Origin of the sequence: Photorhabdus sp. RW14-46, from assembly GCF_963887965.1 — a bacterium.
Lineage (GTDB): Bacteria > Pseudomonadota > Gammaproteobacteria > Enterobacterales > Enterobacteriaceae > Photorhabdus > Photorhabdus laumondii.
In genome coordinates, this window is the sequence record NZ_CAWPHH010000019.1 from 1 (window position 1) to 85,246 (window position 85,246).

The 85,246-nt window shown below is 41.6% G+C and carries 79 protein-coding genes, 1 tRNA gene and 5 pseudogenes; 28 read left to right on the forward strand and 57 right to left on the reverse strand.

The genetic code is table 11. From position 1 onward, the window contains the following. Together AACQ38_RS15095 and AACQ38_RS15100 are read left to right on the forward strand one after the other, a co-directional pair. A partial coding sequence (locus AACQ38_RS15095; RefSeq protein WP_165578493.1) for an Rpn family recombination-promoting nuclease/putative transposase occupies window positions 1-605 on the forward strand: 605 nt, incomplete at its 5' end. 117 nt (window positions 606-722) lie between these two features. Further along, window positions 723-983: pseudogene (locus AACQ38_RS15100) on the forward strand (ISNCY family transposase); the annotation flags it as partial. A 212-nt stretch (window positions 984-1,195) separates the two neighbouring features. Here AACQ38_RS15100 and AACQ38_RS15105 read toward each other — a convergent pair. From AACQ38_RS15105 to lsrR, 10 genes are all read right to left on the reverse strand, one after another. Continuing rightward, window positions 1,196-1,438, reverse strand: a complete 243-nt coding sequence (locus AACQ38_RS15105; protein ID WP_125026243.1) for a hypothetical protein — start codon at window positions 1,436-1,438, stop codon at window positions 1,196-1,198. A gap of 644 nt (window positions 1,439-2,082) precedes the next feature. Then, window positions 2,083-3,405 (reverse strand): MFS transporter, encoded by a 1,323-nt coding sequence (locus tag AACQ38_RS15110; protein WP_011147346.1) that lies wholly within the window; start codon window positions 3,403-3,405, stop codon window positions 2,083-2,085. A gap of 309 nt (window positions 3,406-3,714) precedes the next feature. Further along, the gene (locus AACQ38_RS15115; RefSeq protein ID WP_011147347.1) at window positions 3,715-5,325 is read right to left on the reverse strand and encodes an AMP-binding protein; all 1,611 of its coding nucleotides are present in this window, start codon (window positions 5,323-5,325) and stop codon (window positions 3,715-3,717) included. After that, window positions 5,318-6,484: an MFS transporter gene (locus AACQ38_RS15120; protein ID WP_011147348.1), complete on the reverse strand. Its 1,167-nt coding sequence runs from the start codon at window positions 6,482-6,484 to the stop codon at window positions 5,318-5,320. Before AACQ38_RS15120 ends, AACQ38_RS15115 begins: the two co-directional genes overlap by 8 nt. A 24-nt stretch (window positions 6,485-6,508) precedes the next feature. Then, the gene (locus AACQ38_RS15125; protein ID WP_011147349.1) at window positions 6,509-7,873 is read right to left on the reverse strand and encodes a Gfo/Idh/MocA family oxidoreductase; all 1,365 of its coding nucleotides are present in this window, start codon (window positions 7,871-7,873) and stop codon (window positions 6,509-6,511) included. After that, window positions 7,870-9,081, reverse strand: a complete 1,212-nt coding sequence (locus AACQ38_RS15130; protein ID WP_011147350.1) for a citrate/2-methylcitrate synthase — start codon at window positions 9,079-9,081, stop codon at window positions 7,870-7,872. Before AACQ38_RS15130 ends, AACQ38_RS15125 begins: the two co-directional genes overlap by 4 nt. 161 nt (window positions 9,082-9,242) lie before the next feature. After that, complete coding sequence (locus AACQ38_RS15135; protein WP_207631880.1) at window positions 9,243-10,709, reverse strand: nucleotidyltransferase domain-containing protein; 1,467 nt, start codon at window positions 10,707-10,709, stop codon at window positions 9,243-9,245. A 47-nt stretch (window positions 10,710-10,756) separates the two neighbouring features. After that, window positions 10,757-12,409 carry a thiamine pyrophosphate-binding protein gene (locus AACQ38_RS15140; RefSeq protein WP_165578494.1) on the reverse strand — a complete coding sequence of 551 codons (1,653 nt, stop codon included), beginning with the start codon at window positions 12,407-12,409 and terminating at the stop codon, window positions 10,757-10,759. A gap of 568 nt (window positions 12,410-12,977) precedes the next feature. Further along, window positions 12,978-14,570 carry an autoinducer-2 kinase gene (gene lsrK / locus AACQ38_RS15145; RefSeq protein WP_011147352.1) on the reverse strand — a complete coding sequence of 531 codons (1,593 nt, stop codon included), beginning with the start codon at window positions 14,568-14,570 and terminating at the stop codon, window positions 12,978-12,980. 215 nt (window positions 14,571-14,785) lie between these two features. After that, window positions 14,786-15,787 (reverse strand): transcriptional regulator LsrR, encoded by a 1,002-nt coding sequence (lsrR, locus tag AACQ38_RS15150; protein WP_173362512.1) that lies wholly within the window; start codon window positions 15,785-15,787, stop codon window positions 14,786-14,788. A gap of 231 nt (window positions 15,788-16,018) precedes the next feature. Here lsrR and lsrA point away from each other — a divergent pair, with 231 nt between their 5' ends. The 6 genes from lsrA to lsrG all read left to right on the forward strand — a co-directional run bounded on the left by lsrA (window position 16,019) and on the right by lsrG (window position 21,886). After that, on the forward strand, window positions 16,019-17,554 hold the full coding sequence (gene lsrA / locus AACQ38_RS15155) for an autoinducer 2 ABC transporter ATP-binding protein LsrA (protein WP_165578495.1): 1,536 nt from the start codon (window positions 16,019-16,021) through the stop codon (window positions 17,552-17,554). Next, window positions 17,548-18,549, forward strand: a complete 1,002-nt coding sequence (lsrC, locus tag AACQ38_RS15160) for an autoinducer 2 ABC transporter permease LsrC (protein ID WP_165578496.1) — start codon at window positions 17,548-17,550, stop codon at window positions 18,547-18,549. The genes lsrA and lsrC overlap by 7 nt, the downstream gene beginning before the upstream one ends. Beyond that, window positions 18,549-19,550 (forward strand): autoinducer 2 ABC transporter permease LsrD, encoded by a 1,002-nt coding sequence (gene lsrD / locus AACQ38_RS15165; protein WP_207631881.1) that lies wholly within the window; start codon window positions 18,549-18,551, stop codon window positions 19,548-19,550. The genes lsrC and lsrD overlap by 1 nt, the downstream gene beginning before the upstream one ends. 62 nt (window positions 19,551-19,612) lie before the next feature. Further along, window positions 19,613-20,632 (forward strand): autoinducer 2 ABC transporter substrate-binding protein LsrB, encoded by a 1,020-nt coding sequence (gene lsrB / locus AACQ38_RS15170; RefSeq protein ID WP_011147357.1) that lies wholly within the window; start codon window positions 19,613-19,615, stop codon window positions 20,630-20,632. Window positions 20,633-20,699: 67 nt separating this feature from the next. After that, on the forward strand, window positions 20,700-21,575 hold the full coding sequence (gene lsrF, locus AACQ38_RS15175; protein ID WP_011147358.1) for a 3-hydroxy-5-phosphonooxypentane-2,4-dione thiolase: 876 nt from the start codon (window positions 20,700-20,702) through the stop codon (window positions 21,573-21,575). A gap of 11 nt (window positions 21,576-21,586) precedes the next feature. Next, entirely contained in the window at window positions 21,587-21,886 is a 300-nt protein-coding gene (gene lsrG, locus AACQ38_RS15180) for a (4S)-4-hydroxy-5-phosphonooxypentane-2,3-dione isomerase (protein ID WP_165578497.1), read from the forward strand. A gap of 196 nt (window positions 21,887-22,082) precedes the next feature. Here the strand turns inward: lsrG and AACQ38_RS15185 are convergent, their stop codons facing one another. The 5 genes from AACQ38_RS15185 to AACQ38_RS15205 all read right to left on the reverse strand — a co-directional run bounded on the left by AACQ38_RS15185 (window position 22,083) and on the right by AACQ38_RS15205 (window position 24,323). Beyond that, the gene (locus tag AACQ38_RS15185; RefSeq protein ID WP_165578498.1) at window positions 22,083-22,562 is read right to left on the reverse strand and encodes an RES family NAD+ phosphorylase; all 480 of its coding nucleotides are present in this window, start codon (window positions 22,560-22,562) and stop codon (window positions 22,083-22,085) included. Beyond that, on the reverse strand, window positions 22,540-22,752 hold the full coding sequence (locus tag AACQ38_RS15190; protein WP_165578499.1) for a hypothetical protein: 213 nt from the start codon (window positions 22,750-22,752) through the stop codon (window positions 22,540-22,542). Before AACQ38_RS15190 ends, AACQ38_RS15185 begins: the two co-directional genes overlap by 23 nt. After that, window positions 22,745-23,512 (reverse strand): integrase, encoded by a 768-nt coding sequence (locus AACQ38_RS15195; protein WP_165578500.1) that lies wholly within the window; start codon window positions 23,510-23,512, stop codon window positions 22,745-22,747. Before AACQ38_RS15195 ends, AACQ38_RS15190 begins: the two co-directional genes overlap by 8 nt. Before the next feature lie 362 nt (window positions 23,513-23,874). Next, a complete protein-coding gene (locus tag AACQ38_RS15200; protein WP_165578501.1) occupies window positions 23,875-24,183 on the reverse strand; it encodes an antitoxin of toxin-antitoxin stability system in 309 nt (102 codons plus the stop codon). Continuing rightward, the gene (locus AACQ38_RS15205; RefSeq protein WP_165578502.1) at window positions 24,144-24,323 is read right to left on the reverse strand and encodes a hypothetical protein; all 180 of its coding nucleotides are present in this window, start codon (window positions 24,321-24,323) and stop codon (window positions 24,144-24,146) included. Before AACQ38_RS15205 ends, AACQ38_RS15200 begins: the two co-directional genes overlap by 40 nt. 644 nt (window positions 24,324-24,967) lie before the next feature. On the opposite strand from AACQ38_RS15205, the gene AACQ38_RS15210 reads away from it, so the two are divergent. Continuing rightward, window positions 24,968-25,447 carry an Hcp family type VI secretion system effector gene (locus AACQ38_RS15210; RefSeq protein ID WP_165578503.1) on the forward strand — a complete coding sequence of 160 codons (480 nt, stop codon included), beginning with the start codon at window positions 24,968-24,970 and terminating at the stop codon, window positions 25,445-25,447. Between the two features lie 575 nt (window positions 25,448-26,022). Here AACQ38_RS15210 and AACQ38_RS15215 read toward each other — a convergent pair. The 3 genes from AACQ38_RS15215 to AACQ38_RS15225 are packed head-to-tail and all read right to left on the reverse strand — an operon-like array spanning window position 26,023 to window position 27,506. Beyond that, window positions 26,023-26,382 (reverse strand): hypothetical protein, encoded by a 360-nt coding sequence (locus tag AACQ38_RS15215; RefSeq protein ID WP_165578504.1) that lies wholly within the window; start codon window positions 26,380-26,382, stop codon window positions 26,023-26,025. Next, window positions 26,375-26,734, reverse strand: coding sequence for a hypothetical protein (locus AACQ38_RS15220; RefSeq protein ID WP_165578505.1), 360 nt, complete (start codon window positions 26,732-26,734; stop codon window positions 26,375-26,377). The genes AACQ38_RS15215 and AACQ38_RS15220 overlap by 8 nt, the downstream gene beginning before the upstream one ends. Next, window positions 26,727-27,506 (reverse strand): DUF4225 domain-containing protein, encoded by a 780-nt coding sequence (locus AACQ38_RS15225; RefSeq protein ID WP_165578506.1) that lies wholly within the window; start codon window positions 27,504-27,506, stop codon window positions 26,727-26,729. Before AACQ38_RS15225 ends, AACQ38_RS15220 begins: the two co-directional genes overlap by 8 nt. A 582-nt stretch (window positions 27,507-28,088) precedes the next feature. Here AACQ38_RS15225 and AACQ38_RS15230 point away from each other — a divergent pair. Beyond that, window positions 28,089-28,298: pseudogene (locus tag AACQ38_RS15230) on the forward strand (AraC family transcriptional regulator); the annotation flags it as partial. 244 nt (window positions 28,299-28,542) lie between these two features. On the opposite strand, the gene yfcD reads toward AACQ38_RS15230, so the two are convergent. Both yfcD and AACQ38_RS15240 read right to left on the reverse strand, forming a co-directional pair. Beyond that, window positions 28,543-29,109, reverse strand: a complete 567-nt coding sequence (gene yfcD / locus AACQ38_RS15235) for an NUDIX hydrolase YfcD (RefSeq protein ID WP_011147367.1) — start codon at window positions 29,107-29,109, stop codon at window positions 28,543-28,545. 481 nt (window positions 29,110-29,590) lie between these two features. Beyond that, window positions 29,591-31,468 (reverse strand): lipase family protein, encoded by a 1,878-nt coding sequence (locus AACQ38_RS15240; protein ID WP_165578507.1) that lies wholly within the window; start codon window positions 31,466-31,468, stop codon window positions 29,591-29,593. 1,013 nt (window positions 31,469-32,481) lie between these two features. On the opposite strand from AACQ38_RS15240, the gene AACQ38_RS15245 reads away from it, so the two are divergent. From AACQ38_RS15245 to AACQ38_RS15260, 4 genes are all read left to right on the forward strand, one after another. After that, window positions 32,482-32,892, forward strand: coding sequence for a type III secretion system chaperone (locus AACQ38_RS15245; RefSeq protein WP_011147370.1), 411 nt, complete (start codon window positions 32,482-32,484; stop codon window positions 32,890-32,892). 69 nt (window positions 32,893-32,961) lie between these two features. Further along, on the forward strand, window positions 32,962-34,491 hold the full coding sequence (locus AACQ38_RS15250) for a type III effector (protein WP_165578508.1): 1,530 nt from the start codon (window positions 32,962-32,964) through the stop codon (window positions 34,489-34,491). Window positions 34,492-34,660: 169 nt separating this feature from the next. Next, window positions 34,661-35,281 (forward strand): GSH-dependent disulfide bond oxidoreductase, encoded by a 621-nt coding sequence (gene yfcG, locus AACQ38_RS15255; protein ID WP_165578509.1) that lies wholly within the window; start codon window positions 34,661-34,663, stop codon window positions 35,279-35,281. Between the two features lie 152 nt (window positions 35,282-35,433). Then, entirely contained in the window at window positions 35,434-36,348 is a 915-nt protein-coding gene (locus AACQ38_RS15260) for a TIGR01777 family oxidoreductase (RefSeq protein ID WP_165578510.1), read from the forward strand. Here AACQ38_RS15260 and AACQ38_RS15265 read toward each other — a convergent pair. The 14 genes and pseudogenes from AACQ38_RS15265 to AACQ38_RS15330 all read right to left on the reverse strand — a co-directional run bounded on the left by AACQ38_RS15265 (window position 36,329) and on the right by AACQ38_RS15330 (window position 47,195). Then, window positions 36,329-36,913, reverse strand: a complete 585-nt coding sequence (locus AACQ38_RS15265; protein ID WP_011147374.1) for a UbiX family flavin prenyltransferase — start codon at window positions 36,911-36,913, stop codon at window positions 36,329-36,331. The genes AACQ38_RS15260 and AACQ38_RS15265 overlap by 20 nt on opposite strands. 46 nt (window positions 36,914-36,959) lie before the next feature. After that, window positions 36,960-38,477, reverse strand: coding sequence for an amidophosphoribosyltransferase (purF, locus tag AACQ38_RS15270; protein ID WP_011147375.1), 1,518 nt, complete (start codon window positions 38,475-38,477; stop codon window positions 36,960-36,962). Between the two features lie 14 nt (window positions 38,478-38,491). Next, complete coding sequence (gene cvpA / locus AACQ38_RS15275) at window positions 38,492-38,998, reverse strand: colicin V production protein (protein ID WP_011147376.1); 507 nt, start codon at window positions 38,996-38,998, stop codon at window positions 38,492-38,494. 214 nt (window positions 38,999-39,212) lie between these two features. Beyond that, window positions 39,213-39,896: a cell division protein DedD gene (gene dedD, locus AACQ38_RS15280; RefSeq protein ID WP_165578511.1), complete on the reverse strand. Its 684-nt coding sequence runs from the start codon at window positions 39,894-39,896 to the stop codon at window positions 39,213-39,215. Then, window positions 39,886-41,184, reverse strand: coding sequence for a bifunctional tetrahydrofolate synthase/dihydrofolate synthase (gene folC / locus AACQ38_RS15285; RefSeq protein WP_165578512.1), 1,299 nt, complete (start codon window positions 41,182-41,184; stop codon window positions 39,886-39,888). Before folC ends, dedD begins: the two co-directional genes overlap by 11 nt. Then, a complete protein-coding gene (accD, locus tag AACQ38_RS15290; protein WP_109791707.1) occupies window positions 41,177-42,121 on the reverse strand; it encodes an acetyl-CoA carboxylase, carboxyltransferase subunit beta in 945 nt (314 codons plus the stop codon). Before accD ends, folC begins: the two co-directional genes overlap by 8 nt. A 102-nt stretch (window positions 42,122-42,223) precedes the next feature. Then, window positions 42,224-42,913 carry a DedA family protein gene (locus AACQ38_RS15295; RefSeq protein ID WP_041380194.1) on the reverse strand — a complete coding sequence of 230 codons (690 nt, stop codon included), beginning with the start codon at window positions 42,911-42,913 and terminating at the stop codon, window positions 42,224-42,226. 46 nt (window positions 42,914-42,959) lie between these two features. After that, window positions 42,960-43,754, reverse strand: a complete 795-nt coding sequence (gene truA / locus AACQ38_RS15300) for a tRNA pseudouridine(38-40) synthase TruA (protein ID WP_207631885.1) — start codon at window positions 43,752-43,754, stop codon at window positions 42,960-42,962. A gap of 41 nt (window positions 43,755-43,795) precedes the next feature. Beyond that, window positions 43,796-44,806 (reverse strand): aspartate-semialdehyde dehydrogenase, encoded by a 1,011-nt coding sequence (locus AACQ38_RS15305; RefSeq protein ID WP_109791709.1) that lies wholly within the window; start codon window positions 44,804-44,806, stop codon window positions 43,796-43,798. A 51-nt stretch (window positions 44,807-44,857) separates the two neighbouring features. Next, window positions 44,858-45,985, reverse strand: coding sequence for a 4-phosphoerythronate dehydrogenase PdxB (pdxB, locus tag AACQ38_RS15310; RefSeq protein WP_011147383.1), 1,128 nt, complete (start codon window positions 45,983-45,985; stop codon window positions 44,858-44,860). 89 nt (window positions 45,986-46,074) lie between these two features. Continuing rightward, a pseudogene (locus AACQ38_RS15315) lies at window positions 46,075-46,164 on the reverse strand (AraC family transcriptional regulator); the annotation flags it as partial. Window positions 46,165-46,448: 284 nt separating this feature from the next. Beyond that, window positions 46,449-46,691: a hypothetical protein gene (locus AACQ38_RS15320; RefSeq protein WP_165578514.1), complete on the reverse strand. Its 243-nt coding sequence runs from the start codon at window positions 46,689-46,691 to the stop codon at window positions 46,449-46,451. A 91-nt stretch (window positions 46,692-46,782) separates the two neighbouring features. After that, on the reverse strand, window positions 46,783-47,037 hold the full coding sequence (locus AACQ38_RS15325) for a colicin Z C-terminal domain-related protein (protein ID WP_242685601.1): 255 nt from the start codon (window positions 47,035-47,037) through the stop codon (window positions 46,783-46,785). Between the two features lie 8 nt (window positions 47,038-47,045). Further along, complete coding sequence (locus AACQ38_RS15330) at window positions 47,046-47,195, reverse strand: hypothetical protein (protein WP_207631884.1); 150 nt, start codon at window positions 47,193-47,195, stop codon at window positions 47,046-47,048. A gap of 157 nt (window positions 47,196-47,352) precedes the next feature. Here AACQ38_RS15330 and AACQ38_RS15335 point away from each other — a divergent pair. Both AACQ38_RS15335 and AACQ38_RS15340 read left to right on the forward strand, forming a co-directional pair. Continuing rightward, a pseudogene (locus tag AACQ38_RS15335) lies at window positions 47,353-47,472 on the forward strand (EamA family transporter); the annotation flags it as partial. A gap of 324 nt (window positions 47,473-47,796) precedes the next feature. Further along, entirely contained in the window at window positions 47,797-48,684 is an 888-nt protein-coding gene (locus AACQ38_RS15340) for a DMT family transporter (protein ID WP_011147384.1), read from the forward strand. On the opposite strand, the gene AACQ38_RS15345 is transcribed toward AACQ38_RS15340, so the two are convergent. The 4 genes from AACQ38_RS15345 to AACQ38_RS15360 all read right to left on the reverse strand — a co-directional run bounded on the left by AACQ38_RS15345 (window position 48,681) and on the right by AACQ38_RS15360 (window position 51,872). Further along, window positions 48,681-50,102 carry a sensor histidine kinase gene (locus AACQ38_RS15345; RefSeq protein ID WP_058589240.1) on the reverse strand — a complete coding sequence of 474 codons (1,422 nt, stop codon included), beginning with the start codon at window positions 50,100-50,102 and terminating at the stop codon, window positions 48,681-48,683. The two genes, AACQ38_RS15340 and AACQ38_RS15345, sit on opposite strands and share 4 nt — an antisense overlap. Beyond that, entirely contained in the window at window positions 50,089-50,766 is a 678-nt protein-coding gene (tctD, locus tag AACQ38_RS15350; RefSeq protein WP_011147386.1) for a transcriptional regulator TctD, read from the reverse strand. The genes AACQ38_RS15345 and tctD overlap by 14 nt, the downstream gene beginning before the upstream one ends. Before the next feature lie 168 nt (window positions 50,767-50,934). Continuing rightward, window positions 50,935-51,084 (reverse strand): hypothetical protein, encoded by a 150-nt coding sequence (locus tag AACQ38_RS15355; protein ID WP_158538247.1) that lies wholly within the window; start codon window positions 51,082-51,084, stop codon window positions 50,935-50,937. 134 nt (window positions 51,085-51,218) lie between these two features. Then, entirely contained in the window at window positions 51,219-51,872 is a 654-nt protein-coding gene (locus AACQ38_RS15360; RefSeq protein ID WP_242685602.1) for a DUF7424 family protein, read from the reverse strand. Window positions 51,873-52,247: 375 nt separating this feature from the next. Between AACQ38_RS15360 and AACQ38_RS15365 the strand changes: the two genes are divergently transcribed. The 3 genes from AACQ38_RS15365 to AACQ38_RS15375 are packed head-to-tail and all read left to right on the forward strand — an operon-like array spanning window position 52,248 to window position 55,204. Next, window positions 52,248-53,228: a Bug family tripartite tricarboxylate transporter substrate binding protein gene (locus AACQ38_RS15365; protein WP_165578515.1), complete on the forward strand. Its 981-nt coding sequence runs from the start codon at window positions 52,248-52,250 to the stop codon at window positions 53,226-53,228. A gap of 13 nt (window positions 53,229-53,241) precedes the next feature. After that, window positions 53,242-53,673: a tripartite tricarboxylate transporter TctB family protein gene (locus AACQ38_RS15370; RefSeq protein ID WP_165578516.1), complete on the forward strand. Its 432-nt coding sequence runs from the start codon at window positions 53,242-53,244 to the stop codon at window positions 53,671-53,673. Window positions 53,674-53,683: 10 nt separating this feature from the next. Beyond that, entirely contained in the window at window positions 53,684-55,204 is a 1,521-nt protein-coding gene (locus tag AACQ38_RS15375; protein WP_011147390.1) for a tripartite tricarboxylate transporter permease, read from the forward strand. Window positions 55,205-55,565: 361 nt separating this feature from the next. Here the strand turns inward: AACQ38_RS15375 and fabB are convergent, their stop codons facing one another. Continuing rightward, window positions 55,566-56,780, reverse strand: coding sequence for a beta-ketoacyl-ACP synthase I (gene fabB / locus AACQ38_RS15380; protein WP_165578517.1), 1,215 nt, complete (start codon window positions 56,778-56,780; stop codon window positions 55,566-55,568). Between the two features lie 737 nt (window positions 56,781-57,517). Between fabB and mnmC the strand changes: the two genes are divergently transcribed. Further along, a complete protein-coding gene (mnmC, locus tag AACQ38_RS15385; protein WP_339367057.1) occupies window positions 57,518-59,641 on the forward strand; it encodes a bifunctional tRNA (5-methylaminomethyl-2-thiouridine)(34)-methyltransferase MnmD/FAD-dependent 5-carboxymethylaminomethyl-2-thiouridine(34) oxidoreductase MnmC in 2,124 nt (707 codons plus the stop codon). Here the strand turns inward: mnmC and AACQ38_RS15390 are convergent. The 8 genes from AACQ38_RS15390 to hutU form a co-directional block, all read right to left on the reverse strand. After that, a complete protein-coding gene (locus tag AACQ38_RS15390) occupies window positions 59,628-59,906 on the reverse strand; it encodes a YfcL family protein (protein WP_011147393.1) in 279 nt (92 codons plus the stop codon). The genes mnmC and AACQ38_RS15390 overlap by 14 nt on opposite strands. A 21-nt stretch (window positions 59,907-59,927) precedes the next feature. Then, on the reverse strand, window positions 59,928-60,479 hold the full coding sequence (locus tag AACQ38_RS15395; RefSeq protein ID WP_165578518.1) for an elongation factor P hydroxylase: 552 nt from the start codon (window positions 60,477-60,479) through the stop codon (window positions 59,928-59,930). Window positions 60,480-60,501: 22 nt separating this feature from the next. Beyond that, a complete protein-coding gene (locus tag AACQ38_RS15400) occupies window positions 60,502-61,305 on the reverse strand; it encodes a sulfite exporter TauE/SafE family protein (protein ID WP_011147395.1) in 804 nt (267 codons plus the stop codon). Window positions 61,306-61,393: 88 nt separating this feature from the next. Continuing rightward, entirely contained in the window at window positions 61,394-62,479 is a 1,086-nt protein-coding gene (gene aroC / locus AACQ38_RS15405; RefSeq protein ID WP_165578519.1) for a chorismate synthase, read from the reverse strand. An 81-nt stretch (window positions 62,480-62,560) separates the two neighbouring features. After that, window positions 62,561-63,493: a 50S ribosomal protein L3 N(5)-glutamine methyltransferase gene (prmB, locus tag AACQ38_RS15410; protein ID WP_041380199.1), complete on the reverse strand. Its 933-nt coding sequence runs from the start codon at window positions 63,491-63,493 to the stop codon at window positions 62,561-62,563. Between the two features lie 231 nt (window positions 63,494-63,724). Further along, entirely contained in the window at window positions 63,725-65,119 is a 1,395-nt protein-coding gene (locus AACQ38_RS15415; protein ID WP_011147398.1) for an amino acid permease, read from the reverse strand. Between the two features lie 87 nt (window positions 65,120-65,206). After that, window positions 65,207-66,751, reverse strand: a complete 1,545-nt coding sequence (hutH, locus tag AACQ38_RS15420; RefSeq protein WP_165578520.1) for a histidine ammonia-lyase — start codon at window positions 66,749-66,751, stop codon at window positions 65,207-65,209. An 8-nt stretch (window positions 66,752-66,759) separates the two neighbouring features. After that, the gene (gene hutU / locus AACQ38_RS15425) at window positions 66,760-68,439 is read right to left on the reverse strand and encodes a urocanate hydratase (RefSeq protein WP_165578521.1); all 1,680 of its coding nucleotides are present in this window, start codon (window positions 68,437-68,439) and stop codon (window positions 66,760-66,762) included. Between the two features lie 727 nt (window positions 68,440-69,166). Here hutU and AACQ38_RS15430 point away from each other — a divergent pair. Continuing rightward, complete coding sequence (locus AACQ38_RS15430; protein WP_339367058.1) at window positions 69,167-69,418, forward strand: HAD hydrolase family protein; 252 nt, start codon at window positions 69,167-69,169, stop codon at window positions 69,416-69,418. Here the strand turns inward: AACQ38_RS15430 and hutC are convergent. The 3 genes from hutC to hutI all read right to left on the reverse strand — a co-directional run bounded on the left by hutC (window position 69,408) and on the right by hutI (window position 72,459). Further along, window positions 69,408-70,139, reverse strand: a complete 732-nt coding sequence (gene hutC, locus AACQ38_RS15435; protein WP_201025051.1) for a histidine utilization repressor — start codon at window positions 70,137-70,139, stop codon at window positions 69,408-69,410. The genes AACQ38_RS15430 and hutC overlap by 11 nt on opposite strands. Before the next feature lie 105 nt (window positions 70,140-70,244). After that, on the reverse strand, window positions 70,245-71,201 hold the full coding sequence (gene hutG, locus AACQ38_RS15440; RefSeq protein WP_165578523.1) for a formimidoylglutamase: 957 nt from the start codon (window positions 71,199-71,201) through the stop codon (window positions 70,245-70,247). A gap of 10 nt (window positions 71,202-71,211) precedes the next feature. After that, window positions 71,212-72,459, reverse strand: a complete 1,248-nt coding sequence (gene hutI / locus AACQ38_RS15445; protein WP_165578533.1) for an imidazolonepropionase — start codon at window positions 72,457-72,459, stop codon at window positions 71,212-71,214. A gap of 278 nt (window positions 72,460-72,737) precedes the next feature. Here hutI and smrB point away from each other — a divergent pair, with 278 nt between their 5' ends. Beyond that, complete coding sequence (gene smrB, locus AACQ38_RS15450; protein ID WP_041380200.1) at window positions 72,738-73,271, forward strand: endonuclease SmrB; 534 nt, start codon at window positions 72,738-72,740, stop codon at window positions 73,269-73,271. A gap of 20 nt (window positions 73,272-73,291) precedes the next feature. Here smrB and sixA read toward each other — a convergent pair whose 3' ends face one another. The 4 genes from sixA to fadI form a co-directional block, all read right to left on the reverse strand. Beyond that, the gene (gene sixA, locus AACQ38_RS15455) at window positions 73,292-73,774 is read right to left on the reverse strand and encodes a phosphohistidine phosphatase SixA (RefSeq protein ID WP_011147406.1); all 483 of its coding nucleotides are present in this window, start codon (window positions 73,772-73,774) and stop codon (window positions 73,292-73,294) included. A gap of 101 nt (window positions 73,775-73,875) precedes the next feature. Beyond that, complete coding sequence (locus AACQ38_RS15460) at window positions 73,876-74,019, reverse strand: hypothetical protein (protein ID WP_162265278.1); 144 nt, start codon at window positions 74,017-74,019, stop codon at window positions 73,876-73,878. Window positions 74,020-74,180: 161 nt separating this feature from the next. Continuing rightward, entirely contained in the window at window positions 74,181-76,364 is a 2,184-nt protein-coding gene (fadJ, locus tag AACQ38_RS15465) for a fatty acid oxidation complex subunit alpha FadJ (protein ID WP_165578524.1), read from the reverse strand. Then, a complete protein-coding gene (gene fadI, locus AACQ38_RS15470) occupies window positions 76,364-77,674 on the reverse strand; it encodes an acetyl-CoA C-acyltransferase FadI (RefSeq protein ID WP_011147408.1) in 1,311 nt (436 codons plus the stop codon). Before fadI ends, fadJ begins: the two co-directional genes overlap by 1 nt. 584 nt (window positions 77,675-78,258) lie before the next feature. On the opposite strand from fadI, the gene fadL reads away from it, so the two are divergent. Together fadL and AACQ38_RS15480 are read left to right on the forward strand one after the other, a co-directional pair. After that, on the forward strand, window positions 78,259-79,587 hold the full coding sequence (fadL, locus tag AACQ38_RS15475) for a long-chain fatty acid transporter FadL (protein ID WP_113049644.1): 1,329 nt from the start codon (window positions 78,259-78,261) through the stop codon (window positions 79,585-79,587). Window positions 79,588-79,618: 31 nt separating this feature from the next. After that, window positions 79,619-79,882: a hypothetical protein gene (locus AACQ38_RS15480; RefSeq protein ID WP_165578525.1), complete on the forward strand. Its 264-nt coding sequence runs from the start codon at window positions 79,619-79,621 to the stop codon at window positions 79,880-79,882. Here the strand turns inward: AACQ38_RS15480 and mlaA are convergent. Continuing rightward, complete coding sequence (gene mlaA / locus AACQ38_RS15485) at window positions 79,800-80,552, reverse strand: phospholipid-binding lipoprotein MlaA (RefSeq protein WP_165578526.1); 753 nt, start codon at window positions 80,550-80,552, stop codon at window positions 79,800-79,802. The genes AACQ38_RS15480 and mlaA overlap by 83 nt on opposite strands. A gap of 189 nt (window positions 80,553-80,741) precedes the next feature. On the opposite strand from mlaA, the gene AACQ38_RS15490 reads away from it, so the two are divergent. From AACQ38_RS15490 to AACQ38_RS15505, 4 genes are all read left to right on the forward strand, one after another. Further along, a tRNA-Arg gene (locus AACQ38_RS15490) sits at window positions 80,742-80,816 on the forward strand. 4 nt (window positions 80,817-80,820) lie between these two features. Continuing rightward, complete coding sequence (locus AACQ38_RS15495; RefSeq protein WP_165578527.1) at window positions 80,821-81,036, forward strand: hypothetical protein; 216 nt, start codon at window positions 80,821-80,823, stop codon at window positions 81,034-81,036. Window positions 81,037-81,210: 174 nt separating this feature from the next. Continuing rightward, window positions 81,211-82,119 (forward strand): hypothetical protein, encoded by a 909-nt coding sequence (locus tag AACQ38_RS15500; RefSeq protein WP_165578528.1) that lies wholly within the window; start codon window positions 81,211-81,213, stop codon window positions 82,117-82,119. A 597-nt stretch (window positions 82,120-82,716) separates the two neighbouring features. Further along, the gene (locus tag AACQ38_RS15505; protein ID WP_165578529.1) at window positions 82,717-83,709 is read left to right on the forward strand and encodes a DUF4238 domain-containing protein; all 993 of its coding nucleotides are present in this window, start codon (window positions 82,717-82,719) and stop codon (window positions 83,707-83,709) included. Between the two features lie 76 nt (window positions 83,710-83,785). On the opposite strand, the gene AACQ38_RS15510 is transcribed toward AACQ38_RS15505, so the two are convergent. Further along, entirely contained in the window at window positions 83,786-85,039 is a 1,254-nt protein-coding gene (locus tag AACQ38_RS15510; RefSeq protein ID WP_165578530.1) for a C4-dicarboxylate transporter DctA, read from the reverse strand. A gap of 95 nt (window positions 85,040-85,134) precedes the next feature. Next, window positions 85,135-85,246: pseudogene (locus AACQ38_RS15515) on the reverse strand (IS630 family transposase); the annotation flags it as partial.

Sequence of the window (85,246 nt, forward strand, 5' to 3'; positions counted from 1 at the left end):
ATGGTGAGATTCGCCCTTATCCTTACTCAAACCGGTGGCTGGATTGTTTCACGCTCCCCGAACAGGCGGCTCGCTTATACCGTCAGGCGTTTCCGTTGGTGGACGTCAGTGTGCTCAGCGATGAAGAAATCCTGACGCATAAAGGGGTAGCCCTGATGGAGCTGGTGCAAAAACATATTCGCTGTCGGGATATGCAGGAATGGCTCCTCCAATTGGTGGAACTCTTGAATGCGGGGTATAATACAACTGAGCAGCGCAATGTGGTGTTACGCTATATTTTACTGAATGGACATACGCCGGATCTCTCACAATTTGTCCATCAACTGATTGAACAATCTCCGGAGCATGAAACGATGTTGATGACTATTGCAGAACAGCTTGAACAAAAAGGGCTTGAGCGAGGTATCAAGCAAGGTATTGAACAAGGTATTGAACAAGGTATTGAACAAGGTATTGAGCAGGGTATTGTGCAAGGCCGAGAGGAAGGCCGAGCGGAAGGTAAACTGGAAACGGCTCGTGCCTTATTACGGCATGGCGTGAGTTTGGATATTATTGTCACCAGTACCGGGCTGAGCCGGGATAAAATTGAAATGTTAAAGCATTAAATTCATCTTCTCTTTTACAGCAAAATGCCGATATTTAAGATCGGCATTTTTGTTCTTATTCCAGGTAATGGCTATACAAGGCACTTTTACGTTTGCCCGGCGAAGCTGAAACCGGTCAGACTGAAACAGCAATCTCCGGAGCATGAAACGATGTTGATGACTATTGCAGAACAGCTTGAACAAAAAGGGCTTGAGCGAGGTATCAAGCAAGGTATTGAACAAGGTATTGAGCAGGGTATTGTGCAAGGCCGAGAGGAAGGCCGAGCGGAAGGTAAACTGGAAACGGCTCGTGCCTTATTACGGCATGGCGTGAGTTTGGATATTATTGTCACCAGTACCGGGCTGAGCCGGGATAAAATTGAAATGTTAAAGCATTAAATTCATCTTCTCTTTTACAGCAAAATGCCGATATTTAAGATCGGCATTTTTGTTCTTATTCCAGGTAATGGCTATACAAGGCACTTTTACGTTTGCCCGGCGAAGCTGGAACCGGTCAGACTGAAGCAACTTTATAGGGGGCGAAATGACACCCTAAGAATATGGGGAACGCGGTTAGGTGAGTTGTTTGCAGAAACAAATGATTCGAAACTTCAATGTTCATGCGCCTGATGTGACCGTTTATTACTGATTTTGGCATCTGAACAGAATTCATGACACCCTTTATTGATGAGATCGGCGGTTATTTTATTGATGAGAGCTTGCCGAATACCCTGCTGTTGACCCAGATCCCATTCAGAAATGGAATGGGCTGAGGGTTGACCAGAAAAGCTATATATTGGATGATGAGCTATTGATAATTTCAATTTGGTGATGGGTAAGTCATTTGACTTCATTCTTAAAATATTATCTGGCGGTAATCAATATTTTGATAAAGTGGTTATTATTATGCGAATACAAGTTAAAAACTCATTTAAATGAATGGCATTCATTGAATAGTTGTTGTAAATAAATAACTATTCCAAAATAGTACTCCACTTCGTACAACTCCTTGTGTAGCAAGGACATACATAGCAGAGTTATGAGTTAGTACGGTCTATCAAGCATCAAATTTGCACTATTCAGATATCAATCAAATAGACTAACTGTATCGGTATTATGAAATCCTATTTATACCCGTTATCCTTCAAGTTGCTTCTTTGTTGGCTGCACTCGCTCACCCCGGTCACATCGTTATCTATGCTCCCGGGGATTCGTTCCCTTGCCGCCGCGATGCATCTTGAAATCCATTGGGTATATATTTATAACTAAATACCTATATTCAATTATTTATTAAAATCATAAAAACCAATAGCGAAATTAATTTAAAATTTATGATTGATATTATTTTAAAAACAACATAGATATTAAAATTTACAATCCAACATAGTATCAAACATTCTTTACCAATTAATTAACAGCAAAGTATCCCCTCATATTTCAATTATTCAAGATTAATCATTTAGAATATATTAACCACCTATTATTCTTATAAAATCATCTATTTATGCCTTCTATAACTCACATCCTTAAATGTTAAAGATAAAGCGGCTATAATAGCTGGAATGGATAAAATGGCAAAAATAGTGCTATAACTTAATTCAAGCCTGATCAATTCTGCGCCAAATAAAGTACCGAAAATCCCACCAAATCTTCCAAATCCTAACATCCAGGCAACTCCCGTAGCCCTACAATGAGTCGGATAAAATTGTGCAGAGATTGATCCCATCGACGCCTGAGCGCCATTCATCGTTATCCCGGCAAGAAATATAAGAATACTCAATAATAATACATTTTCTTCCTGACCAATAAAAAAGACCAAAATACCAGCCAGGGCATAATTAGTTGCAACTACTTTATGAGGATTAATTCGATCCATTAACCAACCGGAAAAAACCGTGCTTATTACGCCTCCTAAAGGAAATAATGCTGTCAATGTTGCCGCCATGCTAACACTGAAACCAACATCGTTCATTAAAAACGGCATCCAACTTGTCAGAACATAAAAAACCAATGCTCCCATGCAATAGGTTATCCATAACATTGCCGTCCCAATTAAGAATCGATTAGATAAAACCGTTTTAATTGACGACTTATGTATAATTTCTTCTCCATCAAAGGTAAACTTATTTATATCATTTAAAGTATTACCGGTCATTTTAGACAAAATTCGTCTTATATTACCTTCTGCCCCCCCTTTCGAAACCAAATACCTAAGTGATTCAGGTAATAGAGAAAAGAGAAATAGCGATAGAAATAACGGCAGAATACCCCCTAAAATCAAAACCCCTTGCCAACCAAAATGTGGAATAATCCATGCAGAAATTATCCCACCCACCGCTGCACCAAGAGGAAAACCACAAAAAACGATATTTATTAACAAAGATCGCCGATTCTCTGGAGCATATTCAGATATTAAAGTTATTGCATTTGACATTGCCGCACCAAGACCTAACCCAGTCAAAAAACGCAAAATAGTTAATGTCTGTATTGAATCGGCAATAGCGGTAGCAAGACTAAGCAGGCCAAAAACAGTGACAGATATTGTCAACACTGACTTTCGACCGAACCGATCCGCAAGTGGACCGGCAAAAATCGAACCCAATGATAACCCAACAAGAGCGGCGCTCATAGCCGGCCCAAGAATAGCACCTTCTACTTTAAAATCATTAACCACGGCTGGTGCAATATACCCCATTAATACCGTGTCAAAACCATCAATAACAACAATTAAGAAACATAAAATTAATACTTGCCATTGAACTTTCGAGAATTTTTGATTATTAATAACATGTTGGATACTGACTGTTTTAGTGCTATTCATCTTGAATCACCAATGTCATAAAATTCACTCCTCTTAACTATAAAGATAAATTATCAGTTTAATAATAGATGTAAAGAAAATTTATTTTCAATGTTTCCTGCGTTAATTTTATTAATATCCATATTATCATCATGAAAAACATAATTGACGTTATTATTTTCACTTTAGAACATTCCCCTGAAATATTTCCATTGACTAATAATCATCTCTTTAATTTAAAATCTCTGTTCTCTGAATTCACAGATAAAAATCTGCATTAATAACAATGAAAGACATGTGATTCTAAAAACCTATCCCACTCTTGAGATCTCAGGAATTCCTAATCAATTGTCTCAATTGCCCTTTTATGATTTTTCCACTTGCGTTTCTGGGTAAAGTTAAAAAAGTATAACCTTTAGGGCGCTTATAGCGCGCCATTACCGTACAAATATAATTGTCCAATTCATACTCTGTAACTGATGAAGTTTCTTCGAGCTCTATAAATGCATACGGTACTTCACCCCAATGTGAATCTGGCTTTGCTACAACGGCGGCAGCTAAAACACCGGGATAGTTTGACAGTATATTTTCCAATTCCAGACTAGAAATATTCTCACCACCAGAAATAATAATATCTCTCTTTCTATCTACAATTCTGACATAGCCATCATTTTCAACGACAGCCAGATCCCCTGTGAAAAGCCATTGACTTGCTGCATCAAGAGTCACATGCCGATCTGGATCATAAGATGCAACCATATTTCCACGAATTACGAGCTCACCAACAGTCTTTCCATCAAAAGGCACCTGTAATCCCGTATTTTCCTCAATAACACAAACTTGACCTTGTAAATTTGAGACAATGCCTTGACGCATCCTCTTGGATATTCTTACGGATTTAGAGAGCTTCTCCCAATCGCTCTTCTCTTCACACACAACGACCGGGCCATATGTCTCAGTCATACCATAGACTTGTGTTACTGCTATTCCAATGGAATCTAATAGAGAAAACATCATCTCTGTAGGCGGCGCACCTGCGACTAATCCATGAATTTTCTCCTTAAAATGCAGCCCTTGTTTCCGCGCAATAGTACCTAATGCGCAATGGACAATAGGCGCTCCACAATAGTGTGTTACCTTATGCTTCTGCATTAGCAATATCGCTTCTTCTGCGTCAAACTTGCGCATACAGATGTGTGTACCTCCCCGAGCAGTGATAGCCCACGGAAAACACCACCCATTACAGTGAAACATTGGTAACGTCCATAAGAACGTCGGTCGTTTTGGTATATCCCAATCCAGAACATTAGAAATAGAATTAAGAAACACGCCACGGTGAGAATAGACAATAAGTTTAGGTTGTCCACTTGTTCCTGAAGTTACATTTATGCTGATCGCCTCTTGTTCATCTCGTAGAGAAAAAGACAACTCTCCCGATTTATGCGTAGTTATCAGCGATTCATATTGAATAAATTCCCGGTCAGAAATTGATTCTGAAATGACTGCGCCATCCACATCAATAACGATGATCTTTACTTGTTTGTCTAGAGAAACATCATCCAACAGTGAAATAAAGGTTCTATCAATAAACAATACCTTAGGATTAAGTTTTTTAAATATAAAATTTAAAGTATTTGAGTCCGTTCGGGTACTGAGCGCATTCAAGATACCGCCTGCCATTGGAACCGCAAAATGTAATTCAAGAAGCTCGTGTATATTGGGTAGAAGCGCGGACACAACTGTTTCTTTACAAACGCCCATTTTTTTCAAAGCTATTGCAAGCCTTTCACACCGAGATGCATATTGGCTCCAAGTCCAATGACATTCTCCATCTATGACAGCAATATCATCTCCATTACTCAGTATTGCTCGTCTTAGAAATGAAATAGGCGAAAGCGCGACACCATCATATTCACTTAAGAAAAAATTAGAATCAGTCATATTTCTCACTCCCTTTTTTATATATGCTAAAAGCGATTGATATCATGATAAGAAGCAATATAGCGTCGATAATAATTGGTGCATCAACTCCACCAAATTGCTGAGCATATGGTGTTACAGCTTGGCCGACTGCTTGAGCTAAGAAAGTACTTGTTCCTAAGAATCCATAAATTGCAGGTATTTGTTCAACAGGATAAGTCTTCGATATAAACTGATGAAAGGCAGTGAAATAAATGGTACTGCCAAGACCACCCAATAGTAACATTACCCAAAAGCCTAAGTGAGCTGATATCAAAAGAGCACCGCTCGGTTGCAAAAACAAAAGTATAAGAGAGATGACGAATCGTGCCTTTAAAGCTATTTTTCGTAACAGCTTACGCAGTGGTAAAACAAAAAAACCTCCCGCAGCCGCAACAGCAAACGAATAGCCAACCTCTATTGGATTGAATCCACTAGCGTATACAGCAAAGATAGGCCATGAGGCTAACCATAAACCAAGACACATAAATTCCAGATGGTGAACCAGAAGTAACCTCCAATTACGACTAAGGAGTTGAGCTAACGTTATCCGAATATGTTCACGACTATGATTGTCAGTAGATGTAATAGCAGTTTTTTGGGGCAATATTATCAGACACAAGGAATACAGAATTGCTGAGAATAAGAAAACACTATAAAGGTCAAACTTCGCAACGATAATCCCACCTGCCATTGGACCCGCTAAACGCCCAGCATTTTGGGAAATAACATAGCTATCATTCACCGACTCAAAATTCGGAGATTGGGAAAATCTATTAAGCTGCGTTCGCCAAGAGATAATGAATCCTGAAAAAAAAGCCCCTTCCAGCAGTCTGGAACACAATAGTAAACTAACAGGGTTGCTAAAAAGGAATAAACAGATGCTACAAGACATAAGTCCAATTAATGCACCGGTATATATCTGTAAACAATTTTTAGGTGAGATAAATTGCCCCATAATAGGCTGGAATACCATTCTTCCAATAGCAGTTCCCGATAGGAAGACGGCTGCTTGTGTTGTGGAAAAATCCGTTGTTTCTACAAACAAAGGTATATAACCCACGGCCGCAGTAGCTGCGGCCCAAAAAAGGAAACCTCGAACAAATGTAGTAAAAGGTAGCAGATCTAATTTTCCGTTCATAACTCGGCCTCTACTCTACTTGAACTATTGAGGAACTGTGTTTGTCTTAGAGACCTGTTCATAAACCGCAGCAAGCAATGCAACTGAATTTTCGTGAGTTGATAACTCTGAGTTCGCATCTCCACCACTTAAAAAATCGCGAAGCTGCTCTTTTCTTGCGTGGACATTCAAGCCCGCGCATAGAGGGAGGCTTGGGTTTAACTGTGATAGATCTTTGCGGTTGATTCGTAACACAGTTTGTTCTCCCCTCCGGGTAAACATTGGATGGGTAGCAATAGTTATATTAAAATCTTCCGGTATCGTGTCACCTTCTGTCAGTTTCCGAAAAGAATTCGATACGATGCTAATTGAGCAGAAATGCCCTAGATGAATATTTACGATTTCCTGTCGTATTCGTCCATCGCTTGGAATACTATTCGGCATTATCCTGCCAGTTAAGGTTGTTTCTATCAGATCCATGCTGAAAAACATTCGATGTTGAATACCTTTGGAATAATTTCCTATTACTGAGAAGTCTAACTCACCATAGTCCGACAATTGATGTGCAATTTGATCTTGATTTTTATCCTCTTCCTTAAGGGCATGTGAATAAGTCGTAAATGGTAGAGCTTCCGCTAGCGCATTTGGGCGGACTACCATTGTTTTGACATGTGGTTTCAGGAGGTCTATATCCTGTATTTTTTTATTGTAGAGTGCAAAGCGAGCAACCAGATCTAAATAATGATACCCAGAATAAAATAATACTCCATAACCGTATTTAAGTGGATGGTTTTCCAAATTGAGCATTTCCGATGGAATTACCCACCACCCGCCACCAAAATGAACATGCATTGATGTGATAGGTATTTGGAATGAGCTCATGAATTCAGTTAGAAACTTTTCCACATATCTATATCCAAATTGCATTCGACGTTCACAACTGATTACAAATCTACTGTTGGTTTTTCTCGAAGCAGTCAATAGTTCTGCAAAATCTACCATTAAATTTTCCGCGTTTGACGAATAAGGGGCGGTTATTGGTTTATCCATGAACACGTTCAGTCCATTTTCGGCTGCCCATAGAGCATATACTTTATGAGCTTTTGGTTCAGTGCTCACTATAACAGCATCAGCCTGATAGACTTCTGGAATTGCAGAAAGTAACCTGTAAATTTCGTCTGAATCTGGATAATTTCTGTATTTTTCATCAAGAAATAAGTATGCTCTGGGCTTTAATCCCTTCTCATTTAATGCACAGCGAATTTTCATTTCTCGGCATTTCAAGTCAACTATAAGCATAACCTCAATGGTATCGCGGTACTCCAATAGAACATCTAAATATCTATTTAAAAAGTGAGGACCACATCCAAATACGATTAGTTTCCGTACTGGTTTATGCTTTTTTTTCATAAATATAGCTCCTGTGGTCGCAGAATTGGCGCTTTACTGTCAATACTGTCATAGTAATGAGCCAACCAACCAGCAGCACGACTAAAGCAAAGGAGAGCAGTATTCATGTGCGACTTGAAACCAGCTCTACGAAGTAGCAACCCATTAAATAGATCCGGATTTGGGTATAATCCCCGTTGCGAAAAATACGGCCTTTTCGATACTTCCGATGCAAGTTCCTGTGAAATATTTACATAGGAAGAAATAACATCGAATTTTGCCTTCTGTTTGATAAGAATATCGCTCATGTAAGAAGCTCGTGGGTCTGGTTGTTTGTAAATTCGATGACCAAATCCCATAAGACGTTGCTTTCTTTCTACTAGTTCATCAATAAAAGTACTAATATTTTTAGAATTGTCGTGTATATCATCGATCATTAAACCAACTGCCCCACTCGCTCCGCCATGAAGAGGACCGCTGAATGCGCAAATACCCGCAGCTACAGCATTAAATGGATCTGCACCGGAACTCGCTACAGCTCTAACGGTTGCAGTTGAGCAGTTCAGCCCATGTTCTGCATGAAGAATTAAAAACTTGTTTAACATTTCTTCTGCTACATCGTCACACTGTTGGCCAAAACATGTTGCTAAAAAGCTTGCAAAGAATCGATGCTTAGTACCGAAAAAAGTTTTAAATACAGGTTCGGATATAGCATATTTCTGAGCATATATAGCAATTGCGGCAGCTATTGCTGCCAAAATAGATGCAGTAATTATCAAACGTTCGTCCTTTGTTTTTACAGAACAGTCAGAAAGCCATTTACCCTGCGAAGATAAAACTGCAATTGTGAGGAAATCAGTGGGAGTAGTATCGAATATTACTGGTGTTAACTTTTCAATATGCTTGAGTGCTGATAGGTAATTGTTATGGAGCATATCTAAAAACTCTTCACTTCCTTCTGAATTTAGTTTTCCTGTAATCAGAAGATACACAACATCACTAAAAGAATAGTTATTTGCTAGGTCTCGGACATTATGGCCTCGGTACTCAAGCTTCAACTCTTTTTCATCGATTCGACCTATATTACTTCTACAGATGGCTGTTTGCATTAAACCTTCATCGAGTATCTTCATCTTTATTTTTCGATTTGGCTTGAGAATAGTTTGGTCTGACAATTGTTGTACTTCAAAAAATTCGTTAATTGATCTTGCCAAAATTTTCGATGTCATGCTCTATTCCTCTTCATAATATATGTTCATTAAACTGACACATTGATTTAAATAGGATTACAATAATCAAATTATTACACTAGCTAATGACGATGTTTGGATACGAATCAATATCTTACTCATCGTAATATGTTTAGCTAAAAGAACTAACATCATTCCGTCTATAAAATTGACTTCTCGACCTGTACCATATGTAATTTCTCTGCCACTATTTCACATGCGTCAAGTAATGAATAGAATAAATTTTCTAATTCCGCTCGACTTCCAATAAGCAATTTTTGCTTCAGCGTATTCTCACTTTCTTTTAGGTTTTGCGTATATTTAATAATGTCGGTGAGAATTTCGTTGTCTCTGTAATATTCCAAAACCTGAGTTTTCTTTGTTGGATAGAAACCACTTTTTAGGATTTGCAAAGGGCGTAAGCAACCGTGATCGGTAAGTTTCATCATCAGCCCAAGCATATAATGTGCTCGATGTCCATATGTACCAGAAATCAGATAAGAACGAGCTATTTGCCTTATAGTAAATAAATTATTAATAATGCCATATATATCGCTTTTCAATGACGGTTTCATTTCTAAAGCAAGATCCCCATAGACACGCTTAGTTCCATTAATGAGCGCATATGCTCTGAAACTAGGATACTGGTGAACATTCGATTCACTATATACAGAGATGGATAAATCCTTGAACCTAGATTGTGTTGAGCGAATTGCTTCAAGGATAACTGTATCGACCTTATCCACGATAACAATAGAGTCTATATCTGAACCACTTCTCATATCACCTCGGGCAGCACTACCGTGGAGATAAAAGGCTAATAATCTATCTCCAATAAACTGCCTTAAAAGAATAATCACTTGATCAATAATCGGTTGTAATGAAAGAAGATCGTCTACTTTACCCTGTGCTGAAACAATACGTGTCTCCGGGTAAAAGTGCTGCAACAACGTCGAATAGTACTCCGCGATTCCACTTAACCGTGCCGCTGCATCACGAAAAATATTAATATTGGATAAAAGTTCTTTTTCAAACTTTTGCCAAGATGTATTGCAAGTGACCAGCCAATTAAGATCTTCTGTTGGTATTTTCAAAACATATGCACTATTTTTGTGAATACAAGATAGTTCCTCCGATTCGAGCAAACGATATAGCCCCAATTCGGCGTAACGCATTGCCCAACCAAGCTGGCGTACTCCCCAAACGTGAGTCTTTGGCGTCAAGTTTCTGAGGTAGTAAAGACGTGCAATATGAGCAACGCTAAAAACTGCTTGTCTATATATATCAAGATTTCCTTTGATATTAGGGAGTACCACATCACTTATTTTTTCCGACCGTAAGAGCCAAGGATTCTTAGTAAATTGCCACATACAATGAGGCGGATAATATGACAACTCATTAATCGTAAGATAATTTAGGGTAAACTCAAAAAACTCCGCCTGAAGGTATCTTAGCGATGTAATGCAACCTGTGACGAAATTATCAGGTAAAATCACGTAGAAATGCCTCACACACCGAGAAGAATAATCGGGTTGACGGAGATATGAATCAGTTTCCACAATACCAAGGAGATTCTCTCCAAAAACTTCTAATGCGGACTGAATAAAATAGTCAGTTCTTGCGTCCATATAAATTTACTCTATAAGTATATCAAATCCATAAATCATGCATCGAATCAAGCTACATGCTTTAATAGGTTATAGTCGTAAGCAACAGGGATCTCAATTAAAAACGGTTCATTAAGAAGATATGCCTGTTCCAAGACTTTCGGAAGTTCTTCTGGATTCTTGAGTAAAACAGATTTCATTCCGTTAGCATTCGCCAATAAATGAAATTGAACCGGCCCTAGCTCTGTCATGCCTTTTACCGGTTCTTCACTATGTAAGCCTTGATAATACTTTATTAAACCGAAACAAGAATCTGACAGTACTATGATGATAACTGGCAATTTGTATCTAACAGCTGTTTCCAAGTCTTGACTTGTAGAATGAAAACCGCCATCGCCACAAATGGCTACAACTTTTTCTGAGGGATTACAAAGCTTCGCGGCTAACGCTGCGGGAAGGCCGAAACCAAAACTTCCACACACGTTGGAACAGATGAATCTATTAGGCATATGAGTACGGGCTAATAAACCAGCGTACTGTTTGTGCAAACCGACATCACTGCATAGAATACCACTATCCCCCAAATAGTTGCTGATTACCTTCATAATCCTAGGAATATCAGTCGTTCCAGGCTTAACACTAATTGCTTTTCGCTCATCGAAGATCTCTTTAAGCTCTTTATGTTTTTCAGAGAAACCTTGGTTCCTCACAGTACAAACATTCCTGAGATAACGCAATGACTGCTCAATATTGCCTAAACAATTCACTTTTGGCTGAAAAACTTCTTCCATCGGAATATCGAAACTATTTATTACAATAGTATCCTTATTACAGCCCCACAAAGATGGTTTTAGATCTTCCCCAAAGTCGTAACCGATTAAAATAAGAAGATCAACATCGTCGAAAAGGTCTGATAGTATTGGCCGACGATATACTCCATCAAGATATTTATTAGCTGCGGTTAAAAATAAACGATGTTTTTCAGATATTGCACCTTTTGCAGCCAAAGAACATATTATTGGAACATTGAGCTGCTCTGCAAAGAGTCTTACTTCATTTTGAGCTTGTTCCCGTAGTACCTGGTTACCAATGATGATCATTGGATAACGTGAATTATTTACCAAGCTAGCTACTTTTTCCAAATTAGCCACTACAGGTGCCGCAGGTTCCGTTCTTTTTGGTATTTGCAATCCTTCAAGAATATTAGCAGCTTCTTGAGCAGAGATTTCCTGCTTAAGGACATCTATAGGTATACTCATATAAACTGGGCCAGGTAATTTATCAATAGATACCTTTATTGCGGAAGGGATTTTTTGTCGAATGTCTTTAATACCTTCGATCTGGAAACTTACCTTTGTAATTGGCTTCATAAAACTTACATTATCAATACATTGATGAGTTAAGTTGTACTTAGCCTGTTCATTTGGTATTTGAGCTGATGCTACTATCATAGGAGAACGATCTAATATTCCTGAACATACTCCTGTCGCTATATTGGTAAGGCCGGGACCAAAAGTAGACCAGCACATTTGCGGTTTTCCTGTAAATCTTCCTAAAACATCAGCCATAATGCCAGCTGTAAATTCATGTCTTGTAAGGAAGAATTCGATACCAATTTGATTTGCAAATCTAATAGCCTCTGCTTCACCGCCTACAATACCGAAGCATTTGGTTACACCTTGGCGCGCAAGCGCACGCAGAAATAGTTCATCAAGTTTCATGTGGTCGTCCTTTGTGTTTAGAGTTTAATTTATAAAGCAACATTCATGAATGTTTATTAAAAATTCAGATATTTTTAATATGTACAGACTATGCCAATATTAATCTTCAGCTCTAAAAAGGCTTTTTGTGTGATCCAGCTCATACAAGGAACTTAACTACATAAATATCGTGATAACTGCTAAATCGATTTTTTTGAATTAGCTTATACAGGGTAGCTATTAAAAAGTAGTTTAATTATTTATATCAGTCAAGAAAACTAATTTGATTATCGTCACAATAGTAAATAGCAACAAGGCAAATTTTCAAAATAGTAGATAGTTTAAAAAAGAACCTAATCCGATTTTTACAACCTGATTAATAAGCAAGAATCTAGACTTAAGTCTTTGTTCCTACATGTCTATTCATTCTTAGTTGAATAAAACCAAACAATAGTACGGTTTCATGAGACAAGTAACCATTACCATCAATCCATGCAAAATTAATTAAAAAATTAAGGGAATACTTGGTGCACAAGTCGCCTATCAGCACGAGCGCACCCAGCAATACGGCAGATTAACTCATTGCAAGCTATAATCCCGGTGCCTTCCATAATGAAGTTGTCAAACCATGATCGACCAACGTTAATTGATCGGCGTATATCGCCTGCCAGTCCTGTTTAGCCTTCTGATACACTTCACAATGTTCAGGATTTGGCTGATATTCATGTTGCCAACGCACCAATTTTTCCCCCGTCGCCCCCATTGCATCATAAAGCCCAACCCCCACTCCGGCAGCAATGGCACACCCCAAAGCGGTCGATTCTTTAACCATCGGCACCCGAACCGGCAACCCTGTCACATCAGATAAAATCTGACTCCATAATTTTCCTTTTGAACCACCACCCGCGAATACCAGTGAATCCGGTTTCACTGCGGAAAAAGCAGAAATCAGATCCAAGTTACAGGCCGAGACAATCGCGGCATTCTCTTCCAATGCACGAAATAGAGTCGCTTTATTGCATTTCTCAGGATCAATGGAAAGGTTAATAAAGGAAGGTGCTGCGTGATACCAAGCTTTAAACCGCATCACATCAGAGAAAATGGGTATGACACCGTAAGCGCCCGCCGGAACTCTGGCCGCCATATCTTCCAGTAAGCTATAAGTATCAACGCCAAGACGCTCCGCCAACAGCTTTTCTTCCGCGCAAAATGCATCCCTAAACCAACGCATGGTTAAGCCAGTAAAGAAACTAATCGACTCCGCCTGAACCATGCCGGGAATAACATGAGGATTTATCCGTGTATTCATATTTGGGTCAGTGACCGGTTCAGGCAGATTGACAACCTGCTGCCAAAATGTGCCACCAATAACGGCGGTCTGGGCAGGTTTGACCACACCTAAACCAAGACAGCCGAGCTGTACATCACCACCGCCCATAATGACCGGTGTGCCAATATTCAGTCCACATTGAACAGCGGCTTTCTCCGTGACGTAACCTAACAAGGTTCCCGTCTCTTTTACCGGCGAGAGAATATCAGAACGCAATCCTGCCATCTCAAGGAGATCGGGACGCCAATCACGGCTTACCAGATCCAGCATGCCTGTCGTACCGGCATTGGAGGGATCGACTGCCAACTCACCACTGAGCATATTTGCCAGCCAGTCGCTGATCATGGTTAAGGCCGTCGCCTGATGATAGATATCCGGGCGATGATGAGCAAGCCATAACAGACGAGGCATTGCACCCAACGCTAATGTTTGCCCTGAACACCGATACACATCATATTCAAAAGTGCTGTCATACAACGCCTTCAATTCACTCACTTCTTGGCTGGAACGCGCATCCACATTAGCACAAGCCCAGATCGGCTCACCATTGCGGTTATAAAGCACGATACCTTCCCGCATAGAGCAAGAAGCCACTCCCTGAATAGCACTGGCAGGCAATTGTGCGGTTTTCAGCGCCTGACGGATACATTGGCAAACAAGCTGCCAGTTCGTCGCTAAATCAAACTCCATTGAACCCGGTACATCAGGTACAGGCTGATGTATCCATTCAGCCTGCCCTGCGGCAATCTGATTTCCTTCAAGATCAAATATCACTGCACGAACACTCCCTGTTCCTGCATCAAGCGCCATCAGATATTTTCCCGATGGATTAGCACTACGGCGTTGATTCATGATGCTATCCTCAGTTCAATTACTTTTTGAATTTATATACCCGTCATCTTTCAAGTTGCCTCTTTGTTGGCTGCACTCACTCACCCCGGTCACATCGTTACCTATGCTCCCGGGGATTCGCTCCCTTGCCGCCGCGATCCCTCTTGAAATCCATTGGGTATAGCTTTACCTCAAATTTTTTCTGCTTACTTTCACGGATAGAATAAATATAGGGTTTAACGCAGCAAATTCAGCATGACTCTGGCAGTCTGTTCTTCCGTCACCAGCCCATTGATATATTGACCATTCAGCGCAGCAATAATGGCTTCCGCTTTCTCTTCCCCTCCCGCAACACCAATCACTGTCGGGATGGTTTTCAGTTCTGGCATGGAGATACCAATCAGCTCCTGATGAATCTGCATATCCTCCACCAGTTCACCATCAGCGCGCATAAAATAACCAAGGATATCGCCCACAGCGCCTTTCCGACCAAACATTAGCTGTTCACCACCACTGATATAACCAGAACGCATAATTGTCGCCTGCTGTTGCTGATTAACTGCACCAATACCAACGATAGCAATATCAGCCGCACAAGCCGCTAGCAAAACATCTCGGACGCTGCTCTCCTGACGAAATGTTTCAGCAACCTGAGCAGTGGAAGCACGTAATGGGGCAGGGATAATATTGATTGAACAGGCGGCATCCAGTTGACCAATACCGGTCATATAAGGACCGACACCTCCAGATAGTGTGACTAACCTAATTTGTTGTGATGAGATAAAACCACTTAAATGTTGCAATGCGCACATGGTGGTTTCACCAAATCCCACGGCCAATAATTGCTGCGGTTCAATCAATGCCATCAGCAAATGTGCCGCACCAACCCCTAATCTGGCACTAAGATTCATATTCGCCAGTGCAGGCAAAACGCGCACCTGTTTCAAAGAGAAATGTTTTTGCAGGGTATCTTCCAGCGCCAAACACCCCTCGTAACGAGAGTTAATTTGTACCCGAATGACGCCTGATTGCCGCCCTTTCTCCAGTAATCTGGAGACTTTTAACCGGCTCAAACCAAGCAAATCGCCGATGTCACCTTGTGTCAGGCCATCGTGATAGTAAAACCATGCAATACGCGCAAGTAGCTCTTCTTCACTCATGCTATTACCCGGACTGGCGTCCTCAGACGGTATATTTTTCTCTTTAGCTGATTTTTCTTTCACTGATTTTATCGACATAACCACTTTCTTTTATCCGCACTCAACAGATAACCATTAAAACGTATAACACGCCAGAATTTTACCGCAAAAATTTGAACACAATTCAATGAATATATAAATTTTTCACAAAGTATGATTTAAATATTGCCAAGCTCACAATTTAACAGCTACCATGTTGAACAATTGTTTTTTAAATAGATAAATGTTCATTTTGTTTGCCTCCGCACCTGCATGTAAGAGGATGCCGCGATGTTACATAACAACACCGCAGTACCACCGCTATTAGAAGTCAGTGGCATCAGTAAGCAATTTTCCGGCGTAATGGTACTGAAACATATTGATTTTACTCTGTTTCCAGGGCAGATACAGGCTCTGTTAGGGGGTAATGGTGCGGGCAAATCAACACTGATGAAGATTATTGCCGGTCTCGAACAGCCGGATAAAGGCACGCTCAAGATTAGCGGTCATCATGTTAGCCATCTTAATCCCACTAAAGCCCACCAATTCGGTATTTATCTGATACCACAAGAACCACTGTTATTTCCGAATTTGTCTGTACAGGAAAACATCCTGTTTCGTTTGCCAAAGCATCAGGTAGATAAGTCTAAAATGAAACAGCTACTGGCATTACTTGGCTGTCAATTAGATCTACATGTCAGTGCTGGCAGCCTTAATGTTGCCGATCAACAACTGGTCGAAATTATGCGTGGCCTGATGCGTAATTCGAAAATCTTAATCCTTGATGAACCTACCGCCTCCCTAACACCAGTAGAAACCGAACGCTTATTTGCCCAGCTCCGTGAGCTACAACAGCAAGGTGTCGGCATCATTTTTATTTCCCACAAAATCCCTGAAATTTACCAACTAGCAGATCAGGTCAGTGTCATGCGTGACGGCACTATTGCCTTAAGTGGCAAAATCCGCGATTACACAACGGATGACATTATTCAGGCTATTACACCGGCCGCAAAAGATCAGCCATTAAATGGCATCCCAAAATTGGGTCTGGATCTTAGCAATAACCAGCACCAGACAGTACCTGATCGACCAATACTGACAGTCACCAAGCTAAGCGGTGAGGGTTTCAGCAATATCTCATTCTCAGTGAAACCGGGTGAAATTCTTGGTTTGGCCGGGGTTGTTGGTGCTGGCCGTACAGAACTGGCTGAAACACTTTATGGCCTGCGCCCTGCGGTATCCGGCGAAATTAAGTTAAAACAACATACTGTTAATGGGCTAAAAACTGCTCAACGTCTGGCTCAAGGTTTGGTTTATTTGCCGGAAGATCGACAGTCATCAGGATTATTTCTGGATTCATCACTCGGCTGGAATATCTGCTCACTAACCCACAACCGCAATACATTCTGGATACGCCCTGCCTATGATACAGCGGTACTTGAACGCTATTGCCAAATCCTAAATATCAAATTCAGCCATATCAACCAACCAATTAAAACGCTGTCCGGTGGTAATCAACAAAAAATTCTGATTGCTAAATGTCTGGAAGCTCACCCCGCCGTCCTGATTATTGATGAACCTACACGTGGTGTGGATGTCGCGGCACGCAATGATATTTACCAACTGATTCGTCATATCGCCCAACAGCAAGTGGCCATTATTTTTATTTCATCGGATCTGGATGAAGTGGTTCGAATCGCTGATCGGGTATTAGTCATGCATCAGGGAGAAATCAATGGCGAGCTAACTAAGCAACAGATGGATGTTGACACCATTATGCATATCGCTTTCGGCGAACATAAACCACAACAGGCGGCATCATGTTGAAACTTATCCAGAATAACCGCGAAATTACCGCATTGATTGCCATTCTCTGCCTATTTGGCTTACTCAGTGTTATCGACCACCAGTACTTTAGCTTACAAACTGTCACCCTCGTTTTTAGCAGTGCGCAGATCCTTATCTTGCTTGCAATGGGGGCAACACTGGTCATGCTGACTCGCAATATTGATGTCTCTGTCGGCTCGATTGCTGGCTTATGCGCGGTCATTATGGGAATGTCACTGAATGCCGGCTTTAGCCTGTCCGTTTCCTGCCTGTTGACTCTTCTGCTCGGCATGTGTGCCGGATTCTTCAATGGCGCGCTGGTCACCTGGTTGAAAATTCCTGCGATCGTTACCACCCTCGGCACGTTGGGGCTTTACCGCGGGCTGATGTTATTGCTTACTGACGGTAAATGGATTGAAGGCTTACCAGACGAATTAAAACGCCTTTCCGCACCTTTATGGCTCAATATCTCACCTATCGGTTGGTTGTTAATGATCCTGATATTAGCAATGGCGTGGATACTAGCAAAAACCACATTTGGCCGGAGCTTTTACGCCACCGGAGACAACCTGCAAGGCGCTCGTCAACTGGGCGTTCGTACAGATAGCATTCAAATTATCGCCTTTTCCGTGAATGGTGTCATGGCCGCGCTGGCCGGAATTGTTTTTGCCTCCCAGATCGGTTTTATCCCGAATCAGACCGGCAGTGGGCTGGAAATGAGAGCTATCGCAGCTTGCGTGCTAGGCGGTATCAGTCTGCTTGGCGGCACCGGTACAGTGATCGGTGCTATTTTAGGCGCATTTTTCCTGACGCAGATAAACAGCGGATTAGTACTGCTAAAACTCCCTGCCTGGTGGAATGATTTTATTGCCGGATTTGTTCTGCTGGCGGTATTGATTTTTGATGGACGCCTTCGTTGTGCCATCGAAAAAAATATCCGCCAACAGAAATATGCCCGTTTCCTCAAAAATGACAAAAGTAATCAGGTGACATAATGAATATCGGTCAACGTTATGGCTGGGAATTCGCCTTAGCCGCATTACTGATTATTGAAATTCTGCTGTTTGGCATAGCAAACCCGCGCATGCTGGATATCAATATATTGTTGCTGAGTACCAGTGATTTTATCTGTATCGGGATTGTGGCCTTGCCACTGACTATGGTTATTGTCAGTGGCGGTATCGATATTTCATTCGGTTCAACTATTGGTCTGTGCGCGATATCACTCGGAGTGATGAATCAGACTGGTATTCCAATGGCCGCCGCTATTCCTTTGACACTACTGGTCGGTGCAATATGTGGAATAATCAATGCAGCACTCATTTTATATACCGGCATTAACCCATTGGTTATCACACTCGGTACCTTATATCTGTTCGGTGGCAGTGCCCTGCTGCTTTCCGGCATCTCCGGTGCAACCGGTTACGAAGGTATTGGTGGCTTTCCACCCGCATTGACTGATTTTGCCAATTTGACTTTGTTTGGCCTACCTATGCCATTGATGCTATTTCTACTCTGTGTCCTTATTTTCTGGCTGTTCATGCATCGTACCCACAGTGGACGCAATATTTTTCTGATTGGGCAAAGCAGTAAAGTTGCCCGTTACGCGGCAATTCCTGTTGCCCGAACCCTATATCTTCTCTATTCCCTGACCGGCATAGCTTCTGCTATTGCCGCCATTGTATTAGTTTCTTATTTTGGATCAGCGCGCTCCGACCTTGGCGCGTCATTTCTGATGCCAGCCATCACCGCGGTAGTATTGGGCGGAGCCAATATTTACGGGGGTTCAGGTTCAATTATCGGTACCGCGCTGGCTATATTATTAATTGGTTATTTACAACAGGGGTTACAAATGGCCGGCGTCCCCAGTCAGGTATCCAGTGCCCTTGCCGGTGCCCTGTTGATTATTGCCGTGGTAGGACGTTCCATCAGCTTGCACCACCACCAAATCCGTGACTGGATACAACGATGGCGAAATCAGAGATTGTCTTCATAAACCTACAGATTGAATTTTATGACATTACAGTCCCTCTGAAACCCAACAATATGGAGAGAGTAATGAAAACCCTAATCCTGAAAAAACTGGCTCTAATTAGCCTGTTAAGTCTGGCTTGCGCCTCTTGGGTACACGCCGCCGAAAGAATCGCTTTCATCCCTAAACTGGTCGGTGTCGGCTTTTTTACCAGTGGCGGCCAAGGTGCGGTAGCCGCCGGGAAAGCCTTGGGTGTCAATGTGACCTATGATGGGCCAACTGAACCCAGTGTTGCCGGGCAAGTTCAGCTTATCAACAACTTTGTGAACCAAGGCTATAACGCTATTGTGGTCTCTGCGGTTTCACCGGATGGCCTGTGCCCCGCGTTGAAACGCGCCATGCAACGGGGAGTGAAAATCCTGACTTGGGATTCAGACACTTCACCGGAATGCCGTTCAATTTATATTAACCAAGGAACACCAAACCAACTGGGCGGAATGCTGGTGGATATGGCTGCCAATCAGGTGCAAAAAAAGCAAGCCAAGGTCGCGTTTTTCTACTCCAGCCCAACGGTCACTGACCAGAACCAATGGGTAAAAGAAGCTAAAGATAAAATTGCCGCGGAACATCCAGGTTGGGAGATTGTTACCACCCAGTTTGGTTATAACGATGCCACCAAATCCTTACAAACCGCAGAAGGGATCTTAAAAGCCTGGAGTGATCTGGACGCCATTATTGCCCCGGATGCCAATGCCCTGCCAGCCGCGGCACAAGCAGCAGAAAATCTGAAACGACAAAATGTTGCAATCGTGGGTTTCAGCACCCCCAATGTCATGCGCCCTTATGTTGAACGCGGAACCGTCAAGCAATTCGGGCTATGGGATGTGGTTAATCAAGGCAAAATTTCAATCCATGTCGCCAATGAATTACTCAAGAAAGGTGATTTAAATGTCGGTGATAAACTAGATATTCCCGATATTGGCATGGTTGAAGTTGTACCAAACCGCGTTCAGGGTTACCGCTATGAAGCTAAGGGAAACGGTATTGTTGTTCTGCCTGAACGGGTCATTTTCACCAAAGACAATATCAATCAATACGATTTCTAATACGACTGTCCAGCAATCTCTACCATGCAGAGTTGCTGGACCAATGTAAGTGAGTTAGGAGAAAAAAATGGCAGATTTAGATGATATTAAAGATGGTAAAGATTTTGGTATTGATATCCCGCAGAAGAACAGCCTGTTTGAACTGAAAGGCTGCGGCGCGCTGGATTGGGGAATGCAATCACGACTTTCACGCATTTTTAATCCCAAAACCAATCGAACGGTGATGTTGGCTTTCGACCACGGTTATTTTCAGGGGCCAACAACCGGGCTTGAACGCATCGATATCAATATTGCCCCGCTGTTTCCCCATACCGATGTCTTGATGTGTACCCGCGGTATTCTGCGTAGTCAGGTTCCACCCGCGACCAACAAACCGGTGGTCTTGCGGGCTTCCGGTGCCAACTCGATTCTGACGGAGCTGTCCAATGAGGCGGTCGCGGTTGCGATGGAAGATGCTTTGCGCCTGAATGTCTGTGCAGTAGCCGCTCAGGTCTATATCGGCTCTGAATATGAGCATCAATCAATTAAGAATATTATCAAATTAGTCGATCAGGGAATGCGTTACGGTATGCCAACAATGGCAGTCACCGGCGTTGGGAAAGATATGGTTCGGGATCAGCGCTATTTTTCTCTGGCGACGCGCATTGCGGCCGAGATGGGCGCACAAATCATTAAAACTTATTATGTCGATACTGGCTTTGAGCGTATTGCCAGCGGATGTCCGGTTCCTATTGTGATTGCCGGTGGTAAAAAGTTACCAGAAAAAGAAGCTCTGGAGATGTGTTACCAGGCTATTGATCAAGGGGCTGCCGGTGTTGATATGGGACGTAATATTTTCCAATCCGAAGCACCGGTTGCCATGTTAAAAGCGGTTCAAGCAGTCGTACACCAGAATGAGAATGCCAGCAAAGCTTACGAGTTATTTTTAAGTGAAAAACAATAAGGAGAATCGAGATGCACGTAACTTTGGTTGAAATTAATGTTAAGCAAGACAAATTAGACGAATTTATTGAAGTTTTTCGCCTCAATCATCTGGGATCAATTAAAGAAGCAGGCAATTTACGTTTTGATGTATTACGGGATGAAAATATCCCTACCCGCTTTTATATTTATGAAGCCTATGTTGATGAAAACGCGGCTAACACACACAAGCAAACCCCTCATTATCTGAAATGTGTTGAACAACTTGAATCTCTGATATCTGAGCCCAGGAAAAAGAGATCGTTTATTGGTGTGATGCCAGAAATAAAATAAATATACCCGTTATCTTTCAAGTTGCCTCTTTGTTGGCTACACTCACCCCGGTCACATAGTTATCTATGCTGCCGGGGATTCTCCCCCTTGCCGTCGCGATCCATCTTGAAATCCATTGGGTATATATATCAGATAGTTTTATTCGATATGAGAAGATGACTTAAACCTAACATTTAGCACTAATACAACGAGTTAACTAATCATCAGGATCACCACCACCTATACTCATTGGTACCATACCGAGATCATCAATAATAGTTTCAATGTCTTCCATAGCAGTTTCTGATGCAGAAACAGATTTTGACTCGACAATAACGGATAAGCTATTTTTGTTTACACGATCCTCGAACAACATGATAGCCATTCCATCACCCTGCTTAGAAGACCACTGTAAACCCTGAGCCTCTAAATGTTGGTTATGGATTTTAGCTGCTAACCGTTGCGTAAAAGGGTATTTATCTGCTGTTGAATTAATCACCTGTGATTTGGTAACTCCCCATCGTCTTAATGTTCTGGCATTTAATTCAACTAACACTAAATCTGTGACTGGTTCAATAACTGAGTATACTTTTTGATTAAGGCTCCCACAATCAAATGGCAGCCCCTCTGAAGGCGATCCAACATCGTGAAAAAGTGTTTCCAGCGCAACTGTGCTAAAATTTTCTGCACCATACAATGTATCCCGTCGCTTTTATCGGATTAAACCGCCCTGAACCATAACCAGGATTAAATTGAATAGCAGAAAATGCCTCATGGTGAAGACGATAAATTGGCTTTCCTGCTTTCCAAATATAATAATTACTTATATTCAGTCTTTCTGGGAATTCCGAATCTCCTTGTAATTCTTGGTCTTTTTTCTTAACCATGAACATCCCTTTCCAGTTCTTCCCTAGCAGCAATAAGTACTTGCTCTGGCATTGCTCTCAAGACTTCTTTGGGTTTTTTATTACCTAACCAACTATTATGCGAACCAAACCAAACAGCCAATCCCCAAGAGGTCTTTTTATTACCAAATAACGTGATTATTTTCTTAACAATATCAAGAGGTTTGAAATCTTCATTCAAAGCATATTGAGGAAAATAATCTTTACCATCAATCGTAATCGCAAAAATCTTATTACTGTTTTTCCATCTGTTTGGCCCTGCGCTCTTATTACTGGATTTAAACCCGTACCCCTCTGAAACAGCCATTGAGGTTAACCAGATTGAATCTGATAGGATTGATTCCTTTAAAGCCTTTCGACGTGCTGAAAAGCGAGCATCACGATCTTGCTTATGTTCAGATGATAGTTTCGTGACAGAATTATCTGCCTTTATCTTATTGAACTCTTTCTTTTTGGGTTGAATCTCAGGTTCTGCTTTCTGCCTCACTTTCTTACTGGTCTTAAGTACAGAGGGAACATCATCTGTTTTTGAACTAACAAAGCATGAAGTTGGATGAGCATCATTATCATAAGTAGCAATAGAATTCACCGTTGCAACTGCGGTGCTTACTGCAACATATAAGGCTTTACAGTATTCAGTAGTACTAGCTATGTTACGATCCAGTTTGATAATTAAATATTCAGCATTTTTATCAATTTTACGTTCGATGAGCTCAGATCCACTCAATGTTTCTATTTCCACTGATTTCTTCACCTTAGTGGACGAATGCATTCTAGTTGTCATAGTATACCTTCTCATCATAGCAGCATATGGATATATTCAATATATAGGATATATCATGGCTAGTCACCATAGCGCCAATAATAAATATTGTTGTTACATTGTAACCCTTGTGTACTGACAAGATTTTTATTCAAAAGAGGAATATTCACTGCTGTTATAAGAAAAAAATTTAAGAACAAAAACAATAAGCTCTACCTTTTTGAAGTTAGCTATTCAACTAAAACAGAGAGCAAAATTAATCAATTTTTTTATTAAAAATGGCTTCATCAAAATCATTATTACGTGTCAACCACAGAAAAAGTGCTTTCAGAGAATTACAATCATTCTTCGTAGTCTCCAGTGGAGCCGTGTTTGAGTTTCGTTGCCATCTCAGTAGCAACCTGATTCATATCCAAACCTTCACCAGTAAAATTAGCAGGAATGTTTTTTAACTCAGTTGTTCCCCGTTGAGCAAACTCAACAAAATTAATAATCTCTTCATACATATGTGCAGGCACGGCATAGAACTGGATCTGATTGTTTGATGAGATAGCAATAGCATCTCCTTGGGCTTCCGCCAAAGCTGCGCTAGGATTGGATTTGAACTTGCTTATCGGTATGGTGTAACCACACATAACCTTCTGTAACATATATACCCGTTATCTTTCAAGTTGCCTCTTTGTTGGCTGCACTCACTCACCCCGGTCACATAGTTACCTATGCTCCCGGGGATTCGTTCCCTTGCCGTCGCGATCCATCTTGAAATCCATTGGGTATAGAATACCTCCACTTAACATGGTCACATATAGTTCTAAATTTAGATCCAAATATAGCTCTATATTTGGAGACCACTAACATCTCGTAGATTAATAAATTATTAATTTACAGGGTTCTCATAATAAACCAGTACACTCTGATCATGTTTTTACTTCTCAGGACTATACTGTGAAGCAGTATATATTTGCAACCAGAAGGGCTAACGTAGCATCAATATTCCTCATTCTCTTCCACGTTCTTTCTTTATAAACCTCTATTCATATTTATCCTCCAGAAATAACGCTACGTTTTCCTTGGCTATCACTAAAATCAACAAATAAAATTCCCAACAGAATCTCTCAAAGTCAAAATCTGTATTACTGAATGTCGTGTTAATAATACCGATATCGCCAATAAACAATTGCTTTAAAACCAACCAAAAAGATTGACTTTTAATCAAATTTCGCTATTTTTGAGGAATGGAAAGAGCCTTGATTAGCATTCTCCTCTTTGATACTAACTTAGGATATTTCAAAATGCTCCCCAAACAGGCAAGCATACTTATGTTTTACCTTCTTGGCAGCATGGCGAAAGTTAGAAGAAAAAGAGACGAGTCTGACAACCAAACTACTTTCTTATCTACATCATTCATACCAATGACATAGGAGTACATATATTTTGGCTGACTTAATCTATCTGACAATAAAAGGGAAAAATCAGGGACTAATCTCTGCGGGTTGTTCATCAATTGACTCGATTGGTAATAAATGCCAAGTTAACCATCAAGATGAAATTCTAGTTTACGGTTTGAGCCACTCAATGTTACGTAAGAAAAACGTTAAACATCAACCAGTGGTAATTAAAAAACCCATTGATAAATCAACGCCTCTGTTAGGTGTTGCAATTTCCAATAATGAAGTAATGGATTGTTTTATTAACCATTATCGGACAAGTTTAAATGGAGGATTAGAATTATATTTTAATTTAAAGCTAATCGGAGCTCAAATATTGGAATACAGTGTACTCCATCCCAATTCTTTAGAACATAATGACCAGCAACCTCAAGAAACTCTATCGTTAATATATAAAAGTATAACGTGGAACCATATTATCGCAGGGACCGGCGGTTATAGTATATGGGAAGATACGGTATATTAACTTCCAATAAGATACCACCTCCCAAACGGGAGGTATTTATACCCGTCATCTTTCAAGTTGCCTCTTTGTTGGCTGCACTCGTTCACCCCAGTCACATAGTTATCTATGCTCCCGGGGATTCACTCCCTTGCCGTCGCGATGCATCTTGAAATCCATAAGGTATAGATAAACCTCAAAACAAACTTCAAAATAAATTTCACTCTATAAGCTATTAAATAAATATCAATCATTTTCTTTTTCTTTTTCTTTTTCTTTTTCTTTTTCTTTTTCTTTTTCTTCACTATCAGGTTTATTCATAGTAAGAAGACAAGAATATGCAATTGCAAAAAACAAAGCACCAAACCGGATTGATCTATAATCATAAATAATGTGGGAATATATATACCAGCACACCACCATTTACATAAATACTATATTGAACAGCACCAATAACCACAATAATAACAGTAAAAATCACCTCTCGAATATAGCCCCTTACATATTCCCTCAACTTAAAAAGTACAATAAGCACGAAAATAGACATTGCGTAATAAATAATTACAAAAAAGACATTGTAATAGGATAACGTCACATCATCATTCATTTTTTTTACCATTATTTCCGCTTTGCTTTTCTTCCTCCTCACTATAAGATTTACTCACAGGCATTAGAAAACAATATGCAATCAGAAAAAACAAAGCACCAAACCGGATTGATCTATAATCATAAATACTAAAATAATGTGGGAATATATATATCAGAACACCACCATTTGCCAAAATATTATATTGAACAGAATTAACAATCAAAAGAAAAATAGAAAAAATCACCTCTCGGATATGGGTCTTTAAATACCCCCTTAGCTTAAGAAGTATAATAAACATGAAAATAGAAGTTGCGTAATAAATAATTACAAAAAAGACATTGTAATAGGATAATGTCACATCATCATTCATTTTTTTCACCATTATTTCCACTTTGCTTTTCTCTTTCCTCACGATAAAATTTGCTCACAGGCATCAGACAGCAATATACAATAAAGAAAAACAAAGCACCAAACCGAATTGAGCTATAATCATAAATACTAAAATAATGTGGATATATATATATCAGAACACCGCCATTTAATAAAATATTATATTGAATAACAGTAAAAACCAAAAGAACAATAGTAAAAACAACCGCTTGAATATAAATTTTTACGTACCCTCTCAACTTAAAAAGTACAATAAGCACGAAAATAGACATTGCGTAATAAATAATTACAAAAAAAACATTGTAATAGGATAACGTCACATCATCATTCATTTTTCTCACCTTTAGAAATCGAATAAATACCGAAACTAGTCACAAGATCACCAGTAATCTCAGCAAGCAAAGGTATTTTCCCCATCTCCTGCCACCCTCTGATGTAATCAGTTTTTATATACCGAAATAAACGAAAAGTTCCGGGCCTCACAACAGATCTTGCCATTCCATACCCAGACAACGCCAGATCTACATAGCCGTAAATTTTATCACCATCAGTTTCATTATAGCCAAGCGTTTTAGCCACATCACGATAAACATCTCTTACTGAACCAGAAACCTCTTTTCTTAATAACAGGTAATACCCATTCTCATAAACATTATTTCCTCCCTGTATTATTAGAGGTACACCAAAACCCGCACAAGCTGCGCCAAGAGAGGCCACGCATACGCCAAAACCTGCAAAGATTTGAGAACCACCACTGACAAAACCAATCCGTTTCAACGTTAAATTGGTTTCTTCATCCTCTTCTTCTTTTTTTTCTTTTTGAACAATCATATATATCTGGCTATCATTCATTAACAGGTCAAATTCCTGTCTCTTTAGGTTATCTATTTCATCTTGCAGGATTGCAATACCACCATCAGCAGATAAGCAATTTGTACCTATCTCATGATTAACCGTTCTGATGAGTTCATTTATTTCAAAAAGGAAACGACACCCACTTCTAGCATCAGAAAGATATCTAAAATTAAGCTTGGATGATATCTCATGTAATTCTTTAATTTTGAGCTCTAAATAATATAAACTCTGTCTTGATGAAAATGCCATGTTAAACCTCTATAACTCGTTAATTTTGACTCATACGATCCCCAAACAATGTGATAACCATTCCATGATTCTGTCCAAAAGAACATTGTAAGCCCTTAGTCTTAGAATGCTGATTCTAAACTCCAATGGATAACCGTTATATAAAAAGGTCCTCATCCACGGCTGAATCAGATAGCTATGATTTGGTCCCACATGATCCTAATTCCTGACAATACCTATTAAGGCACTCCAATATCGAGAAATGTTTTTTCATAGCAAATACCCAGATTATCTGGGCCATACAATATCTTTCACTACTTCTACCAAACCCATTAAATCACAACAATAGAACAACAAACAGTCTTTTTTCCCCGAATATTCTATTTCCTAAACACTAACCATTATTCAAACCTAATTTTTCTCTAAGCGCTATCTATTATTCAAACCTAACCATTCCCTGCTATATGCTATTATTTTCTTCCTTACACGATTAGAGTTTCATTTGAAATAACATTTTCCACATCGGCTTAATGCCAAAATCAGCAATATCAGTCAGGCAATGTCTCTTATGCTCAAGCATAGTGCTCTCAATTGGAGGATACAATGCACAATGATAAAACTGACGCCTACGTCAAACGATTCAATCAGGTATTTAATTATATTGAGCGTCATTTGGATGAACCGCTCACATTGGAACAACTGAGTGAAGTAGCGAATTTTTCGCGTTATCACTTTCACAGGCAGTTTGCCAATTACTGCGGTATACCGGTAGGACGCTATATCCAATTAATGCGATTAAAGCGTGCTTCCTACCTTCATTACCTTAATTTTGTGCATGAAGTCGCTACACACGAATTACTGACGGATATTTACTTACCGCTTAAATAGAGTGGTGCTTGTGCCGCCAAGCACATATTTTACGGCATGTTATTAACAGTTTGCTCAAAACCTCGAAAGGACAGCACGGTCGTATTGGAGGATGGTCACCAGCCCCCTCCAGCTCTTCATCAATAATCAATAAGAATGTAAAACCTCATTAATTTCTACTCAGATTACTTTAGATAACTCTTTTTGGACTATTCTCATTTTTTTTATAAACAATAATTTCATCAAAATCGTTATTACGTGTCAGCCACAGAGAAAGTGCTTTCAGCGAATCAGGGGTGAATTCATCACAGCGAGCGGTTATCTCCTCCGGTGTCAACCAGCATACATCATCAATTTCCGCTTCCTGTAAAGCAAACGGACCGTGACTGATACAACTGAATAGTGCGCCACAAATACGGCAGTCCTCTGCTTCATAATAAAAACTACCATGTTCTGCAAAAGGCACACCGGCAATACCTAACTCCTCTTCCGCTTCGCGCCGGGCAGAATCCAGCATATTTTCACCCGTCAGCACCACACCACCTGCGGTCGCGTCCAGATTTCCCGGATAAAAATCTTTAGTCACTGTACGATGTTGAACCAAAATCTTTCCCATGCCGTTGTGAACGACAATATAAGTCGCACGGTGTCGTAAACGTTGGGCACGCATTTGCCGACGCGTAGCCTGAGCGATGACTTCATTATTTTCATTAACGATATCAATCCACTCAATATTCACTACATTCTCTTGTTCCATCTTCAAAAAACCTTTTTTATTAGCAAAAAATTGCAAATCTACAAGACGTTTATTTTACTCAAAACAACCAAATCGATAGAGGCTCTACGAAGTTATTCGTTTCGGACGGCTCATGCAACCTTTTCGCTAAACTTGAAATAGAACAGCAACGAAACTGTAGCCCGATAAGATTTTTACTGGTAATGATAACAGGGTTGATAGCTTCATTTTATCAACCCTGCAAATTAGAAAAGAGAATCTCAACCATCATCCGCCCATATTCCTCATTATGGCGGCATTATTTCCTAGCGTTCTATTATTCGGTTATATACCCGTCATCTTTCAAGTTGCCTCTTTGTTGGCTGCACTCACTCACCCCGGTCACATAGTTTTCTATGCTCCCGGGGATTCGCTCCCTTGCCGTCGCGATGCATCTTGAAATCCATAGGGTATAAATATCAATTCACTAATCTTAATATTTAATTTATTCACCTTTATTTCATCATAACTCTTTCTCAATCCGTGTGGCAATATTGGTATAACGCGTTAAGGCCAAAATACTCTGTTTATCTTGTAAAGTATCAATAAGTGCTTGTTCTAACTGGTTATCCATATTCAAAAATAGTGTATTACGTTGCCGAATATCAGGAATAATATCACTCCTTTCATTCATTGTATTTTCAAATAATTGCTTCTGATCTTGATAAAAATAATATTTGTCTGGCGCAAACAACTCTGCAATTCGATCGCCAATGTAATGAATATATTTAAGCATACGATGATCAGGCACCCCCAAGGCATATTTCAAAGTCGGGTTTGCATTACGTGGAAACCATTTGTTCTTATCAGCGTCGCTTATCTGTTTAAAAAATTCTTTCTGAATCTCCAATGCCACCTTCATATTATCTTTCGTTTCATTATTCAGTGACGGAATCAAATACAATTTTGCCATGACAGGTAATATTTCTGTGAGCTGTATAAGATCATTTGAATCACTCTTTTTTAAAGTTTCAATAATGAGATCAGCTTTATAAAAGTGAACGATTTCCCCATGATGCAAGAAAACTTCCTGACCGTTTGTTAAACCTAACAATTCAATAGTACTAAATAGATAACCCAAAGGCCCCCAATAATTATAAAGCCAATTATCTAAGTCTTTTTCCGGGGGCATAGAGGGGACTAGATCATTTTCATTCACATGACGGTAATGTGTAATTTCTTCTAATTCTTGTACTGCACTACGGGTTAATGTCCGCGGCATCCCATAACTATATAAGCAAGGATGATATTTTTTCAGTTGGGCACTATGTAATAACCCTAAAGCGCCCCCCAAACTGTGTCCACAAATAAATAAGTTTCGGCTTCTAGCTAAATCAATAACTTTATCAAACACATTTTCATCAGAACCGGGAGCTTTTAACTGACCAATAAGATTAAATGCCTCCCAAAAACCCCGATGAACCTTACCATTATTAATAAAACCACTGCATACACCGTCTGGCTCACAACCCAATTTCAATGGTTGATACATAATGTCAGTGAGGGCGTCATTGACACTCGCCGTTCCCCGCCAGCTAACAATAATTTCCTGTTGATTAGCGACATAAAATAACTCCGTATCTCCTATCCCACTTTCACCCGCTTTTGAATCAATAAATACAACATCAGTATAACGTTCACTAAATGGCACATCATAAACAATGGGCGTACGTGATATTTTTTCCACCTTACTCGGTAATTGGGATATATCCAGCATTTGTCGGTTAAAAAAATGAGTAATAGAACCGGCTATATCAACATTATCATCAAAATATGACAGCAATCCCATTAATGCCAAATTATAAGCATTCACCAGGGAATAATCTTTCTGATGATGTAACAATAGTACCCATGCACGAAACGGGCACACTTCCAAAATATATCGGCAGTTTGTTGAGAGAACACGAAAACCTTTCGGTACTGGGTCTGGGAAATGATAACGTGGCGGTTTCTCCTCTATCCATTTATCAATGACAGGCAAGCCATCACTTATCTGTCCAATTGTCACATAACGGTGTTGATGACCTTCCGTTTCTGCTTTTGGTTTGACAACTGACGCCCTAATACTGCGTTTTTCCCGTAATGGACGCTGTTCCATTTCATCAGCTAATGGTTGAGCACTGATATATAACGTTATCGCATCAGATGACAAGTTTTCTTCCCGAAGCAATCCTTGATTATTAGTCACACCTTTGCGCTCATCTCGCAACCTCCCGCTGCTTATCAGACGATAAGGCATATTCACTAATGGATTACCTTGTTCATCAACTAATTGAAACTCCACCCAATTTTCTGTCATTTTTTGGCTATCAATAGTGCCGCTTGGGCATAATTCGCTCATAATTATTATCTTCCTTTTTTTATTCTGGAATATTAGTTCGACACTTATTATCAGATCGATACACTAATAATAGTGGGAGAGAAAATTCATTCACTCAAGTCTGTAATTGTAATAAAATTCAATAAATGCAAAACGAATATAATTATGAAAAATATAAAGTGAAAAATGGCAAAAAAATAACAATGAAGATCATTGATTTATTTAATTTCACAAATGCTAAATCCACAAAAAATAAAAAACCCAAACGTATTCACCTGACATAGAGTTATCATCACCACAAAAACAAAAAAATAATATTTTGATTTACATGATAAAAATATTATCCTTACTAACTATCATGATTAATCATTAAATTTTATTTTTGATGAATTAAATAATGAAAAAATTCCATCTATGCTCAACTAGAACAGCAATAATAAATTCATTAATAATATACTGATGTTTTATTATTGATAATATACCCGTCATCTTTCAAGTTGCCTCTTTGTTGGCTGCACTCGCTCACCCCGGTCACATCGTTATCTATGCTCCCAGGGATTCACTCCTTTGCCGTCGCGATGCATCTTGAAATCCATAGGGTATATATTTTCATTTTAATATTATTAAATAATATGCAGATTACTGTCGCGGTCATATAAAGCATTGTAGTTTTAAATAATCAGATAAAATCCAAGTATATCAAAGTAATAGCAGCACCTTAAACGTCTCTATTTTTTTACTATATTACCACGCAATATATTCGTTCTACCCCCTCAGTCTAAAATGACCCAAAAATTATCACCGAGGACCGTATTGAAATTGGCAATATCACCTTATCCCGCTAAGTTTATCGCCAAATTCTTCATAAAAGCTAACCGTCACTATACGTTGACGATATTATTTGGTTACCACCCATAATCCATCTATCTGATTAATTCTTACAATATTTTTGTCTATTTTTGATAGACTACCTTGTGTTTCAACTTCATAATTAGGCAATATTTTACTGTTGATTTTTTTGATGAGATTTATTTATGTCCAAATTAGAAAAATTATGCGCAGATTTTGCCGATCAAACCAACATTATGTTGAATCTTTCTACCGGCGCAGTGCAATTGAACATTGGTGATTATGGTCCCTGGTGGTTAGAAGTAGATTCAACGGGATCAATGCTGACTTTTCATCATACAGTAGCTTCATTTATTAATAGTGATGCGGAATTTTGGCTCTCATTAAACAGTAATATAAATATACTTGGCGGAGCATGGCTCGCATTACATCAGCCAACACAAACTATTCGTCTCTGTTTATTACAAGATATAGAACGAATCGATGCTACTGACTTGGATAATATTCTGGGGAACCTGCAAAAAATAAGAGCTGAACTTCCTTTTCCAGAAACTAAGCCCACCACTTCAGCTTCATCCCACAATATTTTGGTTTGACCTGTTTTCTCAAGCCGTAAATTTAAAAAGTTCACAGCAAAAAATACAATAACATCATGGAGAAAAAATATGCCAGACTTTTCAATACAGAGAGCTAATACTAGGATTGATATTCCTCAAAATGAGTTGCATCAAACAACTACAACAGATAAAACTTGCCACTGCTGTGAACCGTTGCTGAATAATACTATTGATAATCCACTTACAGCACCAACTTCTGTTATCACACGATGGAATGAAAAATCCGTCGCAACCAATAAACAAATTGAAGCTAATATTTCTCGCTTAGCCGGCGAAAGCACTGCCGCCCACAAAACGGTTAATTCTCTCTTATCCAACCTAGTGAAACTTTTTGTTCGGGCAGAGGGTAATGAATTAACCGCAATCACTAAGATGCTTAATGCCTATACCGGTGATAAACCCGGTTTTAGTATTGTCGGTCAGCTTGGCGCAGGTGGATTTACTCGAATCATTAGCGAAGCACGGCAGAATGGTGCCAGCTCTGATAGAGCTAATACAGAACCGCTAACATTGAGGGAGAAGGCCACTGCTTATTATGATCTCACCAACTCAGCTTATTTCCGGGACACTCTGGAGAAGATCTATTCATCACCCGAATTGAAATCAGAATTCAAAGATATAATTGATATTGGTTACTTGGAAAGTAAAAACTTTGCACCTGCCCGCGGTTCCACGAAGGAAAAGCCCTTACCTGATCAATTAGCGCTCTATACTTTTAAAAATGAAAATCAATTTAATGCCTCTGAAAATCCCGAATTATATCAGGTGACTAAACAGGTAAATGGGCAAGAAGTTATCAGTAACCCGGCTCTGGCTGGCAATAGTCTTACAAAAGTTCAGAATGATTTCAGAGCACCGGCTCCTGATAAGGATAGTGTCTGGTCAGCCGCCGCTTCACTTGAGGCTGATAATCGTTTGACCAACCGGGAGTTGGCGTTTGCCAGTTTAAATCCTCGCAACCGGCTGGATAGAACTGACTATCAATTTGGTCAATCAGAACCTATCAAAGCACATCAAGAATTAGCTAAGGAAAACATTATTGTACAACGTGGTAACGGTTTTTCTGTCTGGAATGTGAAAGAAAATACCGGATTTTCCAAGGATGCAGCTTTGCACAATTTGCCAACTGTCGCTGCACCTTCCGGCACCACAGATCGTTTTATTACTGCGGCCAGGTTGTTGGGTGCGGGCCTGAAAAATGATCTTGCTTTAGGTACGCCTACTAGCAGTGAATCAACAGAGCAATCAATTCAACGCGGGGAGCGGGAAATGAAAGAGCTCACTCGATGGCTGGCAACAGGTTATCTGGTTGATGATAATCATCATTCTATGATTGAAGTTAATTTAGGTGCGGCTAACCACGGTTTAGCGCCTCAGTGGGGATTGAATCTCTATACCGAACCCTTCTCTTCTCCTATACATGCCAAAGGATTTAGCATATCCAGCCAGGAAATATTGGCACAATTAGAAGGCCGTGATGATGTCCACACAGATTACTCTACTGTCAGGAAAGATCTGTACGGCGGAAGTCGGGCAACAGTTAACGCGGATGGCAGCATAAAAACAAGCTCCAGATAAGTATGCTTTTCTCCAGAAGAAAAGCTGATCACCTCTTTTATTAATAGATCTTCCTGTCGTGCTGTTCAGGAAGATCATTATTCATGCCAAGAAGGGTATCAACATAGCTTACACGCTACACCAATTAATGATAATGTGTGATGCCATTACGTGTTCCACTGGAGGTTCCATGATCGATCTGTATTATGCTCCAACGCCAAACGGCCATAAAATCACACTCTTCCTGGAAGAAGCTGGCCTTTCCTATACTATTCACCGAATTGATATTAGCGCAGGAGATCAATTCAAGCCTGAATTTCTTGCCATTTCGCCCAATAATAAGATTCCCGCGATTGTTGATCAGCAACCAATCGATGGTGGCAAACCTATCGCTATTTTTGAATCTGGTGCCATTCTTACTTATCTGGCAGAAAAAACGGGCAAGTTACTTAGCAAAGATATGCGTGAGCGTGTCCAAAGCCTGCAATGGCTGTTTTGGCAGGTCGGTGGCTTTGGCCCGATGCTAGGGCAAAATCACCATTTTAGTCATTTCGCACCGGAAAAAGTCCCTTACGCGATTAATCGTTATCAGGAAGAGACAAAGCGCTTGTATCAAGTCCTGAATACCCAATTGGAAAAAACACCCTATCTGAGCGGTCAGGAATACAGTATTGCTGATATCTCAACTTATCCGTGGGTTCGTGCTTATGAACGTCAGAATATTGATCTGAATGATTATCCGGCAGTGAAAAAATGGTTTGACGCTATCAGTCAGCGCCCCGCTACTCAAATTGCCTACAGTAAAATCTAATATGTCTGCGGGGTAACTATTTCCCCGCAAAACTTGATCAGGCTGACAGATAGCTATATCTTTAACTACCAACCCTTATATCTCTGCTATATGCTATAGTTTTTATATCAACAACAGTTCTTATATCAACAATTTAGGTTATAGGAGTGGTTATGCGTATTTTAATCACTGGAGGAACAGGTTTGATTGGTAGCCGTCTGGTTTGCCAACTTCTTTCCCTATCCCATTCCATTACTATTCTAAGCCGCTCACCTCAAAAAGTTTATTCTCTATTCAGCAATCAAGCTGAATGCTGGACCAGTCTGAAAGATAAAACCGATCTCAACGATTTTGATGCCGTAATCAATCTTGCTGGTGAGCCCATAGTAAACAAACTATGGACTTCAACGCAAAAAGAGAAGCTGTGCCAGAGTCGCTGGGCATTAACAGAGCAACTCAGCAAGCTGATTAGTGCCAGCCAGACACCACCAGAAGTCTTTATTTCCGGCTCTGCAGTAGGCTATTACGGGGATCAGAATCAAACAATTGTCACAGAGCATGAGCCACCTCATGATGAATTTACTCATCAGCTCTGTAAGCAGTGGGAACAACTTGCATTACAGGCAGCCAGTGATAAAACCCGTGTTTGTCTTTTACGTACTGGTGTTGTACTGGCAAAAAACGGCGGAGCACTGAAAAAAATGCTTCCCTTGTTCCGTCTCGGACTTGGTGGCCCGATGGGGAGCGGAAAACAGTATCTGCCCTGGATTCATATTGACGATATGGTGAATGGTATCTATTACCTGTTAATGACGCCCGGTTTGAGTGGTCCTTTTAATATGACCGCCCCTTATCCAGTACATAATGATCAATTTGCCGCAACACTGGGAGAAGTATTGCACCGTCCTGCCATTATCCGAACGCCTGCTTTTGTGCTGAAATTACTGATGGGAGAAGCTGCGGCTCTGGTACTGGGCGGACAACAGGCCATACCGCATAACTTGGAACAAGCGGGTTTTGGCTTCCGCTATTTTCAGCTAAAAGAGGCATTTCAAGACTTACTGGATGCTAAATCTCAACGCTTTTAGCCCCTTGCCAGCGGGTAAACAGATCATGAGGTAGCTCGATATCAAACTGATCAAGCACGCGGTTAACTGTCTGGTCAATAATATCCTGAATCTGTTGAGGCTGATGATAAAATGCAGGCACAGGCGGCATAATCACCGCGCCAATTTCTGCCGCTTGAGTCATCAGCCTGAGATGCCCCAAATGCAACGGCGTTTCCCTTACCCCAAGCACTAACTTACGACTTTCTTTCAATACAACATCTGCCGCTCTGGTCACTAATCCATCAGTATAACTATGGACAATACCTGATAGGGTTTTCATTGAGCATGGTAGAATTACCATGCCCGAAGTTTTGAATGAACCTGAAGAGATGGCAGCAGCGATATCTCTGTTGTCATACACAACATCAGCTAGCGCCTGCACATCCCGTAAACTATAATCTGTTTCAAGTGCCAGTGTCTGGCGAGCGGAATGACTGATAACCAGATGTGTTTCTATCCCTTCAACTGGCTGTAAAACTTGCAGTAGCCTTATACCATAAATGGCCCCACTTGCTCCTGTAAGCCCTACGATCAATCTTTTCATTTTTTCCTCATACAAACACTGAACAACTCGCTAAACCCGAAAGTCATCAACCTTCATTATAGATATCCAGATTTTCAACTTCATTCTGATTATTCAGTTTTACTTCATCGTCTTTACGCAGATTCTCCAGATAATAGAGATAAGTCTGGTCAACGTCTTTGGTAACATAAACACCATTGAATACTGAACTCTCAAACCCGTCAACATCCGGGTTTTCTTCACGAACAGCGTCGATCAGATCAGTTAAATCCTGAAATATCAATGCATCTGCACCAATAAGTTGGCGAATTTCATCCACTTCACGCCCATGAGCAATCAGTTCATTTGCATTGGGCATATCAATGCCATAAACATTCGGGAAACGTACTTCCGGTGCTGCCGAAGCAAGATAAACTCTCTTCGCGCCGGCTTCACGAGCCATATCGACAATCTGTTCTGACGTTGTACCACGCACAATAGAATCATCCACCAATAGCACATTTTTATCACGGAATTCTGCGCGATTAGCATTCAATTTACGGCGAACTGATTTCCGGCGTTCCTGTTGCCCAGGCATGATAAATGTCCGGCCAACATAACGGTTTTTCACAAATCCCTGACGATAGGGTTTACCGAGTATGCGCGCAATTTCTAACGCAACATCGCAAGATGTTTCGGGGATTGGAATAACCACATCAATATGCAAGTCTTCCCATTCGCGGGCAATTTTCGCCCCTAGCTTATGCCCCATCCGTATGCGGGCGTTATAAACCGAAATTTTATCAATAAAGGAATCTGGGCGAGCCAAATAGACAAATTCAAATAAACAGGGAGTCAGAGAAGGATTTTCAGCACATTGACGAGTAAATAACTGACCTTGTTCAGTAATATAAATCGCTTCACCTGATGCAACATCCCGCAGGAATTCAAAGCCTAGCGTATCTAATGCAACGCTTTCAGAAGCGACCATATACTCATTACGGCCATCATCCAAAGTGCGCTTACCTAAAACCAACGGACGAATACCATGCGGATCACGGAAAGCAACTAACCCATGACCAATAATCATCGCAATGCAGGCATAAGCACCACTCACCTGTTTATGCATTGCCGCTACTGCCGCAAAAATATTGTCAGGCACCAATGGATAATGCTGGGAGCAATCCAGTTCACTAGCAAAAACGTTGAGCAAAATCTCAGAATCTGACGTGGTATTCACATGGCGACGAGCATTCTCAAACAACTTTTTCTTCAACTCATGAGCATTCGTCAAATTACCATTGTGTGTCAATGTAATACCAAATGGAGAGTTCACATAAAACGGTTGAGCTTCCGATGCACTGGAACTGCCCGCTGTCGGATAGCGAACATGACCAATCCCAATCGTTCCCTGTAAACGCAGCATATGCCGGGCTTCAAACACGTCTCTCACTAAGCCATTGGCTTTGCGTAAACGAAATCCATTGTTACCATCAATAGTAGCAATGCCCGCAGCATCTTGCCCACGGTGCTGAAGCACCGTCAACGCATCATAAATCGACTGGTTAACCGGTGTAAAACCGACGATACCAACAATACCGCACATGTAGTTCTTCCTCATCAGCCAAACGGAGAGGTATATTTCTCCGGCAAGAAACTTGACGCATTTTGCAGGTAGTCAAAGAACCACCTTATGATATGACTGAATTGCGGGATCAATTGTGACTGTTTCCAATCCTCACTTCGAGCCAATGGTGTAAATGTATCCAGAAAAAACAGAATAGCAGCGACAATCAGCACACCACGCAATGCCCCAAAGCAGACCCCCAGTACTCGATCAGTACCTGACAATCCAGTCCGTTGCACAAGAGAACCTATCACATAGTTCACCATAGAACCGACAATCAACGTAGCAATAAACAGCAACGCAATAGCGATCCCGTTACGCACCAATTCATCTTCAAAACGGGTGAAATAGACCGCTAAGTAAGTATAGAAATGGCTTGCTACAAAGAAAGCACACCCCCAGGTGACCAGTGATAATGCCTCACGAATAAACCCACGAATCAGGCTAACTAATGCCGAGAAGCCAATAATGGCGATAATAGCGTAATCAATCCAAACCATGTTTTAATTCCAAAATAGACACCTCGGCATCCGTTTCAGGTGCATTCTAACAGAAAACGAAAACGTTTGCGTAGCAGATTTCCTATCCCACTGAAAATAATTAAGACGACGAATTTGAATAATTATCATCGCCGCAGTCACTTAATATTTACTTCTTCATGATAGTTGTCCTATTTGTCACATAGATTTGTCACATAGGCATCACCCACTTTTATTACGGCCTGTAACTCCTTACCTGCCCTTGTAATCCAGTCAAACTTTTCAATTCTGATAATGCCGAGTCAAGTTGTTGCTTAGACGCATTCGGACCGACATATATCCTCGTTAATTGCCCCTGAACCGGAGATGAAGGAACCGTATAAACCTGATAACCAGACAAACGCAGTCTGGCAACGATTTCATCTACCTTTCCGGCATTTTTCAAAGCACCCAGTTGTACGATATAAGCCTGCCCTTGCGGGGCTGTTTCAATCGGTTTAACTTCAGGTTTCGACTCTGACTTAATGTCTGGTTTAGGCTTAAGCGCCGGTGCCGACGGCTTAGTATCTGGTTTTGGTTCAAGCTTAATCTGTGGTTGAGGCTTCACTTCTGGCTGAACAGCAGGAGGGACTATCGGCGCAAGCTGAGGAGAGGTAACCAATGGTATTTCCGGCTGCTCCAGTGTTTCTGGCTGCAATGCCTCTGTTTCATCTTCCAGAGGCACTGATAATATTGGTGGATTTAGAGGAGATATAGAGTCAATTTCTTGCTCATCCCCTGGCTTTGGAACCAAGGGAATTGATGCAAATTTATCTTCGTTATATTTCTTATTGCCGTCTAGCAACGCAGGCAGCACAATGACACCCAATGCTACCAATACAATTGTACCAACCAAACGATTCTGAAATTTACTTGCCACTTCCTTTCTCCCTGTCCAGAGCCTCCATGACATGCGCTACCGTGTGGAATGAGCCACAAACGACAACAATATCTTGCTCATCAGCATCAACCATCGCCTGATGCCAAGCACTTTCCACATCAGTAAATATCCGTGGCTGTCCAAGATGCTGAGCCAGTGTCTGTGCATCTGCACCACGCTGTTCAGTCAACGGAGCGCAATACCACTCATTTATTTGCTGTGACAGGCAAGTCAGTGTACCGGCAATATCTTTATCACCTAGCATACCCACTACACCAAGGATTCTACTGCCCGGCTGACGGGGCAACTGGGCCAATTTCTGTACCAGATAAGCCGCCGCATGGGGATTATGAGCCACATCCAAGATCAACAATGGCTTTTCACGAACTATCTGGAAACGCCCAGGCAACTGCGCATTCTGTAGCCCTTGATGGATTGCACTCTCATTAATAGCTCGACTGACTTTATCATCTTGTCGTAACAGGCAACAAATAACACCCATCGCCGTTGCGGCATTCATCAGAGGAACATTTGGCAAAGGTAGGTTACTAAATAGCCTATCATCAGATTGCCAGTGCCAGTTTTTATCCTGTTGAGAGAAACGCCAGTCAATGCCACAACGGAACAACTTGGCTCCTAATTCACCCGCAACTTCCGCAATAGAAGATGGCATATCCGGCTCACCGACCACGGCAAAGCGATCTTTACGGAAAATCCCTGCTTTCTCACGACCAATATGTTCGCGATCGGCACCCAACCAATCAATATGATCAATTGCAATACTGGTAATCGCGGCAATATCGGCATCCACAATATTTGTCGCATCCAGTCGCCCACCTAAGCCTACTTCTAAGATGACCACATCCAAACAAGCTTGTTTAAACAGTTGCAAAGCCGCTAATGTGCCATATTCAAAATAAGTCAGCGAAATATCACCGCGACGAGATTCAATATCCGCAAATACACGACAGAATTCCTGTTCAGGTAACTCTTTACCCTGAATACGAACTCTTTCGGTATAACGTACAAGATGCGGAGAGCTGTAAACACCCACTCTCAGCCCAGCCGCCAACAGAATAGATTCTATCGTGCAACAGGTAGTACCTTTACCATTAGTACCGGATACGGTTATCACCTTAGGTGCAGGATTAACCAACGCCAAAGTTCGGGCAAGTTTCCCCACACGCTCAAGCCCCATATCAATGGCCGTAGTATGCAGGTTCCCAAGGTAGGAAAGCCACGTCATCAATGGCGACGTGGCTTGAGGAATTTGTAAAGTGTCAGGCATCTTCTTTATTGGTACTTATTTGAATATCCGCCTCAACATCAGCGGGTTCTGCCACAAATTCAGCAACAATTGGCTTAGTACCTGGCTGCGACTGATGAGTTAGTTTAGAAAGTAAACTTGCAAGTGTGTCACGCATTTCAGGACGACGAACAATCATGTCAATCGCTCCCTTTGCCAGCAAAAACTCACTACGCTGGAAACCGGACGGTAATTTTTCACGAACAGTCTGCTCAATCACTCGTGGCCCGGCAAAACCAATCAATGCTTTTGGTTCAGCAATATTGATATCACCCAACATCGCCAGACTTGCTGAAACACCGCCCATTGTCGGATCGGTCATGATAGAGATATAAGGCAAACCACGTTCCTGCATTTTTGCTAAAGCAGCACTGGTTTTCGCCATCTGCATCAGTGACATCAATGCTTCTTGCATACGAGCGCCACCACTGGAAGAAAAACAAATCAGAGGACAATTGTCTGCCAACGCCTGTTCTACGGCACGGACAAAACGGGCACCAACAACCGAAGCCATAGAACCGCCCATAAATGCAAATTCAAAAGCAGCAGCAACAACTGGCATACCACTCAGGGTACCTTTCATCACGACTAACGCATCTTTTTCTTGGGTTTGCTTCTGCGCCGCTGATATACGATCTTTATACTTTTTGGAATCGCGGAATTTAAGAATATCTTTTGGCTCTAATTCCCCCCCTAATTCCGTCGTTGCTCCTTCATCAAGGAATGTAGCCAATCGGGTACGCGCCGAAATACGCATGTGATGATCACATTTAGGGCAAACCTCAAGATTGCGCTCTAGCTCAGCACGGTAGAGCACCTGACTGCAACTATCACATTTAGTCCAAACCCCTTCTGGGATATTCGCTTTACGCGTTTGGGTAATGTTGCTTTTATTAAGAATTTTTTCAATCCAGCTCATTGAATGATCTTTCCGTCTGAATCTGGCTTATGCCAGTTTTGTTATTGTGTGCCATTAAACCACAATGCTATTACAGTGTGGATAAAAAACTGCTCAAACCTGTTACCGGTTATCACTCTTCTGCTTCATCACCGTACGACGATGACGCCAGATTTCAATCACTCCGGGCAGGATTGAAATAAAGATGATAGCGACAATCAACAGTTTCAAATTCTGTTGTACCATTGGCATATCACCGAATATATAACCAGAATAGGTGAATAACAGTACCCATACTAGTGCGCCAATCACGTTATAAGCAGCAAAACGACGATAAGACATTTTCCCCATACCTGCAACGAATGGTGCAAATGTTCTGATAATTGGTACAAATCGCGCCAAAATAATTGCCTTCCCACCATGTTTTTCATAAAACTCATGTGTTTTATCTAAATAACTGCGGCGGAAAATTTTTGAATTTGGATTAGTAAATAACCTTTCGCCAAAGATGCGACCAATAGCATAGTTCACTGCATCACCAATAATAGCCGCAATAATCATCAATGCCACCATGATATGCACATTCAGATCATTTGAGCCCAGAGCCGCTAAAGCGCCGGCAACAAATAACAGCGAATCTCCCGGTAGAAACGGAGTAATCACTAACCCTGTTTCACAAAATAAAATCAGAAACAAAATGCCATATACCCAATCACCATATTGTGCGACCAGTTCGGCTAAATGAATGTCAATATGGAGAATGAAATCAATAATAAATTTAGCAAAATCAACAAAATGAGTCAGAAATTCCATAATATTCCCCACTATGCCAAAACATCCGTGTCGGCAACTAGAAATGTTAAATCAGATCATCTGCCAAAAACAGAGGTCCCATAACAGCGCAAGGCAAATCAAATTGCACCGGATAATCAACAGCAACCAGATACAACCCTGCGGCTTTTGCCGTCGCAGCGGCTTTCGTCCGATCTTTTAAAGCAAGCAACTGGGCCATCCAGTTAATATCCTGATTCCCACAGCCAATTTCCATCAGACTACCCGCAATATTACGCACCATATGATGCACAAAAGCATTGGCTTTAATATCTATGACAACGTAATGTCCGTAACGATTGACATTAATATGCATCACATTACGCCAAGGCGTTTTAGATTGGCATTGAACTGCACGGAAAGAGGTAAAATCATTTTCTCCTAATATACATTGCGCAGCCTGATGCATCCGCTTTTCATCCAGTGGATAGTGAAAATGGGTCACACCATTGGCCAGCACTGCTGGACGATAACGATGATTAAAAATAATGTAACGATATCGCCGAGCAGTTGCACTAAAACGGGCATGGAAACCCTCATCCACGGTTTTCACCCAACGAACAACAATATCTGGCGGTAAATGTACGTTCACGCCCATTGTCCACGCCGCATCCTTGCGCTGAACAGACGTTTCAAAATGCACAACCTGCCCTGTTGCATGTACTCCAGCATCGGTCCGACCAGCACAAAATACCGATATGGGTTCATCGGCGACTTTTGATAGTGCTTCCTCAAGGCATCCCTGAACACTTTTTACTTCCTGCTGACGCTGCCAGCCATAATATCGGCTGCCATCGTACTCAATTCCCAATGCAATTTTCATCTTTGAACCTGGCACAGATTCTGTTTGTTCTGTACCGAACATCAGTAAAATTGCTCCTGAATCAGTTTTTCCGCTGTCTCAACAGCCATTAATGCACCACCAAACCGGATGTTATCGGCCACAGACCAGAATTGTAATATTTCCGGCATACCATAATCATGGCGCAAACAACCAATACTCAGCACATCATTACCCGATGCTTCCGTCACTGGAGTTGGATAATCGCCTTCATCTGCAACGTTAATATCAACCATCCGCTCTAATTCTTCTTGAGCTTCTTCCACCCCAACCGGACGCAATGTTTCCAAATGGACTACTTGAGCATTGCCATAAAAAACGGAAGACTGAACGCAACTCACTGAAATGGGTAATCCCTCATCCTGTAAAATTTTGCGTATCTGATCCACAAGGAGACGCTCTTCACGCACAGAACCTTCAGCTTCTGTTGGCAACGGCAAAAGATTAAATGCCAGTTGTTTACTGAAATGACCTGGCTCCGGTGGAATGCCATTAAGCAAACGGGCGCTCTGTCCAGCTAATTCATCAACGGCCGCTTTGCCGTGAACAGAAACAGAAAACAGATTAGTCAAATGCAAACGTGCAATTCCAGCCGCATCCACCAGCGGTTTAATGGCTGTCAGTACTTGACTGGTCATACTATCTGCTAAGGCAATAATATTTCGGTTACGATAATCCGCCAAAACATGAGGATTCACCCCAGGAACAACTAAAGGTACATCAGGCTCCATAGCAAACAACCCACTGCTATCGATAACCAAACAACCTTCTTCTGTCGCTTTTTCAACATATTGTGCCGTAGCCTCTAATCCAGCCACAAAAAAAGCGAGCTGTACCTGTGACCAGTCAAAATCAGCAGCATCACCAACAACAAAATTTTTGCCATTAAAACGCAAGCTTTCACCGGCACTACGCTCACTGGCGAGAGGATACAATTCACCAACGGGAAACTGACGCTCTTGTAATAACGCCAATATCGCTTCACCTACTGCCCCTGTCGCACCCAATAGGGCAATATTCCAACCTTCTGACATGTTGGTTTTCTCCATCTATCTTTCTGACATGCAGATATATTTCTGCACGGATTAAATCAGTTCTGTACTGAAACCAAGAGCAGCTAGCAACTCAGCACTCTCTCTATTATCACAACATACAGTTAGGGATGACCATTCCCGGCGTTCTAAATAGTTTTTACGCAGATAATCAAATTGCCCTTTTTGACCGGCAACTTGCCGTAACGGGGTATCATCGCGGCGTACATCATACACTAAATGCATCAACCGCTTCAGTGTGCTTTGAGTGACATTCCCATGTAGGGTAACCCGGCTGAAATCTGGTTCTGGCAATAAATCAGATAAAGCCACTTTACGGGGTTGACCAAGGAATTCACAGTAAGCTTCAAATACCTGTGTGGTACCACGCGCTTTACCTTCGAGGGTATAACCCGCGATATGCGGTGTACCAATATCAACTAATTCCAGTAATGGTAGGGATAAATCAGGTTCCGGCTCCCATACATCCAGAACAACACGGAGTTTCTTACCACATTTCAATGCAGTAAGCAGCGCTTGATTATCAATAACTTCACCGCGACTGGCGTTAATCAATATGCGGTTATCCGGCAAAACCGACAATAATTCCACATCCACCAGATGATGTGTTTTATACGGACCTGATTTATTGAGTGGCGTATGGAATGTCAGAATATCCGCCTCTTTAACCAATTTTTCCAGTGACCAAAATTCACCAGCGTCCCCTCTGTCAGCTCTTGGAGGATCACATAAAAGTGTCCGGATACCAAGGACGGCTAACCGTTCAGCCAGTCTACTTCCGACATTACCGACACCAACGATTCCGACAACTTTATCCTTAAGCTCAAAATTATCACGTTCCGCCAGCAACATTAACGCTGAGAAAACATATTCAACCACAGCAATGGCATTACATCCCGGCGCTGCTGAAAACCCAATTCCTGCCTGTGATAACCATGACTGATCCACATGGTCAGTCCCCGCCGTTGCCGTACCGATAAATTTTACCGCGCGGCCTTTCAGTAATTCTTCATTAACTTTAGTCACTGAGCGGACCATAAATGCATCAGCATGATCCAGTACACCTTCCGGTACCGGACGCCCCGGAATAGCTTGTACATCCCCCAATTGCTGAAATAGTTGATCAGCATAAGGCATATTTTCATCAACCAGAATCTTCACTTAATTCCATCCTGTGGCATTAAAACTGACGTAGCGAGCTATTCTGCCATTTAATTATAACAAAACCCATAATAACGGTTTTTTTGTTGTTAACTTTTCCTGAAACGTTCCGGTGTCGTGCCTGCCAATTGCTGAAACATAGCGATAAAAGCAGAAGATGAGCTATAACCCACATCAAAAAAGTTGGCTGTATTCACGCCCCCCCGATCACATAGTTATCTATGCTCCCAGGGATTCGTTTCCTTACCGTCGCGATGCATCTTGAAATCCATAGGGTATAATTGATTTTTTAGCAAGGAACTGATTACTATTTAGTTTTTCAATATATCAACGATATTCATGGCTTGTTGTGTATCTTTTACCGCCATTCTGAATGAAGGGCCTAAAGCAGTTTGGATGGTATTCAATATAATAGGTATACCTTTGAATGATATTGTCACTTGAGAGCCGATATTTTTATTGATTAATGTATCAAGGTAGGGAAAACAGGGTTTATTTTTTTTACCACTATTGCTAATTGGTTATTACCGCCTTCATCTACCCCTATATAATTGATTTGATCTGTACAGGCTCGGGTTAAGATAAATTTATCACCGGATGAGAATGTAAATTTCAATCCATCTTCTCTTTGTACTTGTTTATCTGGATTACTAGAACACCCTGTTATGGCAGATATAAGTAACATAATAACCAATAAATTTCTCATAATTTTGATCCTACTATACTGAACGATTTTACAGAATATAGCCCTACTTAAAGTTCGGGTAGGGCTGCAATTAACAGTATATTAAAATAAATTACCAAGTAATTCTAATGTTTTGTCCTATAGAATGACTTTTACACCTGATTCTATCTGTTCCTATTCCGCCGTTACTACGGACCAGATAATCACCAGGGCCTATAGTTTGTATCGTTTTTAGTGTTGGTTCATCTACATATTGTATTTCAACGGAAAAAGTGGATGGAGCCTGTGATTCTGTATCGAAAGTATATCTATACCCGTTATCCTTCAAGTTGCCTCTTTGTTGGCTGCGCTCGCTCACCCCGGTCACATAGTTACCTATGCTCCCGGGGATTCACTCCCTTGCCGCCGCGAAGCATCTTGAAATCCATAGGGTATAACACCGTGGCTGTTACTACCAAACCATCCTTGTAAATCAATCCAAGGCCCCCAAAAACCGGGTGGAGCATAAGCTTGAGCTGCTGGCATATTTATCTCCTTAAATATAAAAAGTTAGTTATGTTGGCAAAAAAACGATATTTCAAAGGACTCTTTTATTATAATAAGAATTTCATTTATTATAATTTATTTTTATGTTTTATATGTGTTTATATTTAACATACTGTTTTCAAATGAAATTTTTCACATGAGAACTCTTAGCTCGTTGATTCCTCTTTTGACTGTGATCATCAGTATATTTGTCTTACGTGTTGTCCCCACTGTTGGCCTTGCTCTTGGAACCGTTCTATCTCTGTCTGGTTTAATCTGATTGATCAGCGCCGGTGATCCCATATCATTATTGCAACACGGTTTAGTACTACAGCCGTAGATACCAGAAAGTTGCATTTTCTTTGATGCTCACAATTCTGAGAAACCGCATGAATTAAGCTTTTCTATAAGTGTCTTTTCTGTTAAGAGAAATAAGTACGGCTGTCGTATTAGGCCACGGCGAATTGATGATGTTACTTGCTTCCATCGCCTACGCACTCTTTGGCGTATTAACCAAACATAAATCCATAGGATATGTATATAATAAATCAGACACCATTAGACTAAACACACTCATTTTTATCTCAATGCGACTATCTATATGAATATAATTTTCCCGTTTCTAGCAGTCCTGATTTGGTCAATTAATGCCGTAGTAAGTAAAGCCTCCGCTACAGCTATTGATCCGGCGGCAATTTCTTTTTATCGCTGGTTCCTAGCCTTTCTCACATTAACCCCCTTTGTTGTACTCTCGGTCATTCGGCGATGGAAAACAATCTGTCAATATTGGTGGAAATTATTAATTCTTGGCGCACTTGGCATGGTACTTTATCAAAGCTTAGCCTATTACGCTGCGCACAGTATCAGTGCAACATTTATGGGAATTCTTAGCTCATTGATTCCTCTTTTGACTGTGATCATCAGTATATTTGTTTTACGTGTTGTCCCCACTGTCGGCCTTGCTCTTGGTACCGTTCTATCTCTGTCTGGTTTAATCTGGTTGGTCAGCGCCGGTGATCCCATATCATTATTGCAACACGGTTTAGGCCGCGGCGAATTGATGATGTTGCTTGCTTCCATCTCCTACGCACTCTATGGCGTATTAACCAAACATTGGTCTATTCCATTACCCAACTGGCAATCCCTATATGTACAAATCACTTTTGGTGTCCTGTTATTACTGCCAAATTTCCTATTGACCAAAGATGTTCAATTGAATGCCAGCAATATCTCGTTAGTCTTATTCGCCGGTATTCCAGCTTCGATCATTGCCCCCTATTTATGGATACAAGGCGTCATAAAACTTGGTGCGAATACCACCACCATATTTATGAATTTGACGCCGATATTTACAGCTATTATCGCTATTCTGGTTCTGCATGAAGAGATGCACAGTTACCACCTGATTGGTGGCAGTATAACGTTATTAGGCGTTATACTGGCACAGCAACTACGTACCCCTCTTATTAGAAAAACCTCAGGAAATTAATCATCAGAAAGCCTAAAAGGGATTCTTACTAATAAACCGCCCAGTGTTTCACTGGGCAATAATTGGGGATGAGTACCATGATAAATACCGATATCTTTTACCAGAGCTAATCCTAATCCTGCCCCTTCATGCCCCGCAGCATTATCAAGACGATTAAAAGCCATCAGAGACAAATTGATGTCTTCTTTAGCAATCCCCGGCCCACTGTCATCCACTTCCAAATAACAGTATGTCTTACAAGAGTTGAGAATCACTCTAGCCGTAACAATGCCACCTTCCGGTGTATATTTAATTGCATTGTCCAATAAATTAGCACACATTTCCGTCAGTAATACAGGTTCCCCCTTGATCCATTGAGCATTTTCGCCTTCATAACCCAAATCAATATTCTTACTTTCAGCCTGTTGCAAACGAGAAAAACATGCCTGTTGCAACAATTCGACTAGATTAACCGGCCTATAATCCCGAACGGCCTCCTTTTCATGCGCTTTCAAACGAGAAAGTTGTAATAAACGATCCGTCAGAGAGATAGTGTTATCCAATGTACTATCAATGGCCTGTAAGCTTTCTTTCCATTGCGCTGGATCTTTGCTGGCAAGCGCTACCGCTACTTGCGTTTTTAATACTGTTAATGGCGTTCTAAGTTGGTGAGAAGCATCCGCACTGAACCTCTCCTGCCGACTCACCATCAATTTCAGTCGCTCTATATAACGATTAAATGCATATAACAATGGGGAAAGTTCCGACCAAGGCAACATATCCGGTAACGGAGTAAGATCATTTGCGGGACGACGGACCATGACGCCAGAAAGTTTATGTAGTGGTTTAAGTAACTGCTTCAACAGAAAATAAGCCAGAATCAGAGTCAACCCAACCACGGTTCCTTGGCTCATCAAAGAAGATATTAATAATTGTTGGGCAAGATAATGACGGGAAGCCACTGTTTCAGCAACTAGTATCAACGCCATTCCCATCATTCCCCCTTCATTGATCGGCTGATAAAGGGCAGCAACCCGAATGGGCCGGCCGTGATATTCAGCATCATAAAAATAAACTAGAGCCGTGTATAAATTGGAGCGAAGCGTATCTTTAGGGATCAAAGGCAAATCATCATAACCGGAAATTATTTCCCCTTCGGGTGATAACACCTGATAAAACAGCCTATCATTCATATTTCGCTCAAAACTATCCAGAACCACATAAGGTACATCGACAATTAATTGGTTATTTTTAACAGTCAGCCGTTCTGCCACAGTTCGAGCAGATGCCAATAAAGTACGGTCATAAGCCAATGTCGCCGCATTCTCTGCACTAAAATAATGGGTGCCAACCGATAAACAACCCAACACAAACAATGGGACACCAAAAAACAAGAGTAACTGATGAAACAATGAGTTCGGTACTTTAAACCATGTCATCTTTCTGACGCTCCAGACGATAGCCTAATCCCCGTAATGTACTGATCCCCACATTACTGCCTGATAATTTTTTCCGAATCCGGTGCACATAAAGTTCAATACTTTGTGGGTTCGCTTCATCTGACAGTGCAAATACCTGTTCAAAGAGCTGTTGCTTAGAAACAGGCCTCCCCCGACGATGGAACAATGTTGTCAAAACCGAAAGTTCCCTTGGTGTCAAAGCCAATGGCTCATCGTTCAGAACAAAGTAACCATCATCCTGATAAACAAGGGAGCCGAATGTCAGCGTCTCCTGTAGAACACCTGCACTACGACGAAGTAATGCCCGGATACGTGCTTCCAATTCCTGTAAATCAAAAGGTTTCGTCAGATAATCATCGGCACCAGAATTAAGCCCTTTCACTCGCTCAGAAACATCAGTTTTCGCCGTTAATAATAATACCGGCAAATTTTGCCCACGCTTACGCAAACGAACTAACAGAGAAAGCCCATCCAACCTAGGCAAAGAAACATCCAGAATCAATAATGCATAGTTTTCTGTCTGTAATAATTGATCAGCAACTATGCCATCACTAGCAACATCTACGGCAAATCCTGAACTACTCAGTGCTTTTTGCAGCCAATGCAATAATTCAGGGTGGTCTTCCACTAAAAGTAAACGCATATTTTCAATATCTAATCGATTAATATATACCCGTTATCTTTCAAGTTGCCTCTTTGTTGGCTGCACTCACCCCCGGTCACATCGTTATCTATGCTCCCGGGGATTCGCTCCCTTGCCGTCGCGATCCATCTTGAAATCCATTGGGTATAAATATAATTACAGATATAACTATATTTCCAGTTTATACCCGTTATCTTTCAAATTGCCTCTTTGTTGGCTGCACTCGCTCACCCCGGTCACATAGTTATCCATGCTCTCGGGGATTCGCTCCCTTGCCGTCGCGATGCATCTTGAAATCCATAGGGTATATCGCCACACCTATTTTTCTGAAAAATAGTCAGACACTAACTCAATTCAACTTAATTCCATTTTCATGCCAAAATACTTCGCTATAAATAACAGGGTATTTTGCCATACCAAATTAAGTAATAGATCTCTATTACCGCTTCCACTTACTCAGATATTGCCATGAGCACAGGAGTAAAATCAAAACGTTCATCCAATGCAGACGCCACAGAGACATTAGACAAAGTGAGTTTTATTTCACTACCTACTTTTAAACTAAAATTCGATATCACCATCGGCTCTTTATCATTAAGGAATGCGGATAAACCCGTCATTTTTAAAACTTCACCAGTATCATTCTTAATATTAATTGAAATTTTGGTCTTTGATGCCATTGAACTATCTATCTGGTTAATTTTCTCCTTTATCGCTTTTGGTACGCTTATCACCAAGATATCTGCGCCATTACCATAAAGATGAATGCCCTTAGTAGAACCAGTTATACTTGCATTCCCTACACTCACAGGAACTTTAAAGTGAGCAAACGAATCCATACTTTTTCTAAAACATTCCACGTATTCCGCATTGGCAAAAATAGCCGATACTTTTTCTTGAGTGTCTAACAATGATTTTGATGATTGTCTGGAATCTTTATAATCACCACAGGCACTGACTTCAACTAACAAATCAGATGTCACCGTTTTAACTTGTTCAGATAACAGTTGGTTAACAGATACCGAAGTACTGAGTTCTGTTTTACATCCCGCCAAAGTAAAAGCCATAGCACTACCCATAGCACTGCAAAGAATCAATTTTCTCATCATTTCCTCAATTCAGACTTCCTCAAGATAAAGTCTGATTATATTCAATAAATTTTCCATTTAATTTGACACATTGCATAAATAATTACCATTTGCATAATACCTCCTTAGTCGAATGTAAAGTTACCGCGAGTAAAACAGAACAACATCAAAACTACGAGAAACTTACAACAAACCAAAACAAAAAAGGAAGCCTGTAGCCATTTGTAAACTCATTAATGCGAAACGCTACGCAAATTTAAGCGATTGAAATCACATATCAACAACTTTTCTTGTTACTGAAAGGTAAATGAAAGGTTTTGTTATTACTAATTAAGCCAACCAGGTCTGTTTGTAGTGATTATATCTTACAAGGGTATTGATGAGAGCAAACAAATGAAAACTATAACGATCAAGATGTTAGCGGCAACCGCTTTACTATTTGGCACAAGTAGTGTTTTTGCTGCCAGTGCACCTAACCGGACCGAATGTATTGCCCCTGCAAAACCGGGTGGCGGGTTCGACCTGACCTGCAAGCTGGTCCAAGTTTCACTACTGGATACGAAAGAGATCAGCAAGCCTATGCGTGTCACTTTTATGCCCGGTGGTGTTGGTGCTGTCGCTTACAATGCTATCGTCGCACAGCGACCTACTGAAGCAGGAACCATTGTCGCCTTTTCTGGCGGCTCTCTACTCAATTTGTCTCAGGGAAAATTTGGTCGCTATAACGTTAACGATGTTCGCTGGCTGGCAAGTGTTGGTACTGATTATGGAATGATCGCTGTCCGTGCCGATTCACCTTACCGTACCCTGAACGATTTGATGAATGCTTTTAAGGATAATCCCAACAGCATTGTATTTGGTGCCGGCGCTTCTATCGGTAGTCAGGACTGGATGAAAACCGCACTGCTGGCAAAAGAGGTTGGAATTGATCCTCACAAAATGCGTTATGTCGCTTTTGAGGGAGGAGGTGAACCTATCACCGCCCTGCTGGGTAATCATATTCAGGCGGTTTCCGGTGATCTGAGCGAGATGGTACCTTATCTGAATGGAGACAAAATCCGGGTTCTGGCTGTTTATGCAGATAAACGACTGGATGGTGATTTAGCCAATATTCCTACTGCCAAAGAGCAAGGTTATGACCTGATATGGCCAATTATCCGTGGATTTTACATGGGACCAAAAGTTTCTGACGAAGAGTATCAATGGTGGGTTGATGCTTTTAACAAACTACAACAAACAGATGCTTTTAAAAAACAACGTGATATCCGTGGGTTGTTTGAATTCAACATGACCGGCAAAGAGTTGGACAGCTATGTGAAAAAACAGGTTGAACAATATCGTGAACAAGCCAGAGCTTTTGGCTTAGCCAAATAACAGAGTCATCATCATGAACGATCGTATCTTTGCTACTATCTGGTTAGTACTCTGTGCCATTGGGATAGTTATTGGTTGGGGAATTCAGAGCGAATACACTTATGAACCTCTAGGGCCCAAACCTTTCCCAATGATCATTCTGTCTCTGATGGCACTCTGTGCTTTACTACTACTTTTCAAAAAACCAGAGCAGAGCAATTGGCCTAGTGCCCCCGTTATCCGTCGCCTAATGCTGTTGATTCTCTCTTTGGTTATTTATGGTTGGTCATTCGAGTGGCTTGGTTTTCCTCTGGCTACAGCGCTGCTGACATTCAGTGTCGCGCTGTTGTTTAACGCAACACTGCCTGCCGCAATCATTTCCGGGGTGTTCCTTGGCGTCACATTATATTTCGCCTTTGACCGCTTACTTGACGTAACCCTGCCTCTCGGTAGCTGGCTCAACTGACGGAGAATTTATGGAAACCTGGATGTATCTCAGTCAAGGGTTTGAGGTTGCAATGGTGCCGCAAAACCTGATTATTGCTTTAATTGGCTGTTTTGTCGGTACGATTGTTGGGCTGTTACCGGGGCTTGGGCCAATTAATGGTGTCGCGATTCTGCTGCCACTGGCTTTCGCTTTAAAACTGCCTGCTGAATCTGCCCTGATCTTATTGGCAACTGTTTATATCGGTTGTGAGTATGGTGGGCGTATATCATCGATTCTGCTGAATGTTCCCGGTGATGCCGCTGCCATTATGACCGCATTAGATGGTTATCCGATGGCCAAACAGGGCCGTGCAGGTGTGGCGCTATCTATTTCCGCGGTAAGTTCTTTCTGTGGTTCTTTGCTGGCAATTTTCGGCATTATTTTGTTTGCACCATTACTGGCGCAGTGGTCACTGGCTTTCGGCCCTGCTGAATATTTTGCACTTATGGTTTTTGCTATTGCTTGTCTGGGTAGCATGATGAGCCAGAATCCGCTGAAATCACTATTAGCAGCATTAATAGGATTGGGTCTGGCAACTGTCGGAGTAGACGCCAACACCGGGGTTTATCGTTTTACTTTCGACAACGTTCATCTGTCAGATGGCATTCAATTTATTGTTGTGGTAATAGGTCTGTTTTCTGTCAGCGAAATTTTGCTGATGTTAGAGAGTACCTCGGCCGGCAAAACCATTATCCGCAAAACAGGCCGTCTGCTGTTCAATCGCAAGGAAGCGGCTGAATGCGCTATGCCAACGCTTAGATCATCCTTTATCGGTTTCTTTGTCGGTATTTTGCCTGGTGCAGGAGCGACTATTGCCAGCGCAATTACCTACATGACTGAGAAGAAGCTCAGTGGGAATAGCGATTCATTTGGTAAAGGTGATATTCGCGGCGTAGCAGCACCAGAAGCGGCTAATAATGCTTCGGCCTGTGGCTCCTTTATTCCAATGCTAACATTAGGCGTGCCAGGTTCAGGTACCACTGCCGTTATGATGGGGGCATTAACGCTCTATAATATTACGCCTGGGCCGGGAATGTTCACTGAACAACCGGATATCGTCTGGGGGTTAATTGCGGCTTTATTGATTGCCAATATTATCCTACTGATTATGAATATCCCAATGATAGGTCTATTTACACGGATGCTCACTATCCCACTCTGGTTCCTTGTTCCAGCGATTGCTACTGTTTCAGCGGTTGGTGTATATGCCATACACAGTACGACATTTGATCTTCTGTTGATGGTAGGATTGGGTATTTTTGGCTACATTCTGAGAAAGATGAATTTCCCGATGTCGCCATTAATCCTCGGTTTCGTATTGGGAGAAATGCTGGAACAAAATTTACGTCGCGCACTTTCTATTAGTAATGGAGAATTTGGCATTCTGTGGAGCAGCACAATTACTCAGAGTTTATTGATACTAGCAGCTCTGGTTCTGATTATTCCACCAATATTACGAATTATCCGTAAGCGCCGTATTCAGCAAATGGCTACTGAAAATAAAACGTAACAAATAAAAGCCTATAATATTACAAGATCATCATTATTATAAAAATATTATGGGCTTTTCTACCGTAACAGGAATATACTTCCGTATTCACATTATATTTCACACAAAATCAAAATTCAGCAAAACAGGTTTGAATTTATACCCTATGGATTTCAAGATGGATCGCGACGGCAAGGGAACGAATCCCCGGGAGCATAGATAACTATGTGACCGGGGTGAGAGAGTGCAGCCAACAAAGAGGCAACTTGAAAGATAACGGGTATACATACAAAGGTGACTCGCTGTACGCAGTCACCTAAGATACATCAAATAACGACCATTGTTGTTTGGACACGATCGAAACAGTCTGTGATGAGGGAAATTAAGCTGAATACTTGCTCATCACCAAAGAAGCATTAGTACCACCGAAACCAAAACTATTGGACATCACGGTATTCAATTTTTGCTCAGTAGGTTTAGTGATGATATTCATGCCTACCGCTTTATCATCAAGAGCTTCAATGTTAATACTTGGTGCAATAAAACCATGCTCTAACATCAGTAGGCTATAAATTGCTTCGTGTACACCAGCAGCACCCAGTGAATGGCCGGTCATCGCTTTTGTTGCAGAAATTGCCGGTGTTGTATCACCAAAGACTTCCCTGATCGCCTCCAACTCTTTCACATCACCCGCAGGAGTAGATGTACCATGCGTGTTCACATAATCAATGGAACCTTTCACATCTTGCAGTGCCATATTCATACAACGAACCGCACCTTCGCCAGATGGAACAACCATATCTGCGCCATCAGAGGTTGCTCCATAACCAACAATTTCAGCGTATATGTGTGTGCCGCGTGCCAATGCATGCTCTAATTCTTCCACAACAACAATACCGCCGCCACCAGCAATAACAAAACCATCACGGCTCTTATCGTAAGTACGGGACGCCTTTTCTGGCATTTCGTTGTATTTCGTTGAAAGTGCACCCATTGCATCAAATTCACAACTCATTTCCCAGCAGAGTTCTTCACCACCACCAGCAAAAACAATATCCTGTTTTCCTAACTGAATAAGTTCAGCCGCATGACCTATGCAATGGGCAGAAGTAGAACATGCAGAACTGATAGAGTAGTTTACCCCTTTGATTTTAAAGGGAGTTGCAAGGCAAGCTGACACACCGGAAGCCATTGAGCGGGTTACCATATAAGGCCCCACACCACGCAAACCACGAGTACGCATCCCATCAGCACCCGCAACCTGGTTATGCGGGGAACCACCACCAGAGCCCACTACCAATCCGCTACGAATATTAGAAACCTGATCATCAGCCAGGCCAGAATCTTTAATTGCCTCTTCCATCGCCAGATAAGCATAAACAGAGGCATCGCTCATGAAGCGCTGAATTTTTCGGTCTATTAATCCGGAGGTATCCAGCTTTACATTACCCCAGACATGGCTTCTCATTCCTATCTCTTTGAATTTTTCAGAAAAAGTTATCCCGGAGCGGCCTTCTTTCAGAGATGCCAGTACTTCTTTCTGATTATTACCAATGCTGGAGACAATACCCAAGCCAGTGATCACTACGCGCTTCATTAAATACCTCATTAAATGTGTTTATCTGCGGGATTTCTATCTATAGCTATGTAGCACTTTAGCGTACACTTGTACGCTGAACAAGTCCGATCAGGATAAAATTACGAATAAAAATTCATCTCTCTAAAAATCCCAATATGTTTTCACGTCAAAATGACTGTTAACTCTCATAGAATACAGTAAAAAAAATTCAGATTTTAATAGATGAAAATAAATTTCAGATAGGAATTATTTTGGTAAACAATAAGATCAAAAAAACACTCTTAATTTCCATCAAAAATTTATGTTAAGGATAATAATATCAATGCAATACACATGAACTTGTCAAGCATCCGAATAATGATTAGTAGGCTTATATTTATATAGAGGTTGCTATACTTGCCATTTTTATTAAATTTCTTACTAATTAGAAACAAATTTAATAACTAAGAATAATAAGGATGAATAAAATTTTTATGAAATGAATCAATCCCTATGTTATATTACTGACTGAATTACGGAAAATACTCAAGATTATAGCAACAAATGTTTTAGAACAGAAAATTTTCCAACTTTATCAACTGATAAAGCCATTATTCACACAAAAATGATGGTAATAATGACCCCTGCTTCTTCCAATAACCGTACACACCGCAAGCAAGGCTCAATACTTTTCCACCCTTTTCTTCTGTCAGGTGGTACATTAACCCCAACCTCGCTAAAATCGCATTATTATCAGCAATATTACAGGCATTACCGTGAAAAATTCTGCTATTTGTACCGCAACCTTAAGTTGGAATGATCAAGGTACTCCGATTTCAACACAGTTTGATGACGTTTACTTCTCAAATCAGGATGGACTGGAAGAAACCCGTTATGTATTTCTCAACGGTAACTGCTTCCCCCAACGATTCTGCACCCATTCCCGTTCTAGTTGTGTAATCGCAGAAACCGGTTTCGGAACAGGATTAAATTTTCTGACGCTCTGGCAAGCATTTGATGCATTTCGACAGCAAAATCCTGATGCGCCATTGAAACGTCTACATTTCATCAGTTTTGAAAAGTATCCACTGAAAACCAACGACTTAAAAGCCGCGCATCAACGCTGGCCTGAGCTTGAGATTTTTTCACAGCAACTTTACCAGCAATGGCCTCAACCACTGGCAGGCTGCCACCGGTTGATTATGGCAAATGGCGCTGCCACATTGGATTTATGGTTTGGTGACGTCAATGATCTATTGCCAACAATGGATTCAAGTCTTCACGGCAAAATAGATGCCTGGTTTTTAGACGGCTTTGCACCTGCCAAAAACCCACAAATGTGGAGTGAACAGTTGTTTACTGCAATGGCGCAATTTGCTCATCCAGAAGGCACTTTTGCAACCTTTACTTCTGCGGGTATCGTCCGTCGTGGTTTACAACAGGCTGGTTTTAATGTCAGTAAAATCAAAGGATTTGGCCGTAAAAGAGAAATGCTGGCCGGAGTTCTGGCAACTCAGAAGTATCAACCATTACCAGCACCTTGGTTTGCCCGTCCGTCAGCAAGCCACAACGATGATATCGCTATCATCGGCGGCGGGATTGCCGGTATTCTTACCGCACTCGCGCTATTGCGTCGTGGAGCACAGGTGACGCTTTATTGTCAGGATGTAGCTCCGGCACAAGGTGCGTCTGGTAATCGCCAAGGAGCACTTTACCCGCTACTGAACGGTAGTAATAACGGACTCGAAAAATTCTTTACCTCTGCATTTACCTTTGCCCGCCGCCAATATGAGCAGTTCTCAGCGCAGGGAATTGATTTCGACCATCAATGGTGTGGTGTCAGCCAGCTTGCTTATGATGAAAAAAGTAGCAAGAAAATTGAGAAAATGCTGGCAACAGAATGGCCGAATGAACTCGCCATCGGCATGAATTGTCACCAGTTGAGTGAAAAATGTGGGCTGGATATTCATCACCACGGCATTCACTATCCACAGGGCGGATGGCTATGCCCGGCAGAACTCACTAAAGCAGCAACAGAGTTGGCACAACAGCAAGGCATGCTCTGTTGCTTCAATCATCAAGTTACTGCGCTTAGCCACAACCAACATGGCTGGCAATTGCATCTCATGCATCAAGGACAATCGTTAAATGCACAACACAAAACGGTGGTGATTGCCAACGGTCATCATCTACCCCAGTTTGAACAAACCGAGAAACTGCCAGTAACTGCTGTGCGTGGTCAAGTCAGTCACATTCCAACCACAACTGATTTGAGCCAATTGCAAAATGTGCTTTGCTACGATGGTTATATGACACCGGCTAATCCAGCCAATCAACACCACTGTATCGGCGCCAGTTATCAGCGTCATCGGCTTGATAATGAATATTCTGAAACAGAACAACAGGAAAACCGTGACCGGTTGCTGAAATGTTTATCTGATGCCGAATGGGTAAATCAGGTTGATGTTTCTGCTAAACAATCCCGTCAAGGTATTCGCTGCGTTATCCGTGATCATATGCCAATGGTGGGAAATGTGCCGGATCTCAATAAAATAATGACAGATTATCAAGATTTACCAGAAAAAATCCGCACAGGGAGCCCCATTACAGATGCACCCTGTTATTCCAATCTATTTGTTATCGGGGCATTAGGTTCTCGTGGATTATGCTCTGCGCCACTCAGTGCAGAAATTCTTGCCGGGCAGATCTTTGATGAGCCATTACCACTGGATAATGAAATACTGGCGGCCCTTCACCCAAACCGTTTTTGGATCAAAAAACTACTGAAAGGTCGTAAATTGAAAAGCCATAAGGAACTGCACCACCAACTATCAGATATTCATATGAATTTGGGTAGTACAGTTCGTTTTCTGCCTCTTAATAAAATTATTGAGTTTTAGCATTATCCAATAGGCGCTGCCAGGTATTAAGCACAAGAACCTGATCCGGTGGTGCCAATTCTCCCGCTTTAATTGCAGTTTGGATACTTTCTTCAACACGGTCATGAAGCTGTTCAGCCGTATGTGCGCCTTCCTGCTCCAATTCTGCTACTGCTAAGGTGAGATGCCCGCGGAGATAACCACCAGCAAACAATTCATCATCACTGGCATGATCTACCATGTCATCAATTTGCGCTAAAATACGCGTTTCAAACTCAGCGAGCATCATTTTTCCTCAAATTCAGTTTCATTCTGCGAATATATCTTCCGGATAAGGAAAATGTTCCGCTTTCAATGGGGGCGTATTGTAGAACGAGTGCAACCCCTGAATAAAGCACTCCGCTCTTGCAGGTATCCCCTGCGCTAAATAATCCATGATCTGAGCATGAACTTTACGCTGAAAAGCTAATCTGTCAGGTTCAAAATCCCCTTCAAGGTTGTCACAACTAACATTAAACGGAAAACCTGCCGCAGTACAAAACAACCAATCAAGTGCTTGTGGTTTAGTTTCTACTTTTTCAAATTCACTTTGCGTCTGTGCATCACGCCCATCCGGGCAATACCAGTAACCAAAATCCACTAGTTTACGGCGTTCTTTACCCGCAATGCACCAATGAGCAATTTCATGTAATGCACTGGCGTAGAAACCATGAGCAAACACAATCCGGTTATAGGGGACCTCTTCATCTGCCGGCAGGTAAATAGGTTCGTTATCACCTTTAACCAAATGCGTGTTGTATTCGTCACCAAAACGGCGATTAAAAATATCAATAAGTTGTTGATAGTTATGCGTTATCATGAATTAAAAACAAAACCCTGAATCAGAAATAAAATGCCAGCCAGCTACGGATCGTATCGCCGTGATTATCATTCAGTAACTTAATACTCATCAAAAAGGAGATAATGACAATCATAGGGCGAATCAATTTCTGCCCATGAGTCAAAACCAAACTTGCGCCCAACCGCGCACCAATCACCTGCCCTGCCAACATCACAAGGCCCAATACCCACAAAACTTGACCGCCAAGGATAAAAAGCGCCAGTGAACCTATATTAGAAGCAAAGTTCAGTACTTTAGCATGAGCAGTGGATTTCGCCAGGTTATAGCCGCACAACACAACATAAGCTAACGCATAAAATGAGCCAACCCCAGGGCCAAATATGCCGTCATATAAACCAAGCCCACTCCCAACAAGCAAGGCGAAGACCACCGGCGTCAAGCGACGATGGCGATCTTCCATACCAATGGCTGGCGTCAAAAGGAAATAAAGACCAATGATAATGACCAGAACCGGTAATAGCTGACAGAGAAAATCTGGCTTTATAAACTGGACAATAATCGCACCAGCCATTGAGCCAAGTAATGTCATCAGTATGGCAAAACGTTGAGATTTGATATCAACCTCACCGTAACGAACAAAATAGAGACTGGCAGAGAAAGAGCCTCCCACTGCCTGCAACTTGTTGGTCGCCAACGCTTGCACCGGAGAGACACCAACGGATAACAGCGCAGGGATGGTCAATAGACCACCACCACCAGAAATCGAGTCAATAAACCCAGCCATTACTGCAACCAGAAAGAGCAGAACGTAAACTTCCGCACCTAATGACAATAACCAGTCCATATTTCATCCCATCAAAAGAAACCGCTTATCAACATTAAGCTACCCATTTCAGTCTCTGGGATTTTCAAGGCTAGCTTCATTCTCAAATTCACCAGCGAGGAAGGCTGGATTCGACATCAGCACACTGCGCCCGCTGGCGTAATAGGTGATCCATCAGCACAATCGCCATCATAGCTTCTGCAATCGGTACAGCACGGATACCAACACAGGGATCATGGCGACCACGAGTGACCATTTCCACGTCTTCACCCTGACGGTTAATCGTTTTGCCGGGCACCATAATGCTAGAAGTTGGCTTCAACGCAATATGAGCAACAATTGGCTGGCTACTGCTAATACCCCCCAGAATTCCTCCCGCATGATTACTGGTGAATCCCCGAGCAGTTATTTCATCTCTGTTTTCGCTGCCGCGTAAATTGATAACACCGAAACCATCACCAATTTCAACACCTTTTACTGCGTTAATACTCATCAGCGCATGAGCAATATCAGCATCAAGGCGGTCGAAAACCGGTTCTCCCAAACCAGCAGGAACATTTTCCGCGACCACGGTCACTTTCGCACCAATAGAATCGCCCGCCTTTTTCAGTTCACGCATCAGGGCATCAAGTTGTTCAAGCTTAGTTTCATCAGGACTGAAAAATGGGTTTTGTTCCACCAGTTCCCAATCTTTCAATTGGCAATGGATATTACCCATTTGGGTCAAGCAAGCACGGACACGAATACCATATTTATCCAGCAAATATTTTTTCGCTATTGCACCTGCCGCAACACGCATTGCCGTTTCACGAGCAGAAGAGCGACCACCACCACGATAGTCGCGGATACCGTATTTCTGCTCATAAGTGTAATCGGCATGGCCTGGACGAAATACATTTTTAATAGCGCTGTAATCCTGAGAACGCTGGTCAGTATTTTCAATGAGTAAACCGATACTGGTGCCAGTGGTTACCCCTTCAAATACACCAGAAAGAATGCGAACCTGATCCGGCTCACGGCGCTGCGTTGTATAACGGGAAGTTCCCGGACGACGCCTATCTAAATCAACTTGCAAATCAGCTTCTGTGATTGCAATGCCCGGTGGCACACCATCGACAATACATCCCAACGCCAAACCGTGAGATTCGCCAAAAGTGGTGACCCGGAAAAATTGCCCGATACTATTTCCCGCCATCCCAATTCCTTCCTGTTAACCGTTCTTTTATTTAACGCTGCCCGTTTTGCGTTTTGCATTATTACCGCAGCTATAACCTATTCAATCTTTGAATAAGCGAAAATGCTCGTGATGTTCAATAAGCTGTTGGCGCGTCAACATAAATACGCCATCACCACCATATTCAAATTCCAACCAAGTAAATGGCACATCAGGATATTGTTCAATCAAATGCACCATACTGTTACCAACCTCACAAATCAATACACCCCGTTCGGTGAGAAAATTTGGCGCAGTTGCCAGAATACGACGTGCCAATTTCAAACCATCTGAACCCGCCGCCAAACCTAACTCAGGCTCACGGCGAAACTCTTCCGGCAAGTCGCTCATATCCTCGGCATCGACATAAGGCGGATTGGTGACAATAAGATCGTATTTAACCGGTGGCATATCGCGGAACAGATCAGAGCGAATCGGAATGACCCGGTGGTCAAGGCTGTGATTCTGAATATTCTGTTCAGTCACAGCCAGCACATCTGCGGAAATATCCACTGCATCTATTTCTGCTTCCGGGAAAGCATATGCACAAGCAATGGCAATACAACCACTACCTGTGCAGAGATCGAGAATATTGGCGGGCTGCTCAGGGATCAATCCTGCAAATTCATTATTAATTAATTCACCAATCGGTGAACGCGGAACCAAAACCCGCTCATCAACATAAAATTCATGACCACAAAACCAAGCTCTATTAGTCAAATAAGCAACTGGAATACGCTCATTAATACGGCGCAATACCCGTTCAACAATACGATGACGTTCAGTGGATGTCAGTCGCGTAGTCAGCATCTCTTGTGGGATATCCAGCGGCAGAAACAGCGATGGAAGAACCAGTTGCAGTGCCTCATCCCAAGGATTGTCTGTACCGTGCCCGTAATAAATATTCGCCGCATTAAACCGGCTAACAGACCAGCGCAACATATCCTGAATGGTATATAACTCAGCTACTGCCTCATCGATAAAAATCTTGTCCAAAAGCGCCTCCAGCCCTGCAAATTCATTAGCCTGCTAGTTTGCCACGATCATTGAAACAAATCAGCTTTATATCAGGTTAATGATATAGAATTTTAAGTACTAATGTTGAGCTAGCAATGAATTAAGGAACGATAACTAAAAAGGCAATCCAGATATTTTATCGCAGATTTTTAATTAATTTTCGGTGCAAACCGTCTTATTCAACAACAAGACGGTTTGGTTTCTACCTATTTAACACCGTGTTTCTTTGGCTGATTGAGCGCTCACAATAATGACATTTTTTCGTATCCATAAATAATAGGCGGATGTTAACAGCGCGATCCATGCGCCTCCCACATAGAATGCAATTCGTGTCGCAGGGAAGTAACTGAGAACAGCAATAATAAATATCATAAACACGATGGTTAAAATCGGCGCAACAGGCCACATCGGTACTGGGAATTGTAATTTTTGTGCTTCTCCCGGTGACATTTTTCTGCGCATAGCAAATTGAGATAGCAAAATCATTAACCAGACCCACACGGTGGCAAAAGTCGCAATTGAAGCAACAATGACAAATACCTGTTTAGGGAGCAAATAATTGAGAACCACAGCACACAATAACGCCAAGGTCATAACCATAATCGTCACCCAAGGCACGCCATTACGGCTTAAATGCATAAATTTTTTATGGGCTAATCCTTTCTCGGCCATACCGTACATCATACGACCCGCACCAAAGATATCGCTGTTAATGGCCGAAATTGCCGCCGTAATGACGACAATATTCAGAATATTCGCCGCCGAACCAATGCCTAACCCCTGAAATATTGCGACAAATGGGCTACCTTCTTGGCCGATGCTATTCCAAGGGTAAATCGCCATTAATACAAAAATAGTGAGTACATAAAACAGAAGAATGCGAAACGGGATAGAGTTAATCGCTTGCGGGATCACTTTCGCCGGATTTTTAGCTTCGCTGGATGTAATACCAATGATTTCAATGCCACCAAAAGCAAACATCACAACAGCCAGAGACTCAATAATGCCCCCCAGCCCATTCGGCATAAACCCGCCGTGTTGCCACAGATTCTGAACTCCCGTTGCCTGAAAATGACCGCTAAAACCAAACAGAATAATACCGGTTCCGGCAATAATCATGGCGCTGATTGCAGCAACTTTCAGAATCGATAACCAGAATTCCATTTCGCCAAATACTTTGACTTTACAAAGATTGAGCGCGCCAATAATGAAAATAATGCTCAGTACCCATATCCAACGCGGCACTTCCGGGTACCATAGCCCCATATAAATGCCAAAAGCAGTCACATCCGCCAGACAAACGATGATCATTTCGAAAGTATAGGTCCAGCCAGTAATAAATCCGGGTAACGGGCCTAAATATTGATGAGCATAACTGGCGAAAGAGCCGGCATCCGGTCTGTGGACTGCCATTTCCCCTAAAGCACGCATCACCATAAAGACAGCAGCACCGCCCACTAAATAAGCTAATAATACCGCCGGACCGGCCATGTTTATTGCTTCAGCAGAACCATAAAAAAGACCCGTACCAATCGCAGAGCCCAACGCCATAAACCGGATATGGCGTGCGTTGAGTCCTCGCTCTAGTTGTAATGAAGCTTGCATGATTTACCCTCTTATCTTTTATTATTGGGTTTTATGAGAAAGATAAATGTGACAATCAGGCCGGTCAGGTGCCGGCCATTGGTTTATTTAACGGCTATTCTTACGCTGTAATATCTGTCCAGAAGGAAGTAATGAGGAGAGATGTTGCTCGGCTAATAATTTCACAGCAGCATCAATATCAGGTGCAAAAAAACGATCCTGATCGTAATAATCTACTTTTGCTCGCAAGATAACACGCGCTTCTTCCAAAATCGGGCTGCTTTTCAGACCATTGCGGAAATCGATCCCCTGGCAGGCAGATAACCATTCAATTGCCAGAATACCTCGGGTATTTTCTGCCATCTCCCATAAACGACGTCCCGCAGCCGGTGCCATTGATACATGATCTTCCTGATTGGCCGAAGTTGGTAAACTGTCAACACTCGCCGGGTGTGCCAATGCTTTATTTTCGCTGGCAAGCGCCGCTGCCGTCACTTGTGCAATCATAAAACCTGAATTCACACCACCATTCTCAACCAGAAAAGGCGGAAGCTGTGACATATGTGAATCCATCAACAACGCAATACGTCGTTCTGACAATGCCCCTATCTCTGCCAATACCAGAGCCAAATTATCAGACGCCATTGCAACAGGTTCAGCATGGAAGTTACCACCGGAAATCACTTCTCCCTGCTCAGCAAACACCAATGGGTTATCAGATACGGCATTAGCTTCAGTCAGAATAACATCCGCAGCATGGCGCAACTGAGTCAGGCAAGCGCCCATGACTTGTGGCTGACAACGTAATGAATAAGGGTCCTGTACCTTGGGGCAATTGATGTGAGAATCTGATAGCTCGCTGCTCTCCTCTAATACATGACGATACAATGCGGCAACATCGATCTGCCCCTGTTGCCCCCGTACCGCATGTACACGGGCATCAAATGGTTTGCGGGAACCCAATGCCGCCTCTACGGATAAAGAACCACAAACTATCGCTGCCGCCAACAGATCTTCTGCCTCAAATAACCCACGTAACGCAAAAGCAGTGGATACTTGAGTTCCATTGAGCAACGCCAAACCTTCTTTAGCCGCTAATGTAATAGGTTGTAAATTGGCCTTTGCCAGCGCTTCTTTGGCTGGCAGCCATTCGCCCTGATAACGCGCTTGTCCTTCCCCAAGTAATAACAAGCTCATATGTGCCAACGGTGCTAAATCACCAGAAGCCCCCACCGATCCTTTACAGGGAATATGAGGATAAATTTCCGCATTAACTAACGCGATTAATGCCTGAATAACAGCGAGACGAATACCTGAGTAACCACGGGAGAGACTGTTAATTTTCAATACCATGATCAACCGGGTCATATTATCGTCCAACGCTTTGCCGACCCCGGCAGCATGAGAGACGACAAGCGAGCGCTGTAGTTTTTCTAAATTATCTTCTTCAATCCGTGTACTGGCTAATAGCCCGAACCCGGTATTAATCCCATAGGCAGTGCGATTCTCAGCAAGAATCGCATTAACACACTCTACGCTGCGTTCAATAGCAGGAAAAATCTGGCTATCCAGAGTGATTTTTACTGGTTGTAGATAAACCTGACGTAGTTCATCAAGAGTCAATTTTCCTGGATAAATAGTTAGTTGCTTCATAATGTTCCTTATTTTGTATTAAGCATCGGCAAGTCTAATCCTTGCTCTTTAGCACAATGGATAGCAATTTCATAACCTGCATCAGCATGACGCATAACCCCAGTGGCCGGATCGTTATGCAGCACCCGTGCTATACGTTCTGCGGCTTCATCAGTTCCATCACAAACAATCACCATACCGGCATGTTGTGAGAAACCCATGCCGACACCACCGCCATGATGCAGAGAAACCCAAGTAGCACCGCTGGCGGTGTTAAGTAAGGCGTTTAACAACGGCCAGTCCGAAACGGCATCAGAGCCATCACACATGGATTCGGTTTCGCGGTTCGGACTGGCTACAGAGCCGGAATCCAGATGGTCACGACCAATAACAATCGGTGCCGAAAGTTCACCGCTGCGTACCATTTCGTTAAAAGCTAACCCTAGCTTGGCTCGTTGCCCTAAACCAACCCAACAGATACGGGCAGGTAGCCCCTGAAAGCTGATGCGCTCCCTCGCCATATCTAGCCAATGATGCAAATGTTGATCATCGGGGAGTAATTCTTTAACTTTGGCGTCAGTTTTATAGATATCCTGTGGATCACCGGAAAGCGCTACCCAGCGGAAGGGCCCGATACCCCGGCAAAATAACGGGCGAATATACGTAGGAACAAAACCAGGAAAATCGAAAGCATTTTCTACGCCAACTTCATATGCCATTTGGCGAATGTTGTTGCCGTAATCAAAAACAGGAATGCCCTGCTGCTGGAAAATCAGCATCGCCTTAACATGTTCCACCATTGAGGATTTTGCTGCTTTGATGACCTCTTCCGGTGCTGAAATAGCACGTTGGCGGTATTCTTCCCAACTCCAGTTTTTCGGTAGATAGCCATTGAGAGGATCGTGTGCACTTGTCTGATCAGTGACCAAATCCGGGCGTACGCCACGACGAACTAATTCTGGCAAAATTTCAGCGGCATTGCCGCACAGTGCGATAGAGATGGCTTTACCTTCCTGAGTGTATTTTTCGATCCGAGTCAGGGCGTCATCCAGATCTTGCGCTTGTTCATCGACATAACCAGTACGCAGGCGGAAATCAATCCTGCTTTGCTGACACTCAATATTTAGCGAACACGCTCCAGCCAGTGTTGCAGCCAGTGGTTGTGCTCCCCCCATACCGCCTAAACCCGCAGTTAACACCCAACGGCCCTGTAAATTACCGTTATAATGCTGGCGACCAGCTTCCACAAACGTTTCATAGGTGCCTTGAACAATTCCTTGGCTGCCAATGTAAATCCAGCTACCCGCCGTCATTTGGCCGTACATCGCCAGCCCTTTAGCATCCAGCTCGTTGAAGTGTTCCCAAGTCGCCCAGTGCGGCACCAAATTCGAATTTGCAATGAGTACCCGTGGGGCATTGCTATGGGTTTTAAATACCCCAACAGGCTTACCCGATTGGATTAACAACGTTTCATCATCTTCCAACTCTTTCAGTGTTTCAATAATCTTGTCATAACACTCCCAATTTCTAGCAGCCCGACCAATACCACCATACACCACCAGTTCATAAGAGTTTTCAGCAACTTCTGGATCAAGATTATTCATTAACATGCGCAGAGGAGCTTCGGTTAGCCAACTTTTGGCTGTTAATTGTGTTCCTCTGGGTGCCCGGATACCGACACTACGGAATTTACTATTTTGGGCGGTCACGGTCTGGCTCCTTTTGATCTTTAGATATTTGCTAAATGTATAGTTGTATATACATGTATATTCAATAGATCAAACCATTAGCCAAAATGACAAATTGATCAGTTTATTATTTTTATTTTCTTATGAATCAATTTGTTAATATTATTTCTCTCCAATTATCAAGGAATCATATTTTTCTTATTTTTGTGTTTATAATCACAAATTATTTACATTAATTTTACAAAAATATGATTTAAGGAAGGAAAGGTTTTCCTAGTACTACAGTCATAACCCGTATTGCGCACGCATCTAGTTCATCTATTTTTCGACGATGGTGGTCGATCGCTGACCTGTCTTTTTTCAAAACAGAACGAGTCATCATGACGGCATTACCTTGTCAGGAGTTACATTGTCTGTATTTCACTCAATTTGACCACTGAGAAAAGTTTTTAGCGCTATTCCTCCAAATTAATTGATCTATTCTTTATACCCTAAAAATTTCAAGATGGATCGCGACGGCAAGGGAGTGAATCCCCGGGAGCATAGATAACGATGTAACCGGGATGAGCGAGTGCAGCCAACAAAGAGGCAACTTGAAAGATGACGGATATATTCGTGATTAAAAAAACATTAGCGATCTTGCCCTAATTAAAAAGCTTGTTATACAATATAGGCATCAATTTAAATGACAATCATTATTACGCCGCAAAAAACTATGATTATAGTACGATAAATACAGATAATAATAATTTCCGAAAGTAAATTACAGATAGTGAAAAAATATGTACAGGAACATGGGCTAAATTTGAAAAAATGTGTTGCCTATGGTGATTCTGGCTCTGACATCCCCTTATTTAATGCGCTTACCAATACGGTTGCCATAAATGGGACGGATAAAATACGGGAAATCGCATTAATCCATTATGAAGGTAATGATCTATGGCAACCCTATCCGCTCATACGGAAAAAAATCAGTGATGAGAATATAGCTATGAGTTGAAACGCCCTTTCAATTTATACCGATTACCGGGAAATAACAGACTGGCACTGGAAACAGTGTAATGAATCGACCAAGTTCGGCGACTAATTAATAAACAAGGAGCCCCTGACTCAATTTGCAACAACTTGCAGGATCGAGGATCACCAGCAATCGCTTCCACAATGTGTTCACCTTCCGTTAGAGGTGCAATCATTGACAAATAATCGTGTGGCGTAAGTTTCGTAAAATCCTGTTGCAAATAATCAGGCACCGCTTGAGCATTGACATAACGATCTTCTATTTGAACAGGAACATCGTTTTCATAATGGACAATAACCGAATGATAAATCGGCGTACCAACAATAATGTCCAATTCAGCGGCCTGTTTCACATCCGCATCCAGCTCGGATAATTTTAATATTTTACAGCGATGCTGATGAGAACGAGCTGAAATCTCATCAGCAATGCTGTGAATTTCAAACAGAGCGGATTGCCCCTTCGGTTCAGCGACAAACGATCCCACGCCTTGCAGCCGTACTAATAGCCCTTCAGCGGTCAACTCACGCAGTGCACGGTTAGCAGTCATACGGCTACAGTTAAACTGTTTAACCAATTCAGCTTCAGAAGGAACACGATCATTTGATTTCCATTCACCAGTGTAGATTTTTTCAATGATGGATTGTTTCACTTTGGCATACAGAGGCACAGGTTTGGCAAATGATCCTGATGAGTGAGTCGTCACAATAAATTCCTTATGCTGTAAAAATATTAAGTGATTAATTACACTCACTGTATCAAGCTATCTTTGCCAAAATAGAAAACACAATAGTACTGTTATTTTAGATAATCAATACCACCAATGTGCTAATTGCCAGGCAAGACGTGCTGCTGCTCTTCCACCTATACCTTGTATATCAAATAGTGGATTGAGCTCAACCAAATCAGCCGCCTGTAGTTTACCGCTCTGACAAATTGGCTGAATTAATTGCAGAAGGCGCTCCAATGGCAGCCCCAATGCGGCTGGCGCAGAGACTGCCGGCATCTGATAAGCAGGTAATACATCCAAATCGATCGTCATGTAAATCAAATCAACTTGCTGGAGTATATCTTGTATCTGCTGTTGTACCTTGTCCAGCATAGTTTCACGACATTGATTATCCCATATAATCGTGGCGTTCAAGCAATTTGCTTCATCCACCAATGCCTGCGTATTAGACGCCAAACTTGCGCCAATGCAAGTATAGTGAAACAGACGTTGATGTTGCTGACAATATTCAGCAAGCTGACGAAATGGTGTACCGGAAGTGGGCTGCGGCGACCGACGTAAATCGAGATGAGCATCAAAGTTAATAATACCAACACGTTGATGTGGAAAAGCATCATAAATTCCAACACCATGAGCAAAAGCCGTTTCATGTCCACCACCCAATACCAAGGTACGTACATTCTGACATTGACATTGGGTAACGGCATCAGACAAAGCTTGTTGTGCTTCACTCAATTGATTGGGATTAGCACGAATGCTTCCCAAATCTACCAATTTATCATGCCCTTTATGACTAGCCATATTTGCCAACGATTGCCGCAAATAATCAGGACCTTGATTGGCACCGGGCCTCCCCTGATTGCGCTTTACACCTTCATCACATTCAAACCCTAATAGAGCAATATAGTGAGAAAATTCTTCCGGCGTAAAATACGGAGATAGTTTAACTGTTTGAAAAAGCCGTAGTGCATTATCCGCTTCTGCCAAATCATTTCGTCCTTGCCAAATAGTCGGCGAAGTAGCATGCCATAAATTCATTTACCGCTCCTTATCTGTTATATATGCTGGAGTGAGTCATAACACCACGAAACACTCTGGTATTCAAAGGGTTATGACCCAACTCATAGAAAATATCAACGGGATTCTCTGCATCCCAGACCACAAAATCGGCGTAAGCTCCTGCGCGCAACTGTCCGTAACGCGGTTCTCTGCCCAATGCACGAGCCGCATGTCGGGTTACACCTAACCATACCTCTTCAGGAGTCAATCCAAATTGAACACATGCCATATTCATGGCCATTCGTAAAGAAGCAAATGGGCTGGTTCCAGGATTAAAATCGGTAGATACGGCTATCGGCACATTAAATTGCCGCAATAAATCAATAGGAGGGCACCGTGTTTCCTGCAAAAAGTAGAATGCACCAGGAAGCAAAACAGCTACCGTACCACTGTGACTGAGCGACTCAACTCCCGCCTGATCTAAATATTCAATATGATCCACAGAAAGACCATGATAGCGAGCGACCAGTTCACTCCCGCCTAAATGAGATAACTGCTCCACATGACCTTTTACTGGAATGTTCCAACGCTGTGCCGCCTGAAAGAGCCGCTCAGTTTGCGCCAGATTAAATCCTACACTCTCACAAAAAACATCTACTGCCTCAAACAGCCCTTTTTGCCAAAGTTGTGGAAGGATATCTTCGCAAATCAGATCCATATAAGCATCGGGATTATGCTTATATTCAGGTGGACAAGTATGAGCAGCAAGCAATGTAGGGCTGATCTCGATCGGGTTATGTCGCGCTAAGTGCTGCGCAACCTGTAGCAACTTTTCTTCATTTTCCAGATTTAATCCATAACCCGATTTAATCTCAATGGTGGTCACACCTTCGGCCATAAATGCAGTAAGACGCTGTTGCGCAGAACGCTCAAGTTGTTCATGAGAACTGGCCCGAGTCGCAGAAACTGTCGCATTAATCCCCCCTCCTTGGGCACTAAGTTCAGCATAGGACATACCATTTAAACGCTGTTCCCACTCATAAGCCCGGTTACCACCAAACACTAAATGGGTGTGACAATCGATTAAACCAGGGGTAATTAAGCGTTGTTGAACATCAATGACCTGACAACGACTCGTCTGTAATGTTGCGGTGGGCAAAATAGCTAAAATTTTGTCATCACGCACGACAAGATCATATTCTTTTAATAATCCGTAAGCTGCATTGACAGCAGGATCCATTGTTGCCAGTCTTGCATTACGCCAGATGATATCAGTATCACGCAGTTCTATTACCATGATCAGCATCCTGTATTGGTCTGTATCTGATATACCCGTCATCTTTCAAGTTACCTCTTAATCCATAGGGTATAAATCAGGTTTTTAATTGTATATACATTTATTTTCCAACCAACTGTCATTGTCAAATTATTTTATTAACTACCTGGATATACCTTCTTATCAGCATTTTTAAACCACAAACTCGGTAAAATCAGGTTTTATTAAACATAATCAGGTTTAATAGTTAAAAAGATGCAGTACACTTGTCACAAAATGGTTTAATTAACTGAGCAATGATGAAAAATAAATACTCCCTGAATGAGGAAGAGATTCACTTATTTCAACAATCGGTAGCAGGCACTAAACGCATCAACCAAGATACCGTCTTACATTCTCCCAGAAGAAAAAAAACCAGCTATATTGCCCCTGAACGAATTCAGCAAGAGCAAATTGATGCCAGCTACTATTTTTCTGATGAATTTCAACCCAACCTTGATAGTGAGGGCCCTACCCGTTACGTAAGGGGAGATACAAACCATTATGAATTGAAGAAATTACGTCGAGGTGACTATTCGCCAGAACTGTTTCTTGATTTACACGGATTAACTCAAATGCAAGCCAAACAGGAAATTGGAGCCTTGATCGCTGCTTGCCGTCGTGAACATGTCTATTGTGCCTGCATCATGCACGGCCACGGAAAACACATTCTCAAACAGCAAACACCTCTGTGGTTAGCCCAACACCCAGATATCATAGCCTTCCATCAAGCGCCAAAGGAATGGGGAGGTAACGCCGCACTATTGATACTTATCGAACTTGATGAGCCTTGAGCCAATACGCCGCTGAATCATTAGGCTTTTGCTGCCAATTGAGACGGGCTGACCTGCCAGACAAGAGTCCCTTTGCCAGTCTGGCTGTTTAAATCCACGCATATCATTGCAGAAGTTGCAAACATCGGTGGTGTTTCTGCCGGACATAGCTCAGCAACTAAGTAGCTGACTAATGGTAAGTGAGAGACCACTAAAATAGCGTTATGACCTTGCTCAGCAAGAAACTGGAGATAACTACTCACTGTAGTCGCATCACCTGACGGCGTTAACCCCAACAACACCTCTTCACCATCCGGCAAAGATAAGGATTTACGAACAATCTGTAACGTTTGTTCAGCGCGAATATAAGGACTCACCAATACGAGATCAATCTGATGCTTTTGCTGTGCTAACCAACAAGCCATTTTTTGCGATTCATCACAACCGCGAGGAGTGAGTTGCCGGGCAGCATCGCTAATTGCCTCTAAAGCCGCGTCACCATGACGCATAATAAAAATTTGCATAGTCCACCGTATGAATGAGTAAGTGCAGTTATACTTCTGATAATAAATATCAGTAATCTCAATCTGAGTTATACAATAAAAATTGTTACTACAAAAACATTTCAGACAGGGTGAACAAGCATTCTACTCAAAACAAAAATAAATAAAATGGTTGAACGACAACCCAATAATAGATGTTGCTTGAATCTATACCCGTCATCTTTCAAATTGCCTCTTTGTTGGCTGCACTCGCTCACCCCGGTCACATAGTTTGCTATGCTCCCGGGGATTCACTCCCTTGCCGCCGCGATGCATCTTGAAATCCATAGGGTATATAAAGAGATCTTTTTTATTCAAAAACACTCAATATGATTGCGGAGCCCCAACGGCACCGGAGTCCCTCTTTTCATCAATACAGTACAAGCCACTATGGATAAAAACTTTTATTCTGTTCAGCCATATTCACTAAACACTCACAAGGTACAAATCTGTCTCCATACTGGCTTTCCAGCCTGCGCAGAATCTCCACCACTCTGGCACAACCAAGGCTATCAATATAACGGAATGGACCACCAAAGAATGGCGGAAAACCAATGCCAAATACCGCCCCAATATCACCATCACGTGGACTTCTGATAATGCCTTCATCCAAGCAACGAACAGCTTCATTAAGCATTAGCATCACACAACGTTGAGCAATTTCTGACGAGAGCATATGCGACTCAGGCGTTATATTCAGCAAGGTATACACTGAGCTATCAACTTTTTTGTCTCTCTTACCAAACTGCCAGAATTTTCTGGGCCCTGGGGCATATAAATAGAAACCACGGCCATTTTTCCTACCCTTACGACCATCTTTCAGTACAGCATCGAGAGATTCAGGTGCAGCAAAACGCGGGCCTAATTGTTCTACCAGAATTGGCATGATTTTGGTGCCAACGTCAATACCTACTTCATCCAATAAATTAATCGGCCCTACCGGAAAACCAAAATTAACCAGAGCTCCATCGATATGGTCAATAGGTTCTCCTGCTACCAAGCAATGCGCGGCTTCACTGATATAAGGAACAAGAATCCGGTTTACATAAAACCCGGCTTTATCACCCACCACGATCGCGGTTTTACCCTGCTTCTTCGCCAAAGAAACGGCTGTAGCAATCGTTTTCTCACTGGTCCCTTGATGTGGAATAACTTCCACCAGCGGCATCTTATCCACTGGACTAAAATAATGCAGACCAATAACCTGCTCTGGTCGTTGAGCTTTTTCAGCAATCTGATGGATAGGTAGTGAAGAGGTATTAGATGCAAATATGGTTTCTGGTTTAGCATTCGTTTCAATTTCTGCCACCATTTGCTGTTTTAGTGACAAATCCTCAAACACTGCTTCAACAACAATATCGGTTTGTGCGAAACCACGATAATCCGTCGTTCCTGAAATCAGCATCATTTGTTGAGCACGCTCTGCCGGGCGTAGTCGTTTTTGCTTCACCCGCTTGGACAACAAATCCCAAGTATATTTCAATACCTGACTAATGCCCTTTTCATTAATATCTTTAATCCGCACCGGTAGTTTGCCTCGGGTGGCTGTTACATTCGCAATGCCTCCACCCATCAAACCACCACCTAATATACCAACGTGCTTGATCTTCGCCGGCTTCTCTGATGACCCCGTTTCATTCTTCAACGAAGTTGCAGCAAAAAACAGATTACGTAAAGCAGCAGATTCCCGTGTCATTGCCAATTCACCAAATGCCACCGCCTCAGCCCGTAAACCCTGGCTCATACCTTTTTCAAGACCTTCTTTGACAACTTCAATAATTCGTTCAGGTGCAGGATAATGTCCACGAGTTTTCGCCAGTGTCTTTTTACGAACGATATTAAACAAAAAGTATCTTCCGACGGGGCCAACTAATAGCCGCTGTTGCCACGGCAAAGGCTTACGCACAGGAATACCCTTTTTGACTTTTTCGATAGCAATATCCAGCAAAATATCCAACGGCACAGCATCATCCACCAATCCGAGCCGTAATGCCTGTTTCGCCCGTAGCTGTTTACCTGTCAGCATGATATCCAACGCTGAACTAACACCAATAAGCCTTGGCAACCGCTGAGTACCACCAGAGCCAGGTAATAACCCAAGTTGAACTTCCGGTAATCCAAGACGAGTTTTATCATCCTGTGAACATACACGCCAATGACATGCAAGCGCCAATTCCAAACCGCCCCCCAAACAAGCGCCATGAATTGCTGCTACGACAGGCAAAGGGTAATTGGCTATCTGAGAAAATAGTTTCTGACCTTTTTCAGCCAAATCTCGCGCATCTTCTTTGGTCTTACATCCGGCAATCATAGAAATATCAGCACCGGCAATAAACGTATCCGGCTTACCGGAAATCAATATTAACCCTTTAAGACCAGAAGATTGCTGAGCTTGCTTGAAAACATTCAGAAATTGATCAACAAATTCTGCTTTCAGCGTATTGACCTTTTCTCCCGGTACATTAATGGTGATGATGCCTATCTTATCTGGCCTGACGTCAAAACTGAAAACAGAAGCAGTTTGGTTTGTACCCGTAGTGATGGGTGCAGCATCATGCTGAGCTTGAGTCATTATTCCACCTCCAATACCATAGCTGTGCCCAACCCGCCAGCAGCACAAGCGGTTGTCAGCCCAAGGCCACCGCCACGGCGACGCAACTCATTCAATACCTGCGTCACCATACGAGCTCCTGTTGCTGCAAATGGGTGCCCATAAGCGATTGAACCCCCTAAGACATTAAATTTGTCCATATCGACTTCACCAATTGCCTGAGCACGCCCTAATTTATTACGAGCAAATTCATCACTGGCAAACATTTTCAGGTTTGCCAGTGTCTGAGCCGCAAAAGCTTCATGCATATCAATCAAAGTTAGATCTTTCAGTGTAATACCTGCACGATCGAGCGCTATTGGCGTGGCGTATGACGGCCCTAATAACATATCTTGCCAGACATCAATGGCCGAGAACGCATAGCTACGCAGATAACCAAGCGGTTTTGTTCCCAACGCCTTAGCCACTGATTCACGCATCAATATGACCGCCGCAGCACCATCTGTCAGTGGTGTACTGTTTGCAGCAGTGACCGTGCCATACTTACGGTCAAATGCCGGACGCAGCTTCGCATAAGAGGTCAGTACAGAATTTTTACGAATATTATTATCTTCAAGCAATGCTTCACGGTATGGAGGGAAATGAGCTGTCATGACTTCATCAACCAACAACCCCTGTTCCCAAGCTTTTGCTGCCAGAATATGGGAGCGATGTGCTAATGCATCCTGGTCTTCTCGACTGATACGGTAAGTCTTCGCCATCTGTTCTGCGGTATCTCCCATACGCAGACCTGTCGAATATTCCGCTACCGCCGGGGATACAGGCAATAAATCGCGAAATTTAAGGCGGCTAAGTAACTTAAGGCGTTGCGATAGCGTTTTAGCCTTATTCATCTCCACCAGAGTACGAGCCAAGGATTTAGTCACACCAATCGGCAATACAGATGAGGAATCTGCTCCACCAGCAATCCCAATATTCACCGTGCCAGCCATAATGCTTTCAGCCACATTGGCAATCGCCTGGAAACTAGTAGCACATGCACGGGATACACTGTAAGCATCAGTACTCACACTTAACCCAGCACCGAGAACAATTTCACGGGCAATATTCGGCGCTTCAGGCATTTGTACTACTTGCCCAAACACCAGTTGGTCAATCTTTTCAGGGAGTAAACCACTCCTAGTCACAAGTTCACTGACGACTGATTTACCCAAATCCACAGCCGGTATGTCGTGATACGATGTTGCCTGTTTAGCAAATGGAATGCGTAGCCCACTGACAATGGCGATACGATCACCTTGCTGTGTCACTTTTGTTAAAGGACGACTCATAACGGCTCCTGAAAGATTATCGTTAACTGAATCAAATTACTGAAAAAACGCTTCAACCAACCTAGACAGGTCTGACCTGATAGATCATTGTTAGCGTAATGTTTATAAATAGCAAACCGGAATAAATCAAAAATGAGAGGAAGCGCAACTTTAATTTATTCAATAGCTAAATGGTTTCAATACTTATTCGAACATGTTCTCAAGCTTCTTTTTGCGACACGGGTCTATTACACCAGCCATAATTTCATTACTAAAATATTCATAATGAATTTTAATATCTTATCCCTCTTAACTACCGGGAAACTCACACTACCTCTTACAGAATATTTATCTGCCGAAATTTGATCTTAAAAAATCGTTTTTAAACGTTTTTATTAATATCAAAAATCATTTTTTTGTTAACTGAGTCGCGTTTTTGATATCAACTTGGTAATATTTTAAAAACATTCTTGCAACACCAACTGTTATCAGACCTATACTTCACAACTGGTCTGATTTGTCATCAAGACAAACCGATCCTACAATCCTGCGCTCCTTGCTAAGATAAGTGGCATAGTTAAATAATAAACAAGAGGGTTTTGGTTATGAACCAGAAAAACCTGTTCACCCGTTCAGCATTAGCGGTTGCAGTGGCAATAATTTCATCGAATGCTGGCGCTGCTGGTTTCCAGTTAAATGAATTTTCTACTTCGGCTTTAGGCCGTGCTTTTTCCGGGGAAGGCGTTGTTGCTGATAACGCAACGGTAGGAAGTCGTAACCCAGCAGCGATGACGCTGTTTGATCGCCCATCATTTTCCATTGGTGCTGTCTATATCAACCCTGATGTTGATATTACCGGTAAATCCCCAATAACGGGCAAAAGTACCAACGCTAAAAATATTGCTCCTACCGCTTGGATACCTAACATACATTTCATTATGCCAATCGATGATCAATGGTTTGTTGGTACCTCGGTCACCACCAATTTCGGCCTGGCAACCGATTTTAGCAATAACTATGAAGCAGGCCCTATCGGCGGTAAAACTGACCTGACAACGTTGAACTTCAATCTGAGCGGAGCTTATCGCCTGAACGATCACTTTAGCTTTGGTTTAGGACTGAACGCTGTTTATGCGGATGCAAAAATTGTCCGTCATGCAGGTATTCTGTCGCAGAAACTGCGAGGCGCAATAAACCCAACAGATGAAGTTGCTAACCTAGAAGGCAAAGATTGGGGTTATGGCTGGAACGCGGGTATCATGTATGAAGTGGATGAAAATAACCGTTACAGCTTGACTTACCGTTCTAAAGTTAAAATTAAGTTTAAAGACGGTGATTATAAGAATGACGTACCTGTTCAAGTAGGTAAAAATCTGGAAAGAGCGGGAGTACATTTACCTGCTACCGGCGGTCAAACCATTGGCGGTAAATTGGATCTCAAATTGCCAGATATCTGGGAAGTTTCTGGTTATAACCGTGTAGCACCTAAATGGGCTATCCACTATAGCTTGGCGTATGCAGGCTGGAGTGAGTTTGACGAACTGAAAGGGACTAGCAAAAAAGACGGCTCCGTCCTGTTTAGTAAACATGAAGGCTTCAAAGATGCCTACCGTATTGCTTTAGGTACAACTTATTATCACGATGACAATTGGACATTCCGCACGGGTATCGCCTTTGATGACAGCCCGATCCCTGCTGAAAACCGTTCTATCTCTATTCCAGATCAAGATCGTTTCTGGCTGAGCGCGGGTGCAACTTACGCATTTAACAAAGATGCTTCTGTTGATGTAGGTGTTTCTTATATGCATGGTCAGAAAGTCACTGTCAAAGAGAGATTATCTGAAAACAAATCTGATCCAACTAACGTACCATATGAATTCGAAGCTAAGGGTTCTGCTTGGTTGTATGGTGTGAACTTCAACTACGCATTCTAACAATATGCCACTCTAAAAAAGGATAGCTCCATTGCTATCCTTTTTTATCTACGCAGTTCAACACCAAATAAAGATTTATACCCTACAGATTTCAAGATGCATTGCGGCGGCAAGGGAGAGAATCCCCGGAAGCATAGATAACTATGTGACCGGGGTGACCGGGGTGAGCGAATGCAGCCAACAAAGAGGCAACTTGAAAGATAACGGATATATCAATCAATGCTATCCAAATCACCCTGTAATGCTTCAGCATTTGGATTTTCCGTGGCTTTCAGTTTACCGCCGCTTGCCATAAAATCATGACTCTGGAAGTAAGCCTCACGCATCATCAAATAAGGATCTGACGAGTTCTTCAACAAACCATCAGAATCCAGTAAACGAGCACGGGTTTCAATCCCTTCAAATGCCCACTTGCCGGCTGACATCCAAATAGTCAAATAACTCAGCATTGGGTAAGTCATATCCGCCCAGTTTCCCCCTTCATCACGTAGGGTGAAATTGCCATAGCCCGGTAATACAACATAAGGACCATACCCCACCTTGTAATAGCCTAAGGTACTCCCAAAACGTTTTGGTTCTTCTTTTGCCAATTTAGGGTTTGCCATCGTTGCAACATCAATTAGCCCCCCCATACCCAAGATAGTATTCAGGAAAAAACGATTAAAATGTTTCATTCCCTGATATGGGTTACCACGCAAAAAACTGTTTAACATACTAGCGGGTTCTTCGAGATTACTCAGAAAATTACCCAAACCATTTCGAGCAGGCATCGGCACATAATCACGCCACGCTACTGCGACTGGACGTAAAACATAAGGATCAAGAACATCATAATTAAAGTTGAACATTGTGCGGTTAAAACCTTCCAATGGGTCTGAACGCCCCTGTTCAACAGTATCAGATGAATTAGCGCATCCCACTAGTAATGCGGCGGTAAGAGCGATTCCGCCCAAACGATACTTCATACATCTCTCCAAATAATAACCTTCTAGATCCGGCAAATCAGTTTGTTGCCTGATTCGCCGATGATCATCAATAATGTAAATATTACTGACAATCCAACTTGAATGGTACTCAATTCAAGCGATCATTAAATAGGCAAACAGTTTATAACGCCTTATATTATGAATGAAAAGCCGTTATAATAAAGCTATGTCCCCTTAGTTAAATGGATATAACAAGCCCCTCCTAAGGGCTAGTTGCTGGTTCGATTCCAGCAGGGGACGCCAATTTGTGGGTACTGTAGTTGACCACTACAAACAGCCGATTTTCTCAAAGTCAGCACCGTTACCTCTAGAGTTAGGAAAAAGCAAACCAGACTTTCCTAAATCTACCCTCTTATCAGAACGCGTGTCGGTACATGACAACAGAGATCCGCACTTGGTTGGAAGCGAAAAAAGCACAACATTAATCCACTGGAATAAAAACCATGAAATTGAAAAATTCTGACTTAACTGCCAGCGGCCAAACTCAACCCGAAACCACCAAAGAGTTAATTAATGAATATGTCTAACAATAATTTACACTTTCGCCTCCACATATCAAAAACGCGATAGTAAAGGCTTCCTTCAAGATGGCATAATTCCCTTGAATTTCTATAGATAACTTACATGCAGAGGCTTTATGGATACAAAGGTTTCGTTCCGATATAACACCTCCAACCTTACTACAAGTATTACAATATCTAACCGTAACGGGAAAAAAACTATCAAACTTAAAGCCCTGGAGTTTAATCACAAACTTTCCCCATCGGGTAAAATTCTGGTTGTTCAACTGGCAAATTCTCAATCTGATGACTCAGGTAAATTCGTCAAAATCAATACTGAGAACGGCGAGAGGATCTATACGATATCGCCAGAGTGGGGTTTGGCTGATGATTATGCTTTCTTCGGCAACGATGAAAACTTATCAATTAAAGTTAAGTATGGTTCATACGAAATCGATGATACAGGCCTACTCATAGAGAGAAAATCATACTATCTGGCAAGAGTAGTAGCATCAGATATTTCCACAATATCAGCTTTTCCCGCATACTTTGATCTCCACGGTAAGAATAATGAAACATATCAAACTGCATTAGCGTCTCTTGAAAAATTTATTCAAAGCTGTTTTTCAATGTTTCACGGAGTAACATGGTGCTCTTCCGCGTTGAAAACTAAGGCTGAGATATTAGGATGGCAAGATAAAACCAAGGATGCGTTGCAATGCTGCGTTGACGCACTAGCATTAAATCCGAAAGCCACCGTTAAGCGTATGCTTAATTCATTTAGTAAAAAGTTGGGCATAGACAAAGAGTCCGTATCCCCTTCTGATTGGGTCAATATGCTAAAGATTTCAGTTGAAAAAGAGCGTAACGCAGCATTCAAAAAATCCGAAGAAATGTCAAAAAGAGTAGTCACCCATGTAAGCATCCCTGTTGCAAATACCGTAAAAAACATTCCCTATCCTCATACCCAACCTCACAGCCGAAAATCTATAGTAGTAATCATTTTTATTTTGGTAGTTCTGGGCTTGATTTGGCTAACTATATAATGTTCGTGGTGCTGAAAAATATCATTGCTGGTACACTCCATAAAACAATATTAAAACACCATAATTAACAATCTGTTATGGTGTTTTCGATTCCAGCAAGGCTAATAAAGTCCAATTTTTCCAGTTAAATCATTTATATAAAATCAATTCTTGTCTAAGCAAGACTATTTCTATTTAGTAGAATCCAAATACATTTGTGTACAGAATTGCGTATAAATCTAAATTCAACTTTCTGACTATACATATATGTTATTCACAAACATCCAAAATCGTAAGAAAAGCCTTATACATTATGATTTCTCATTAAACCCAATGGATAAAAGCTAGCACTTCTGTTATCGTTTTGCCAGAAAATTAAAAATGCTCTCATTTGATGTCTATGATAAAGCATCTATTGCTAATGCAAGAGAAAAACGTGATGATATCCAAATTAGATGCAGTTATTGAGTATTTCTTGCGTTATTATTCTGTCCGATGTACGTTAGATACCTTATTGAAATAATAAAATAGCTAGTAAAAAACTGAAGATAAACATTAAGATAAAAAATTTAGGCATTTAACACACTATTTCACTAAAATTATCCAACAGGGCATAAGATGAGAAAACAAGATGAATTAAAAAGAAAACACCATTACGTCTGGGCTGATTACCTCAAACGATGGGCTACCGGTAACGACATTTATTATATAAGTAAAAAAGGAATCATATCGCAAGATAGCGTTAAAGGGCGGTCATGTGCCAAAGATTTTTATAAAATAAATCTATTCAATAGAGATGATATTTTCATTGCAAAAAAACTCATCTCAATGTCTGAAATTAACATTCAAAAACTACATAACAACACGTTGACTCCTGCATTTTATTTATCAATGATCAAAGAAAAACTAGGTGAAAAATATAGTTCTAACACAGAACTTATACATCAAGAGAAAGTTATACGCCACAATATAATTGAAAACTATAATACAAGTGTAGAAATAAAAGCAGCCCAAACACTGAAACAATTAGCAACAGGAGACATATCTCCTTTACACAATAAAGAGAACTTCCTGCATTTTTGTAATTTTTTAGGAATGCAGGCGGCAAGATCAAAAAAAATGCAAGATACTCTCCTAAGAAGTTCTGATCATATTAACGGCGAACCTATTTTAATTAATAAAATACGTGAATTCAGTAAAAATCACTGGTGGTTCATACATTGTTTTTTTGGCATTAATCTAGGATACGACTTATATACAAATAAATCTTATGAAAAAAGCATCATAAGGAATCAAACATCTTTACCTTTTATAACCTCTGATCACCCGGTAATTAACATCAATCCTTTAGGGGATAAATCAGAATATATTGATTACTATTACCCAATTTCTACAGAATTTGCTCTCTTAATAACATCAAGTGATAATTGGAAATCCATTAAGAATAATATAACTTACGATATGGTTGATTTACTTAATAAGAAGATATGCGAACATTCAGGAGACACAATATATTCAAACTCTCAAGATATTATAAGAAGATATAAATCAGATTTTAATAAAAGAAAAATTATCACGTATTTTAATAACAAACTAAAAACGCTATATTAATTAGAATTAATGCCGACCCAAAGCCGGCATTATTTTATTAATTGATCATCGAATAGATAAAAACCTAAAGATTTGCTTATTTGCCATTTAACGCTTCGTTTAATTTGCCTTCATCAAGCTGACGACAACGTTTCGCTACCACAATCGTTGCAACACCATTACCAATTAGATTCGTTAAAGCTCTTGCTTCTGACATGAAACGATCTATTCCCAGTATTAATGCCAGCCCAGCTAGTGGTAAATGCCCAACAGCAGAAATTGTCGCAGCTAATACAATAAACCCACTACCTGTTACGCCAGCAGCACCTTTAGAAGATAAAAGTAGTACAACCAATAGCGTTATTTGATGCACAATATCCATATGAGTATTTGTTGCTTGAGCAATAAATACCGCAGCCATTGTCAGGTAAATAGAGGTGCCATCCAGATTAAAAGAGTATCCCGTCGGTATTACCAATCCAACAACAGATTTCTGGCATCCCGCTTTCTCCATTTTATCTAACATACGCGGTAATGCAGATTCAGAAGATGATGTTCCCAATACAATTAATAACTCTTCTTTAATGTAATTAATAAACCGGAATATACTAAATCCTGTCGCTTTTGCAATTGTCCCTAAAACAAATATAACAAAAAGAATACAGGTGATATAAAAGCAAACTATTAATTGTCCTAATTGTACCAACGTACCAATACCATATTTACCGATGGTAAATGCCATTGCACCAAAAGCACCTAAAGGAGCCAATCGCATTATCATATTGATAATACCGAAAATGACATGCGAAAAACCATCAATAATATTGAAGATTGGTTTCCCTTTCTCTCTTAAACGATGAAGTGCAAAACCAAATAACACAGCAAATAATAAGACCTGCAAAATATTACCACTGGCAAATGCCCCGATGACACTGGCCGGAATAACATCAAGTAAAAATGCTATTATCCCTTGTTCAGCAGCCTTCTCCGCATATAGGGATACCGCTTTAACATCTAACGTAGAGGGATCAATATTCATCCCTGCACCAGGCTGCATAACATTGACAACAATTAGCCCAATAATCAAAGCAATTGTGCTAACTATTTCAAAATACACCAGTGCAATAGCGCCCGTTTTACCAACAGCTTTCATACTTTCCATACCTGCAATGCCAGTTACAACAGTACAGAAAATAACAGGAGCAATAACCATTTTGATTAATTTAACAAATCCATCACCCAATGGCTTCATTTCTGTACCAAGCTCCGGATAGAAATGACCCAGAAGTATACCGATAGTTATTGCGAGCAAAACTTGAAAATAAAGACTCTTTAGTAAATTTTTCTTCACTTCTTAATTCCCTAATCCATAGTATAAATCAGATTCTATTTATTCTTATTAGAACGATATAGTTTTTGTTAAATGCACTTTATACCCAAGAAACTTCAAGATGCAGTTTTTAGCACCTGAAAATGGTCGTTAATTCTAGACATCAGCGAGTCCGCTATATCCGGTAGCGTTGTGGTGAAAAATTTGAAGACGTTGTCTCGAAATTCA

What these genes read in the sequence shown, in the direction of transcription:
- AACQ38_RS15105 (WP_125026243.1), bottom strand. Translation starts at nt 1,438, where the DNA reads ATGAAGTCAAATGACTTACCCATCACCAAATTGAAATTATCAATAGCT.
- AACQ38_RS15110 (WP_011147346.1), bottom strand. Translation starts at nt 3,405, where the DNA reads ATGAATAGCACTAAAACAGTCAGTATCCAACATGTTATTAATAATCAA.
- AACQ38_RS15115 (WP_011147347.1), bottom strand. Translation starts at nt 5,325, where the DNA reads ATGACTGATTCTAATTTTTTCTTAAGTGAATATGATGGTGTCGCGCTT.
- AACQ38_RS15120 (WP_011147348.1), bottom strand. Translation starts at nt 6,484, where the DNA reads ATGAACGGAAAATTAGATCTGCTACCTTTTACTACATTTGTTCGAGGT.
- AACQ38_RS15125 (WP_011147349.1), bottom strand. Translation starts at nt 7,873, where the DNA reads ATGAAAAAAAAGCATAAACCAGTACGGAAACTAATCGTATTTGGATGT.
- AACQ38_RS15130 (WP_011147350.1), bottom strand. Translation starts at nt 9,081, where the DNA reads ATGACATCGAAAATTTTGGCAAGATCAATTAACGAATTTTTTGAAGTA.
- AACQ38_RS15135 (WP_207631880.1), bottom strand. Translation starts at nt 10,709, where the DNA reads ATGGACGCAAGAACTGACTATTTTATTCAGTCCGCATTAGAAGTTTTT.
- AACQ38_RS15140 (WP_165578494.1), bottom strand. Translation starts at nt 12,409, where the DNA reads ATGAAACTTGATGAACTATTTCTGCGTGCGCTTGCGCGCCAAGGTGTA.
- lsrK (WP_011147352.1), bottom strand. Translation starts at nt 14,570, where the DNA reads ATGAATCAACGCCGTAGTGCTAATCCATCGGGAAAATATCTGATGGCG.
- lsrR (WP_173362512.1), bottom strand. Translation starts at nt 15,787, where the DNA reads ATGTCGATAAAATCAGTGAAAGAAAAATCAGCTAAAGAGAAAAATATA.
- lsrA (WP_165578495.1), top strand. Translation starts at nt 16,019, where the DNA reads ATGTTACATAACAACACCGCAGTACCACCGCTATTAGAAGTCAGTGGC.
- lsrC (WP_165578496.1), top strand. Translation starts at nt 17,548, where the DNA reads ATGTTGAAACTTATCCAGAATAACCGCGAAATTACCGCATTGATTGCC.
- lsrD (WP_207631881.1), top strand. Translation starts at nt 18,549, where the DNA reads ATGAATATCGGTCAACGTTATGGCTGGGAATTCGCCTTAGCCGCATTA.
- lsrB (WP_011147357.1), top strand. Translation starts at nt 19,613, where the DNA reads ATGAAAACCCTAATCCTGAAAAAACTGGCTCTAATTAGCCTGTTAAGT.
- lsrF (WP_011147358.1), top strand. Translation starts at nt 20,700, where the DNA reads ATGGCAGATTTAGATGATATTAAAGATGGTAAAGATTTTGGTATTGAT.
- lsrG (WP_165578497.1), top strand. Translation starts at nt 21,587, where the DNA reads ATGCACGTAACTTTGGTTGAAATTAATGTTAAGCAAGACAAATTAGAC.
- AACQ38_RS15190 (WP_165578499.1), bottom strand. Translation starts at nt 22,752, where the DNA reads ATGGTTAAGAAAAAAGACCAAGAATTACAAGGAGATTCGGAATTCCCA.
- AACQ38_RS15200 (WP_165578501.1), bottom strand. Translation starts at nt 24,183, where the DNA reads ATGTTACAGAAGGTTATGTGTGGTTACACCATACCGATAAGCAAGTTC.
- AACQ38_RS15215 (WP_165578504.1), bottom strand. Translation starts at nt 26,382, where the DNA reads ATGAATGATGATGTGACATTATCCTATTACAATGTCTTTTTTGTAATT.
- AACQ38_RS15220 (WP_165578505.1), bottom strand. Translation starts at nt 26,734, where the DNA reads ATGAATGATGATGTGACGTTATCCTATTACAATGTTTTTTTTGTAATT.
- AACQ38_RS15225 (WP_165578506.1), bottom strand. Translation starts at nt 27,506, where the DNA reads ATGGCATTTTCATCAAGACAGAGTTTATATTATTTAGAGCTCAAAATT.
- yfcD (WP_011147367.1), bottom strand. Translation starts at nt 29,109, where the DNA reads ATGGAACAAGAGAATGTAGTGAATATTGAGTGGATTGATATCGTTAAT.
- AACQ38_RS15240 (WP_165578507.1), bottom strand. Translation starts at nt 31,468, where the DNA reads ATGAGCGAATTATGCCCAAGCGGCACTATTGATAGCCAAAAAATGACA.
- AACQ38_RS15245 (WP_011147370.1), top strand. Translation starts at nt 32,482, where the DNA reads ATGTCCAAATTAGAAAAATTATGCGCAGATTTTGCCGATCAAACCAAC.
- AACQ38_RS15250 (WP_165578508.1), top strand. Translation starts at nt 32,962, where the DNA reads ATGCCAGACTTTTCAATACAGAGAGCTAATACTAGGATTGATATTCCT.
- yfcG (WP_165578509.1), top strand. Translation starts at nt 34,661, where the DNA reads ATGATCGATCTGTATTATGCTCCAACGCCAAACGGCCATAAAATCACA.
- AACQ38_RS15260 (WP_165578510.1), top strand. Translation starts at nt 35,434, where the DNA reads ATGCGTATTTTAATCACTGGAGGAACAGGTTTGATTGGTAGCCGTCTG.
- AACQ38_RS15265 (WP_011147374.1), bottom strand. Translation starts at nt 36,913, where the DNA reads ATGAAAAGATTGATCGTAGGGCTTACAGGAGCAAGTGGGGCCATTTAT.
- purF (WP_011147375.1), bottom strand. Translation starts at nt 38,477, where the DNA reads ATGTGCGGTATTGTTGGTATCGTCGGTTTTACACCGGTTAACCAGTCG.
- cvpA (WP_011147376.1), bottom strand. Translation starts at nt 38,998, where the DNA reads ATGGTTTGGATTGATTACGCTATTATCGCCATTATTGGCTTCTCGGCA.
- folC (WP_165578512.1), bottom strand. Translation starts at nt 41,184, where the DNA reads ATGCCTGACACTTTACAAATTCCTCAAGCCACGTCGCCATTGATGACG.
- accD (WP_109791707.1), bottom strand. Translation starts at nt 42,121, where the DNA reads ATGAGCTGGATTGAAAAAATTCTTAATAAAAGCAACATTACCCAAACG.
- AACQ38_RS15295 (WP_041380194.1), bottom strand. Translation starts at nt 42,913, where the DNA reads ATGGAATTTCTGACTCATTTTGTTGATTTTGCTAAATTTATTATTGAT.
- truA (WP_207631885.1), bottom strand. Translation starts at nt 43,754, where the DNA reads ATGAAAATTGCATTGGGAATTGAGTACGATGGCAGCCGATATTATGGC.
- AACQ38_RS15305 (WP_109791709.1), bottom strand. Translation starts at nt 44,806, where the DNA reads ATGTCAGAAGGTTGGAATATTGCCCTATTGGGTGCGACAGGGGCAGTA.
- AACQ38_RS15320 (WP_165578514.1), bottom strand. Translation starts at nt 46,691, where the DNA reads ATGAGAAATTTATTGGTTATTATGTTACTTATATCTGCCATAACAGGG.
- AACQ38_RS15330 (WP_207631884.1), bottom strand. Translation starts at nt 47,195, where the DNA reads ATGCCAGCAGCTCAAGCTTATGCTCCACCCGGTTTTTGGGGGCCTTGG.
- AACQ38_RS15340 (WP_011147384.1), top strand. Translation starts at nt 47,797, where the DNA reads ATGAATATAATTTTCCCGTTTCTAGCAGTCCTGATTTGGTCAATTAAT.
- AACQ38_RS15345 (WP_058589240.1), bottom strand. Translation starts at nt 50,102, where the DNA reads ATGACATGGTTTAAAGTACCGAACTCATTGTTTCATCAGTTACTCTTG.
- tctD (WP_011147386.1), bottom strand. Translation starts at nt 50,766, where the DNA reads ATGCGTTTACTTTTAGTGGAAGACCACCCTGAATTATTGCATTGGCTG.
- AACQ38_RS15360 (WP_242685602.1), bottom strand. Translation starts at nt 51,872, where the DNA reads ATGAGAAAATTGATTCTTTGCAGTGCTATGGGTAGTGCTATGGCTTTT.
- AACQ38_RS15365 (WP_165578515.1), top strand. Translation starts at nt 52,248, where the DNA reads ATGAAAACTATAACGATCAAGATGTTAGCGGCAACCGCTTTACTATTT.
- AACQ38_RS15370 (WP_165578516.1), top strand. Translation starts at nt 53,242, where the DNA reads ATGAACGATCGTATCTTTGCTACTATCTGGTTAGTACTCTGTGCCATT.
- AACQ38_RS15375 (WP_011147390.1), top strand. Translation starts at nt 53,684, where the DNA reads ATGGAAACCTGGATGTATCTCAGTCAAGGGTTTGAGGTTGCAATGGTG.
- fabB (WP_165578517.1), bottom strand. Translation starts at nt 56,780, where the DNA reads ATGAAGCGCGTAGTGATCACTGGCTTGGGTATTGTCTCCAGCATTGGT.
- AACQ38_RS15390 (WP_011147393.1), bottom strand. Translation starts at nt 59,906, where the DNA reads ATGCTCGCTGAGTTTGAAACGCGTATTTTAGCGCAAATTGATGACATG.
- AACQ38_RS15395 (WP_165578518.1), bottom strand. Translation starts at nt 60,479, where the DNA reads ATGATAACGCATAACTATCAACAACTTATTGATATTTTTAATCGCCGT.
- AACQ38_RS15400 (WP_011147395.1), bottom strand. Translation starts at nt 61,305, where the DNA reads ATGGACTGGTTATTGTCATTAGGTGCGGAAGTTTACGTTCTGCTCTTT.
- aroC (WP_165578519.1), bottom strand. Translation starts at nt 62,479, where the DNA reads ATGGCGGGAAATAGTATCGGGCAATTTTTCCGGGTCACCACTTTTGGC.
- AACQ38_RS15415 (WP_011147398.1), bottom strand. Translation starts at nt 65,119, where the DNA reads ATGCAAGCTTCATTACAACTAGAGCGAGGACTCAACGCACGCCATATC.
- hutH (WP_165578520.1), bottom strand. Translation starts at nt 66,751, where the DNA reads ATGAAGCAACTAACTATTTATCCAGGAAAATTGACTCTTGATGAACTA.
- hutG (WP_165578523.1), bottom strand. Translation starts at nt 71,201, where the DNA reads ATGAATTTATGGCATGCTACTTCGCCGACTATTTGGCAAGGACGAAAT.
- hutI (WP_165578533.1), bottom strand. Translation starts at nt 72,459, where the DNA reads ATGGTAATAGAACTGCGTGATACTGATATCATCTGGCGTAATGCAAGA.
- smrB (WP_041380200.1), top strand. Translation starts at nt 72,738, where the DNA reads ATGAAAAATAAATACTCCCTGAATGAGGAAGAGATTCACTTATTTCAA.
- sixA (WP_011147406.1), bottom strand. Translation starts at nt 73,774, where the DNA reads ATGCAAATTTTTATTATGCGTCATGGTGACGCGGCTTTAGAGGCAATT.
- fadJ (WP_165578524.1), bottom strand. Translation starts at nt 76,364, where the DNA reads ATGACTCAAGCTCAGCATGATGCTGCACCCATCACTACGGGTACAAAC.
- fadI (WP_011147408.1), bottom strand. Translation starts at nt 77,674, where the DNA reads ATGAGTCGTCCTTTAACAAAAGTGACACAGCAAGGTGATCGTATCGCC.
- fadL (WP_113049644.1), top strand. Translation starts at nt 78,259, where the DNA reads ATGAACCAGAAAAACCTGTTCACCCGTTCAGCATTAGCGGTTGCAGTG.
- mlaA (WP_165578526.1), bottom strand. Translation starts at nt 80,552, where the DNA reads ATGAAGTATCGTTTGGGCGGAATCGCTCTTACCGCCGCATTACTAGTG.
- AACQ38_RS15500 (WP_165578528.1), top strand. Translation starts at nt 81,211, where the DNA reads ATGGATACAAAGGTTTCGTTCCGATATAACACCTCCAACCTTACTACA.
- AACQ38_RS15505 (WP_165578529.1), top strand. Translation starts at nt 82,717, where the DNA reads ATGAGAAAACAAGATGAATTAAAAAGAAAACACCATTACGTCTGGGCT.